This is a genomic window from Rhizobium sp. P1_E6 (assembly GCF_056405875.1).
In genome coordinates, this window is sequence record NZ_JBFUBG010000006.1 from 1 (window position 1) to 113017 (window position 113017).

The following is a 113017-nucleotide window of genomic DNA, read 5'->3' on the forward strand; positions in this document are numbered from 1 at the left end:
GCATTGATACAGGCGGTATGCACGACGCTTGCGGAGAGTCTTGGAAATGCTCCCTCCGCCCCCTCCGGCCCCCTCCGCGAGCCGGTCGCGCGGTTTTGACGATCCGAGCTGATGCTTCGCTCTAGCCGCCTAGCCGCGAGGAATGCGCGACTATCGACGCGGTAACCACTCCAGTTTTTGAGATAGCAAAGGGCATTCTTTCATCTCGCGTCGGCACACCGATGGGAAAAGAGGCCAAGCGATGGGCAACTGCATGGATGGAAAGCCGTTATTTCAGCAAGATGGCGAGCGCATGCAGAAGTTTCATTCTTACCGGCTCTGACGTTCGATAGTCTGTGGATGAAGGCGAGCGCCGCTAACGTCGGCGCCTACGAACTCACAGCACTAGTTTCCGAGGATAGCTCACCGCTCGGTCAGCTCGTCCGCCTTATGGCTTCCATGCTTCAACTCAACAAGGAGCAGGCATGATGGAAGCTCCTATTCATACCCCTGCCGCGCCTTCCATTGGGCCGGCACCACTCGTCCGCCTGACAGAATTGCGCCGCACCGCACTTGAGGCATTGATAGAGGAGCTGATTGCGTTGCTGGATCTGGCCGACGGCAACCCGGACCTTGAAGACAATGCCGATGACGAGCCATCGCTTGGCAACGCGGCCAGATGCAGCGGCAACGAATGCGTTGAAGATTTGGAGCTCGACGATTGCGACGACGAGGACGGCGGAGACGAGGAGCCGACCATGGGGTGGACCGGGTTGCCATCGAGCACATGCACTACCTCACATCCCAACCGGGAAAGCGAGTGAGATTCGACGTCGCGAACCGCGAGATGCAAAAACTTTAGAAAATTCGAAAATAAAAAACTATTCGTGCAATTTGATGATACTGTGGCGACTATTAGAATAATATTTTAGTAAGGGTAAAATCATGAAATCGTTTTTTCCTGAAATGTCTACGAGGCAGATAGTCGTTTTTATGATTGAGACATCCGTTCTCGTCGCATCGCTCGTTGCCATCCTCTCTGTAACGATACCTATGCTCTGATTTCGATGCCCTTGTGAGTTTAAGCGGGAGCGTTTTTGAAAACGGACGTTCCTCTGGCGAATAAAAAGGGGCTCGTCTTTGTATCGAGTGACGAGCCCCTTTTTATCCCGCCGAAGCGGGCAAGCTTTTCTGAGGAAAGGTGGGACCGCGCAGCCGAAGCGATTGAAGGGTCAAACGGGGCGTGCATCCCCCGCGTGGTCCACGCGACTGTAACTGCCACTGTGCTTAAAAGTGCCGGTAGACTTTGCCTCGAGCGGCAAACACCAGGACTTTCAACTGATCGAAGTTGTGGACGCCTTGACGCGATTACTTGGGTATTTGCGGAAATGAGGTCGCGTTCGTGCGCCGGCGCTTGGATTGAGCGCACTCTAATGGGTTGTATTTTTCTATCGTATTCTTCGAATCACGGTTGCGGAGGAGCGGATGCCGATAGGGAAACTTTGGGCGGGACGAATATTCGGAACAAACACCGGAAACTTCTTTATCTCCCTCGCCGGCCGCGTTCTGGATATCCATCGTTGACTGTCTCAAGGAAGTAGATGCGGATCTCAGGGACGAGCGCGAATTCGAGCTTAATTTCGCTATAGAGTCTCGCCGCCTATCCGAGATCCTCGCTGCCGAGCATCTTCTACTTAGGAGTGGCGTTGAATCCGGCGAGATAAAGATCATCACCAGTGCCGAATTCAGAAACCTCTCTGGATATTCATCCGGAGGTCATCAGGGACGAAGTTTGGAGAGGAGCGTTGGCGGCGGCTAAGCGCACGGAAGAAGAAGTCGGATTGGAGAATTTGGGACCGTGGACCGATTTTGAATGGGGCATGGTCAACGGCAAACTTTCCGCCCTTCGATGGRTGCTTGGCGAAGAATGGGACATGCTCGACACCTAATTGGCGCCGTTATGCAGGATGACTTGGCCTAGCCAGACGCCTGCCTGGAGGTAGCAATGCGGTCGCACGGCGCGAAAAACGGATCCGTGCTCCGTAAATTCGAAAAACCTCTAAGGCTCAATGCATTGAATTCACTAAGAAAAATGGTGCCGCTTAGGTGACTCGAACACCTGACCCCATCATTACGAATGATGTGCTCTACCGACTGAGCTAAAGCGGCAATCCGGCGGGCGAAGCATAGGCCCGCGATTTGCATGGGGCTGATACAGCCATTGTCCGAAGATTTCAAGCACCCTCTTATGCCCTTTGGCAAAAAAGCTGAAGCCTGTGGAAAGGCCCGTAGTTCACAGCGCCAGCCGGGTGCGGGCGGCCTGATATTCCGCTTCCAGCCGGTCGACCAGCGTCGCGACCGGTTCCACGGCCTTGATCGCGCCGATGCCCTGGCCGCTGCCCCAGATGTCCTTCCAGGCCTTGGCGCCGCCGGTTGCCTGTTCGAAATCCATCTTCGAGGGATCGGCGTCAGGCAGGTCATCGGGGTCGAGGCCGGCCGCGCGGATGGAGGGTTTCAGGTAGTTGCCGTGCACGCCGGTGAAATAGTTCGAGTAGACGATATCGGCAGCGGCACCTTCCACGATCGCCTGCTTGTAGGCGTCGGAAGCGCGGGCCTCCTCTGTCGCGATGAAAGGCGTGCCGATATAGGCCATGTCGGCGCCCATGGCCTGGGCGGCGAGGATAGCGCCGCCGGTCGCAATCGAGCCGGCAAGCAGCAGCGGGCCGTCGAACCAAGAGCGGATTTCCTGCACCAGTGCGAAAGGGGAAAGCGTGCCCGCATGTCCGCCCGCACCTGCCGCAACGGCAATCAGTCCGTCTGCGCCCTTGCGGATCGCCGAATTGGCATGGCGGTTGTTGATGATGTCGTGCAGCACGATGCCGCCATAGGAATGCACCGCCGCATTCACTTCCGGCACGGCGCCGAGCGAGGAAATGACGACAGGCACCTTGTATTTCACGCAGAGCATCAGGTCGTGCTCCAGCCGCTTGTTCGACATGTGGACGATCTGGTTGACCGCGAAGGGCGCTGCCGGCCGTTCGGGATGCCTGGCATTGTGGTTGGCAAGATCTTCGGTGATCATCGCCAGCCACTCGTCGAGCTGGCTTTCCGGCCGCGCGTTGAGTGCGGGAAAGGCGCCGATCACGCCGGCCTTGCATTGCGCCAGTGTCAGTGCCGGATGGGAAATGATGAAAAGCGGGGAGCCGATGACCGGCAGTCTCAGGTTGTCCTTGAGGATCGGGGGCAGGGCCATGCTTCCACCATTTTTGACGTTTACGAAAACGTCAATTGATTATCAGAGCCGGCGCCCGAGGAAAAGAGTATGGCGGGAGCTAGCTTTCTTTTCCGTAATCCTGTCCACTTTCGGAATATCTAATGCATGTCGCGCAAAACTGCGCGGCGGTTTGCGACAACGACATGCTGAAAACAGTGCTTCGAGGCGCTGCGCGGCGTCCTTATCCCCCGCCGATGCGCTCGCAAAAGGCTGCAAGGCTTGCGGTTTGCCGCACTTGACGCTACCGAATTTTGACAGGCATTCAATCTTTTGAGGTCGATGCCGGCACGAAACGTGAAGGGCCTGATGTGAGCGGACTAGAAACGGCTATCAGAACTGCGCTCGATAATTCCGACCGCAACAGCGCGGAAGTTCGTGCACGCATCTATCAGTCCGCCCGTCAGGCGCTGGAAGCCGGCCTGCGAAAGCAGGATATCACCGATGCCGACGTCGTGGCCCATCACCGCCACCGTCTCGAAACGACGATCCACACCATCGAGAGCGAAGAGCGCACCCGCCTTCACCCGCGCCAGGGGCCTCCGGAAGTTCCGGTCCCGCCCGTTGTAGAGATGCCTGAGCCCCCGCGTCACGTGGAAGAGCCCGCCTATCGTGTGGAAGAGGCGCCCTATCATGTGGAAGAGCCCCCTTATCATGCGGAAGAGGATGACAGCCTGGCCGTTACAGGTGAAACACGCGGCCACGATGCCGCCGGGCATGTGGACGATGCGAGCCTGGATGGCGTTCACGCCAGCAGCGCCGATCAGCTGGGAGCGGCACCGGGTGGAGAGATGCGCGCGACGTCGGGCAAGCGCGGCGGCATGGATTTCCGCCCCGAGCGGGCCGCTGTCCGCCGCAGGCCGCGCAAGTTCTTCTCGCGCCTGCTTGTCTGGTGCGTGCTGCTCGCCTTCATCGGCATGGGTGGCTGGTGGGCCTATACATCAGGCCTTCTCCTGACGGCGGCCCAGCGCGACACCAGCGTCGCCAACCCGCCGGCCAGCACGCAGCCCGAGGATTTCGATGGCGAGGATAGTGCCGATAACAGCACCCCGCATGTCGATGAACCGCTCACGATCGATCCGCAGAACGGCTTCTCGGCAGACTGGATCGAGGTCTTCAAGCCTGCCGACAAGATCGAGAGCGGCCCGCGCGCGCGCGTGGAAAATGTCACCGAAACCGAAGGCCCGGCCGTCCGCCTGACCTCCCAGAGCGGCAATACGGATGGCAATGTCTCCATCAACGTTCCCGCCAATGTCCTGCAGCAGCTCGCCGGCAAGTCCTCGACCATCGCGCTGACCCTGCAGTCCACCACGGACGAGCCGACCCAGATCACCGTCGAGTGCGAGTTCCAGTCACTCGGCAATTGCGCCCGCCATCGTTTCAACGTCACGCGTGAAAAATCGGACGCGCTGCTGCAGGTCCGCTTCGACCGCTCGCTGGCGCCGAATTCTGCGGGCCGGCTGATGATCAACAGCGATGTGGACGGCAAGGCTCGCGGCATCAATCTCTTTGCCGTGCGGATCCTGCCGGGCCAGTAAGCGGCCCGGTTTGCCAGAGCGGCGTGCGTCCATTCGGACGCACAAAGGACGCTCTGCCCCTTTTAATCTACGCATCAGGCTTCCCGAAAATCGATTTCGATTTTCGGGCCGATGCTGTAGCGATGTCTATTTCAGGAAGCCGGCACCCGAACCGATGATCTTGTCGTCGAGTGAGCCKATCGCGTCCTTGTCCTTGCCGTCATAATCCATGGTCTTCAGCATGTGGCGGATGAGGTTGAGCCTCGCCCGGTGCTTGTCATTGGCGTGGATCACGGTCCAGGGCGCAAATTCCGTGTGGGTCTCCTTCAGCATCCGGTCGCGCTTCTCGCTATAGTCGCCCCATTTGGTCAATGCGGCTATATCCATCGAGGAAAGCTTCCAGACGGCGAGCGGGTCGTGCCGCCGGTCGTGGAATCGCTTGATCTGCATCTCGCGGCCGATATCCAGATAGAATTTGAAGAAGAATATGCCTTCGTGGGCGATGACCTTCTCGACCTGCGGCGCCTGGTTCAGGAAATCCTCGTATTGTTTCGGCGTGCAGAAGCCCATGACCGGCTCCACGCCGGCGCGGTTGTACCAGGAGCGGTCGAAGAGCACGAATTCGCCCGATGTCGGAAACTGCGCGATATAGCGCTGGAAGTACCATTGGCCCTGTTCCCGGTCGGTTGGCTTGGCAAGCGCCACGACGCGGGCAAGGCGCGGGTTCATGTGGGCCGAGGACGCCTGGATCGCGCCGCCCTTGCCGGCCGCATCGCGCCCTTCGAAGAGCGCCATCACCCGCTTGCCCGTCGCCTGCAGCCAGAACTGCACCTTCACGAGCTCGATCTGCAGCTTCTCCAGCTCTTCGACGTATTCGTCGTCCTTCATCTTCTTCTTGTAGGGATAATCGCCGGATTCCAGCGCATGCTCATCCACCCAGTCGGGCAGCACGGGATCGTCGATATCGAAGACGCGCTTCTTGCCCCTGATCTCCAACTCCACGACCCTGCTTTCGACGTCTTCGGCCATCGTCTTCTCCTGCGCTTGCTGATTTCGTTTTTCAGCAGGCGAACATATTTATCATTGAAAATCAAATCCGCTGCGTCAGCAAAGCGCAATTCGCTGTCGCGCGCTGCGGCTTTTCGCGCAAGTTTCAGAAACGGAAAACTTCTGTCATGAAATGCGGCTATCAGGCAGAGTTTGAATATAAAGAGAAACGAATCGATGCCGTGAGGGGCGCCTTGGAAGAAGAAATGCCGTGGACGAGAAGCCTGTTGGCGCGCATCCGGCGCGAGCGCCCGGTTTTGCTGGCGACGCTGCTGAGCGCGCTGGTGGCGCTTGCCGCCGGCATGAACAAATGGATCGTGCTCGTCCTGCTTCTGGTGATGATCTTCGCCTCGCTTTTCAACGAGGCGCCGGTCATCAAATCTGATGTCGTCGAGCCGGCCGAACCCGAGCCCGAAGTGCTTCCCAGTCGCCTGCCGGAGGTCTCCGCCACACTGGCCGGCCTCGATATCCCTGTCATGGTGCTCTCGGAAGATGCCTCGGTGCTGTTTCAGAACCGCGCGGCCGAAAAGGCCTTCGGCGAGGTGACGCTCGGTTCTCACATATCGGCGCGGCTGCGTTCGCCTGGCGTCCTGGATATGGTGCGCGAAACCATCGCCACCAACGCCCCGAACCAGATCGAGCATTCCGAGCGGCTGCCTTCCGAGCGCGTCTATATCGTGCGCAGCGCTCCCGTCGAATTCAAGGACGACGACGGCCGCAACGAGCGTTATTACATCCTCTCCTTCCGCGATATTTCCGAATTACGCCGCATCGATCGCATGCGCACGGATTTCGTCGCCAATGCCAGCCATGAGCTGCGCACGCCGCTTGCCTCGCTGCGCGGCTTCATCGAGACGATTCAGGGCCCGGCCAAGAACGATCCGAAGGCGCAGGCACGTTTCCTCGGCATCATGTTCGACCAGACGACGCGCATGAGCAGGCTCGTCGACGATCTCCTGTCTCTTTCCAGGCTTGAGCTCAAGTCGCACATCGCCCCCGACGAGAAGGTGGATCTCGTGCCGCTTCTCGGCCATGTCAGGGATTCGCTCGTGCCGCTTGCCACGGATGTCGGCGTCTCGATCAATCTGCACCTGCCCGACGGCAAGGTCGAAGTGCTGGGAGACCGCGACGAACTCGTTCAGGTCTTCGAAAACCTGATGGAAAATGCCTGCAAATACGGCCAGGAAGGCGAGACTGTCGATGTCTGGCTGAAGAACGGGTCCGGCCAGCCGGTGGAGGTCAGCGTCGTCGACAGAGGCCCCGGCATCCCGGCCGAACATGTGCCGCGCCTGACGGAGCGTTTCTATCGCGTCAGCATCGAAGACAGCCGCTCGAAGAAGGGCACGGGCCTCGGGCTTGCCATCGTCAAACATATTCTGACGCGCCATCGTGCACGGCTGATCGTTAAATCGGAGGTGGGCAAGGGAACGGAGTTTACCGTGCGTTTCTGACTCCATATGTCGCACGCAATTTATCGACGCCATATTTCTGCATTTAAAATCAATGGATTATTCTGTCATAAATGTTTCATCGATCTGACATAAAAGGACGGTGCTTAAGGCGCTAAGAGAGTCCTGCCGATGAAAAAAGGCAATGCGAGGGCCTCTTTGAGGCCGCACTCACACAAGCCCAAATGCCGGGAGATTCAAATGAACACCTTTAAACTTACTGTTGCCGCGCTTGCTGCAACCGCCGCTTTCGCTGGCGTTGCCGTTGCTCGCGACCAGATTCAGGTTGCTGGTTCGTCCACCGTCCTGCCTTACGCAAAGATCGTCGCCGAGTCCTTCGGCGAAACCTTCACCAAATTCAAGACGCCGGTCGTCGAATCCGGCGGCACCGGCGCTGGTCTGAAGGAATTCTGCAAGGGCGTCGGTGAAGACACGATCGACGTTGCCAACGCATCGCGTCCGATCAACAAGAACGAAGCCGAAGCCTGCAAGGCTGCCGGCGTAACGGACATCCAGGAAGTCAAGATCGGTTATGACGGCATCGTCTTCGCAACCGACGCTTCCAACCCGGACGTTGCCTACGTTCCGCAGGACATCTACAAGGCCCTCGCTGCCCAGGTTGTTGTTGACGGCAAGCTCGTCGCCAACCCCTACAAGAAGTGGTCGGAAGTCAACCCGAAGCTTCCGGCTGTTGATATCGCTGCCTACATCCCGGGCGAAAAGCACGGCACCCGCGAAGTCTTCGAACTGAACGTTCTCGCTGCCGGCTGCAAGGCTGCTGGCGCTCAGGAAGTCATCGCCAAGGAAATCACCGAGAAGGCTGCCCAGGCCAAGGCCTGCGTCGCAGTTCGCAAGGACGGCGTTGCAGTCGACATCGACGGCGACTATCCGGAAACGCTGGCACGCATCGCTGCCAACAAGACCGGCGTTGGCGTATTCGGCCTCTCCTTCTACGAAAACAATGCCGACAAGCTCAAGGTTGCTTCCATGAGCGGCATCGTTCCGTCCACGGAAACGATCGCTAACGGCACGTACCCGGTTTCCCGCCCGCTGTTCTTCTACGTCAAGAAGGCACATCTGGGCGCCGTTCCCGGCCTGAAGGAATATGTCAACTTCTTCGTATCCGACCAGATGATCGGCCCTGACAGCCCGCTCGTCGAATACGGTCTCGTTGCTGCTCCCGATGCAGAGCGCGATGCGATCCGCAAGGACGTAGAGGCTGGCAAGACCATGTAATGACTTTGCCGGCGCGCCACTCGGGGGTGTTGCGCCGGCATCGCCTGTCCGCCCGGCCCGCAAGGGCCGTGCGGAATGAACTTCTTCTCCATGATATTGAAGCCGATGGCATGCTCCTGGAGCTGCCGGGCTCTTTGGGGGCTGTGGGCCTGGGGACGTAACGAATGAGCACATCCATCATACTCTTGTGCCTGGTGATTATCGGCGCCGTTGCCTATGTGGCCGCGCGCAGCCGCGCCACGGCACTATCAGGCGGCAGGTCGTCCGCCATGCACTCGCGGTCGGCCTATCATGGCTCCTATGCCGCGATCTGGGCTGTTCTGCCTTCCCTGATCGTTCTGTTCGTCTGGCTTGCCGTAAGCCCGGGCATCGTCTCTTCCTCCGTTCGCGGTGGTTTTCCCGATGATGTGAAGGCGCAGCCGGCCGTCCAGCAGGATCTCGCCTACAGCATGATCGCCACGGTCGCCCGCGGCATGAACATGCTGACTTCGGATGAGGTCTCCTCCCTCTCCGGCAATCCTGCCGGTCTGCAGGCAAGGCTCAATGAAAAGGGCGTTCCGCTCGCTGGCGAGCCGCAGCCCTACATGATCGACGCCGCAAAGACCCTGAACGCCGAAAGCATGACGAGCCGTATCATTATGACGGCGATCGTGTTGCTCATCTCCGTCGCAGGCGCCTTCTACGCCCTTCGCGCCGTTGCTCCGCGCTTCCGCGCTCGCAATCGCGTTGAACGGGTCATGCTCTGGTCACTTCTCGTCGCGTCCTCCATCGCCATTCTGACGACGATCGGCATCGTTTTTTCGATGCTGTCGGAAGCGGCCCGCTTCTTTGCCGTCGTTCCCTTCGCCGACTTCTTCTTCGGAACGGTCTGGGACCCGCGCTTTGCCGGTGCCGGCAGTTCCTCCTTCGGCCAGTTCGGCCTCATCCCGCTGCTGCTCGGCACGCTCTATATCGGCCTGGTCGCCATGCTGGTCGCCGTTCCGGTCGGCCTCTTCGCCGCCATTTACATGGCCGAATACGCCTCTTCGCGGGTACGTTCGATTGCCAAGCCGCTTCTCGAAGTGCTGGCCGGCATCCCGACCATCGTCTACGGCTTCTTCGCCCTCGTCACGGTCGGTCCGTTCCTGCGCGATTTCTCTGCGCAGGTCAGCGGTCTGCTCTCCGGCAGCTATACCAATTTCATCCAGGCACAGAGCGTCATCACCGCGGGCATCGTCATGGGCATCATGCTGATCCCTTACGTTTCCTCGCTGTCGGATGACATCATCACCGCCGTGCCGCGCTCGCTGCGCGACGGCTCCCTCGGCCTCGGTGCCACGCGCTCCGAAACCATCAAGAAGGTGGTCCTGCCGGCCGCCCTTCCGGGCATCGTCGGCGCATTGCTGATGACGGCGTCCCGCGCCATCGGCGAAACCATGATCGTGGTTCTCGCGGCCGGTGTCGCCGCCCGCATCCAGATCAATCCCTTCGAGCCGATGACGACAGTGACCGTCAAGATCGTCAACCAGCTGACCGGCGACCTCGAGTTCACCTCGCCGCAGACGCTGGTTGCCTTCGCGCTTGGCATCACGCTGTTCTTCATCACGCTTTGCCTCAATATCTACGCGCTCTATATCGTGCGCAAATACCGGGAGCAGTACGAATGACGAATATTGTTTCCCCCGTCGCCGGCGTCACGGTCTCCAAGGCGCCTGCGCGCCGCGACATCGGCATCAAGCGCCGTTACGCTGCCGAGCGCCGCTTCCAGGCCTATGGTATCGCCGCGATCTCCTTCGGCCTGATCTTCCTGTTTATCCTGCTGTGGACCGTCATCAGCAACGGCTATACCGCGTTCCAGCAGACGGCGATCACGCTGCCGATCGAGTTTACCGAAAAGACCATCGATCCGGATAACAAGCGTGCGACCGATCCTTCGGTTCTCATCGCCGCCAGCTACCCGGTTCTCCTGCGTGACGCGATCGTCAAGCAGCTCGGCATCAACGCGTCGAGCCGTCCCGACGTGCGCGATGCATCCAACATGCTGTCCAAGGGTGCGCCGATCCAGCTGCGCGACATGGTCGTTGCCGACCCCTCGATCATCGGCAAGACCGTCAATGTCACGATCCTGGCCGATGCCAATGTCGACAGCGCCAACAAGGGCCAGATCGACCTCTCGGTCGATGAGAAGAACCGTAAGGTGAACGACAAGCAGGTCGGCTGGATGAACCAGCTGAAGGCGAGCGGTTCGCTTCACAAGGTCTTCAACACCGGCCTCTTCGTCAACGGCAATTCCAGCCGTCCGGAAGCCGCAGGTCTCGGCGTTGCCCTCATCGGCTCGCTCTATCTGATGCTGATCGTCCTCGTGCTTGCGCTGCCGATCGGTGTCGCCGCCTCGATCTATCTCGAGGAATTCGCGCCGAAGAACAGGCTGACGGACCTGATCGAGGTCAATATCAACAACCTCGCCGCCGTTCCGTCCATCGTCTACGGTCTGCTCGGCCTGTCGGTCTTCATCAACTTCGCCGGCCTGCCGCGTTCGGCACCGCTGGTCGGTGGTCTGGTGCTGACCCTGATGACGCTGCCGACGATCATCATCGCCACGCGTGCCGCACTGCGCGCCGTGCCGCCGTCGATCCGCTCGGCCGCCCTCGGCCTCGGTGCTTCCAAGATGCAGATGGTGTTCCACCATGTGCTGCCGCTTGCCATGCCCGGCATCCTGACCGGCACGATCATCGGCCTTGCCCACGCACTCGGCGAAACCGCGCCGCTGCTGCTGATCGGTATGGTCGCCTTCGTCGCCCAGGCGCCGTCCAGCCCGCTCGATCCTTCCACGGCACTCCCGGTTCAGGTCTACATGTGGGCCAATGAAGCCGAGCGCGCCTTCGTGGAAAGAACCTCGGGTGCCATCATCGTCCTGCTCCTGTTCCTGATCGTCATGAACCTCGGAGCTATCCTCTTGCGTCGTCGCTTTGAGCGCCGCTGGTAAACGGAGTAAAGATCATGAACATGTTGACGGAAGCCGCAGTCGAGAAGGCGCTGGACCAGAAAATGAGCAACGTCCCGTATAAGATGATCGGTCAGGATGTCTCCGTTTATTACGGCGAGAAGCGTGCGCTTTTCGATGTCAATCTGAACGTCCGCGAAAACACCGTGACCGCCCTGATCGGCCCCTCGGGCTGCGGCAAGTCCACCTTCCTGCGGTCGCTGAACCGCATGAACGACACGATCGACGGCTGCCGCGTCACCGGCAAGATCACGCTCGATAGCGACGACATCTACGATCCCGACATCGACGTCGTCGAACTTCGCGCCCGCGTCGGCATGGTCTTCCAGAAGCCGAACCCGTTCCCGAAGACGATCTATGAAAACGTTTCTTACGGTCCGCGCATCCATGGCCTTGCCAAGTCCAAGGCCGACCTCGACCAGATTGTCGAGACGAGCCTGCAGCGCGCCGGCCTCTGGAATGAGGTCAAGGATCGCGTGCATGAATCCGGCACCGGCCTTTCCGGCGGTCAGCAGCAGCGTCTGTRCATCGCACGCGCCGTTGCCGTCAGCCCGGAAGTCATCCTGATGGACGAGCCCTGCTCGGCGCTCGACCCGATCGCAACTGCCAAGGTCGAAGAGCTGATCCACGAGCTGCGTGAAAACTACACGATCGTCATCGTGACGCATTCCATGCAGCAGGCCGCTCGCGTATCGCAGCGCACGGCTATGTTCCACCTCGGCAACCTGGTCGAGGAGAACGATACCGACAAGATGTTCACCAACCCGGACGATCCGCGTACCCAGGACTACATCATGGGTCGCTTCGGCTGATTTTGGCGATGTGAAGCCTTCCCGATTTTCGAGGACAAAGCCCCATGGCATCAACACATATTTTCTCTGCTTACGATGACGATCTGAAATTCCTGTCCCGGCGCATTTCCGAGATGGGTGGTCTTGCCGAACAGATGGGCGGCGACGCTGTCCGCGCGCTCGTCAACGGCGATACCGCGCTTGCTCAGAAGGTCATTTCCGACGATGTGATCCTCGATCACGCCGAGCGCGAGATCAACGACAAGGCGATCGTCACGATCGCCCGTCGCCAGCCGATGGCCTCCGACCTTCGCGAGATCATGGGTTCGATCCGCATCGCCGCCGACCTCGAGCGCGTCGGCGATCTCGGCAAGAACACGGCAAAGCGCGTCATCGCGGTGCAGAGCACCGGCGTTCCGCGCAAGCTCGCCCGCGGCCTCGAGCATCTCTCCGAACTGGCGCTCGTCCAGCTCAAGGAAGTGCTCGACGTCTACACCAATCGTTCAGCTGACAAGGCGAATGCGATCCGCGAACGCGACGACGAGATCGACGCGATGTACACTTCGCTGTTCCGCGAACTCCTGACCTACATGATGGAAGATCCGCGCAACATCACGAGCTGCACGCATCTTCTCTTCTGCGCCAAGAACATCGAGCGCATCGGCGACCATGCAACCAACATCGCCGAGACGATCTACTACATGGCAACCGGCGCCCAGCCGGAGGGCGAGCGTCCGAAGGACGACAGCTCCAATACCGTTGGTGCGGTGACGGAGTAATCTGGACCTGCCGATTGCGTGCGCGCCCCGCGCTGGGGCGCGCAAGGGTCGCAGCCAATTCCGAGTTCCTGCATGGTCCCTTGCTTAAATCACCCCCGGTTTAAGGATCATGCATTAGGAGACTGACACGCATGATCCCAAGAGTTGCAGTTGTTGAAGATGAAGAGGCACTCAGCGTGCTTCTCCGCTACAATCTCGAGGCTGAAGGTTTCGAGGTGGATACGATCCTCCGTGGCGACGAGGCCGAAATCCGGCTTCAGGAGCGCACCCCGGACCTGCTCATCCTTGACTGGATGCTGCCGGGCGTTTCCGGCATCGAGCTCTGCCGCCGGCTGCGCATGCGGCCGGAAACCGAGCGTCTGCCGATCATCATGCTGACGGCACGCGGCGAAGAGAGCGAGCGCGTTCGCGGTCTCTCGACCGGCGCGGATGACTATGTCGTCAAGCCCTTCTCCACGCCGGAACTCGTTGCCCGCGTCAAGGCGATGCTGCGACGCGCCCGTCCGGAGGTTCTCTCCACCGTTTTGAAGTGTGGTGATATCGAGCTCGATCGCGAAACCCATCGCGTCCATCGCAAGAGCCGCGAAGTCCGCCTCGGCCCGACCGAATTCCGCCTCTTGGAATTCCTGATGTCGTCGCCGGGCAGGGTCTTCTCCCGCTCGCAGCTTCTCGATGGCGTCTGGGGTCACGATATCTACGTGGATGAACGCACCGTCGACGTCCATGTCGGCCGCCTGCGCAAGGCGCTGAATTTCTCCAACATGCAGGATGTCATCCGCACCGTCCGCGGCGCGGGATATTCCATGGAAGCCTGATCCGAGTGATCGGAGGTCACGAACGGGTCGTCTGGGTAACCGGGCGGCCCGTTTGTTTGTTCGGGTGGGCTTTTTAAGAGTAGACGTTGGCTTGCTGACGCCTTGACCGACATGCCCCTTGCATCGCGAGGGCTCAAGCGATGACGGGGACATCTGCTATGCGCCGATTGCGAACATTCTCTGAGCCTTGAGCATCGACTGATTTGGGGCCGGAAGGGGACTGTCGGCTTGCTGGCGCTAGCCAATCGAAGCCGTCACCAAGATGAGCGTGAGCTCTGCTATGGAACTTCAGCATAGCGGATGATGCTCTGATTTTGTACGTTGGCGACTAGTTCATCAGAACGAGACAAAAATCGGCGGAGCAAAGGTGAGGAATTTGAATCGTTGTATCCTAAGGTGAGATCAATTGTCGGAGGCACACCCTCAAGTGCTCTGGCAACGACATTTGGCGTCAGCATATTTTGCGCATAAAGCGGAATAAGCGTTATTCCACCTGTAGACACGACGAGCGACATTGCTGATGGTAGGCCTTCACCTTCGTACTCTGCCTTGAGTGTGATCCCAAYGTTCGACGCGTACTCCTGGATCACGGATTGCAAGACCGGAGAAATTCTAGCCGAACTGACGTAAGTTTCGCGGGCAAGATCCTGTGGCCGGATCTTTTTCTGCGACGTCAAGCGATGGTCAGCCGGCAGCACGGCGATCAGTGGCTCCTTGGCTAAAAACTTGAACGACACACCAACACTCTGCGTCTCGGGGCGAAGGAAAGCGACGTCCAGCTTGCCTCGCATCAGTGCCAGAGCAAGGTCCGGGGAAGACTGACTGGACAATATGATTTCAACCTCCGGCGCTTCCTCACGAATAATGCGCAGTGCATGGGGTAGCCACACGACCTCTTGCCCTGCGAGAAAACCGATAGTGAACGACTGCTTTTGCGGCTGCTCTGCCCGCCGGGCCCCTTCCGCAGCCGCCTCGACTTGCAACAACGCCAGCCGCGCGTGATCAAGAAACACTTTACCGGCGGCGGTGAGCGTCACGCCGCGCGGCTGCCGTTCCAGCAGTTTTACACCGACTTCGGTTTCCAGATCGCGAATTTGCCTGCTGAGTGAGGGCTGGGAAGTGTGTAGCCGCCGCTCGGCTGCGGTCAGTAAGCTTCCCTCTTCCGCAACAGCAATAAAATAGCGCAAATGCCTGAGTTCCATCGCGTCCCCGCTATGCCTTTAAGGCATAGCTCGAACGTACAAGGTATTTGTCCTTGATAAAAGGGGGATTTAATTAACGCCGCAATCTAGGGACATAGTCGAATGCTTCATCGGAAGTATTTCGCAGTCAACTGTGTCCAGTCAGAGAAGGAAAGCTAAATGTCTAAAAGCCTACCTGTCGTGACCCGCAATTATCGGCGCTGACCTACATTATGTGAGACTGACCAATTCTTGTGTCGGATCATGTGCCTGGGCCTCGAAAGATGAGGCATGCGTGGCAATCTTGCGTCGGCTATTGCAATAGCGCGTGGATGGATGGCTTTATTTAGTGATTTATTATCTTCCAATGAATGTTTAACAGCGCAGATGGAGCGACGCGATGCCTACAATCACGACCACGGACGGCGTAAACATCTTCTACAAGGACTGGGGCTCGGGCCAACCGATCGTTTTCAGCCACGGCTGGCCGCTGACAGCGGACGACTGGGACGCCCAGATGACATACTTCCTTCATCAGGGGTATCGGGTGATCGCCCACGACCGGCGCGGCCACGGCCGGTCCGACCAGCCCGGCACCGGCAACGATATGGACCACTGGGTTGCCGACCTCGCGGCCCTGACCGAGCACCTCAACCTGCGCGACGCGATCCATATCGGGCACTCGACAGGTGGCGGTGAGGTGGCTCGCTATGTGGCTCGCCATCAGGAGCGCGTCGCGAAGGCGGTGCTGGTCGCTTCGCTGACACCGAACATGTACCGGAGCGCGGAAAATCCGTCCGGTCAACCGCCGGAGTGGTTCGAAGCGATCCGGGCAGGCATGCTGGGCAACCGGGCGGAGTTCTACCGTTTCGTCCCTGAGAATCCGTTCTACGGCTACAACCTCGATGGGGCCAAGCCTTCGGAGGCAATCATTGCGAACTGGTGGCGCCAGGGCATGGCCGGTGGTGCCCTGGCTCACTACGCGACTGTCGACTCTTGGCTGGAAGATTATACCGAAGACCTCAAGAAGATCACCGTGCCGGTGCTGGTAATGCATGGCGAGGCCGATCAAGTCGTCCCCTTCGCAAGTTCCGTGCCGCGTGCGGTCAACTTGCTTAAGAACGGATCGCTGAAGACCTATCCGGGCTACCCCCATGGCATGCTGACCACGCATGCGGATGTCCTCAACCCCGACCTGCTCTCGTTCATCAGGTCTTGACGACATCGACGGGACGTTCTGTCACCCGGCAGTGCCGGGTGACACCTGTTGGTGCCTGGTACGGGGAGCGTTCCCGGAGGGTGCTTCCGACAGTGGCAATTTGCTTTGCTTGGTGAGAAGCGAAAGATGCGACTTGTCGCGCTTAAATCTTTCGTTGCGGTGGCCGGTTACTCCACCGGCCGAAATGGCTCGGCATCTCGGCTTCGACATCTGGAAATAAGAGCGGGGGATGTCCGTCGATTTAATGTCAGGAGCACCGCCAGCTTCCGAAGTGCTCAATATAGGCTCGTTTTTCGGCTTCCGGCCTTTAGGTAATTTCAGGCTGGCGTTGCTGTCGTCTTTGAACTTTATGGCGCTCAGCTCGATGGCGGTTTTGGGACGCTGACGATTGTGTCTGAACGGCTGAAATGATGGCGCGAAGCTGCCCCTGAGAAAACTCTTTGGTATGTCCGCTTAGAGCCAACAGAAGGATTTAAGCACTTATTGCCCTGCCTAGTAATTCTACGGCAAGAGTTCACCGCTCCGCGTCGGCCTGTGGTCGTTGACGACGGCGCTGAGCTTGCACGTCTTGATCAGCGAGGCAATGATCGCCCCGTTCCGCCCCAGCGTCATGGCCAGCGAAACTGCGTTCTTGCGATCAAGGCGGCGCCATCGTTCGCCAGGCAGGTGGTTCAGCCTCAGGCGATAAAGCCAAAAAAATAGCCCCTCCACGCTTTCGCTAGGAGGGGCCATGGATGCTGCTTTTTGCAGGCGCTTGTCAGGCTGCCCGGACGGCTGCCCTGCGGCGCTCGCTGACCGGCTGGTAGGCGAGGCGCTGGTGATAGTTGCAATAAGGCGAGGAATCCGTGGAGTCGCAGCCGCAGAAATAGAAGTCGTCCTTCAGCGGATCGCCGACCGGCCACTTGCAGGTGCGCTCGGTCAGTTCCGTCAGGCCAAGGCGGCGGGAGATCGGCACGACCACATTCTTGGCCGGCACATATTCCATTTCCTCGACCGTTTCGATCTCGATCTCTTCCTTCAGCATCGTTGCGCCCTGCTGGCGGGTCACGGTGCGGGTGGTGGCGAGGCGAGATGCGTAGTTCGGGGCCCGCGGAGCCGACGTATTGCGCTTGGGTGCGCGCGCAGCGGTCGCCGTGCCGCCGGCCTTGGCGCGGCCGGGAAGACTGAGCCGGTGAACCTTGCCGATAACAGCGTTTCTACTCACTCCGCCAAGCTGCGCAGCGATCTGGCTGGCGCTCAGCCCTTCCGACCAAAGCTTCTTGAGCTTCTCGACACGCTCGTCTGTCCAGTTCATTGCCCTGTCTCCGCCTTTCGCGTTGGTGATGGCAGAATCCCTCACCGTTGCCCCGAAAGCCTCCGAAGCAAGAAACGCCTGATCAATTTTGGTGACTAGTTCCGCCGCATGCAGTCTAGTAATTGAACTTTAACCTAGTGTGAGCCTGACTCTGTGACAAGAGTCGCAGGAATCCGATGAATCCGAATTCGGGGTTTTCCCCAACTTGCTTCCCCGGCGAGTCATTTCTGCAACATTAGCTGTTGATAGACCTGAAAAGCCCATTAGGCGCTTGACGCATGCGCTAAATCCTCAGTTTTGTTGACATCGCACTGCGAAAAGGAAATAGTGCCTGAGAGGCCGCCGCAAGGCGGCATTTTTAATTTTTCGGGCCTGGTTTTCTTAGCCGGAGTCCATTGTTTCAGAGCCTGACCAGGAGATTGCGCCATGGCTGAAGCCTCGCCGCTTTATGATACCTATTCTCGTGCCCCGCTGCGGTTCGAGCGAGGCGAAGGCGTGTGGCTGATCACCGAAACTGGCGAGCGATATCTGGATTTCGGCGCGGGCGTTGCCGTCACATCCGTGGGGCATGGCAATCCGCAGGTTGTGGCCGCCCTCAAGGATCAGGCCGACAAGGTCTGGCATCTCTCCAATATCTATGAAGTGCCGGGGCAGGAGAAGCTTGCCAAGCGCCTGACGGATGCCACTTTCGCAGACAAGGTGTTTTTCACCAATTCCGGCGCCGAGGCTCTCGAATGCGCCATCAAGACTGCGCGCCGTTACCAGTTCTCCAAGGGGCATCCCGAGCGCTTTCACATCATCACTTTCGAAGGCGCCTTCCACGGCCGCACGCTGGCGACCATCGCCGCCGGCGGTCAGGAGAAATACCTCGAAGGTTTCGGCCCCAAGGCCCCCGGCTTCGATCAGGTGCCTTTCGGCGATATCGAGGCCGTCCGTGCGGCAATCACCGATAATACGGCCGGCATCCTCATCGAGCCGGTGCAGGGCGAGGGCGGTGTCCGCCCGGCGACCCCGGAATTCATGAAGGCGCTTCGCCAGCTTTGCGACGAGCATGGCCTGCTGCTGATCCTCGACGAGGTCCAGACCGGCGTCGGCCGTACCGGCAGGCTCTTCGCCTATGAATGGTCGGGTATAACGCCTGACATCATGGCAGTCGCCAAGGGCATCGGCGGCGGCTTTCCGCTCGGGGCCTGCCTCGCAACGGCAGAAGCTGCTTCCGGCATGAAGGCCGGCACGCACGGCTCCACCTATGGCGGCAACCCGCTGGCCATGGCTGTCGGCAGTGCGGTGCTGGATATCATCCTGGCCGATGGCTTCCTGCAGCATGTGCGCGATATCACCCTCGTCTTCCGTCAGGGCCTCGCCTCGCTCAAGGATCGTTATCCCGATGTCATCGAGGATATCAGAGGCGAAGGCCTGATGCTCGGCATCAAGGCAGCCATTCCTTCGGCGGAGCTTCTGAAGGAAATCCGTGCAGCACACCTTCTGGCGATCCCGGCAGGCGACAATGTCATCCGTCTGCTGCCGCCGCTGGTCGTAACCGCGGAAGAGGCGCGCGAGGGGATTTCCCGTATCGAGCGTGCCGCCGAAAATATCCGTGCCGCCAAGGTCAAGAAGACCGCTTGATAGGACAATGCCCCGCCCGCTGGCGGGCGTAGCAGGTAACGAACAATGGCTTCCCCTAAACACTTCCTCGATCTCTCCGCCGTCACCACATCCGACCTCAGAACCATCATGGATGACGCCAAGCTGCGAAAGCAGGCTTTCAAGGCAGGCACGGCCGACAAGCCGCTCGCCGGCAAGATGCTGGCCATGATCTTCGAGAAGCCGTCTACCCGAACCCGCGTCTCCTTCGATGTCGGCATGCGCCAACTCGGCGGCGAGACGCTGTTCCTGTCGGGAACCGAAATGCAGCTCGGCCGCGCCGAGACGATCGGCGACACCGCCAAGGTGCTGTCGCGTTATGTCGACGCGATCATGATCCGTACGACCGACCATAACCGTATGCTGGAACTGGCCGAGCACGCCACCGTGCCTGTCATCAACGCGCTGACGGACGATACCCATCCCTGCCAGATCATGGCTGACGTCATGACCTTCGAAGAGCATCGCGGCCCGATCAAGGGCAAGACGATCGCCTGGACGGGTGACGGCAACAACGTGCTGCATTCGCTGGTGGAAGGAGCTGCCCGCTTCGGCTACCGCATGAACATGGCCGTACCCCTTGGTTCCGAGCCGAAGGATCACTATCTGAACTGGGCCCGCAATGAGGGCGCCGAAATCATGCTTTACCATGATGCTGACCGTGCGGTCGCCGGCGTCGATTGCGTGGTGACCGATACCTGGGTCTCCATGAATCAGGAACATCGGGCTCGCGGTCACAATGTCTTCCAGCCTTATCAGGTCAACGCGCAATTGATGGCGCAGGCCGGCAAAGATGCGCTGTTCATGCATTGCCTTCCCGCCCATCGCGGCGAGGAGGTGACGGATGAGGTGATCGACGGTCCGCAGTCCGTGGTCTTCGATGAGGCGGAAAACCGTCTTCATGCGCAGAAGTCGATTCTTGCTTGGTGCCTGGGCGCGATCTGAACCATAATCGGATGCCGCGAGTCCCAAGCTCGCGGCTGCGCGAGCGGCCGGCACGCTAGCCTGCTGCTCCCATAGAACAGGAGTGTAAGCCATGGCAGAAGCTGCAGCCGCTCTCGGCGAGTTCGATTTCGCCGGCGATGATCATGTCGTCCCTTTCCAGGTGGAAGGGCTTGATGTGCGCGGTCGCGCCGTCCAGCTCGGCCCGATGCTGGATTCAATCCTCGAACGCCATCATTATCCTACGCCCGTCGCCCGCCTTCTGGCTGAAGTGGTGGTGCTCACGGTGCTGCTCGGCACCTCGTTGAAGTTCGACGGCAAGTTCACCGTCCAGACCAAGAGCGACGGTCCCGTCGATCTGCTGGTCGCCGATTTCTCGACGCCGGAAAATGTCCGCGCCTATGCCCGCTTCGATCAGGCGATGCTCGATCAGGCGATCGCATCAGGCGAAACGGAGCCTGAGCAGCTTCTCGGCAAGGGCGTGCTGGCCTTCACCATCGATCAGGGCAAGTTCAGCCAGCCTTATCAGGGCATCGTCGCATTGGACGGTACCTCGCTGGAAGACATTGCCGGCGTCTATTTCCGCCAGTCGGAGCAGATCCCGACGCGGGTGCGCCTTGCTGCTGCGGAGCTCTTCGACCGTGATAACGATGGCAAGCCGCGTCACCGCTGGCGGGCAGGGGGCCTCGTTGCCCAGTTCCTGCCGGAAGCGCCGGAGCGCATGCGCCAGACCGATCTTCATGGCGGCGACGGCGACACAGGCGAACGCGGCCACCTTGAGGACGATGCCTGGGCGGAAGCCCGCTCGCTCGTCGAAACCGTGGATGCAGATGAACTCACCGATCCGCTTGTTGGCACCGAGCGCCTGCTGTTCCGCCTCTTCCATGAGCGCGGCGTGCGCGTTTACGAACCGCGTGCCGTCTTCGATCGCTGCAGCTGTTCGCGGGAAAAGATCGGCGGCGTGCTGAAGGGTTTCAGCGCCGAGGAAGTAGAGGCAAGCCAGGAAAACGGTGAGATCGCCGTGACCTGCGAGTTCTGCTCAACGACCTACCGCTTTCCGGTGCATGAGGTTGCGTCTCAGCTTACTTAGTCTTCCTGAGTATAAGAACAGGCGAGCAATAGAACTAAGCGATAGCGCAGCGCAGTGACTCGACTTTTGGTAGTCACTGTGTGCCTATTGTGTTTCATTGGTTCAGGCTATGGAAGCGGGGTGGGTGCCAATGAAGTTTTTGTGTTTGGTACTTGCGCTCTTAGCTGCAGTGCCGCGAATTAGCTTTGCCGACGACGAGACTGTTCTATGGAAAGAAGTTGGTGGCTGGAGTGTGGCTGTCGACAAAAGTTTGGGCAACGCCTGCTTTGTCATGACTTCCTTTGAAGACGGTACAGTTTTTCGTCTCGGCTTCAATTTCATCGAAAAGGATAATCCCTTTTATATCCTGATGGCCAATGCAAATTGGAAATCATTGGAAGAAGGCAAGCAATATCCGATCGAATTCTACCTGGACCGCTCCAAATGGACTGCCGACGCAAGCGCCGTAGATCTTGACGGTACTAAGGCATTGTGGATTAATTTTAAGGATACTGGCTTGATTGGCGAGTTCGCTCGCAAGTTGAGTTTTCGTGTCGATTTTAACGGCAAGCGGATAGTTGCCCTCAGTCTAAAGAACTCCGTCAAAGCGACCGATGAGATGCTCGTCTGTCAAAAGGCTGTCAACGCTGCAGTGGCCCAACAGCCGGCACAGCCGCAATCAAAAGATCCGTTTGAGGCAAAGCCGGATGCTCAGACCGCATCGGATCCCTTTGAGCTTTAATAGAGATTGCCGATTGAAGACTTCAGCATTGCCGCATATCCGCGAGCAATCGGTTCGAATTTACGCATCAGTTGAGCACCCTGAGCAGGCCGGGTGAATCGAGCGAGAAGGCGGGGATGTCGACATCGAACAGCTCGCCTTCGTCCGTCTCCATCTGGTAATGGCCGAACATCAGGCCGGATGGCGTATCCAGCGGACAGCCCGATGAATATTCATAGGTATCGCCAGGTTGCAGACGCGGCTGCTCGCCAACGACGCCGGGGCCGCTGACCTCGTCGATCTGCCCGTTCTGGTCGGTAATATTCCAGTAGCGGTTGACGAGACGTACGGCTATGCCGGAGTTGTTGGCGATGACGACGCGATAACCCCAGACATAGCGATCGTCGTCCGGATCGGATTGCTCCTCCAGATAGAACGGTTCGACAACCACTTCGATGTCTCGTGTGAGGGCGCGATACATGCCTTACACCTTAGTCAATATACGTTACCCGTATCTTATAACAGTCCTCATGCGTCAAGAAACGGAACAGTGAACGTGGCCCCGCCGCCCTCGGTCGGGCCGCCTTTTGTTCATTAAGCCTAACTCTCAGTGTTAATTTCAAGGCAAATGCCACGGCCACGGTGGTATTCCGCGGCCGCGCCAGGAGCGCCGTGCGTCCTTTCGGACGCACAAAGGAACGCTCTATCCCTTGAATCGACGGGTCAGGCCGAAACCGTTTCCAGTGCGCGGGCGAAATCCTCGATGAGATCGTCCGTGTCTTCGATACCGGCCGAGAGGCGTACCGTGCCCGGCGAAATGCCGAGCTCGGCGCGGGCCTCGTCCGTCAGGTTCTTGTGCGTCGTCGTCGCCGGATGGGTGATCAGGCTCTTGGAGTCGCCGAGGTTGTTGGAGATCTTGACGATATCGAGCGCGTTCTGCAGCGCGAATGCCGCTTCCTTGCCACCCTTCAGCTCGAAGCAGACCAGCGTCGAGCCGCCGGTCATCTGCTTGGCAATGATATCGGCCTGCGGATGGTCCTTGCGGCCGGGATAGATGACCTTGGCGACCTTGCCCTGTTCGGCCAGGAAATCGGCGATCTTGGCGGCATTCTGCGTCTGCTGYTTGACGCGCAGCGGCAGCGTCTCGATGCCCTTCAGAAGCGTCCAGGCATTGAAGGGCGACATGGCCGGGCCGGTATGGCGGAAATAGTCATGCAGGTTCTCGTCGATCCATTCCTTGTCGGAAAGCACGACGCCGCCGAGGCAGCGGCCCTGGCCGTCAATATGCTTGGTGGCGGAATAGACGACGATATGGGCGCCGAGTTCCAGCGGCTTCTGGAAGAGCGGCGTCGCAAACACGTTATCGACCACGACCTTCGCGCCGATCTGGTTGGCGAGCTTGGAGACACCGGCAATATCGACCACTTCCAGCGTCGGATTGGTCGGGCTTTCCAGGAAGAACACCTTGGTCTTCGGCGTGATGGCCTTTTCCCAGTTCTCCAGGTAGCGGCCATCGACCAGCGTGCAGTCGATGCCATATTTCGGCGCCAGCGTCTCGACCACCCAGCGGCAGGAACCGAAGAGGGCGCGGGCGGCGACGATGTGGTCGCCGGCCTTCAGCTGGCAGAGAATGGCGGCGGTGACGGCGGCCATGCCGGAAGCCGTGGCGCGGGCATCTTCCGCGCCTTCCAGCATGCACATGCGCTTTTCGAACATGTCATTGGTGGGGCTGCCGTAGCGCGCGTAGATGAAACCTTCGGTTTCGCCCTTGAAGCGCGCCTCGGCTGCTTCCGACGTATAGTAGACGAAACCCTGCGTGAGATAGATTGCCTCGGATGTCTCGCCATATTGCGAGCGGAGCGTTCCGCCGTGGACGAGTTGGGTTGCCGGGCGCCAGGTCTTGCTCATGCCATCACCACTTTCAAACAACAAAAAAACCGGCCGCAAAAGCAGACCGGTTTTCAACCCGGTCTTTTTAGCCACTTATTTAACGTGGCTGCAAGCCGACCGGCCAAATCACCACGGGATAAAATTGCAATACTGCCGTTCTGCGCTTGCGTCAATTCCCCGACTTTGGTTTTGTCGGCGGCAAATTATGGATGGAGCATGATGGCTCGCGAAACTGGAATTTTGGCCGACCGCGCGATTTCCGCGCTGTTTGAAACGGGGCGTCTTCAAAGCGAACGGGAGCTTGATCGTGATCAGATCCAGCCTGCGAGCCTGGATCTGCGGCTGGGCGCCAAGGCTTTCCGGGTGCGCGCCAGCTTCATGCCCGGCCCTTCTCACCTTGTCGCAGACAAGCTCGATCGGCTGAGCCTGCATGTCATTGATCTCAGCGAAGGCGCGGTGCTGGAAACCGGCTGCGTCTACATCGTACCGCTGATGGAGCGTCTCGATCTGCCGGCCGACATGTCTGCCTCTGCCAATCCCAAGAGCTCGACCGGCCGTCTCGATATCTTTACCCGCGTCATCACCGATTACGCGCAGGAATTCGACAAGATCCCATCAGGCTATTCCGGTCCGCTCTATCTCGAAATCAGCCCGCGTACTTTCCCGATCGTCGTGCGCCGCGGTTCGCGCCTGTCGCAGATCCGCTTCCGTGTGGGCCATGCTGTGCTCAACGAACCGGAGCTCCTGAAGCTGCACGAAACGGAAACGCTGGTGGCTGCCAAGCAACCGAACGTATCCGGCGGCGGCATTGCACTGTCGATCGATCTGGCGGGCGACGAGGAGAGCCTGATCGGGTATCGCGGCAAACACCACACGGCCGTCGTCGATGTCGACAAGAAGGCCCAGCACGATATCTTCGATTTCTGGGAGCCACTCTATAGCCGAGGCCGCAACGAACTGATCCTCGATCCCGATGAGTTCTACATTCTCGTCTCGCGTGAGGCCGTTCACGTCCCCCCGCATTACGCGGCGGAAATGACGCCCTTCGACCCGCTCGTCGGCGAATTCCGCGTGCATTATGCCGGCTTCTTCGATCCGGGCTTCGGCCATGCGCCCGCCGGCGGGCGCGGCAGCCGCGCGGTGCTGGAAGTGCGCAGCCACGAAGTGCCCTTCATCCTCGAAGACGGCCAGATCGTCGGCCGCCTGATCTACGAGCACATGCAGGAACAGCCGACGAGCCTCTATGGCTCAGGCCTAGGCTCCAACTATCAGGCGCAGGGCCTCAAGCTCTCGAAGCATTTCCGGATCTGATCTCGGTAATGCCGCGACTTGACAGCGGCGGCCATCTGTTGGAAGTCTCAAGCTTCAGGCGGGTGTAGCTCAATGGTAGAGCAGCAGCTTCCCAAGCTGAATACGAGGGTTCGATTCCCTTCACCCGCTCCAGCTACTCCTCTCAATCTCTTCCGAAAATGTTGATCGGCCTGTATCGGCGATGCGCGATCGCCAACGTGCGGTCCGGACGGATGATATAGGTCTCCTCGACCTGCCGGCCGTACTGGTCGATGAAATCGTGCGGGAAGGTCGAGCCGACAGGCGACTTTGTCAGTTTCGTGCGCGGCTGGCCGTTATAGGTGATGCTGCCGGGAATGGGCTCGATGCCGGGACCCGTATATTCGACGGTCGTGCAGCCGGCGAGCGCCAGCGCGCCGATGAGGCCAAGTGCGATCAGTTTCATATTGGAAGCCTTTCTTTCCGCAGCACGGTGTCATTGTACCGCAAATTGCGAAAAGCTCACGATACAAACGGCGCACACGTCTTCAACCCTTCGAGAAGGGCGTTGCGACCATGGTCTACTGCTTTTCCGAAGTCGCTCGACCGATATGCTCGACCGATCTGATTGCCGCTCGTGGCGCGATCTGCTAGAGCGGCACTGTCGAAAAAGGCAGGATCGGATGAGGTAAGCCCGGTCCCTTCCATCATCGGAAGCTCTGCTCCGTGTTTCACACGAGAACCCGCGACGTGGCCCGCATGCGAATGCGGGGTCCCGGCGGCATGCGGAGCGTAAAGAACGCACTCCTCCGGGATTTCATTTTCGAAGGAGACAGTCATGCGTTTGAACCATCTTGATTTCTACGTGCCCGATATTGCCGCTGCGGCCGATTTCTTCCTGCGTTATTTCAGTCTGGAATTGCGGGAGATGAACGAACGGATCGGCCGGGCGATCCTCTACGACGAGCAGGGCACAGAGATCGTTCTCAGTCGTCCGTTGCCGAAATTCGGCGGTGCCGATCAGGTCGAGCTGCAGCGACAGACCTATCATATCGGCTTTATCCTTCCCGAAAGATCGGATGTCGATCATCTCCATCTTCGCCTGGCGGCGGATGGTGCTGCCGTTTCCGGACCACCCACTGCCATCCGCGGTGGCTGGCTGTTCTATTGCACGGCGCCCGGCAACGTGCTTGTCGAGGTCGGCTGGCGCCCACAGGCCTGAAAGACCTAAAACGAAAATGGGCGGCCGAAGCCGCCCATTCACACTCAATCAGGTTTTCAGCTCAGAATTCCGTCCAGTCGGCCTCCTGGCTGCTGGAAGGGGCGGCCGCGCTGTTTTTGCCGAAGGCATTGGCGATTTTCTGGCCGAGGGCGCGGGCCGGCGAAGCCTTCGGGCGTGACGTGCTTTCGGCAACACGCACCGGGGTTCTCGCGGCCGGTCGTGCGGCGGCGCGCGGTGCGGTCGGGATCGGCGCGCTTGCAACGAATCCGCCGGTGCCGGTCAGTCGGAACTGGCCGAGCAGGTTGTTGAGTGCCGTCGCTTCCGTTGCAAGGCCGTGGCTTGCCGCGGTGGATTCCTCGACCATCGCCGCATTCTGCTGCGTGCTCTGGTCCATGGTGTTGACGGCGGTATTGATTTCCTGCAGGCCGGTCGACTGCTCGCGGGCAGCTTCGGCGATCGCATGGACGTGCTGGTTGATTTCCTGCACCTCGTGGACGATCGCATCGAGCGCCTTGCCCGTCTCGCCGACCAGTGAGACGCCGGTCTGCACATGCGTGCCGGATGTGTTGATCAGCGCCTTGATTTCCTTGGCGGCGTTTGCAGAGCGCTGGGCCAGTTCGCGGACTTCCTGTGCGACGACCGCAAAGCCCTTGCCGGCTTCACCGGCACGCGCTGCTTCAACGCCGGCGTTCAGCGCCAGCAGGTTCGTCTGGAAGGCGATATCGTCGATGACGCCGATGATATTGCCGATCTCGACGGAGGACTGCTCGATCTGATGCATGGCGGCGACCGCCTTGCGGACGATGTCGCCGGACTTCTCGGCACCAAGGCGGGTGCGGGCGACGAGCTGGCTTGCCTCTTCTGCACGCTTTGCCGCGTCCTTCACCGTTATGGTGATCTCTTCGAGGGCTGCTGCCGTTTCTTCGACGGAAGCGGCCTGCTGCTCGGTGCGCTTCGAAAGCTCGTCGGCAGACGAACGGATCTCGTTGGCGCCGGCGCCGATCGCCCGGGCATTGGAGCCGACCGTGTGCATGGTCTCGTTGAGCTTCTCGACCGAGTTGTTGAAGTCCTGGCGCAGCGCATCGAGATGCGCGACGAAGGGTTCGTTGATATTCGAGGCCAGGTCGCCGGCGGCAAGGCGGCGCAGGCCATCGCCGAGTGCTGAGACGGCGCGTTCGAGTTCGGATGCCTCGCGGGTACTCTGCGCCTCGCGATCGCGGCGCTCGTTGTCGCTGACGCTGCGGTCGGCTTCGGCGCGCGCTTCGAGGGCAATACGCTCGACCGCGTTGTCGCGGAAGATCGAGACGGCCTTCGCCATCTGGCCGACTTCGTCGCCGCGGTCGAGACCGCTGATCTCGCTGCCGGTATCGCCTGCGGCAAGCTGAGTCATCCGATCGCGCAGCTTCGCCATGGGGGTGGTGATACCGATCTGGGCGACGACGACGCTGAGACCGACGGCGCCGACTACGGCAAGGCCGATCAGCGCGAAACAGAGGTTGATACTATCGTTGACGGAAGCCGAAAGTGCGTCGCCGCCGTCGTTGAGCATCGCCATCATCGCATCGTTGTTGGCAATCATCTTCGGCGTCAGCGCGTTGAGCTTGGCATTGATCAGGGCGACATTCGCCAGCGCGCCGGCGCTGTCCTTGGCCTTGCTCTGCTCGACGATCTTGTTCGCCAGAGCTTCGATTTCATCGATGCCGGCCTGGATTTCATCGACCGCCGCCTTGCGGCTGGGCACAAGCGCCAGCGCCTGCGTCATGCGGTCGCGTGCCTGCGGCAGCTTGCTCGGTGTCGCGAGCGCCGATTGGAATGCCGGCGTATCGGGCTTCATTTCGGCCAGCAGACTGACCTGCAGCACCGAGGCGACGACCGATGCGCTGGCGCGCGCGCTCTGCATCGAGGCCAGCGCCTCATGGTCGATGAAGGCGCTGTAGGCCGCGTCCGCTCGGCGGAACTCGGAGATGACATAGATCATTCCGGCCATCGTGATCAGCCCCAGGAGCGCCACGACCGAGATGATTTTTGTGCGGATTTTCAGATGTTTCAGCATGGAAATGTCACCCGATTAGCCGGGTGTGTTGCGAACCCGGTGCTTTTGAAATCATTTGTTGTAGAACGATTCTTCGGTATTGCGCTGGCGGGGGATACCTTGAGAGGTTCGACATGCGCATCATGCGATCGGCCGGCGAGGTCGATGTCGTCGCGACAAATAAGACGGGATATTGCTTAATTCCGCGCTAACGGGCTCGGGGCGTGGCCGTAAATTCCAGAGGCGTGGTTGTTATTTGTGCTTAAGCGTTCAAAAATGCAATTTATGCGAAATTTTTGTGTGGCTGGCATGGCGTCGAACTCCACGAAAGACCGTGCTTTGAAGGCCGACGCGTCGTTCTGATTCCACCGAAGCGCAGTCTGCTACCTGCCGGGCCATATTCCCCGATGGGTATGATTCTGTTACATCTCTGCCGGGCGGCAGGCGCGGCGCTTAACTTGAGGCAGGTCATATGGTGCAATCTAAACCGGCGTTTCCGGCTCCAAGAGGGATTTTTATCCTTTGCCTGTTTTCGGTTGCACTGCTTTCGGCTTTTTCCGTTTTTGCGCAGCAGGCAGGACCGTCCGTGCCGCTGCTGTTCGATTCCCGTGAACGCCTGGCAAAGCCCGACCTTTCCTCGCTCGTGCGGTTGCGCTTCCTGACTTCCGTGGACTTCCCGCCCTTCAATTTCAGCGACCAGAACGGCAAGCTCTCCGGCTTCAACGTCGATCTCGCCCGCGAGATCTGCGGCGAACTGGAGATTGCCGACAAGTGCCAGATTCAGGCGCTGCCCTTTGCCGACCTGCAGAAGGCGCTCGCCGGCTCGCAGGGTGATGCCGTCATCGCCGGACTTGCCGTCACGCCGGAGCTACGCCGCGAGTTCCTCTTCTCCCGCCCCTATCTGATGCTGCCGGCCCGCTTCGTCCGCAACACGGCCGTCTCCGTGACCGGAACGACGGCTGCCGGCCTCGCAGGCCATCCGGTCGGCGTCGTCAAGGGCACCGTGCATGAGGCCATGCTGGCGGCCTTCTTCCCCGCCATCAAGGCGCAGCCCTTTGACAACAAGGAGGCACTGCTGACAGCCTTGAAGGAACGCAAGGTCGATGCCGCCTTTGCCGATGCGCTGCAGCTTTCCTTCTGGGTCGCTTCGCCCGCTTCGGACAAGTGCTGTTCCCTGTTCGACGGGCCCTACACATCAGAGCATTTCCTGGGCGAGGGCATGACGATCATGCTGCGCCAGAACGACAGCGTGCTGACGGCGGCGATCGACCACGCGCTGGCAACGCTCTCGCGCAATGGCCGCCTGGAGGAAATCTATCTGCGCTATTTCCCTTACGGGCTGTATTAGAGCAATTCCAGCAAAAGTGTGCAGCGACTTTGCGTCCGGAATTGCGGTGAAAAAAGCAATTCCAGCAAAAGTGTGCAGCGGTTTGCCTCCGGAAATGCGTTAAAAAAGGAGAGAGGTTTACCCCTTGCGGAAGCGGGCGATCGCGCTGCGCTCGATGGCGGCACAGGTCAGCTTGTCGAGGCTGAGACGGTCGCGCAGCAGACTGAGCAGCCGCAATTCTTCAGCTTTCACGGAAAGGTCGGCGGCGGCGACTTCGACTGCCAGTGCATAGGCCGTATCGTAGAGCCGGGCGGGCAGCGTGTCGCGCACCGTCTCCAGAACCACATCCAGCCCTTCCGGGCCGGCCAGCAGCGAGGCGCAGTCGCGGGCGACGGAAATCAGATTGTCGTCGTCGAAATCACGGAATACCGGCAGGAAGCCGATGAGCTGGCCGATCCTTTCCATTTCCCGATCGTTCATGGTGCTGTCGACGGCAGATGCCATGACCATCACGTAGATCAGGGCGTCGTGGGCTGAAAGCGGCTTGTTCATGTCTGATTCCCTCTTCGATGAGCGGAGATTAGGAATTGGCAGTCGCCATTACAAGGGATCGGCCGGTTCAGGCCGGGGCGCTGCCGCCGGCCTGCGGCGCGGATCCTCGCCGTGGATGCCTTTCTTCGCTTGTTTTGCCTTTTCGCCGGCAGCGGTAAGCGGCGAACCCGGTTGCGCCTCAGCCCAGCCGTTTTCCACCAGCCACGTGCCGATATCCTGCTGTCCCAGCCGGCAGGCAGTCCTCGCCATATCCTGCCATGCATCGGAAGGCAGGTCGCAATCGACCGTACGGTTGCGCAGGAAAAGCCGCAGCGCCGTCTTTGCCATCATGCCGCACGGCCATTCCCTTCCTTCCGATCCGCAGCTCTTGTCCGCGGGCGTCGCAATGACGTCGACAATCTGCAGCCTGCGTTTGCCGAAGGAGAGGACACCGGCATTCTCTACCGTCGGCCGCAACAGCTCCACGCTGTCTTTTCCCTCGGGCGTGGCCGACGGCGTCTCGGTCGCTACCGGAGCATTCTGCGCCGTTTCATCCGCTGTTGCATCTTCGGAGGGAGGCGGGGAGGTGGCCCCTGCCGGCTCTGATGCTGCAGGCTCCGTTGCCCGGGCAATCAGCGCTGCATCTTCATCCGTAAGCGTTGCAGGCGGTTTTGCCATATCGGCATTCGCATCTGGCAGTTTTGTGGCCGCGCCGCTGGCATCCGTGTCAGATACCGATCCATCGCCGCCATCGAGCCGCGCTTGCCCTGCCAGCAGCAGGCCGACCACCATCGCCATCCCCGCGATACCTGTGATGAAGGCTGCAGGGCGCATGGATTATTTTCCTATTGGCTGGCCCATATGATCCGGGCGATCCATTCGACGTCGGAAAGCTCGATCGTCCGGTTGGGATGTTCGGGGTTGAGCGACAGCAGTTCGATGGAACGCGGGCTCTGGCGCAGCAGCACCTTGGCCATGACCTCGCCCTCGCGCGTCTTGACGACGACGCGGTCGTTGCGGCGCACCTGCGCACCGGGCTCCACGATCAGCACATCGCCGTCGCGATAGAGCGGCATCATGCTCTCGCCCTGCACTTCCAGCGCATAGACCCCCGCCTTCTGCGAGGGGCCTGCCGGAAATTCCACCACGTCCCAGCCCTGGCCTGCCGGAAAGCCGCCATCGTCGAAAAAGCCGCCGGCACCTGCCTGCGCAAAGCCGAGCAGGGGAATGGAGTTTCCCTGCGACGCAAAAATACCGTCCGGCAGGTTGGCGGCAGCTGCCCCCGCCGGTCGCATGAAGCCCATGAACTGCTCCATGCTTGCCCCCGTCGCCTCCAGCACCTTGGCGATGGATTCAGTCGAGGGCCAGCGCAGGCGTCCGTCCGCCGAAAGTCGTTTTGATTTGTTGAAGGAGGTCGGATCGAGCCCTGCCCGCCGCGCAAGACCCGACGGCGTCAGGTCATGCCGTTCGGCAAGCCCGTCGATCGCTCCCCAGATCTGGTCGTGTGACAGCATATGCGTCCGGCCCCGCGGTCCGTCCGGCCGCTTTCTATCGCCGGCAGATTAACCGAGGCATCTCCCCGAGTAAAGTGAAAATGAGGAATAAAATCCTGTCTCGTGAGGGTGCCATGCGTCCATTCGGACGCACAAGGGACGCCCTGACTCTTTAAATCTGCGCATCAGGTTTTTAGGCGACCATCGCCATGTTGATCTTGCCGAGCTGGATCACCGCCTGCGTGCGGCTGTCGACGTTGAGCTTTAAGAGGATCGCCGAGACATGCGCCTTGATCGTCGCCTCGGAAACCCCGAGTTCGTAGGCGATCTGCTTGTTGAGCAGCCCTTCGCCAAGCATGGTCAGCACCCGGCTCTGTTGCGGTGTCAGCGTGTGCAGGCGATGGATGAGGTCGGCGACATCGGGATCCTGTTCCTGTCCGTCGCGATAGCTCTCCGGCGTGGCGATATCACCCGCCAGCACCGTCTGGATGCCGCGGCGGATATCCTCGATACCTGAGGATTTGGAAATGAAACCGGAAGCGCCGAGCTCCAGGGCCCGGCGGATTGTCGTGGTGTCATCGGTGGCTGAGATGATGACGATCGGCAGGCTGACGAATTCGGAGCGCAGCGCCATCAGGCCGGAAAAACCGCTCACCCCTGGCATCGCAAGATCGAGCAGCATCAGGTCCGCATCCGGATGTGCCGTCGCCGCCGTCCTTGCCGCGGCAAAATCCCCGGCCTCGACGATTGCCTGCCGGCCTTCCATGCCGATCACCGCCTGCCGCAGCGCGTCGCGAAACAGCGGATGGTCGTCGGCAATGATGATGGTCTGTTCCTGCATCGAAAACTCCCTCCCAAGAGCTCGATCCCGCCAGTTCCGTCCGGCTCCCCGCACGAACATGACTCTCCACTTATATGAATATAACCGGATCAACTCCGCTGCGGAAGAGGATTGGCCTCGTCTTCGGCCCGGAATTCCCGCACTATACCCATGAAACTGCGCATCATCCGCTCCATGATGCCGATCGAGCGGTCCACTTCCGCATCTGTCGGCAGGGCAGGCCGCCCGGCTGTATTCTTCTCCAGGGCACTGACACGGTCGGAAAGCCGGTCGAGTTCATCCTCGTAGGCGGCGCGTTCATCGGCCGCCATACGGCAGACGAGCGCCCCGTCCTTTTCGGTGCAGAGCGACATCGCCCCCGTCTGCCGGTCGAGGCGCACGAAATGGTCGCCGCTGCGTTCGAGCTGGAAGCGCGTCGCATCGGGCTCCGCGGCAAAAGCCGCAAGCGGCAGAAGACCGGCGGCAAGCGTAATTGCAAATGCCTTCATCGTCTCATCCTCCGCAAAGCGTGGTACCAGCCCGTTTTTGAGTCCGCAGGCGTGGACATCGCCGCCTCTTTGAGGCAAAGCCGTCCTCACAAAGGCCAGCCACTGGGATCATCATGACCGCGACACCGACCCTTTACAAGATCGTGCCGGAGGCGCTCTGGCAGGAAGCCAGACAAACCGGCATTTTTCATGGCGCCGGCATCGATCAGAAGGATGGCTTCATCCATTTCTCGACTTCGGAGCAGGTCAAGCAGACGGCAGCCCTCTATTTTGCCGGCCAGACGGGCCTCCTGCTCGTTGCCGTCGATGGCCGTAGCTTCGGTGACAAATTGGTCTTCGAAGCCTCGCGCGGCGGTGCGCTCTTCCCGCATCTCTATGCCGATCTACCGCTCTCGGCCGTGCTCTGGGAAGCGGCCTTGTCGCTCGATGATGCCGGCCTCCACATTTTTCCGGAGCTCGCCCCGTGATCGATCCTTTCAAGCGCATTGCCCGCCGTGGCCTCTTCCTCTTCGATCCCGAAACAGCGCATGGCATGTCGATTGCGGCGCTCAAAGCTGGCGTGGTGCCCGCCTGCCGTATCGCGTCGGACCCGCGCCTGCACCAGACCGTTGCCAATATCGACTTCCCCAATCCGCTCGGCATGGCCGCGGGTTATGACAAGAATGCCGAAGTGCCGGAAGCATTGCTGAAGCTCGGCTTCGGCTTTACCGAGATCGGCACGGTCACGCCGAAGCCGCAGTCAGGCAATCCCCGCCCGCGCATCTTCCGCCTGGTGGAGGATGACGCGGTGATCAACCGCCTCGGCTTCAACAATGAAGGCCATGAAGCGGCCTTCCAGCGGCTCTCGAAGATCGGCCATACGGGCATCGTTGGCGTCAATATCGGCGCCAACAAGGATAGCGAGGATCGCATCGCCGATTATGTCGCCGGCATCCGCCGCTTCTATTCGGTCGCTCGCTATTTCACCGCCAATATTTCCTCGCCCAACACGCCGGGCCTGCGTGACCTGCAGGCGCGCGAAAGCCTCGCCGCCCTTCTGTCTTCTGTCTTGGCTGCTCGCGACGATGAGGCTGAGAAGGCCGGCCGCAAAATTCCCGTCTTCCTGAAGATCGCCCCCGATCTTACCGAGGAAGGCATGGACGACATCGCCGCCGAGGCCCTCTCGCATGCGCTGGACGGTCTGATCGTTTCCAATACGACCCTCTCCCGGGACGGGCTGAAGGATCAGCGACAGGCCAGGGAGGCCGGCGGCCTCTCCGGCGCGCCGTTGTTTGAGAAGTCGACGACGGTGCTTGCGAGAATGCGCAAGCGCGTCGGCCAGGCCCTGCCGATCATCGGCGTCGGCGGCGTATCTTCGGCTGAAACTGCGCTGGAAAAAATCAGGGCGGGGGCGGATCTCGTGCAGCTCTATTCCTGCATGATCTATGAAGGCCCGGGCCTTCCGGGCACGATCGTGCGCGACCTGTCGAAACTGCTCGACCGTGAAAAGGCGGCTTCGATCCGGGATCTCAGGGACAGCCGTGTCGATTACTGGGCCGCGCGGAAAGTCTGAGCGGCCCGGGGCTTGACCAGCACCGCCAGGAAGAAACCACGAAGCAGCAGGAAGGCGTTCATCGCCAGCCACAGGCCGTGATTGCCGAACATCGGCACGAAGATGGCGAGCATGGCGAGATAGCCCGCAAAGGACATCAGCATCCGGTTGCGCATGTCCACGGACCATGTCGCGCCGATGAAGACACCGTCCATCAGGAAGGCGAGCGCACCCGTCAGTCCCGTCACCGCTGCCCAGGGCAGATAAGTCTCGGCCGCCGCCTGCACCTCCGGGGAACTGGTCAGGACGGAAATGAGATAAGGACCGGCAAAATAGAAAAAGCCGGAAATGATCGCCGCCAGTCCGAAGGACCAGAAGATCGTGAGCTTCAGTCCGCGGTCGAAGGCCGGTCGGTATTGCGCGCCGATCGCCCGGCCGGTGATCTGCTCGGCAGCATTGGCGAGACCGTCGAGATAATAGCCCGACAGCAGGAAGAAGTTCATCAGCACCGCATTGGCTGCCAATGTAATAGCGCCGAAGCTCGTGCCGATGCGGGTCATGATCGCGAAGGAGCCGATCAGCACGAAGGTGCGGATCAGGATGTCGCGGTTCAGCGCAAAAAGCTCGGCCAGTCTGTTTCTTGAAAAGATTTCCGTCCGGCTTGGCCGGTCCGCCCCATTGAAACCGCGTAACACGATGAAAAGACCGGCAAGCGCGCCCGCCGTTTCACCCGCCATCGTGCCCCAGGCGACGCCCGAAACGCCCCAGTCGAGCGATAGGCCGAGGTAGATGGAAAGCAGGATGTTGATGCCGTTGATCAGCGCCTGCAGCAGAAGCCCGGTTCGGCCCTGTCCGCGGCCGAGCACGAAGCCGAGGAGTGCGTAGTTGGCAAGGGTTGCCGGCGCGGCGAGAATGCGGATCGAGAAATAGGTGCTGGTCGCCTCCGCGATCCTACCTTCTGCCCCCATGAGCTTCAGCCCGACAATAATCAGAAGCGGTGACAGGACGAGAAGCGCAAGACCACAACCCAGCGCCGAGACGATCGCCCGCCAGAAAACCGCTTGCTGCTCATGCGCGTCGCGCCGCCCGAGCGCCTGCGCAGTCAGTCCCGTCGTGGAAGCGCGCAGGAAATTGAAGCTTCCCATGATGAGGTCGAACAGCATGGCGCCAATCGCAAGGCCTGCCAGCGCTTCCGGGTCGCCCATATGGCCGACGACGGCGGTATTGGTGATGCCAAGCAGCGGCGTGGTCATGAAGCCGAGCGTCATCGGAATAGCGATCGCCAGCACCAGTCGGTGCGTCACATCGAATGCCAACGCGTTTCTGCTTCTGTCGGTATCCATATCCGCCTCGTGGGGAGAGAGGCGGAATCGCCTCAGTTGGAAAGCACCATGGCCCAATAGGGCAGGTTCCTGGAAGACGTATTATGCGCAACGGCGACGCCGATACCACTATAGCGCCCCAGCATATTTTCCAGATGATGGGGAGAATTGATCCAGGCGGTGACGACCGCATCGACGCTCTGCTGGCCCGAAGCGATGTTTTCGGCGGCCGGCAGGTTGACGCCGCTTGCCTTCACGCGGGCGCCGAAACTGTCGGTCATGCCCATCAGATGCTTCATCTTGCCCGCGCTTGCCATGCGCTTGGCCTGGAAGATCGCGGCCGTGCTCGCATGCGGATCGACGCTGAGCGGCGGCAGGCCGTTCCTGGCCCGAAGCTGGTTGACGAGCGGCAGCGCCGAGGCGGTCTCGTCGGAGGCATTGGAGGGCGTGCTTGCAAGCTTGGGTGTCGTCGTGCAGCCGGCGATGCCGGCTGCCAGTGCGAGGCCGGAAAGCTGCAGCAGGCTGCGGCGCGAAAGGATGATTGAGCTCATGTTATTTGCGATAGCTGAAAAGACGGATGATGATGAAGATCGGGATGACGATGGTGGCGCCAAGCAACAGATAGTCGCCGACGCGGCCAAGCGCAGAGAAGCCCTGTCGCCATAGATGGATCACGAAATCACGGAAGTTGTAGATGAGCTCCCAGGGGGTCAGCCCGAAGATGGCCATGACGAAACCGACGATCAGCGACACCACCAGAAGCTTGATGATCGTGCGGCCAATGGAATCGCCGAGGAACCTGTTCACCTGATCGGACATGCGCCATCTCCTGTTTGTCTTGAGATACGGTTGCGGCGATTCGCCTGCAAGCCTTTTCCTCTAAGACAGCACCGCCTCTGAAATAGGACTTGAGTTTTTTTGTGGCCGCCGCCAAATGCCGCCAGCCAAAGGGTCCGATCATGCAGCCAAGCCAGCTTTCCTCCGGCGACGTCATCGCCGACCGCCGCGCCGACTATGCGAAGATGCTCGACGAGGGCGGCGAACCGGACGCGGCGGCCGAGCTGATGGAGCAGGCGCTGGAACTGGCACCTGCATGGGCTGCCGGCTGGTACCGCCTCGCCACATACCGCGAAAAGGCAGGAAAGGCAGAGGCTGCCGTCGAAGCTTACCGCCGCACGCTGGAACTAGACCCAGAGGATATTTTCGGGGCTGGCTTGAAGCTCGCCTTGCTCGGCGATGCCGAAACGCCGGACCAGCCGCCGAGCCGCTACGTCGAGCGCCTCTTCGATGACTATGCCGATCGTTTCGAAACCTCCCTGGTGGAGAAGCTCGATTATTCCGTGCCGCAGAAGCTTGCCGCTTTGGTTGCCTCGACCGGTCGGCAGTATCAGCTTGCTGTCGACCTCGGCTGCGGCACAGGCCTGCTCGGCCCCGAAATCCGCGCTGATGTCACCCATCTCGAAGGCTTCGATCTCTCGCAAAACATGCTGGCGAAGGCTGCCGAAAAGCACGTCTACGACCATCTCGCCCAGGCCGATCTGTCGCTGGAGCCCGAAGCGTCAGGTCTTTTTGCAGACGGTGGGCGGCACCGCGCCGACCTCGTAACCGCCGCCGATGTGCTGATGTATCTCGGCAATCTGGAAAGCGTCTTCGCGATCCTCGATGAGCTCTTGGCTCCCGGCGCCGACTTCGCCTTTTCCGTCGAGGATGGCGGCGAGGCAAACGGTTTTCATCTGGCGCCGTCGCTGCGCTATGCGCATGCGCAAGCTTATGTCGAAGCGCTTGCCTCGGCCCATCGGCTCGAAATCCTCGAGACGGTCAAAACCGTCATTCGCAAAGATGGCGGCAAGCCGGTTTCCGGCATTCTGTTCCTTACGCGCAAGACCGCCTGAGCGCATATTTCTTGCGATTTTGAAATAGGTCAGCATTGCTTACGTATTTCGCTTGCGCGCAACTTCAGAAGGCCTGATAACTCGGGCTATTCAGTGAGAAAGCGACGCGCTCCCCGGGGCGCAGCACGCGCCGCATCCATCCAGACATTTCCTCTTCCTCCGGCCAGCCCGGAGCAGCCGCTATCGGAGATCGCGACATGAGCCAGCTTATCAGTGCCCTTGGGTTCTGGAACACCACGGCGACGCGCCACACGCCGGTGGAGGATGTGCAGGGCGTCTTCTCCGGCAGCCTCGTCTCGGCGCTCGGACTTTACGTGCTCGCCAGCGCCGGTCTTCTCACCGGCAGCACCGCCGGCATTGCCTTCCTGMTGCATTATGCCTTCGGCGTGAACTTCGGCTTCGCTTTCTTCCTGCTCAACCTGCCGTTCTTTTACCTCTCGCGGAAGCGTCTCGGCATGGCTTTCACGATCAAGACCTTCCTCGCGATCGGCCTCACCTCCGCATTGACCAGCCTGCAGCCGAAGGTCATGGAAATCGCAACCATTCACCCAGCCTGGGCAGCACTTCTCGGCGGCCTGTTACTTGGTTTCGGCCTTCTTGCGCTCTATCGCCATCGCGCCAGCCTCGGCGGCGTCGGCATTCTCGGCATCTATATGCAGGAGCGTTTCGGTATCCGCGCCGGCCTTGTGCAACTGGCCATCGATATGTGCGTGCTAGCCGCCGCCTTCTTCGTCACTACGCCGCCGGTCGTCTTCTATTCCGTGCTCGGCGCCGTCGTCCTCAACCTGTTCGTGGCAATCAATCACCGGGCCGACCGCTACATCGCTCTCTAGTGTTTTCCTGTCGACCCGCAAAGACTCAATCTTACAAATCGGTAAGCCATTATAAACAAAACGTAACTTGCCTGTGATCGGCCCCGGCGCGACACTTCCTCTCGCGCCGGATGTAATGAGGTGAGCTATGTCAGAGTTGGAAAAGCTTGTCAGACGCCGCATGCAGGAAGAATACGCCAAAGGCTCTTCCGCAGAGCATATCGCCAAGGTCGTTCGCGACATATTCAACAGCATCGATCTCTCGGGCAGATTGCCTGAAGCCGTTGCCGTGAGGTCCGATACGCGCCACAGACGATGAAATATTCAACCGACCCGATCTCTCGGGTCGGTCACCGGGACAAAGCCCCTTATCAGCAAAAAAGTATCAGGCTGCCTTCTGTGACGCATCGATCGGATGCTGGCTGCGGAAGCCGACGGCCAGCCGGTTCCAGATATTGATCGCGCCGATCGCCACCGTGATCTTGGTCATTTCCTCTTCGGAAAAATGCGCCTTCAGTGCCTCGTAGTCGGCATCCGGAGCGCCGGTCTCGGCAATCTTCGTGACCGCATCGACCCAGCCGAGCAGGGCGCGCTCGCGTGCGTCGTAAACCGGCGATTCGCGCCATACGCACATCAAGTTGATCCACTGCTCGGAAAGTCCGTCGTGACGTGCTTCCTTCACATGCATGTCGACGCAGTAGGCACAGCCGTTGATCTGCGAGGCGCGAAGCTTGATCAGGTGGATGAATCGACGCTCCAGGCCGGAGGTCTGGACGTACTGTTCCAGGGCGACAACGGCCTTGTAGGCATCGGGAGCGGCCTTGCCGAAGTTGAAACGTGTTTGCATGGGTATTCTCCTTGGGTTGGGTTGGGTTGGGTTTGTGTTGTGGCTCAGCGAGCCGTCTTTCTCTCGTGGATTTCCATGAAGGCGCAGCCTCTGGCGGCGATGCCGCCGTCATCGTCTGCGGAAAGTTCGGTCAGGATGTCGGCGATGCTGGTGTTCGCAAGTTCCGCGCGATAGGCGCGCTCGGCCCTGAGCATTGCCGCCGTAACCTGGCAGGGCTTGGTGAAATAKCGCTGCGGCAGCGGGTTCGGCCCGCGCTGACGGATCTCCGAACAGCGAAAGGCCGGCGCCGGACCTTCGACCGCAAGCACGATATCGAGCAGCGATATGTCCTCTGCCGCCTTCGCCAGCCGGTAACCACCTTTAGGCCCTGGAACCGTCACCAGAATGCCGGCCCCCGAAAGCGCCTGCAGATGCTTCAGCAGATAGCTCGTCGATACGCCGTGGAATTCGGCGAGGGCCGCGGCCGACAGCACGCTGCCTTCTGCAAGCCCTGATAGTACCGCCGCACAATGAATGCTTTGTTCGACACCGTCACCAAGCTTCACAGCTGATCTCCTTTAATCGTAGATATTATTTATCCACGATTATGCCGAGGAGTCAACACCGCTTTTATTCGCCCGCGTTTGAACTACATTTGCCCCGTGGATCAGATCGATGCCGAAACCAGCCTTGCCTTGCCCGCACCCTTTCTCCGCTGGTTTGCGGAAAAGGGCTGGCGCCCGCGAGCTCACCAGCTCGAGCTCCTTGCTCGCGCCGAGGCCGGCGAGAGCACGCTGCTGATTGCCCCGACCGGCGCCGGCAAGACACTGGCCGGCTTTCTGCCGTCGCTGACCGACCTCACGCGGCGTGGCAAGATCCCGCCGGGCTCGGCATTCGCCGGCATTCACACGCTCTATGTTTCGCCGTTGAAGGCGCTCGCCGTCGATATCGAGCGCAACCTCATGAAGCCCGTCACCGAGATGGGGCTGCCGATTTCGGTTGAGAACCGCACCGGCGATACCCCGGCCGCAAAGCGCCAGCGCCAGAAGCTCGATCCACCTGATATCCTGCTGACGACGCCGGAACAGGTCGCCCTGTTGTTGGCAAACCGCGAGGCCGAGCGCTTTTTCAAGGACTTGAAATACGTCATTTTCGACGAGTTGCATTCGTTGGTCACGTCCAAGCGCGGCCATATGCTCTCGCTCGGCCTCGCCCGCTTGCGCAGGCTAGCACCTGATCTGCAGACCATTGGCCTTTCAGCCACCGTTGCCGAGCCGATGGATTTGCAGAAATGGCTGGTGGGGCAGCAGGAGGACAGTGAAAACCATGCCGGCGTCGTGCTTGTCGAAGGCGGCGCCAAGCCAAATATCTCCATCCTCGATACCGAAGAGCGCATCCCCTGGGCCGGCCATTCCGCCAAATACGCGATCCCCGATGTCTATCGGCAACTGATCGACCACCAGACGACGCTGCTCTTCGTCAACACCCGCTCGCAGGCTGAAATGCTCTTTCAGGAGCTCTGGACGGTCAATGAAGAAAACCTGCCGATCGCCCTTCATCACGGCTCACTCGATGTCGCCCAGCGCCGCAAGGTCGAGGCGGCCATGGCCGCCAATCGGCTGCGCGCCGTCGTCGCTACTTCAACGCTCGACCTCGGCATCGACTGGGGCGATGTTGATCTCGTCATCCATGTCGGTGCGCCGAAAGGTGCCTCCCGTCTTGCCCAGCGCATCGGTCGTGCCAACCACCGCATGGACGAGCCGTCGAAGGCCATCCTCGTTCCCGCCAACCGTTTCGAAGTCATGGAATGCCAGGCAGCACTCGATGCGAATTATATCGGTGCGCAGGATACGCCCCCGGTCGGCCGTGGCGGGCTCGATGTGCTCGCCCAGCACGTGCTCGGCATGGCCTGCGCCGAACCTTTCGATATGCTGGAGCTTTATGAGGAGATCACCAGCGCCTCGCCCTATGCCGATCTTCCGTGGGAAACCTTCGAGCGCGTCGTCGATTTCGTCGCGACCGGCGGTTATGCCCTGCGCACATATGAACGCTATGCCCGCATCCGCAAGACGAAGGAAGGTCGCTGGCGCGTCTCCAACCCGCAGGTCGCGCAGCAATATCGCCTGAACCTCGGCACTATTGTCGAGGCCCCGATGCTGAACATCCGCATGGCCAAACGTGGCGAGGGCGGCAAGCTCGGTCGCCCCGGTGCCGTGCTTGGCAAGGTCGAGGAATATTTCCTGGAACAGCTCGCGCCGGGCGACACCTTCATCTTCTCCGGCAAGGTCCTGCGTTTTGAGGGTATCAGGGAGAGCGAGGCGCTGGTCAGTCCGGCCTATTCCTTCGATCCGAAAATCCCGTCCTATAACGGCGGCAAGTTTCCGCTCTCGACCTATCTCGCCGATCAGGTCCGCTCGATGCTGGATGATCCGGACCGCTGGCATCGCCTGCCGGATCAGGTGCGCGACTGGCTGTCTCTGCAGAAGGAAAAGTCCATGCTGCCGAAGCATGACGAGCTGCTGATCGAGACCTTCCCGCGCGGCAGCCGGGGTTACATGGTCATCTATCCGTTCGAGGGGCGGCTCGCCCACCAGACGCTCGGCATGCTTCTCACCCGCAGGCTGGATCGGGCAGGCGCAAAACCTCTCGGTTTCGTCGCCACGGATTATTCGCTCGGCATCTGGGGGCTGGAGGATCTCGGCCTGATGATCGCCAATGGCCGCCTCAGCCTTCCCGATCTCTTCGATGAGGACATGCTGGGCGACGATCTGGAATCCTGGTTGAATGAATCCTTCCTATTGAAGCGCACCTTCCGTAATTGCGCCGTGATTGCCGGATTGATCGAGCGGCGCCATCCGGGCAAGGAAAAGACCGGCCGGCAGATCACCGTCTCGGCCGACCTGATCTACGATGTGCTGAGAACCCACGAGCCCGACCACATCCTGCTGCAGGCGACGCGTGAGGACGCGGGATCGGGACTTTTGGATATTTCCCGCCTTGGCGATATGCTGAAGCGAATCAGGGGCCATATCACCCATCGGGCGCTGGACCATATTTCGCCGCTCGCGGTGCCGGTCATGCTGGAAATCGGCAGGGAATCGGTGCCGGGCCAGGCTCATGACGCACTGCTTGCCGAAGCTGCCGACGATTTGATCGCCGAGGCGATGGCGTAAGAACTGGAATGACTGACGTGATGAACCGCCTTGCGCTCGCGCGCGACATGATCGGGCTTGCCGCAATACCGGGCGTCGAAACCGCCGTTCAAGGCGTTGCCGCCGTCTGCGATCCCCTGGGCGCGCTCTATCTGCCCGACGCCGGCATTCTCGTCGTCTCCGACCTGCATCTGGAAAAAGGCGCGGCCTTTGCCCGCCGCGGCATGATGCTGCCGCCCTATGATACGCTGGCGACACTCACCGTGCTCGCCGCCGTCATCTCCCGCTACGATCCGAAGCTCGTCATTTCGCTCGGCGACAATTTCCACGACCGTGTCGGCTCCGAGCATCTGCCGGATGCCTTCCGCACGCTGATCGTCGAAATGGCCCGCGGCCGCGAATGGATCTGGATCAATGGCAACCACGATCCCGATGGCACGATCAACCTGCCGGGTACCTGCTCCGACGAGCTTTATTATGCCGGCCTGACCTTCCGCCATGAGCCGCGCGACGGCCTGCAGCAAGGCGAGATCGCCGGCCATCTGCACCCGGCGGCCACGGTCCGCCGTCGTGAAAAATCCGTTCGCCGTCCTTGCTTCGCCACCGATGGTGCCCGTCTGTTGATGCCCGCCTTCGGCGTCATGAGCGGTGGGCTGGATCTCGGCCACAAGGCAATGACGGGCCTTTTCGACAAGGCTTCGCTGATTGCCCATCTGCTCGGCCGCGACCGGATCTACTCGGTCCGCTACGGCAATTTGCGCGGCTGACACGCACTCCCTTCTCGCTGGAGAAGGGAAGGGGCTCAATTACATTCCTGCAACTGCTGCTGATAGCTCCCCGCCATCTTTGCGAATTTCCCTGCCGTCTGCTGCAGCTGTCCATTGTTGCGCCAGTCGCCGCGCTTGTAGCCGGTCGGGCCGGAATAATAGGCGAGGTAGAGATTGTAGGCGTCGTTCGGTGGAATGCCAGTCGCCTGGCTGTTGCTGTAGTGGTACCAGCCGATGAAATCGATCGCGTCGGCGAAGTTGGTACGCGTCGCGGCCCAATTGCCGGTGGCGGACTGATAGTGGTCCCAGGTCCCGTTCAGCGCCTGCGAATAGCCGTAGGCCGTCGAAGGCCGTGTCCAGGGAATGAAGCCGAAGAGTTTCGTGCGCGGCGGCCGCGCATAGGGCTGGAAGCCGGACTCGACATACATGGTCGCCATCAGGATCGGCACCGGCACGCCGTATTTCTTCTCCGCACGCTCCGCAGCACCCTGCCAGCTGGTGAAGAGACCATCCTTCTGGTCGAAGACGGCGCAGATATTTCTCGTCTGGCGGGGTGCTGTCGCGCAACCAGCAAGCAAGGCCAGYCCGACAGCCGCAAGCACGGTACGAGTACGCATGATACAAACCTCTCGTTTCCGAGAGATTACTAACTCGTAAACGTTAAAGAGCGGTTTTTACGCGAATACGAGATGTTCCGGTGGCCTTTTTGCAGGCCAGGGATTGGTCCCGTTCCGCAGCCAGAGAAGTGTGTCGAGCCAGAAACCGGCGGCGTGGCGCGCGTGAAAGAGATCGAAATGCCCGATCCTCGAAAATCCGAGCTCATCGGGCGCCAGCAGCACTTCCTCCACCTTGGCGTTGCGATAATGGGAAAGACCGCGGCGAATGGCCTGGACAGTCGCAATCTCGTCGTCCGAGGCAGTGACGCTGAGGATGGGTGCATGAAAATTCTTAAAGGTCCGCGCCGCGCCCGCCTCTTCTGCCGCTGGTGAATGACATTCGATCCATGTCCGCTGGAGCGCCCAGTCGAGTGCCACACCCTTCGGCAGATCCTCGAGCCAGCCGAAGCGCCGTCCGGGAAAATAGCCGAACAGCTGGGTCGCTGCCGGCATGGCTACGTGCCATTTCAGGAACAGTCGCCATCGATGCGTTCGAGCATAGTCCCGCCAGTGGCCATGTTGTGCGCCGACCGCCAGCATGCGCGTGATGCGGTCGGCATGGGCAGAAATACCCGGCAGGAAACCGCCGATGCTGTGCCCGACAACGAGAAGCTCGCGGCCGGACCGCACAGCTTCCATGAAAAGCAGCGCCGCGTCGAAGTCCTGCTCGCCCCAGTCCCGCCAGCGATAGCGGCAGCCACGCAAGCGTTCCGGGCGCGAGAGGCCGATGCCGCGATAGTCATAGGTCAGCACGTCGAAGCCATGCTCGGCGAGAAAACGCGCATAATAGTGGTAATAGCTTGCCGCAACGCCGGTTGCCGGATTGATGATGACGCTGCCATTGCCGCCATTGTCGGCGCCACGCCAGAAATGGCCATGAAGTTCGACGCCGTCGCGGCACCGTATCGAGACGGATTCCGCTTCTCGTGCAAGCTCGTTTTGCCTCCGTTTGCCGTCCGGCATGCATGATTTCCTGTGCGACGCTTCAGCGGGTACGATAGGCAGATACGTGCGTTGATGACACTCACTAGTCGGTATACATTGGGTGAATGGCGAGATCAGGATCCGATACGCGCGAACGCATTGTCGCCGCTGCCGCAAAGCTCTTCTACAGTGAGGGGATAAGGGCAGTCAGCGTCGATGCCGTGGCCGAGAAGGCAGCTGTCACGAAGCGTACCCTTTATTATCATTTCGACAGCAAGGATGAACTGATTGCTGCCTATCTCGAGACCCGCGACCAGCCCAACCTCGCTGTTTATCGACGGTGGTTTGCGGAGACGAAGGGGGATCTGCCTGCGAAGGTAAAGGGGATTTTCGAAAACCTGGCCCGCTCGGCCCGGCATCCGAAATGGAAGGGCTGCGGTTATCTGAGAACATCGGCCGAGCTTGCGAACATGCCTGGCCATCCCGCTATCAAGGTCGGTGCCGCACATAAGAAAAATGTCGAGGAATGGCTGGCTTCTCTCTTCGAGGAGCAACATTCGTCCGAGCCGTCAAAGCTCGCTCGCCAGATCGTTTTGCTGCTCGACGGTTCTTTTGCCGCGGTGCTCCTGCATCGCGACCCCACCTATATGGAAACTGCAGGGGAGGCGGCGGCTGCCCTGGTGGCTGCAGCCAGCGCGGGCAAATGATCAGGCTGCCCTGACCGGTTCGTAGCGCAGGATCACCGCGCCGCTTTTCGTCACCGAGGAGTCGAGGAGTTTCAACGGCTGCTGGGCTTCAGCGGGCTTGAAGTGCGGGTTGCCGCCGCCGAGGATGACGGGAACGAGGCAGATACGGATTTCATCCACCAGCCCCGCCTTCAACAGGGTATCGGCAAGCTCGGCGCTGCCGAAGATGAAGATCGTTTTGCCGCCCATATCCTTCAGCCGCTTCAGTTCAGACACCGGATCGCTGACGACGCGCGTATTGTTCCAGTCCGCCTTCTCCATGGTCCGCGAAACGGCGATCTTGGCGATGCCGTTCATATAGGCCTTGATTTTGTCTTCGCTCTCCGCGCTCGGCCAGTAGGCGGCCATGCCCTCATAGGTCTTGCGGCCGAAGACCAGCAGATCGCCTTCCTCGCCGAACTGCTCGGCATATTTTTCAAGCTCCGGCCCCCATGCCAGATTGTGGAAGTCGATATCCCAGGGCTTCGATCCTTCGAAATAGCCATCCAGCGTCATCAGGTTCCAGACAATAAGCTTTCTCATTTCATCCTCCATCGACTGTGCTAGTTTAAAAACCAGTTGCTTAGGACAACTGGTTTTAGCTCGACCGATGGTAAATTGCAAGCAGTCTTGAGCGGGAGATGCAGGGATATGCAGCTTTGGCAGCACAAGGCATCGGAAAAGCTCCCGCCGATGGGTCGATCACGCGCCCGGATATTTGATTGAAACCTGGCTGAAAGTGGTCGCGAGAGGGCGGAATGCGCCCGATCAGTCCTTGCGGAAGATCAGGCTGGCGCCCCATCCCGTCAGCACTGCCAGCAGCACCGAAAGGCAGCCGTAGAGGATGGGCTGCTCATGGGCAGCATCGGTGATGGTCTGCTCGATACCCGTCTTGATGACGCGCAGCGGCTGCGATTTCTGCGTCACGAACTTCCCGCTCTTGAACAGGTAGGCACGCACTGTGTGCACGCCGTTTGGAATATTCGCCGGCAGCCGCAGGCTTGCCTTGAAGAGATTAGAGGAGACGAAGCGCACGCCGCTCGGATCGCGCTCGTACAGTCCGCCCCCCTGCTGCAAACGCCGAAAGGCGGTGCGGAATTCGTTGAGACTGTTGAAGTTGCCGGCAAAATCGATCGGCCGCAGCGGAATATGGTCGATACCGATACCCTCGCCGGTCAGGTCGAGTGGCGTCGTTATGTCGTCGATGGAACGCGAGCTCGACATCGAATAGGAATGCGGCACATCGGCGAAGGTCATGGACGAAGCATTGATCCAGATACCGAAGACCCGCTCTTTCCTGCGCACCGTGGCGTCTTCACGCGGACCTTCCAGAACCACGATAACGTCATACTGGCCGATGGCGAGCAGCAGGTCGTCGGTATTCGTCACCGCACCGAAAATCGTCAGGTCCGCGCCGCGAAAATCGGAGGTGATGGCGATTTCGCTGGTGGAGGTGCCGATTTCCAGCCCCTCCCGCTCGGACTGCGTTCCCTGCCCGGGCAGCATCTGCGCCGCCGCCAGTGATGGCGGCAAAAGTGCGAACAGCAGGGCAAGAACGCGCCAAAGCATCAGTTTCCTGCTCCCATGACCACCGAATAGATATCTTCGGGCGTCACGACCAGCGCGACGGCAAGGCGCAGGCCGACCGCGAGAACCAGGAGACCGAGTAGCGCGCGCAACTGTTCGCCGCGCAGCCGCTGGCCGACGCGCACGCCATATTGCGCGCCGATGACGCCTGCGAGCATCAGKAAGAAGGCGAGTACGATATCGACCGAATAGTTGGTCGCTGCCTGCACGATCGTCGTATAGGCGGTCACGAAGATGATCTGGAAGAGCGAAGTTCCGACGACCACATTGGTCGGGATGCGCAACAGGTAGATCATCGCCGGCACCATGATGAAGCCGCCGCCGACACCCATGACCGAGGTGAGGATGCCGATCGAAAATCCCAGCGCCACGATCGGGATGACAGACAGATAAATCTTCGATTTCTTGAACCGAACCTTGAGTGGCAGCTTGTGTACCCAGTGCTGGTGGCCGGGACGGCGCGGAGCCGGTGCCTCGTTGCGGGCGGCGCGCCGCATGGCGTTGACGCTCTCCCACAACATCAGCCCGCCGACGGTACCAAGGAAGACGACGTAAAGAAGCGAGATGAAGAGGTCGAGCTGACCGATGGCGCGCAGCAGCGAAAAGATCCAGATACCGAGTGTCGCGCCGGATAGGCCGCCGACGAGAAGCACCGAGCCGAGCTTCATATCCAGCGTGCCACGCCTGAAATGCGTGATTGCGCCCGAGATCGAGGAGGCGACCACCTGGTTGGCGCCGGTTGCGACGGCGACGACCGGCGGGATGTTGTAAAAGATCAGAAGAGGGGTGATCAGGAAGCCGCCGCCGACGCCGAACATGCCGGACAGGAAGCCGACGGCTGCCCCCATGCCGAGAATGATGAAGATGTTCACCGACAATTCTGCGATTGGCAGATAGATTGTCACAGCCGACCTCGATTATCGCCGCGCCCGCCGCGGCGGCCTGTCTCACGTTTCCGTTCGAATGGCGCATCCTACTGTGAAATCGTTGCCAGAGGCTTTCGAAGGAAAAAAACGCGATCAGCCGGATGCGGGCCCCGATATGTCCCGCATAATCCGGCTTTTTTCAGGTTTTGTGACAGCCGGCTTTAAAAGCCGGAAAGCGTAATGGTTGAGTGCTTATATGGCCTTGGCGCCCGGTTTGTTGCGCTCCAGAAGCGCCTTCACCGTATCGTCGTTGATCTTGCCGGTCGGTTCCTGGCCGATCGACTTCTGGAAGTTCTTGATGGCGGTCACCGTCTTGGCGCCCATCTCGCCGTCGGGTGCTCCGGCGTCGAAGCCGTTGTTGTTGAGGATCGCCTGGATGTTGCGGATCGCCTTTTTCATGTCGATGGTTGCCGTCTTCGGCGCAGCGCCGCTTGCCCATGCATCGGGGATCTCGATGCCGTTCGCCTTGTTGTCGAGCGGCTGCGGCTTCCAGAGGTCGGCCTTGGCGCGGGCGCGTTCAAGCTGGTCCGGCTTCATGGCATTCGCCACTTCGTCCCGCTTCTGGGCAGCATCCTTGTCGCCGGCCTTGGCGGCGATCGCGAACCATTTGTAAGATTCTTCCAGATCCGCCGGAACGCCGTTGCCGCGGGCACACAGGATGGCCAGATTGAACTGGCTGTCGGTGATCCCGAGATCGGCCGCCTTCTGGAACCAGGATGCTGCCGTCGAATAATCCTGCTGGCCGAGCGCACCGGAAGCATAGAGCACGGCGAGATTGTGCATGGCGCTGGCATTGCCTTGGGCCGCGGCCTGCTCATAGAGGCCCTTGGCCTTCCGCACGTCGCGGTCGACGCTGTTGCCCTTCTCGTACATGCTGCCGAGACGGTATTGCGCCGGTGCAAAGCCCTTGTCGGCCGAAAGCTGGTACCAGCTCGCTGCCTGCTTCTGGTCGGCGGCGAGCCCGTTACGGCCTTCGGTATAACGCGCGCCGATCTCGAACAGCGCCAGCGCATCGCCGTTGCGTGCCGCATCGGCAAGCGGCTGCGGCTGAACCGCATCGGGAACGACGATTGAGGCAGCAGCCGGGGCTGCCGGTGCCATCGCCGGGACAGTGGGCGCGTTCGGAACGAAAGCTGCAGACTCCTGCGCCGGTGCCTGGCCGAAGCCCTCGGCTCCCTCGCCATCAAGCGGCGTGGCATCGGTCAGATGATCGGGCGTTGTCGCCTGCGGCTCTGCTGGAGCGGCCGCCTCGGGGGGCGTTGTCTCCAGTACCATAGTCTGCGATTGGGCAGCCGTTTCCGGTGCCGTGGCTTCCGGGGCAACCGGTACTGGTGCTGCCATATTGGCCTGCGGCATTTCGGTCGCGCCGGTCAGTGCCGAGACTTCAGCAGGCGGCGGCGCCTTTTCGCCCGTCGTCAGCGTGCGGGCGAGCGGGAAGGCCATGATGGCAAGCAGCACGGCGCCGACTGCCAGCAGGATCGGCCGGCGGAAGCGCGCGAAGGCGCTACCCTTGCCGGCTTTCTCCGGCTTTGCGGCGCGGCGTTCGGCACGCGTCGCCGGCTTTGCGCTGCTGTCGATTTCCATGGCGGCGGCCTGCGCGGCGCGGCGCGCGGCGGCGATATAGTCTGCCCGGTCGTTCTCTGTGGCCGGCTTGCCGCGCTGGGCGTTCTGGCTGGCGCGTACGCGCTCCAGGATCCTCTTCACGTCGGGAGCGCCGGAGCCTGGTTCCAGCAGTTCGTTTGCCGCTTCGGCCGGCACCACATCGATGGGATCGATCGATGGAGCCGGATCGATAACCGTGCGCTCGGTGGCTTTTGTTTCCGTCTTGCGGGGAGGCATCAGCTTGCGGCCGAGGCTTGCAAGCAGGCTGCCCCTGACAGGAACGGCCGGCTTTTCCGGCTGGCTGTTGGCTTCGATTGCGATCGCGCTGGTGCTGTCGGCCAATGCCGGTTCCGGCGTGCGGCTTGGCCTCTCTTCAGCAATATCAGCCGTACGCAGCACCGGCGAGGCCTTGGGCGCCTGCATCACCGCAGCCTTGGTCGGCTCCCTGCCGGCATCGACCAACGCATAAGGATCGACGTCGAAATCGACATCGGCAGCCTGAGTCCTGGCAGGGCGTACCCTGTCTTCCATGCTGTCCAGCCGGTCGGCGATGTGCACCAGCGTCTCGTGCAGGGCCTGGAAAGTCTTGTGAGTACGCTCTTCACCGTTGCGGCTCAAATCTTCCAGATGCCGCAGGTCTTCGGCCAGCGCGACAAGCGCCGACATATCGGCGGCCGCGGGTGCGGTTCCCTGTACCCCGCCGTTGCGCGAATAGGCATCGACCACAGCTTCAGCCGCCTGCCGTGCGGCCTCGATGATATATTCGTCGTTGGTCGCGATATAGTCTTCGATCGCGCCCATGCGGCGGTCCAGATCGACCGATGCCTCGGCGTTTTCACGCGGCGTGCTCAGCAGCTCGGAGAGGTTGGCGATCTGGTCCTCGAGGTTCTTCAAGGCGCGCGCATCGGTCGGCGCGGCCGCCGTGCTTTCCTCCAGCCGTGCGGCGATGTCGCTGAGCCGCCCTTCGAGACGGCGGAAGGCGCTGTCGTCGATTTCCACCGCCGGGGCAGGGCGGATTTCCATCTCGTCGATACGGCGTGCGAGATAGTCGAGCCGCTTTGCAAGCGCGTCATTGACCGAGCCGTTTTCCAGCGCATCGATCTTGCGGGAGATATCGGAGAGCGCGCCGGTCAGGTCCTGTTGCGGCGCGGTCTTGTGCGTACGTTCGAGCAGGTAGGAAAGATGCTCCAGCCGCTCGTCGAGCCGAGAGGTCGCTTCGGTATTGGCAAGGTCTTCCACCCGCGCCGTCAGCGCCTCCAGGCGGCCTGCCATCTCGTCGGCGGGGTTGGGGCGGCTCATGGCGGCCCGGCCCATCAGCTCGATCTGTTCGCCGAGTGCGGAGAGACGGTTTTCCAGCCGCTGCATCAGCGCCGGGTCGGTACCAGCCGCCACGCGCCYGCCGGCGGCGATCGCGCGGCTGATCTCGTCGAGCCGCGTATCCATGGCCGCGAACTGCTCGGACATGATCCGGTCGTGCGGCTGGATCATGTTGCCGAACTGCTCGACGGCCGACGCAATCGTGATGAGCTTGTCTTCGAGTGCGCGCACGGCCGGGCTTTCGCCCATGTCGCCGAGATGCCGCTTGATGTCATCGAGCCGATAGGCGAGCGATACCAGCTCTTCCTGCAGCCCGGCGGTATCAAGATCGGCCAGTCGGCCTTCTACGCCGTCCCAGCGCTGTTCCATATGGCGCAGCGAATCCTCACGCGCCAGCCCGTCCATCAGCGAACGCAGCTCTTCGAATTCAGTGCGCAGGCCGGTGGCTTCCGGCCCGGCCGAGCGGGTGGCGAGCTGCGCAATGCTCTGCGACAGGCGGCCCATGTCGGCGCGGATGTCGTCGGCGAAATACTGGCCCTGGGCGCTGGTCTTGATCTCGCGCAGCTCGCTGCGCAGCACATTCATTTCGCGCGTCACACCTTCGGAAATATCACGCTTCAGGTCTTGCCGCAGGTTGACGAGCGCCTGGGCGATTTCCGTCATCGTGTCGTCGGATGCGCGGTAAACAGGGGTTGCCGGCTGCGGCGCCGAAGCACGCTGCGGGGCAGGGGCCGCTTCCCGGAGATGGGCTGGCGCCGGCTCGCGCGTATAGGTCCGCTCGCGGTTCTCTCTGGTAGCGTCGAGCGCACGCTGGCGCTGGCGGATTTCCGCAAGCGGATCGGCCGGGCGCGGTGCGGGGGAATTGGGGTAAAGATCGCGTTCGGGCGTCGGGCTGCGCGGCCGCTGTTCGCGCCCGCTGCCCATCAGTCCCTCGATCCGCGCTTCCAGACCTTCGATAGTGCGGTTCAACGCGTCGAGCGAGGTCCTGTCGGAATGCCGGGAAGAATGTGATCGCGATCCGTTCATGTTTTTGCTCGCTTCGATTGCCCGGTCAGGGCTCGATCATTGCCTTTTCCGAAACACACCAGGGCGCGCGTCGGAGAGCTCCATCCATAAGGAAATAATCAATTAGACTTTCCTCAAGCTGGACGGACTTTTGACGGCACTCCTGAAACGCGAGACAAAGAAAAGGAATGCAGATCGCCAATGCTCACCGCGCACCTTTTACGAAACGTGGTAAAGAACTCGTTAACCCGGATGAGAATTTTTTAACTTTTGCCTTTTCAAGCCGATTCAGGCCGCGAAAATCCTCAGATCGGCCGCTTGTATTGCAGCTCGATCTTCACGCCCTCAGGCCCGTAGATGAAGACCTGTCCGAGGTCGGTATCGGGAATATCGAGATATTCGTAGCGATAGCCGCTCGCCTTGATGCGGGCGAGCGCCGGTTCGAATTCGAAAAGACTGAAAGCCACATGGTTGAATATGCCGCGCGGAAAATCAGCAGCGCGTGAAGTAAGGCTCAGATGGATGACCGGCTTGTCATCCAGATAGAGCCAGTGGCCGCGTGTAGGGAAGGGCGGCCGGTAGCCTTCCTTCACACCGAGAATGCTTTCGAAGAAGCCAATCATGACAGGCGCATCGCGCGTTTCGATTGTCACATGGTCCAGGCGCAGCATCATCCCCTCCCAAGCTGTCGAAGCCGGCCCAATCTTATCGGTTTCCGCACCTTCAGGAAAGCAGTTATGCCGCGCCGCCGCCGGATCAGAAGCTCTCCGTCCAGGGCCGCAGTTCCACCTCTTGCGACCAGGCGCTGCGGTGCTGCAGCAGAACGTCGATATAGGACTGCGCGATCGCATCGGGCGAAAGCATTCCGTCAGGCCTGTCTTCCCGATCGGGTCGGGCCTCGGATCGCACGCCGCCGTCGATAATGAAATGCGCCACATGGATACCGAGAGGCCCGAGTTCGCGGGCAGCACTTTGCGCCAGTCCGCGCAGCGCGAATTTTCCCATGGCAAAGGGCGCCGATTGCGCAAATCCCTTGATGCTGGCCGTTGCCCCTGTCAGCAGGATCGCGCCGCGTTTCTGCGGGATCATGCGTTTCGCCGCCTGCTGGGTGACGAGGAAGCCGCCGAAGGCGCTGGTGGCGATCGCCTTTTCCACCTCTTCGGGATCGAGTTCGGCGATCGGCCCGCGTACCCTGCCGCTGGCATTATAGACCACGACGTCAGGTGCGCCGATTTCCGCATCCACGCGCTCGAATAGTGCCGAAATGGCAGCTGGCTGCGAAGCGTCCGTGGCAAAAGCCTTGGCGCCTGTTTCGTCGAGCAGCGGCCCGAGCTTGCCGATATTGCGAGCGGCAAGACTGACCTTCACGCCGCGCTCTGAAAGCTTGCGGGCGAGCGAACCGCTGATGCCGGAACCGGCGCCGACGATCAGCGCGCTACGATAGGGAAATTCGGCCATGATCTTCTCCTTCGGATGAACCTTCCGGAGAGGTAGGCAGTCGCGCGCCTCCAAAAAACAGCCGGCCGGAAATATTTCACTTTTCTGGAGCGTCGATCGAAAGCCCGCAGATGCGCGAGAGATAGGCGAGCGGCAGCCCCGTTTCCCTGGCCCAGCGGTTGAATGTCTGCTGGATCAGTTGCTGGTCCTTCTTGCCGGTTCCGGATGCCGAAAGCGGAATGCCCGCGTCCCGCAGGCAGGCGAGCACATCTGATGTCATGATGAACCCGTCGCGGCCGATGCCGCGCAGGAAATATTGCCCGGTGGCTCCGCCCAGCCGGTTGCCGCGCTTGCTGAGCATGTCAAGCAGGCCGATATGGTCCTCGCGTGGCCAGTCCGCAAAGAAGGCGCCGGCGCTTTCTGTCTCTTTCGCCAGTTCGCGCACGAAGGCTGCATTGGCGCGCACCGACATGATCTTCGCGCCGTTCTTGACGATACGGTTGTCGCTCGTCAGATCATGCCAGTATTCGTCGGGAGCGATGTTGAGGGCAGCGGGATCGAAGCCGTCGAAAGCCTCTTCGAAGCCCGGCCATTTATTGTCGATGACCTTGTGCACGAAGCCGCTGTAGAAGATGCGACGCGTCATCTGCGAAAGAATGCGGTCATCAGGCAAAGCGCGTAACGCATCCCGATCCGGCATCGCCGGCAGAAGCGCCTTCAGCGCATCGGCGCCGCCTTTTCGCTGCTCGGCACGCTGGCGGATGATATCGAAATCGCTCAAGGCTTCGCTCCCGAATGGACCTTACTGGCGCAAGCCTATTCCGGGAGCTGCCTTATCTTCAAGCCATGCGATGGACGCTCAGGCCTCTACGGTTTCGCGAACCTCATCCAGCAGGAAGTGCACGACCAGATAATCGGTCTTGTACTGCCGTCCGCTGTCGCTCACCTTCTCTTCGCAGCCGCCATCGGCAGGATGCCAGGGGTGATAGTGCGGATTGGTGACGATCAGCGTCACTGCCTTGCCGGCATAAGGCCCTTCTGCCGGCCGGAAACGCATTTCGGCAAGCGGCCAGATGCGTTCATAAGTTTCCATGGGGATGCGCACTCTCAGCGCCTTGCGCGGAGCCGGCGGCTCCTCATGCGCAACCAGTCTTTCGCCGTTGACCGGTTCGACCGTCACGGGCTCGATGGTCACTTCCTCCGCCGCATCGAAAATGGAATTGAACTCCGCAGGCCACGTTCTTCTCATGAAATAGCTCCTCCCAAGCTGCTTCTGCCGGTTTGGATAAATGTAGCGCGCTTAGCCGGAGAAGAAAACGGGGGCGAGAGGATTCTGTTTGAAGCGCCTGCCTTCGCCCACTTCACAAAATCGCGCACACGCAGAATTTGACGTTTACGGAAACGTCAATATTTTGTAAGAGAGTCCCAAGGCCGGAGCGATCCGGTTGCCGAATTGGAGGAATTCGAACGATGCCAATCTACAAGGCCCCGGTGAACGACACGCTCTTCGTGCTCAACGATGTGCTGGGTCTCGAGCGCTACAACAATCTCCCGGGTTTTGCCGATGCCACGCCTGATATGGTGGAGGCCATTCTGGGCGAGGCGGCGAAGGTGGCCGAGGAAGTTCTTTTTCCGCTGAACTATTCCGGTGACCAGGAAGGTTGCGCACGTCACGAAGACGCCACGGTGTCGACGCCGAAAGGCTTCAAGCAAGCCTACCAGGCCTATCGCGAAGGTGGCTGGATCGGCCTTGCCGTACCGGAGGAATTCGGCGGTCAGGGCCTGCCCTATACGCTGCATGCTGCCGTCGGCGAGTATACCTCGGCCGCCAACATGTCGCTGATGATGTATCCGGGCCTGACGCAAGGCGCCATCGCCGCCATCCTCGTCCATGGCACTGACGAGCAGAAAAGCACCTACCTGCCGAAGATGGTGGACGGCAGCTGGTCCGGTACCATGAACCTCACCGAGCCGCATTGCGGCACCGATCTCGGCATGCTGCGCACCAAGGCCGTGCCGCAGACTGATGGCAGCTACAGGATATCGGGCCAGAAGATCTTCATCTCCGCCGGCGAACATGACTTGGCCGACAACATCGTCCACTTGGTGCTGGCCCGCATCGAAGGCGCGCCTGAGGGCACCAAGGGCATCTCGCTCTTCATCGTTCCGAAACTCCTCGTCAATGAAGACGGCAGTCTCGGTGCCCGCAACGGCGTTTCCTGCGGCGCGATCGAACACAAGATGGGTATCCACGCCAACGCCACCTGCGTCATGAATTACGACGAGGCGACGGGCTTCCTGATCGGTGCGGAGAACCGCGGCCTCAACGCCATGTTCGTGATGATGAACGAGGCCCGTCTGATGGTCGGCCTGCAGGGCATTGCCATTTCCGAGATCGCCTATCAGAACGCCGCCAGCTATGCCCGCGATCGCATCCAGGGCCGCTCGCTGTCAGGCGTGAAGGCGCCGGACAAGAAGGCCGATCCGATCATCGTCCATCCGGATATCCGCCGCGCGCTGATGACCATCCGCGCCTTTAACGAGGCCGGCCGCGCCTTCCTGCTCTGGACTGCGTTGAAATCCGATATTGCCCACCGCGCCAGCGATGAGAAGGAGCGTGAGACGGCCGATGACATTCTCGGCCTTGTCACGCCGATCCTCAAGGGCGTGATGACTGACAAGGGCTTCGATCACGCCGTCATGGCCCAGCAGGTCTTCGGCGGCCACGGCTATATCGAAGAACAGGGCATGAGCCAGTATGTGCGCGATGCCCGCATCGCCATGATCTATGAAGGAGCGAACGGCATCCAGGCGCTCGATCTCGTCGGCCGCAAGCTGGCGCTGAACGGCGGCCGCGCCGCGATGGCGCTCTTCAAGGAGATCGGCGATTTCTGCGAGGAAAATCGTAGTGACGAGCAACTCGGTTTCTTCACAAAGCACCTGAAGAAGGGCTTGAACGATGTGCAGGGCGCGACCATGTGGTTCATGCAGAATGCCATGGCCAAGCCCGACAATGCCGGCGCCGGCTCGACCGATTACATGCACCTCTTCGGCCTTGTCGTTCTCGGCTATATGTGGGCGCGCATGGCCAAAGCCGCCAACGAACGTCTTGCCGCCGGCGACGCCAGGGAGGACTATCTGAAGAACAAGCTGATCACGGCGAAATTCTTCATGGAGCGCGTAATGCCGGAAACCGCATTGCGCAAGGCCCGCATCGAAACCGGCGCCGACACGATGATGGAACTGGCCGCCGACGCGTTCTGATTGCTTCCCCTTCTCCCCGGTGGGGAGAAGGTGGCCCAAAGGGCCGGATGAGGGGCCGCAGGCGCAGCTTTCTCCGGTTCCAGCCCGCCGGACGACCGAAATTCACCGGCGCGTTCGCGCCGCCAGGGAGATGAGACAATGACCGAGGTTTTCATTTACGATCACGTCCGAACACCCCGCGGCCGCGGCAAGAAGGACGGCGCGCTGCATGAAGTGCCCTCCGTACGCCTCGCGGCAAAGACGCTGGAGGCAATCCGCGACCGCAACGGGCTGGCTACGGAAACGGTCGATGACATCATCATGGGCTGCGTCGATCCGGTCATGGATGCCGGCGCCGTCATCCCCAAGGCTGCGGCGTTCGAGGCTGGTTACTCGATCAGGGCGCCCGGCATGCAGATCTCCCGCTTCTGCGCCTCCGGCCTCGATGCCGTGAATTTCGGCGCCGGCAAGATCGCGCAGGGTGCCGATGACATCGTCATCGCTGGTGGCGTGGAAAGCATGTCCCGCGTCGGCCTCGGCATGTCCGGCGGCGCCTGGTTCATGGACCCTTCGGTGAACTTCCCGGCCTATTTCATGCCGCAGGGCGTCTCGGCCGATCTCATCGCCACCAAATATGGATTTTCCCGCGACGACGTCGACGCCTATGCTGTCGAAAGCCAGAAACGTGCGGCGAACGCCTGGGAAAAGGGCTGGTTCAAGAATTCCGTGATCCCGGTCAAGGACCAGAACGGACTGACCATCCTTGCCCATGACGAGCACATGCGCCCCGGCACCGATATGCAGGCGCTCGCCTCCCTCAATCCCTCCTTCCAGATGCCCGGCGAAATGGGTGGCTTCGAAGCCGTTGCCATCCAGGCCCATCCGGAAGTCGAGCGCGTCAACTACGTCCACCACGCCGGCAATTCCTCCGGCATCGTCGACGGTGCCGCGGCTGTCCTCCTCGGCTCGAAAGCTGGCGGGCAGAGCATGGGCATGAAGCCTCGCGCCCGCATCAAGGCTTTCGCCAATATCGGCTCCGACCCGGCCCTGATGTTGACCGGTCCGGTCGACGTGACCGAAAAGCTCTTGAAGCGATCGGGCATGACGCTTGCCGATATCGACCTATTCGAACTCAACGAAGCTTTCGCCGCCGTCGTGCTGCGCTACATGCAGGCCTTCGACATCCCGCACGACCAGATCAACGTCAATGGTGGCGCCATCGCCATGGGCCATCCGCTCGGTGCAACCGGCGCCATGATCCTCGGCACCGTGCTGGACGAGCTGGAGCGCCGCGATCTCAATACCGCATTGGTCACCCTCTGCATCGGCGCCGGCATGGGCACGGCCACCGTCATCGAACGCGTCTAAGGGAGAGAGACGATGAGCTACACCAACTTCACCGTCGAGACCGATGCGGATGGTATTGCATTGGTCACCTGGGACATGCCCGGAAAGTCGATGAACGTCTTCACCGAAGAGGTGATGAGCGAGCTCGACGCTATCATCGATGCGACCGTCGCCGACAGCGCCGTCAAGGGCGTCGTCATCACCTCGGGCAAGTCCTCCTTCTCCGGCGGCGCTGATCTATCGATGATCAAGGCCATGTTCAGCTTCTATCAGCAGGAGAAGGCTGYGAACCCTGACAGTGCGGCACAGAAACTATTCGATCTCGTCGGCCGCATGACCGGCCTCTTCCGCAAGCTGGAAACCTGCGGCAAGCCCTGGGTCTCCGCCATTAACGGCACCTGCATGGGCGGCGCGCTGGAAATGTCGCTCGCCTGCCATGGCCGCGTCGCCTCCAACGCGAAAAGCGTCAAGATCGCCCTGCCGGAAGTCAAGGTCGGCATTTTCCCGGGTGCCGGCGGCACGCAGCGTATCTCGCGTCTCACCGATGCGCAGTCCGCCTTGCAGATGATGACGACTGGCCAGTCGCTGAACGCTTCACGCGCCAAGGCCATGAACCTCGTCCATCAAGTCGTCGATCCGGATCAGCTGATCCCCGCCGCAAAGCAGATGATCAAGGATGGGCTCAAGCCCGTCGCCCCTTGGGACGAAAAGGGTTTCAAGGTTCCGGGCGGCGGCATCTGGACGCCAGCCGCAGCCCAGCTCTGGCCGGCAGCACCCGCGATCCTCCGCCGCGAAACCTCAGGCAATTATCCGGGCGCGCTCGCCATCCTGAAATGCGTCTATGAAGGCCTGCAAGTTCCCTTCGATACGGCGCTGAAGATCGAGCAGCGCTATTTCACGCAGGTGCTGCAGACCACCGAGGCCTTCTCGATGATCCGCTCGCTCTTCATCTCCATGCAGGAGCTTGGCAAGGGCGCCCGCCGCCCGGCTGGCATTCCGAAGACGGAGCTGAAGAAGGTCGGCGTCGTCGGCGCGGGCTTCATGGGCGCTTCGATCGCCTATGTCACGGCCGCCGCCGGCTTCGAGGTTGTGCTTATCGACCGCGATATGGAGGCCGCCACCAAGGGTAAAGGCGTTGGCGAGAGCCTCGTCAAGGATTCCATCGGTAAGGGTCGTCTTACGCAAGAGGAGGGTGCCGCGCTTCTTTCCCGCCTCACACCATCAGCCGACTACGCCGATCTGAAGGATGCCGACCTCGTTATCGAGGCGGTCTTCGAGGATCGCGCCGTCAAGAAGGCGGTCATCGAGCAGGTGGAAGCCGTCATTCCGGAAACGACCGTCTTCGCCTCCAACACCTCCACTCTGCCGATTACGGGTCTCTCGGAAAATTCGAAGCGTCCCGAGCAGTTCATCGGCGTGCACTTCTTCTCGCCGGTAGAGAAGATGATGCTGACCGAGGTCATCCTTGGCAAAAACACCGGCGACCGGGCGCTCGCCGTGGCGTTGGACTATGTCGCGGCGATCAAGAAGACGCCGATCGTTGTCAACGATGTCAGGGGCTTCTTCGTCAACCGCTGCGTCTTCCGCTACATTCACGAAGCCTATGACATGCTGATCGAAGGCGTGCCACCGGCGATGATCGAGAACGCCGCCAAGATGGCGGGCATGCCGGTTGGCCCTCTCTCGCTGAACGACGAGGTGGCGATTGACCTGTCTCAGAAAATCCTCAAGGCGACGGTCGCTGATCTCGGCCCTGATGCCGTCGACGAACGCCATCTCGCCCTCATCAACAAGCTGGTCGATGAACTCGACCGCCGCGGCCGCAAGAACGGCAAGGGTTTCTACGAATACCCGGCAAAGCCCGCCAAGAAGTTCCTCTGGCCCGAGCTGAAAACGCTCTATCCACAGAAGCCGGCCGACGAAATCGACGTCAACACCCTGAAGCAGCGCTTCCTGGTGACGATCGCGCTCGAGGCAGCCCGTACCATGGAAGAGGGTATCGTCACCGATCCACGTGAAGCCGACGTCGGCTCGATCCTGGGCTTCGGCTTTGCGCCCTACACGGGCGGTGCGCTAAGCCATATCGACGGCATGGGCGTAAAGACCTTTGTTGATCTCGCCGAGAAGCTGGCATCTACCTATGGCGACCATTTCAAGCCGACGCCGTTGCTGAAGGACATGGCCGCCAAGGGCGAGACCTTCTACGGCCGCTTCGATCCCTATCCGGCCACTGACAAGGCTGCATAAATGGCGAGGCGGCGCGGCTCTTAAGAGCTGCTGCCGCCCTCACATCCCTTCGATCTGTGGTTATGCTTGAGCGAGCATTCCTGCTGCAGGCGCGGACAAGCAATCGAAAACACTTAGCCATTGCGCTAACTATCATGTCGTGATACTTAGCCTTATGGATTACTATTCACATCAACTCGACAGCATCTTCCTGGCGCTAGCCGATCCCACGCGCCGCGCCGTCATCGGCCGGCTGGGCACCGGACCGGCCAGTATCAGCGACCTCGCAAAGCCCTTTGACATGGCTCTGCCGTCCTTCATGAAGCACATCCGCCTGTTGGAAGAGACCGGTCTTGTCGAAACGAGGAAGCAGGGCCGCGTTCGAACCTGCACGCTGGAGAAGAAGCGTTTTGCCCTGGTCGATGGCTGGCTCTCGGCCCAGCGCGCCATCTGGGAAGCCCGCACGGACAGGTTGGAAGCTTTCGTCACCGCCACGCAATCGAAGGAGGAGAAATCCCGATGAACATCCCAATGCACGCAAATGCGAACCCCGATCTCGACCTCACTATTTCGCGCATCATCAAGGCCCCGCCGGCGGCTGTCTGGAGTGCCTGGACCACGCCTGCAAAATTCGAAAAATGGTGGATCCCCGCGCCGGCGCTCTGCCGCGTCGCCACCATGGAAGCCAAACCCGGCGGTGCCCTCGTCACCGAGATGAGCGAGGATGGCGGTCCCTTCCAGCCGCATCTCAGTGCCTGCTATCTGGATGTTCAGGATGGTCGCCGCATCGTCTTCACCAATGCGCTCCTCGGCGGCTGGCGCCCCGCGCCGACACCCTTCATGACCGCCATCATCACCTTCGCCGACCATCCCGAAGGCACCGCTTACAACGCCCTCGTCATGCATAAGGACAAGGACACCCGCAACACGCATGAGGAATTGGGCTTCCATGACGGCTGGGGCACGGTTGCCGAACAGTTGTCGAAGCTCGTGGAGGCATAGCAGGAAGAGCAGGTGACAGCCGCAGGATAGGCAAAGACGGTGCCGGCTGTGGCAAGGACGAGAAGTCCGCAAAGCCCGATACAATCGTCATACCCGATTAGTCTTCTTTCAGGTCGGCAGGCGGAGCACTCGAAGTCACCATTTCCGTGACCGGTTCACACGGCAGGCAGGGTGGAGGCGGATGCGATGCACGCTGAACGTTCTGCCCAGAGTCGCTAAACGGCGAGGCGAAAATCTTTCATCTGACCTTCGTCAAACATCTGGCTGAGCATCTGCAGGATCACATGGACCTTGTCGGATTTGACCGAATAGTAAATCGTCTGGGCATCACGCCGTGTCTTGACGAGGTCCTTGGTGCGGAGTTTCGCAAGGTGCTGGGAGAGAGCCGATTGACTGATCCCGATAATGTCGGCGAGGTCGTTGACCGCAACCTCACGCTCGGTGAGCGTTTGCAGCATCCTCAACCGATGGGCATTCGCCATGACCAGCAACAGTTCGGCTTTCTTTTCATAAATGTCGATATTCATGAGTTTCCCTTCGCAATTGATAAACGGTAATTTCACATAACTAATAAAGAATTATCTTAATATGGCAGAAAGGCGTAATTTTCCCTCTCTGCCTTCTAAACGCTTCCGGATAGGCCGCTCTTTCGAGCAGGCGCCCCTGTCGCATTCATATTTCATCGGGCATTGCGGCTCACAAATCTCTCGCATAGCGCCTATATGCGTATCCGGAATCATGCAAAGAAACGTCCCACGGCACATTTCAGTTTAAGCGATGGAATCATGAAAAAGATCGGTTTTCTCTCGTTCGGGCACTGGACGCCCTCGCCGCAATCCCAAACCCGCTCGGCCGGCGATACGTTGTTGCAGTCGATTGACCTTGCTGTCGCGGCAGAAGAGCTGGGCGCCGACGGCGCCTATTTCCGCGTTCACCACTTCGCCCGTCAGCTTGCCTCGCCATACCCGCTGCTCGCGGCTGTCGGCGCCAGGACGAGCCGTATCGAGATCGGGACAGCGGTTATCGACATGCGCTACGAGAACCCTCTCTATATGGCGGAAGATGCCGGTGCGGCCGACCTGATTTCCCGGGGACGTCTGCAGCTCGGTATCAGCCGTGGCTCGCCGGAACAGGTCATCGAAGGCTGGCGCTATTTCGGCTACAACCCGCCGGAAGGCCAGAGCGATGCCGATATGGGCCGCCGCCATGCCGAGGTTTTCCTCGAAGTGCTGCGCGGCGAAGGTTTTGCCGAGCCCAATCCGCGCCCGATGTTCCCCAATCCGCCCGGCCTGTTGCGCCTCGAGCCGCATTCCGAAGGGCTGCGCGACCGCATCTGGTGGGGTGCCGGCTCCAACGCCACGGCTGTCTGGGCCGCCAAGCTCGGCATGAATCTCCAGAGCTCGACGCTGAAGGACGATGAGACAGGCGAGGCCTTCCATATCCAGCAGGCCAACCAGATCCGCGCCTACCGCGAGGCCTGGAAAGAGGCCGGTCATCAGCGCGAACCGCGCGTTTCCGTCAGCCGCAGCATCTTCGCGCTGGTGAACGATCGCGACCGCAGCTATTTCGGCTACGGTAATGAGGGGCAGGACAAGATCGGCTTCATAGATGAAAACACCAGGGCAATCTTCGGCCGTTCCTACGCCGCCGAGCCCGATGCCCTCATCGAGGAACTGAAGAAGGACGAGGCGATTGCCGAGGCCGATACGCTGCTGCTCACCGTGCCCAACCAGCTCGGCGTGGAATACAATGCCCACGTCATCGAATCGATCCTGAAATATATCGCCCCTGCGCTCGGCTGGCGGTGATGACATTGCGCGACGGCGTCATGCCGTCGCCGTTTCTCTGGTGTTCCGCACCACCATCAGCCCGGCAATGCTGACAAGAACGATGGCCGTGGCGTAGATATCCGTCGTTGCGCCATAGCCGATCGATTTGACGAGGAAGCCGGCAAGGATCGCCGGCAGGCTGAAGGCGAGATAGCTCTGGATGTAGAAGGCAGACAGCAGTCCGGCCCGTTCTTCAGGCTTGGCAAGCGGCATGATCGTCCCGATGGAGCCGAGGAAGTTGGTGCCGAAACCGGCGCCAGTGAAAACCGTCCCGATCAGCAGCAGCGGCACGTTGGCGAGATGCACACCCGCCACGACTGTCAGAATGCCGAGCGTCTGTGCGCTCACGCCGAAGGCGAGATTGGCCTTCGGGCTGCGGCTGCGGCGCAGGAAGACGGCAATTGCGCCTGACAGCATCAGCGCAGCAACGACCGCCCCGCCCGTCAGCGGTGCACGGCTGCCTGTGGTGGAGGCGACCAGCGAAGGCACGAGCGACAGGTAAAAGCCGCCGAGCGTCCAGTTGGCAATATTGATTGGCGTGATCATCGACAGCGGCCGCTTGACCCGTTGCGGAATGGAAATGCTGGGCTTCAACGATCCGAGGAAGCCAGGCCGCGTGCCGCCCGTCTCCCGCGTCAACCACAGCGCAATGGCCTGCACCACAAAGGCGGCAAGCAGCAGGGCATAGACGAGATGCAGCGGCTCCGGCCCATACTGGATCAGCGCGCTGGTACCGATTGCTCCGATAGCCATGCCGGAGAGCGGCGCGATCGAGTTGACGATCTGCCCTTTGGTCCTGTTGATATCGACCAGGGCGGCGCCGAGCGAAGCACCGGCTATACCAGTGGCGATACCCTGGACGATGCGTGCCGCGATCAGCCATTCCGGCCCGCTGGCGATGGAAAACAGCGCCATGGCAAGGATTTCGAGGAGCAGTGCGCCGAAGATCACCGGTCGCCGCCCGAGATGATCCGAGATTGAGCCGGCAATCAGCAATGCTCCAAGCAGCGCGAAGGCGTATACTGCGAAGATGACGGTGATGAGGACGGGAGAGACGGCAAAGGCTTCCTGATAGATCCGATAGAGCGGCGTCGGCGCTGCCGATGCGCCGAAGAAGAAGGCAAGCGTCAGAGCATGGAAGCCCATCGGTGACGAATTCTTGATGGATTCGGGAGCGGCGACCATCTATAAGTCCCTTAAAGCTAAATCATTGCGTTAGCTTTATCTAGATGAGGCGGCGCCTAAAGGCAAATAAGTTGCGTTAATGGATCGATGAAAGTTTCTGAACTGTTGGCGCTGAAGCATGTCGCGCAAAACTGTGCAGTGGTTTTGGGACAACGACATACGTAAAAAGGACCTGAAGCGTGGTAGGCGAATCCGAAAGATCGCCGCACGGTTCAGGGCGGAGAAAGTTGGGTTCGTGATGGCAGTGAAAGAGAATATCCGTCCGGGCGGCAGAAGCGCCCGCGTCCAGGCCTCGGTGCATGCGGCAGTCCGCCAACTGCTGGAAGAGATGAGCCGCGCGGAGATCACCGTTCCGCTGATTGCGACGCACGCCGGTGTCACGCCCTCCACCATCTACCGCCGCTGGGGCGATCTGCAGGAATTGCTGGCCGACGTTGCCGTCGAGCGTCTGCGTCCGGACATGGAGCCGGTCGATACTGGCAATGCTGCCGACGATCTGGAAGCCTGGGCCGAGCAATATGCGGAGGAAATGTCCTCCGGCCCCGGTCGTGAATATGTCCGTGACGTGCTCGCAGCCCAAACCTGCGATAATGCCAATAAATGCTGCAACTTCACGCGCCAGCAGATCGAGACGATCGCCGGGCGGGCAGAGGAGAGGGGCGAGGCCTTCCCCGATGTCGATGCGGTGATGGATCGCGTGGTCGCCCCCATTATGTACCGCATCCTGTTCGGCGATGTCCCGACTGCCGCTCACGTGCGGGAGCTTGTCGGCCACATCTTCGACCGCCGCAAGGCGGCCTGAACTTCACTCGGCGGCAGCGCGCTTCAAGCCGGAAATCTGCGTGATATAGGCGCGCAATGCGGCCGGGCGGACCGGCTTGTGCTGAACGGCAATGCCATGCTTTTCCGCCTCGGCCCGCACTTCCGGTGTCCGGTCGGCGGTAACGAGCAGGGCCGGAATATCGATGTCGAAATGCTGCCGCAGGTGCAGGATCGCCGCCACGCCGGTCCCGTCGGCAAGATGATAGTCGGCGATGACAAGATCGGGTGGCCGCCGCATCGAAAGCGCCTGGACAGCCGAAAGCGAATCCACCACTTGCGTATCGCAACCCCATCCGTCGATCAGAAGCCGCATGCCTTCGAGGATCTTCGGTTCGTTGTCGATACAGAGGATGCGCAATCCCTTCAGCGGTTCGGTCGTGCGGTCGACGGGAAGCACGGCTGCTGCGGCTTCCGCGCTCTTCGAAACATCGAGCGGCATGAGGATGCGGAATTCCGTGCCTTTGCCATGCGTCGAGTGAAGCTCGACCTTATGATTGAGCACACGGGCGATACGGTCGACGATGGAGAGGCCGAGCCCGAGGCCCGACGCGGTCTTGGCGCCTTCATCCAGCCGCGCGAATTCCTTGAACACAGTCCGGAATTTCGAAGGCGGAATGCCGATGCCGGAATCCATCACCTGGATCATCACTTGATTGCCACGTCGCCTTACCCCGACCAGCACCTTGCCACTAACCGTATATTTGATCGCGTTGGAGACAAGATTCTGCACCAGTCGCCGCAGCAGGTTCGGGTCGGAGCGCACCCGCAGCGAGGTCGGCATAACCTTGAGCTTCAGTTTCTTCTCCCGGGCGACCGGCGCAAAGTCGGTTTCGATCCGCTTGAGCAGATCGGCGAGTGGCACGGATGCCAGCCGCGGCCGCATGGCGCCGGTATCGAGCCGTGAAATATCGAGCACGGCGCCGAGAATGCTCTCGACCGATTCCAGCGCGGAATCGATATTGCGCACGATCGGGCTGTTTTCCGATTGCGCCATACGCTCGACAAGTGCGGAGGAATAAAGCCGGGCGGCATTGAGTGGCTGCAGAATGTCGTGGCCGGCAGCGGCAAAGAAGCGGGTCTTGCCGATATTGGCTTCGTCCGCCGCAGCCCGCGCCTCGCCAAGTTCCCGGTTGACGCGGGTAAGCTCCGCGGTTCGCTCCACGACACGTTGTTCCAGCGTCTCGTTTGCCTGCTTCAACGCCCGGTCGGCGGTCACACGCTGGGTGATGTCGGTAAAGGTCGCGACGATACCCTTGTCCGGCATGGCGTTGGAGCGCACTTCGATGATGTGCTCGCCGCCGCCGAGCACCAGCGAGAAGGGCTTGTCGAGTGTCAGGAAGTGCCGCACGGCCTGTGACTGGTCGCCGGGCGCGATATCGCCACGCTGACTGAGGATATTGACGATCTCCGACAGTGGAAAACCGACCTGGCCGGCATTTTCCGGCAGGTCCAGCAATTGCCGGAAACGCCGGTTCCAGATCGTCAGGCGGTTGGAACTGTCGAAGACCGCGATGCCCTGGTCCATCTGCGAAAGCGCGGTCTGCAGCATGTCCTGATTATATTGCAGCGCTTCGCTCGCCTGATCGAGCAGCCAGGCCGTATCCGAGGACGCATCCTCGATCTTCTGCAGGATCAGAGACAGCACCAGCCGCGCCGAGGAGGATCCGATGGCGCTGCCGAGAAGCTGCTCGGTGAAATGGATGAGCGCCATGTCGGCCGGCTGGTCGTCCTCCAGCTTGCGCCCGGACGTCTGCTCGTAGGTCGCAAGCGAACGCTGCATGCGCTCCTCGCCGAGGTAGCGGGCGATGGCCGTCTTGAGATCGCCGACGCTGATGCGGGTCTTCCAGCCGCGGGTCGCAAATTGCGAGCGCGAATGCCGCTTCACGAAGATGCCGGCCTGGATGCGTTCCAGCGGTTTGGCGTTGCGCGTCAGCGATCCGACGATGAAGGCGGCAGTGTTGACGAGCAGGCTCATCGCTGTCGCATTCACAAGCGCATCGGCATCCGGCCCCGTGAAGAGCGTCGTGCCGGGAAAGATGAAGCCGAGGAAACTGCTTGCCACATAGGAATAATCCGGGCCGCCGAGCGAAGGCAGAAACAGCAGGTAGACCCAGATGATAATGCCGGACGATAGGCCGAGGATGGCGCCGCGCGCATTCGCCCGCCGCCAGATCATGCCGCCGAAGAGGGCGGGTGCAATCTGCGCGATGGCAGCAAAGGAGAGCAGGCCGATCGAAGCAAGCCCTGCCGTGCTGTCCGTCGAGCGGTAATAGGCATAACCCAGCAGCAGCACGGCGAAGATCGCGCTGCGGCGGATATTGAGCAGGCTCTTTGCGAAGTCGTCACGCTGGCTCGCAAGACCCGCGAGCTTCCGGCGCAGGAAGAACGGCATGACGATGTCGTTCGACACCATGATGGAAAGCGCCACGGAATCGACGATCACCATGGCGGTCGCCGCCGAAAAGCCGCCGATGAAAGTGATCAGCGAGACAACCGGCATTTGCCCTGCAAGTGGCAGGGTAAGAACATAAAGATCGGCATTGCCGTTGCCGCCGAAGACGAGCAGCCCGCCGATCGCAACCGGCAGCACGAAGAGATTGATGACGATCAGATAGAGCGGGAAGAGAAAGCCGGCGAGCCGAAGCTGCTTGGCCGTGCGGTTTTCGACGACGGTCACATGGAACTGGCGCGGCAGCATGATGATGGCGAAGGCAGAGAGCAGCGTCAGCGTGATCCAGCGGCTGAGCGGGGTCTGATAGTCGAGAGCGGCGGTGACCAGGGCGTTCTCCGAACCCTTCTGCCACAGGTCGCTTGGCCCGTCGAACAGGAACCAGATGACGCAGACGCCAGCCGTCAGGAAGGCGACGAGCTTCACCACTGATTCCATCGATACCGCGAGGATCAGCCCGTCCTGATGTTCGGTTGCATCCGTATGGCGGGTACCGAACATGATGGCGAAACAGGTCAGCACCAGGGTGACGATCAGCGGCAGGTCGAGGAAATAGAGGTTGCCGCTGCCGATGCCATAGTCGGACGGATTGACCATGGCCGTGACCGTCGCCGAAATGGATTTCAGCTGCAGTGCGATATAGGGAATGGTGCCGATCAGGCAGATCAGCGCCACGATGGTCGCAACAGTGGAATTCTTGCCGTAGCGTGCGGCAATGAAATCGGCGACGGAGGTCAGCTTCTCGGCCTTTGCAAGTTCGATGATTCGCTTGAGCAGCGGCATGCCGAGTGTGAAGACGAGGATCGGCCCGATATAGATGCCGGCGAATTCCAGCCCGTTATGGGCTGCAAGACCGACGCCGCCGAAATAGGTCCAGGAGGTGCAGTAGATCGCCAGGCTGAGTGCATAGACCACGGGCCGGCCGCCTTCCGGCACGCCGAACTTCCGGCTCCGTCGGTCGCCGTAGCTTGCTACCGCGAAAAGCAGCAGAAGATAACCCAAGGCAAACGCAAATATGACCCAGCCTGGAAGCATTGACCCTCCGCCGACGGACAATCCGCCGTCCTCCCGGAACAGTCCGAGATTAGGGCAATTCAGCAGGTTTGAAAATTCCCGCGGCCTTGGTCTTAAGTTCTACGTGGATGGGGGCAGTGTCCGAATATTTCCAATTGCCGATTGATTAATTGAGATGAAGGTGTAGCTAATGAAAACAACGGCATGTCTTTGAAAATGCATCAAGGGGAGACAGATCGGATGCTCAATGAGTTCAAAGCTTTCATCGCCCGCGGCAATGTCATGGATCTCGCAGTCGGTGTTATCATCGGCGGCGCCTTCGGCGGCATCGTCAAGTCGCTGGTCGACGATATCATCATGCCGATCGTCGGGGCGGTTTTCGGCGGTTTCGACTTCTCCAACTACTTCATTCCACTGTCGAAGGATGTCAATGCGCCAGCCCTTACCGCAGCCCGCGCGCAGGGTGCCGTTTTCGCCTACGGTAGTTTCATTACAGTCCTCATCAATTTCCTGATACTCGCTTGGATCATCTTCCTGATGGTCAAGGGCGTGAACAAGCTGCGCGAGCAGGTCGAACGCAAGGAAAAGGAAGCACCGGCAGAGCTGCCCGCACCGACGGCCGACGTCCAGCTTCTGACCGAAATCCGCGATCTTCTCGCCAAGCGTCCGACGGTTTGATCCGAATTGGGGCCCGTCCATTCCGGCGGGCTCATCCATCACGAAAATCGATATGCCATCACGCATTGTCATAGGATTTGCGCCCGCAAATCCGTTATGAAGGCGTGAACTGGAGATATGCATGTCGATTGTAAGCAGCCTCAGCCCGCGCGCCGTCGCAGCGCCAGAAAGCGGGATCGTCGAAGTCGTCAATTACGCCCGTGGCCGTGAAGGCCTTCTGCCGCTCTGGGTTGGCGAAGGCGATCTTCCCACGCCCGATTTCATCAATCAGGCCGCCATGCAGTCGCTCGCCGCCGGCGAAACCTTTTATACTTGGCAGCGCGGCATCCCCGAGCTGCGCCAGGCGCTCTCCGATTATTACGCCAGACATTTCGGCATCCGTCTTCCGGTTGAGCATTTCTATGTGACCGGTTCGGGCATGCAGGCGATCCAGATCGCCGTCCAGGCAATAACCTCACCCGGCGATGAACTTGTCTATCTGACGCCCGCCTGGCCGAACATTGCCGCAGCGCTTGAGATCGCCGGCGCCCGCTCCATCGGGGTCGAGCTGCAGTTCGAAGGTGGCACCTGGGCGGTCGATCTCAACCGTATCGAGGCGGCCATCACCCCGAAGACCCATGGCCTCTTCGTCAACACCCCGTCGAACCCGACCGGCTGGACCGCGACGAAGAAGGATCTGGCCGATATCCTGGCACTGGCGCGCAAGCATGATCTCTGGATCATGGCCGATGAGATCTATGCGCGTTATTTCTATGCTGGCGGCCGCGCGCCGTCCTTCCTCGACGTCATGGAGCCCGGCGACAAGATCATCTTCGTCAATTCCTTCTCCAAGAACTGGTCCATGACCGGTTGGCGCGTCGGCTGGATCGTCGCGCCGCCGGAAACCGGGCAGGTGCTGGAAAACCTGATCCAGTATTCGACCTCGGGCGTCGCACAGTTCATGCAGAAAGGCGCGGTCGCGGCGCTCAACGAAGGAGACGCCTTCGTGCAGTCGAATATCGACAAGGCAACCCGCTCCCGCGATATCCTCTGCGATGCGCTGATTGCCACCAACCGCGTCCAGACGCTGAAACCCGATGGCGCGCTCTATGCCTTCCTCAAGATCGACGGCGTGACCGACAGCCGGAAGACTGCGATCGACATTGTCGACAAGACCGGCGTCGGGCTTGCACCCGGTACGGCCTTCGGACCGGGCGGTGAGCTTTTCCTGCGCGCCTGCTTCCTGCGCGATCCGGCTCAGGTGATAGTCGCGGCCGAGCGGCTCTGCGACTATATCCTGAAGCTCTAGGCGGAACGGCGTAGCGCTTCCGGTAGCACCGGTAGCAGCGTCACATTCCGACCCTCAACGATGATGACTTCGCCGTCTCTCAGCGGCTGAAAGGGCGTGCCGGCTTCTTCAAGGAAGTTGACGGTCTTTTCGGCAGCTTCGGCCTCATCATGGGCCGAGCGATAGTGGGGGACGATGGAGAAATCGACGAGTCCAAGCCCGTCCCACAGGATCGCCTCGTCATAATCAGGCGCGAGCTGCTGCGGATCATCCATGATGTCGATACCATCAAGCGAGGGTGCCGCAACGACTGCTCCAGCGCTGAAGCCGCCATAGACGAGTGCATCCTTGCGCAGCAATTCCGCTATGATGCGATCAAAGCCGCTCTGCCGCATGGCCCGCCGCAGGAGAAAAGCATTGCCGCCGACAGCCCAGACGAAGTCGAAGCGAGCAAGCGCCTTTTCCAATGCATGCGGCTGTCCGAAATAGTGCCGCAGGTCGAGTTCTTCCGGCTCGATCCCCCAATCGGCAAGATCTGCCTTGGGATCGTAGATATTGGCCTCATAGGCGAGCCGCGCCTCGGCCGGAACGAAGTCCAGCGCATTCTGGATGACGGCCGCGCGCCTTCCGCCCTTGAGGAGTTTCTTCAGCCGGGCGGCACTTGCGCCGAGCCGATAGGATGACAGGTAGAGCCTCATCGATGCCGCTCCCCGTTTTGGAGAAGCAGGTCACGAACCGGCATTGCGAGAAGGTCTTGTGCCACGAGAAGTCCTTTGCGTGAGGCGGACATCGGGGCAGAAACAGAAAACCCCGCGCGTGTCCGGCGGGGTTGGGTCGGGTGTAGTGAACAGTTTCAGGTCACAAGCCGACGCCCCCACCGCAAAGGGTGGTCGTCATGCCCATCGTCATAGCCTGAAACGCGAGGTTGCTCATGCCGCTAATTTGCCCCGCCGCGTGCGTGATGTCAACGAGCCCAAAAAGAGGGGTCGCGAGCCGGTTTCGTCCCAAAAACGGCTGGTCGATAAAATTGTAGCAAAGCCCGAAATCCGCCTCTAACCACGTCCCCAAACATACCGGCCGCAAAGGCTTTCCGAGGCTGTTTGATAACAAAATCGGAAGGGAAAAAGCCGTTCTGATGCTCCCGAAAAAAGATAAAACAGGGAATGCAGACATGGCGGTTCTGGTAACAGGTGGGGCTGGATATATCGGCAGCCACATGGTGTGGACGCTGCTCGATGCCGGTGAAGATGTCGTCGTGCTCGACCGGCTTTCTACCGGTTTTCGTTGGGCCGTGGCGCCGGCCGCGCGCTTCTATCTCGGCGATGTCGCCGATCCCGACATTTTGAAGAAGATCTTCATCGAAAACGATATCGAGGCGATCATCCATTTCGCCGGCTCCGCCGTCGTTCCTGTATCGGTTGCCGATCCGCTCTCCTATTACGACAATAACTCGGGCAAGACGCGTGTGCTGCTGAGCGCCGCGATCAAGGCCGGCATCCGCAACTTCGTCTTCTCCTCGACGGCCGCCGTCTACGGCCAGCAGAAGAGCTCTGCTCCGGTGAAGGAAACGGCGCCGCTCAATCCGGAAAATCCCTACGGCCAGTCGAAGCTGATGACTGAAATGATGCTGCGTGACGCCGCCGCCGCCTATGACTTCGGCTATGTGGCGTTGCGTTACTTCAACGTCGCAGGCGCCGATCCGCAGCTGCGCACCGGCCAGTCGACCTCAGGCGCGACCCATCTCATCAAGGTCGCCTGTGAGGCCGCACTCGGAAAGCGCGACAGCATCGCCGTCTATGGCTTCGACTACCCGACCCATGACGGCACCGGCGTACGCGACTACATCCATGTGAGCGATTTGACAGCGGCGCATTTGAAGGCGCTCCAGCATCTGCGCCAGGGTAGGGGGCCACTTGTCGCCAACTGCGGCTATGGCAGCGGCTATTCCGTGCTCGATGTGTTGAACATGGTCACCCGCTTGAACGGTCACTCCTTCAAGATCAACATGGCGCCGCGCCGACCGGGCGATGCGGCAAGCGTCGTCGCCGATGCGACGCTTGCCCGCCGCGTCCTGGACTGGGCGCCGAAACACGACTCGCTGGAAACCATCGTGCGCAGCTCGCTCGACTGGGAACTCTTCCTGATGAACAAGAGTGTCGACGATCTGCACAGCATTCATCGCGCGCTGGCTGCAGCCTCCTTCTGAGCTGCAACCGAACATTTACCATCCCGGCGTAGATGTGGGTGGCTGACGTTACGTGAATAAGGAATAGTCAAACTTTCTCTGGCTCGCTTCAGCCAAGGGAAAAGGGATCATGAAGAACTTCATAGCCTCATTGCGGCTGCAAAAAGATAATCCGAAGTTTCTGGTGGCGCAGTTCAAAGCTCTGTCATCGCAGATTCCGATTCTGTACGTTCTTCTTGTCATCAACGCGCTGGCAGTGGCCATCACCCACATCAAGTCGGCGCCTCTTTGGCTTTCGCTCTACATTCCCGTCGGCCTCAGCATCGTCTGCGTCTTCCGCCTGTGCTGGTGGGAGATCTGTGGCAAGGAAAACGTCACGCCGGAGCGTGCGTTACGGCTGATGAAGGTGACCCAGGTAGGCGCCACGATCCTGACGATCGGCTTCGGCGGCTGGGCCGTCGCGCTCTATCAGTATGGCGATGCCTCACAGCAGGGCCAGATCGCCTATTTCCTCGTCGTAACCGGTATCTCCTGCGTCTTCTGTCTGATGCATCTGCCGCTCGCCGCGGCGATCACCACGGTCATCACCTTCACTGCCATGGTCGTGACCTTCCTCTTTTCCGGCAATCCGGTTTTCGTGGCCACGGCGGTCAGCGGCTTGTTTCTCGTGCTGCCGTTCCTGCGCGTCATCAACAGCTACTTCCAGAATTTCACCCATCTGGTGCGGCTTGCCGAGGAGCTGAAGGAGAAGCAGGCAGAAGCCGAGGAACTGAACCTCGTCAACAGCCGCAATGCGCTGCAGGATCAGTTGACCGGTCTCGCCAACCGCCGCAGCTTCTTCCTGTCGCTCGAAAAGATGCTGCTGGAGCATCCGACTTCGCCGCCTGTCATCGGCATCATCGATCTCGATGGCTTCAAGCCGGTCAATGATGTCTTCGGCCATTCGGCCGGCGACCTCGTATTGAAGGAAACGGCGCGCCGCTTCGTCGCGCTGTTGGGTGATCAGGGCATCGTCTCGCGCCTTGGCGGCGATGAATTCGGCATCATCTTCCCCTCCGATATGACGCTCAGGGCCGTCTCCGACCTCGGCCTGGCGCTATGTGCAGCCGTCCGTGAGCCCTTCGACATTCCGGACGGTTCGGTGCGCGTTTCCGGCTCCTGCGGCATCGTCTATCCTGACGCGGGCGAATACACTGCCGAAGATCTCTACGAGAAGGCGGATTTCGCGCTCTATCAGGTCAAGAGCAAGCGCACCGGCGGTGTGGAATTCTTCTCGCCGGAACACGAAAAGATCCTGACGCAACGCTACCTGATCGAGCTGGAGCTGCAGGCTGACAATTTCGCCAAGGAGTTGAAGCTCGAATATCAGCCGATCATGGAGCTGCGCAGCGGCCGCGTTGTCGGCTTTGAGGCGCTTGCGCGCTGGGATAGCGCCCGCTTCGGCCGCATCAGCCCGGATGCCTTTATTCCGGCTGCCGAACGTACCGCCGTGATCGGCCGCATGACGCGCATCCTCTTCAGCCAGGCGCTCGACGCACTGAAGATCATGCCGGCCCATCTGCGCGTGTCCTTCAACCTGTCCGCCCGCGATATCTGCGACCACGAAACTTCGATGGCCCTGCTTGCCATGATCAATCGATCCGGTGTCGATCCCAAACGCATCGAGTTCGAGATCACCGAGACGGCGCTTCTCTCCGATTTCGACACAGCCGATCAGGTGATCGGCGTGCTGCGTGCTGCCGGTATCTCGATTGCGCTCGACGATTTCGGCACCGGTTATTCCAGCTTGAGCCACATCCATCGCCTCGCCTTCGACAAGTTGAAGATCGACAAGGCCTTCGTCATGAATTTCGATCGCGATGCGCGTTGCATGAACATCACCCGCTCTGTCGCCAATCTCTGCCAGAACCTCGGCATTGCCTCCGTCGCGGAAGGTGTCGAAAGCGAGGATGTGGCGGAGGCACTGAAGGGCCTCGGCGTGCGGCTGGCGCAAGGCTATTACTTCTCCCGGCCGCTGCCGCTGGAGCTGGCGATCGACTACGCGATGCGGTGCGATGTCGCCGTTTCGCAGTCCCTCTCGGCCTGATTGATCAGCCAGCCACTGGAACCCCGGCTCAACCCCGTCTATTCCTAGGGCAGGAGCGAGGTGGACCATGGACAAAAGCAATCAGAACGAAGTCATCGTTGAACGACGTGGTACGGCAGGTCTTATCCGGCTGAACCGAACAAAGGCGCTGAACAGCCTGACCATCCCGATGGTGCGCGCAATTGCCGCCGCACTTGATGATTTCGCCGGCGACCAATCCGTGGCGAGCGTCGTCGTGATGGGCGAGGGCGAACGCGGCTTCTGCGCCGGCGGCGATATCCGCGCCATTCACCTAAGCGGGCGCGCCGGCGACGGCTTGGCGGAAACGTTCTGGCGCGAGGAATTTCGCCTCAATCACCGTATCGCCAATTATCCGAAGCCCTATGTGGCGTTGATGGATGGCATCACCATGGGCGGCGGCGTCGGCCTTTCCAGCCACGGCGGCCACCGTATCGTCACCGAGCGCACCCGCCTTGCCATGCCGGAAACGGGCATCGGCTATTTTCCCGATGTCGGTGCCACTTGGCTGCTGCCTCACATGCCGGGCGAAAGCGGTACATGGATGGCCCTGACGGGGCTGGATATCAATGGCGCCGATGCCATCCATGCTGGACTTGCTGATTTCTACATGCCCTTCTCGCGTCTGGAAGAGGCAGTCCAGCGTCTCTCGGATCTGCCTTTGGGAAGCTCGTCAGACGATGTCGACGCGGCGCTGCGCAATCTATCGGATCAGCCGGGCGAAGGCAGGCTGCAGGCCAATGCCACGATGATCGACCGCGCCTTCCGCTTCAGCCGTGTCGAGGACATCGCGTTGGCCCTCGCTCAGGAAGAGGGCGAGTTCGCAGCCGAAACCCGTCGCGTGATGCTCACACGCTCGCCGACCAGCCTCAAGCTCACCTTGCGGCTGCTGAGAGCCGGCCGCCAGAGCCGTACGCTCGGCGAATGCCTGGCCCGTGAGCTCAGCGCCTGCATGCAGATCCTGCATGGTGCGGATTTCTACGAAGGCGTCCGTGCGGCTGTTATCGACAAGGACCGTAATCCGAAATGGTCGCCGCCGGCAATCGCCCTGGTCAACGATGAAATGATCGGCCGTTTCTTCGAACCCGCCAAGCCACCGCTCGCGCTTTAGCGCCATCTGGTCAGGAGAGGCTCTAACGCCACATGCCGCGCATGCGTGCACCGACATCGATGCGCACCTGCCGCGCCTGCTGGGCCGCCGCCGTTTCCGCTTTGGCCTGCGGCCAGCCGCAGACCTCGAAGAACTGCAGCAGCGTCGCGGGAATGAAGCGGCTGCGTGACGCATAGACGTGCCGGTCGCCCTGCGAGTTCTGCCCATAGGTGAAAAAGCGTTGCGGCACGACGAGATCGAGGCTGTCCTTGGCGCGTGTCATCGCCACATAGAGCAGCCGCCGCTCCTCCTCTATTTCTGCCGTCGTGCCGACAGCGAGATCCGAGGGGATGCAGCCATCGATGACGTTCAGCATGAAGACCTTGGTCCATTCCTGTCCCTTGGCCGAATGGATGGTCGAGAGGATGAGATAGTCCTCGTCGAGCAGCGGCACGCCCGCCTGATCCGAGGTTGCGTCGGGCGGATCGAGCGTCAGTTCCGTCAGGAAGCGCTCGCGCGAAGCATAACCGCCGGCGATCTGCTCGAGCTGCACGAGATCGGCAAGCCGGGCGCTCGCATCCTCATGCAGCCTTTCAAGATGCGGCTCATACCATTTCCGCACCAGTTCGATCTCGGCAGGCCAGCCGGCCTTGCCGGTCTTCAGTTCCTGCATGGTGGACACGAACGAGGTCCAGTCGTCGCCCGAGCGCGGCGGCGCAGGCATGGTGGCGAGCGCCGTCACCGGGCTTGGGCCTTCTGCCATATGGTCCAGCACCTTCTGTGCCGTGGAAGGCCCGACCCCCGGCAGGATCTGCATCAGCCGAAAGCCCGCCACCCGGTCGCGCGGGTTCTGGGCAAAGCGTAATGCCGCCAGCATGTCTTTCACATGCGCGCTATCGAGGAATTTCAGCCCCCCGAACTTCACGAAGGGAATGTTGCGGCGGGTGAGCTCCACTTCCAGAGCGCCGCTATGGTGCGAGGCGCGGAAGAGGACGGCCTGGCTTTTCAGCTTCACGCCCTCTTCGCGATGGTCGAGAATCTTGTCGGCCACGTAGCGCGCCTGATCATTCTCGTCGCGCACCGTCACCAGCCGCGGCCGCTCCGGCGATTCCCGCTCCGTCCAGAGGTTCTTGGTGAAGCGCTCGGAAGCAAGGTCGATGACGGCGTTCGCCGCCGCAAGGATCGGCTGGGTCGAGCGGTAGTTGCGGTCGAGCGTGACGATATTGGCGGCCGGGCTGAACGACGCCGGAAAATCGAGAATGTTGCGCACTGTGGCCGCGCGGAAGGAATAGATCGACTGCGCATCGTCACCGACAACGGTCAGCCCATGCCCGGTTGGCTTGAGGGCAAGCAGGATCGAGGATTGCAGCCTGTTGGTGTCCTGATATTCGTCGACCAGCACATGGTCGAAGCGGCTGCCGATATCCTCTGATATCAGCGGTTCGGCCACCATCTGCGCCCAGTAGAGCAGCAGGTCGTCATAATCGAGCACGTTCTGGCTCTGCTTTGCCTCGACATAGCAGGCAAACAGCTCGCGAAGCTGCTTTTCCCAGGTCGCGCACCAGGGAAAGGCATCGCGCAGCACCAACGGCAGTTCCGCTTCCGAGTTTACCGCGCGGGAATAGATGGCAAGGCAGGTGCCCTTGGTTGGAAACCGGCTTTCCGTCTTGGAGAAGCCGAGCTCGTGGCGCACGAGGTTCATCAGGTCGGCACTGTCTTCCCGGTCATGGATGGAGAAGGCCGGGTCGAGGCCGATCTGCTCGGCATAATCGCGCAGCAGTCGTGCGCCTATGCCGTGAAACGTGCCACTCCAGGCCAGCGCATCTGCCATCATGCCGGAATTCTTGCCAAGGACCTCGCCGCAGATGCGCTCGACGCGCCGGCCCATTTCGGCAGCCGCCCGACGGGAAAAGGTCATCAGCAGGATGCGGCGCGGATCAGCACCCTTGAGGATCAGATGTGCTACGCGATGGGCAAGCGTATTCGTCTTGCCGGAGCCGGCGCCGGCAATGATAAGCAGCGGCCCCGCAATATGGCTGCCTTCGATGAGCGTGCCGTGCTCGACGGCCAAACGCTGCTGGGGGTTGAGCTTTTCGAGATACATCCAGCGGTCCGGTTGGCTCTCGCCGGAGAATCACCAGCGCGAGTGTTAGACGTTCCTTGAATGTTCTTGATTGCCGCTCCTGTCAAGCAGGCACGGGCTACCATTCACGACACCATCGGCCCGAAAATCGAGTTCGTTTTCGGAAAGCCAGATGCATCGGCCAATAGAGGTAGAGGGTCCTTTATGCGTCCAAATGGACGCACGGCGCTACTACGGAAAATCCGGCACGATCTGGCGCCGCACCAGCTTCAGGCTGCGGTCGGGCTGGAGTATGTAGGTTTCGTAAACGTGCTGGCCCTGCTGATCGTAGAAGTCGTTATGGACGACACTGCCGATCGGCGATTTCGTCAGCTTCGTGCGCGGCTGGCCGCCATAGGTGATGCTGCCGGGAATAGGCTCCAGCGCCGGCGCGTCAGCAGCCGAACAACCCGCCAGAAGAGCGGCGGCAAAAAGGGCCGGCAACTGAGCTTTCATCATCGTCTCCTCCAGCCGCAATCGCACAAAGCGGCTGCAAGACCATCAAGATCCAGGCGCCACCATACTCTCAACTTTGCTTCCAGCCAGCAGCGGCTGGCAACAAACGTCGTCTTCCGGCGTTAAGTCTGTATTAGCCAATGTCAGGAACGATCATGGTACTGCGCTTTCAAAGCTCGTTAGTCCACGAGGAAGCCTGCATGCAAGGCCACAACGCGGCTGCTACGCGCGCGTCCGTGGAAAGCGCCCTGCATGCCGCAGCCGACCTCGATGCGGCCGAAATTGTCGTCTCGACCCTCGGCTCCTACGTCATTCTCGAAGGTTTCGTGCGCAGGAAGGGCGATAGTGAGCGGGCACTGGCGATTGCCGAGGATATCGTCGGAAGCGGTTATGTGCATTGCCGCATGCTGCTCAGATAAATCACGTCTTCCCACAGGTATTCTCAAGGAACCAACTCCCCGTCTCGTGTGTTGAAATGCTGGATTTCAATGCTGGAGACAACAATGCAAACGCTGATACGCCTCTGGACCGCGGTCCTTCTTCTCGGATGCGGCGCCTTTGCCGGGTCCGCTTATGCTTCCCTTGAACCAGATACGAATTATTCGGTCTTGCCGAAGGACGAAATAGCGCTGAACGAATATACCAACGCCTCGCTCTGCGAGCCGTCTGCACCGCACTATCTGCCGTCCTTCATCCGCACGGCAGATGGCACAATCATCGGTGTTGGCTATATTCAAGTCGGTGACGAGAATACTTCTGACTGCTGATGGTATATTTGAAATTCCTGTCAGACGAGGCTCGTCTGTAGTCTCCCGTAGAGGGTGACGAGCCTCTAACCATCATCATGATGGCTGGCGTCGTTCTATTGATGAACGGATGAACGGCGCAATGCCTTTTGAGACAAAGCCCCGCACGAGCTCCATGCAGGGTTAAGTGAAAATTAAGCATTGCTCCGTTTCGGAACGGATCCGGCTTTTGCTGTCCGGTGTCGCCGCCGAAAGCTTAATGCACTTTAAGCTTTGCTTCCTCGGCCGCCGCCATGAACTCGGCGCGTGCTTCCTCGACGGTCTTGCGGCCATCAAGCGCGGCGCGGCAGGCGCTGCGTGCCTTCAGATATTTCAATCCGCGTGCGGCAGGCCAGAGCTCGGTAAGGCAGGCCAAGGCATCGAACGGTCCGTTAACCGTGCGTGCTCCCGCATCATCGAAACCTACCTTGATCGGACCATTCCATCGTTCAGTCGCCATCGATGCTCCTCCAGCATGTCTCGATAGAAACATTGAATGAAGCCTTCGAGTTCCCTCTGCGAAGACTCCAGAATGCTAATATTCTAACGAGATTTTCGCCGACAGCAATGGCGACCGATTGGGACGGTGCATAATGACTTCGGAGGAGAAACTGGTGCTGCCGAGTGGGATTGAACCACCGACCTCACCCTTACCAAGGGTGTGCTCTACCACTGAGCTACGGCAGCAGGACCAGACGCGTGAAGCGGAAACGCTCAATTCGCGTGAACGGGGCGGCTATTGCCACAGCTTCGGCAGGAGTGCAAGCCGCAAATTCCAACTTCTCTGGGAATAACGTCCCGCCCACTTTTGGATTGGCGCGAATTCGGTTAATTCTGGGGCATGAACGAAGAGACTGAAAAGGCCCGGCAGAGCCGGAAAGCGGCCATGGAAGCACAAGCGGCATTGCGCCGCGAGCGGGCGGCCGAAAAGCTGAGAGAAAATCTTTCGCGACGCAAACAGCAGGTGCGCGCTCGCCGATCCGGCGAGGCGGACGAGGCGAATGGGCTGCCCGCCGCGAAAATGCCCGCCGCAAAAATGGACGAATCGTAATGTTGCTTGCGCGACGAATTGAAGCGTCGGGGGATTTGCTCTAAACACCCCCACTTCTTGCCTGGCCCCCACAGGCAAAACTTTTGAGGAAAGGCGGGCCTCGCCCGTAAGTGCACATGGATCGTATCAGAATTGTCGGCGGTAATGAGCTTAACGGCATCATTCCGATTTCCGGAGCCAAGAATGCCGCGCTGCCGCTGATGATCGCCTCGCTGCTGACGAGCGATACGCTGACGCTGGAAAACGTTCCGCACCTTGCAGATGTCGAATTGCTGATGCGCATCCTTGGCAATCATGGCGTCGACGTTGCCGTCAACGGCCGCCGCGAGCGTCAGGAAGATTCCTATGCCCGCACGATCCATTTCACCTGCCGCACCATCGTCGATACGACCGCTCCCTACGAGCTGGTTTCGAAGATGCGCGCTTCCTTCTGGGTCATCGGACCGCTCCTGGCGCGCGAAGGCTATTGCCGCGTTTCGCTGCCGGGCGGCTGCGCCATCGGCACGCGCCCGGTCGATCTCTTCATCGAAGGCCTGACCGCGCTCGGCGCGACGATGGAAATCGACGGCGGCTATATCAACGCCCGTGCGCCGCAGGGTGGCCTCATCGGTACGCGCTATACCTTCCCCAAGGTTTCGGTCGGCGCAACGCATGTCATGATGATGGCGGCGACGCTTGCTCGCGGCACGACCGTGATCGGCAATGCTGCCCGCGAGCCCGAGGTGGTTGATCTCGCCAATTGCCTGAACGCCATGGGTGCGAAGGTCTCCGGCGCCGGCACCTCGACAATCACAATCGAGGGCGTCACCTCGCTGTCGGGCGCGCGCCATCGCGTTCTGCCCGATCGTATCGAGACCGGCACCTACGCCATGGCGGTCGCCATGGCCGGCGGCGATGTCGTGCTTGAAAACACCGATGTAGCCTTGCTCGATACGGCGCTGGAAACGCTGCGCCGCGCCGGCGCAGAAATCTCGGCGACCAACAACGGCATGCGCGTCAAGCGCAACGGCGCAGGCATCAGCCCGGTCGATATCGTCACCGATCCCTTCCCGGGCTTCCCGACCGACCTTCAGGCGCAGTTCATGGCGCTGATGACGCGCTCTTCCGGCATCTCGCATGTCACGGAGACCATCTTCGAAAACCGCTTCATGCATGTGCAGGAGCTTGCCCGTCTCGGCGCGAAGATCTCATTGTCTGGCCAGACGGCCAAGATCGAAGGTGTCCAGCGGCTGAAGGGCGCGCCTGTTATGGCGACCGATCTTCGCGCTTCCGTTTCCCTCGTCATCGCCGGCCTTGCCGCCGAAGGCGAGACGACGGTTTCCCGCGTCTACCATCTCGATCGCGGCTTTGAACGGCTCGAAGAAAAGCTGACCCGCTGCGGCGCCATCGTCGAACGCATCAGCGAGTAAGAAAGGGCGCATATGCGCCCTTTATCCCGGTTGCGTATTTGGTCCGAGCGCCTTATCTCCGTTGTCTGACAGATCGCCGCAGGCGCGGCGGCAAGGACATGGGATAGACGCTGGATGACGGACCTGAAGCTTGTTGCGCTCGATGTCGAAGACCTTGCGGTCATTTCTGCGCATATGCAGGACAGCGTCTTTAAGGTGGCCGACATCGACTGGTCGCCGCGCGACAAGCAGTTCGCGATCGCCACCAACCGTTTCGTCTGGGAAGAGGCGGCGCGCAAGCGCAAGGGCTTCGAACGCCGCCGCGCTGCTCTTGTTTTCAAGCGTGTGCTTTCCGTTCGCTCGATCGGCATCGACCGCGCGCGGCGTGATGACGTACTGTCGTTGCTCGCCCTGCGTTTCGAGCAGAGGGGCGAAGGACCGGAAGGCACGCTCGAACTTTCCCTGTCAGGCACGGCTTCCATCGTTCTCGATGTCGAATGCATAGAAGTGCAGCTTGCCGATGTCGGCGGCGCCTGGGAAACGGTTTCCAAGCCGCGCCACCCCGGCACCTGAGCGCAACAGTTTCGAGCAAAGAAGGAATTCCGGCCTTGGCAATCTGGCTCAATCAGGCATCCAACGGTTTCGAACAGCGCTTCGCGGCCTTTCTGACCACCAAACGGGAGGTCTCCGAAGACGTCAACGCGGTGGTACGCGCCATCATCGATGATGTGCGTAGCCGCGGCGACGTCGCTCTCGCCGAATATTCGAAGAAGTTCGATGGCATCGACTACGCCGTCGTGCCGATGCGCGTCAGCGAAAAAGAGATCGACAACGCCGTCGAGGTCGTCCCCTCGGAAGTGCTGGGCGCGCTGAAAGTCGCAGCCCTCCGCATCGAATCGCATCACCGTCGCCAGCTTCCGAAGGACGATATCTACGAGGACGATATGGGCGTCGGTCTCGGCTCGCGTTGGACGGCGATCGAAGCCGTTGGTCTTTATGTACCTGGTGGCACGGCGAGCTATCCGAGTTCGGTGCTGATGAATGCCGTCCCGGCGAAGGTCGCCGGTGTCGAGCGTATCGTTATCGCCGTGCCGGCAACGGGCGGTTCGGTCAATCCGGCGGTGCTGGCGGCGGCCAAGCTTGCGGGCGTCAGCGAGATCTACCGCGTCGGCGGCGCGCAGGCGATTGCCGCGCTTGCCTACGGTACCGCGACCATCGCGCCGGTTGCCAAGATCACCGGCCCCGGCAATGCCTATGTGGCCGCCGCCAAGCGCCATGTCTTTGGCACTGTCGGTATCGACATGATTGCCGGCCCTTCGGAAGTGCTTGTCATCGCCGACAGGGACAACAACCCGGACTGGATCGCCGCCGATCTCTTGGCGCAGGCCGAGCATGACGAGAGCTCGCAGGCGATCCTGATCACCGACGACGAGGAATTCGGCAAGTCGGTCGAAGCCGCCGTCGAACGCCAGTTGAAGATGCTGAACCGTGCGGAAATCGCGGCGGCCAGCTGGCGAGATTTCGGCGCGATCATTCTCGTGTCCGATCTGAAGGATGCAATTCCGCTCGCAAACCGTATCGCCGCCGAACATCTCGAACTCGCCGTCGTCAGTCCCGATTTCTTCGTGGACAGGATCCGCAATGCCGGCGCGATCTTCATCGGCGCACATACACCTGAAGTCATCGGCGATTATGTTGGCGGCTCCAACCATGTGTTGCCGACGGCGCGGTCCGCTCGCTTTTCATCCGGCCTTTCGGTTCTCGATTTCGTCAAGCGCACCTCGATCCTGCGGCTCGGGCCGCAGCAGCTTCGTGATCTCGGGCCGGCTGCGATTGCACTTGCCGTTTCCGAAGGCCTCGATGCACATGCGCGATCGGTTGCGATCCGCCTGAACCTCGAAAGGTGAGGGGATGGGCAGGGACAACTTTCGGCTCTGCGACGTTGTCCTTGACGATTCGATCGGCCGTTCGACGCCTGATGTCGAGCATGAACGGGCGGTGGCAATCTTCGATCTGATCGAGGAAAATTCCTTCGCGCCATCAGGCCATTCCGGCGGGCCTTATCGGCTCAATATCTCGCTGGTCGATTCCAAGCTGGTGTTTTCCATCACCACGGAAAAGGGTGAGGATGTTGCCACGCACATCCTGTCGCTGACACCGTTCCGGCGGATCGTGAAGGATTATTTCATGATCTGCGAGAGCTACTACGAGGCGATCCGTTCCGCCTCGCCGAGTCGCATCGAGGCGATCGACATGGGGCGGCGCGGTATTCATAACGAGGGCTCGCAGACCCTCAAGGACCGGCTCTCCGGCAAGATCGACGTCGATTTCGACACCGCCCGCCGCCTCTTCACGCTGGTCTGCGTGCTCTACTGGCGCGGATGACGGCGATGGAGCCGCACGTCGAAACCGAGGATGGGAAGCGGCCCGGCGCCATTCTCTTCATGTGCGGCCTGAATGTCATCCGCTCGCCGATGGCGGAAGTGATCGCCCGTAGTATTCTGCCGGCCAATACCTACATACGGTCTGCCGGTGTTCGCGCCGGCGAACGCGATCCGTTCGTCGATGTGGTGCTGGAGGAAATCGGCCTTTCGCTCGGCCGCCGCCAGCCGCAGACGCTGGAAGAGCTCGAAGACGATTATTTCGACCTTATCATCACGCTCTCGCCGCCGGCCCATCACGCCGCCCTCGAGCTGACGCGCTCCAGCGCCGTTGATGTCATCTACTGGCCGACCATGGATCCGACCGTTGCGGCCGGCACACGCGAGCAGATATTGGATAGCTATCGCGAGGTTCGTGATCACCTCGCCGGCCTTATCGAGAGCCGGCTACTCAAGAGAAATGGCATCGCCGCGCAATCGGCATGAAACAAAAGATAGAAAGCCCGATCTACGAGGTTCACAAATCCCCGTTGATTGTGTAGTTTCCGCGCAAATTTTGAGGCGCCGTGCGCCTTTTGCCCAACACACAGGAAGAAAACCCTTATATGCCGAAAGAAGAAGTCCTCGAATTCCCGGGTATCGTGACCGAACTTCTGCCGAATGCGACATTCCGCGTGAAGCTTGAAAACGAGCATGAGATCATTGCTCACACTGCTGGCCGCATGCGCAAGAACCGCATCCGTGTTCTCGCCGGCGACAAGGTGCTTGTGGAAATGACGCCCTACGACCTGACGAAGGGCCGCATCACCTACCGCTTCAAGTAAGCTTGGTCTGCCTAGCTCGATAAGCTTCCGCTCCCGCCTGCCGATGGTCGAGGTTCCATGGCGCTGAAATACAAGCTCATTCTGGCCTCGGGCTCGCCCCGCCGCGTCGATCTGCTCAATCAGGCCGGCATCGAGCCTTCGCGTCTGATGCCGATGGATATCGATGAGGCGCCGAAGAAGTCGGAGCATCCGCGCTCGCTCGCCCGTCGCCTATCGGGCGAAAAGGCGGAAGCTGCACTTGCGGCCATCAAGGGCGACATCACCTGGAAGGGCAGCTATATCCTGTCCGCCGATACGGTCGTCGCCGTCGGTCGCCGTATTCTGGGCAAGGCCGAATTCGCCGATGAGGCGTCGAACTCGCTGCACCTGCTCTCCGGGCGCAACCACGTGGTCTATACTGGCATCTGCCTGATCACGCCCGACCGAAAAGTGCGCCAGAAGATCGTCGAGACCAAGGTGCGTTTCAAGCGCCTGTCGAGTTTCGAGATCGAAAACTACATTGCCTCGGGCCAATGGCGGGGCAAGGCCGGCGCTTATGGCATCCAGGGGCTGGCAGGCACCTTCGTGCAGAAAATGGTGGGTTCCTACACCAATGTCGTGGGACTGCCGCTTTATGAGACCATTCTGCTTCTGACCGGCGAGGGCTTTGATGTCCACAGCCGTTGGCCCGAGGGCTGATCTCCTGCTAGAGCTCCGTGCGTCCATTTGGACGCACAAAGGACGCTCCACCTTTTGAATCTACGCATCGGGCTTTCCGAAAATCGGTCCGATTTTCGGGTCGATGCTGTAGGAGGAAACCATGTCTGATGAAATGAAGACTGGCGGCAAGGTCGAGCCGCTGCGCAAGACGCGTCCCTGTCCGGAATGCGGCAAACCGTCGAACCGCGAACACTWTCCCTTCTGCTCCAATCGTTGCCGCGAAGTAGATCTGTCGCGCTGGCTGACGGGTTCCTACGCCATTCCCGTGGCGGACGACGAGACGAAGGCGGATTATCCCGACGAGGAAAGCTAGATCAATTCAGCAAAAGTGTGCAGCGGTTTGCGTCCGGAATTGCGCAAAAACAATGAGGTAGAGCATTTCCCGGATTCGAAGAAAAACGGAAGTGCTCGACAGTTTTCCACCGCGAAGCCCTTATTTTTCCTCGCAAATCGCCAAAATCTCCGGGACCGTCAAAAAACTATCATTTGATGCTTGCCATGGACGAACAAGATGCTATAACCCCGCTCGCTTCCGGGGCGCACCAAGGCCCCGACATTCGAAAGCGGAATGTTTTTGTGAAGCAGGTTAGCCCAGGTAGCTCAGTTGGTAGAGCAGCGGATTGAAAATCCGCGTGTCACTGGTTCGATTCCGGTCCTGGGCACCATTAATTCCCGGAAAGCATTGATTTCCCGGTTTTATAGATTCTCTCATATGTTTTGTATCGACCTTTTGACGCTCGCTAGGGCTCTTTCTCACGATGTCGTGGAAAAACTCCGCCGACTCACCCGCGTCCTGCACAGTGATTCCAACTGGTTGGCGATCTGACTCGTTTGGGACGGCGCATGCTATGACTGATATATACAAGCCGCCATACGAATAGCGGGAGAGGTGGGCCAGTCGACATCAGGACTTCACGGGCCCAGACGGTGACGCCATCCTCTGACATCCAACTCGACACCACTACCTCGAACTGAACGACGTGGGATGGAACGGTGGCTTTGCCCTTGGGTGCGGCAGCTGATCATACCGTAACAAACGGGTGGGCGGGTATGGTGCGTGAGGCGTCTCAGCCGGCCGAGGAACACTACGAGAAGCTAGGAGTAGTACGCAAACCGTGCTCGCCCTAGGTTTTGCGGAACAGCATCGGTTTTGCCAGATAGTGAACGACACCTCGCCCCGAGAAGCTTTTTCTCGCGAGGTTTGTAAGGGCTTCATCGAAAGCGAAGCCGTGTTTTGCGAACTTCTCTATCCAATAGGAATTTGGCTGCTCGTTGACATGGTTAAGGCCGCCCTGCCCCACAACGGCCGCCGTTAAGAATATCGAGTTGCTGGCGCTGGCGAGCTTGGAGACAAAGACATCCGCGTGGCGCGGCTCAAGATGTTCAGCCACTTCGCAACATACTGCCAGATCCCAAGGCGAACCTGGAATGGTTGCTGCCGGAACTGTCAGATCGAAAGTCTCGAACGACAAACCCTTGCGAAGCAGATATTTTTTTGCTGCAGCAGAATAGTCTAACCCAAGAACTTTCACGCCTCTTTTATTCAGAGCCTCCATCAGGTGCCTGGGGCCGCAGCCTACGTCCACCACGCTTTTTGGATCTATCTCTTTTACGATCCACTCGCTTATTGCCCTTAACGCTGTTGGCTTCGTCCCTCTCAACTTCATCATAGTAAGACTTTGAATATATATCGCTGCCAAACGTCTTTGCCACGAGTGGCATGATCCAATTTTGTCCCTTGATCATCTGCCGCATTCCCGGTGGTGTTCGCCGTCTAATCGCGTCGTATATCGCAGCGCGCACATCAACCTCCGTACAAAGACCAGGTGAGATTCGGGGCAAAATTCCCTGTAGGCGAAACTCAACTCACAGACAGACGTGACGTGAGTTCTGTAACTGTTTCACATGTGCGTCGCTTTTGGAGCCTCGACTATTGGTGCGGGCATATCAGGCACTGGTTGCATTGCTCACTGTCCAAATTGGTTTTCTACGACGTTTTAACTACGCATGTACTCGGAGTAACCGGCCCTGCCGCTCCGGCGTAAAAATAACGGCATCAGGGCTACGGCACGACGGTCGGCCAGTCCTTTTCTCATTTTTGTCTCTGGCCATCACATCCCGTTGAAAGTCCGGGTGTCGAGCTCGGATTCCGCTTCGGYAAACATCACCAGGCGGAACCTCCCGCCGCCATCGCCGTTTATGGCGAATGGCCCGTCAAACATTCTGGAAAGGTTATCTGAAGCTCTCGCTTGTCACCGCGTCGGTTTCGCTGACGCCGGCGACGACGGAGTCGAGCAAGGTGCGGTTTCATGTGCTGAACCGCGCAACGAAGAACCGTGTCGAAAGCCGCTATGTGGATAGCGTCACGCACAAGCCCGTCGCCGAGAAGGATCAGGTGAAGGGCTATCCGCGTGGCGAGGATGATTATGTCTTGCTTGAGGATGAAGAGATCGAGGAAGTGGGACTGGAAAGCACCCGTACCATCGATATTGACACCTTCGTGCCGCGCGGGTCGATCGATTGGATCTGGTACGACAAGCCGCATTTTTTAGCGCCGGAAGACAAGGTCGGTATAGAAGCTTTCTGTGTGATCCGCGAGGCGATGAAGGCCAGTGATGTCGTCGGCATCGCCCGGCTGGTACTGTACCGGCGAGAGCGCGCCGTTCTCCTGGAGCCGCAGGGCAACGGCATCATTCTCTGGACGCTGCGCTATGGCGACGAAGTGCGCGAACCGGCGGCAGAACTCGACATGAAGGCGAAGGTCGATGGCGAACTGATGGCTTTGATGAAGCGACTGGTGAAGGAGGAGACGAAGGAGTGGAGCCCTTCGATGGTGCAGGACCCTATCCAGAAACGGCTGAAAACGCTGATCCGCGGCAAGGAGAAAAGCTTCAAAAAGGCAGCCCCGGCCCGCAAGCCTGCGCCCGTCAAATCCACCGGCAATGTCATCAACATCATGGATGCATTGAAGAAGAGTCTGGCCGCGGAAGGTGGGCGCGGCAAGTCGCGGTAGTCTCCCGCAGAAATCCCTTCTCACTCGTCCCCAGCGGGTACCTTTGGCTGTTCGGCGCTCCTCAAGCGCCGAGCGCCACAAACTATGTGATGGGGAGGGTTTACAGCGAAGCTCTATCGCTTCCGCGTCTGCAACGGTTTGGCCGCGGCGAAGAATCCATCCCACGGATCCTTTGGAAGCGCATCGAGCCGCGCCGGCGTATTGTCGACGGTGAAATAGGCAGGGCCGATCTCGGCTGTCAGCTCGCTCCATTCCAGCGGCATGGAGACCGCAGCACCCGGGCGCGCTCGGGCGGAATAGGCGGCCACCGCGGTATTGCCGCGCCCGTTCCTGAGGTAGTCGATGAAGATCTTGCCGTTGCGCTTTGCCTTGGTGGCGGTTGCAAGGTAGCGGTCGGGATCATCCTTCGACATGCTGTCCGCAAGCCATTTGGCAAAACCCTTCACCTGGTCCCAGCCGGCCTTCGGCTCCAGCGGCGTCACCACATGCAGGCCCTTGCCACCCGATGTCTTGACGAAGGCCGCAAGACCTTCGTCCTCGAGGCGCTCCTTCAACTCGTAAGCCGCCGCTATCACATTCTCCCATGGCACATCCTCACCTGGATCAAGGTCCATGGTGATCATGTCGGGTTTTTCCCAATTGTCGGTTGTCGTACCCCATGGATGGATTTCCAGCACGGCGGATTGCACCAGGGCCACGACGCCGTCGAAATCGGTGACGCGCAGCAGCTTCTCTCCCCCCTTGTCCTTGGGGTCGGTGATCTCGTCGATATGTTCGTTCATGCCTTTCCATGCATGTTTCTGAAAGAAACGCTGATGGCCGGAAATGCCGTCGGGCAGGCGCAGCAGGGCAAGCGGCCGGTTGACGACATAGGGCGCCATGAAGCGCCAGACCTGAGCATAATAATTGGCGAGACCTTCCTTGGTGACGCCCTCGTCCGGCCAGTAGATGCGATCGGGATGGGTCAGCGTCACGGCTGATTTCGGCAGGTTTTTCGCGGTCGTCTTTTCCATCTCGCGCACAACGTCCTTTGCCGGCTTGTCCTCCCGCAGTCCGCGGAAGGCCGCGTGGCGCAGGTTACCATCCGCCGACCATGCGCGGAACTCCACTTCGGCCACGAGTTGCGGCTTGACGTAATGCAGGCCGCGCCGCTCTTCGGCGCTCAGCTTGTCGTCGAAGGAATTCTGCTTCAGCTCGATCGCCGACAGGCGTTCGTAAAGCAGCTGCGCCGTCGCAACCGTATAGCCGGTGCCGACGCGGCCGACATGCTTCAGCGCGCCGTCTTCGTAATAACCCATGGCAAGCGAGCCGATGGCATTCTTCATGGCGGTCGAGGGCATATAGCCACCGATGACGAATTCCTGCCGCTGCGAGCATTTTGACTTGATCCATTCACCCTTGCGGCCTGAGACGTAGTGGCTGTCGCGCTGCTTGGAGACGACGCCTTCGAGACTGAGCCGGCAGGCATGGTTCAAAACCAAACCACCGTTCTCGTTGAAGTGCGCGCTGTAGCGCAGTTTGCCGCTATTTTCGGGAATGAGCTTCTCAAGCAGATGTTTGCGCTCGAGAAGGCCTACGTCGAGCAGGCTGTATCCATCGAGATAGAGGAGGTCGAAAGCATAGAAGACGAAGCGGTCGTAGCGGCCTTCACTGAGATCGTGTTGCAGGGCGGAGAAATCTGATGCGCCGGTATCGCGCTCCACCACCAGTTCACCATCGATGACGGCCGTTTCAGTCGGCAAGGAAGCGAAGGCATCGACAATGTTCCGGCCGAATTTTTCCGTCCAGTCGAGACCGCCGCGTGTAAGCATCGTTACCCGCCCATCCTCGATCTTCACCTGCAGCCGGTAACCGTCGAACTTGATCTCGTGGATCCAGCGTTCACCGGCCGGTGGCTTGGGCTTCAGCTTGGCGAGCGCCGGCTCGATGAAGTCGGGCATATCAGCTTTTTTCGCGCCCTTCGGCCAATCCTGCTCTTTCGGGGCAGGAGACTTTGCCTTCCTCACCGGAGTCCCGGCTTTTGCGGCAACGGCCTTGCCGCCTTCTGGTCTGGAGTGCCAGGTGGCATCAGGATTTTCCGCCACCTCTTCGAGTTGCCGACCGGTCTTGGCGGATTCGGGACGCTCCTCGAGGATATCGGCCTCGCCCTCATTGCGGGCTTCCTCGTCCTCACCCTTGATGAGCAGCCAATTTTCGCGTTTTTCGCCGGCCTTGCCATGCATGCGCACGAGATGCCAGCGCCCTTTCAGCTTCTCGCCGTCGAGTTCGAATTCCAAGTGGCCTTTCTTGTAGGCTTTGCGCGGATCGCCTGTTGGAGTCCAGACGCCGCGATCCCAGACGATGACCGTGCCGCCGCCATACTGGCCTTTTGGAATGATGCCTTCGAAATCGCCGTAGGTGAGGGGATGATCCTCGACATGCACTGCAAGCCGCTTGTCCTCGGGGTTGAGGCTCGGACCCTTGGTGACGGCCCAGCTTTTCAGCACGCCATCCATCTCAAGACGGAAATCATAATGCAGGCGCGTGGCGTCGTGCTTCTGGATGACGAAACTGTTGCCTGTCGCCCGGCCTTTCCGGCCGCGCGGCTCCGATGTGATCTTGAAGTCGCGTTTGGCCTGATAGGTTTCGAGAGCCATGGTCAGCCGGCCTTTCTGCTGCTTCTATCGGAGGTCTTGCGTGCGGCAGGCTTCTTCGCCGGCGCCTTGCCGCCCATCTTCGCACTTTGGCGCAGCGCCTCCCTGAGATCGACCACCTTGCGCTCCGGCTCGCGCTTGCGCTTCGGCGGCGCGCGACCTTCAATCTTGGCTTTCACCAGTTCGACGAGCGCGGATTCGTAGCGGTCGTGATACTCGCTCGGGTCGAAACTGCCTTGTTTGGTGCCGATGATATGGCCGGCAAGTTCCAGCATTTCCTTGTCGAACTTGATATCGGGAATGTCTTTGAAAATGGAGCTTGCAGAGCGCACCTCATAGTCGAAGTTCAGCATGGTCGCGATGATGTGGTCGTCATGGGCACGGATGAGCAGCGTCCGGTTGCGGCGGAAGAGCACGGCTTCGGCAAGGGCTGCCACCTTGCCGTCAAGCATGCCCTTGGCAATCAATGCGAGGGCTTCCGCATCATGCTCGTCGACTGGCGCCAGATAGTAGGGGCGGTCGAAATAGAGCTTGTCGATCCCATCGCAGGGAATGAAACCTTGCACATTCAGCACCTTGTCGCTTTCGGGCATGATCTCGGCAATCTCGTCGCCTTCGATGACGATGTAGTCGCCGCTCTCCATCCTGTAGCCCTTGACCTGGTCGTCGCGCTCCACCGGTTTGCCCGTTTCGCTATCGACGAACTGCCGCTCGACGCGATGGCCAGTCCTGCGGTTGACGATGTTGAAAGAGACACGGTCGGAAGAAGAAACAGCCGTATAAAGGCCAACGGCGCAAGCGAGGTCGCCGACCTTCAGATGGCCCTTCCAGCTCGCGCGTCCCGCCATCGCGTCCTCCGTTCAGAGCCTGCTGTTGCTTTTGTCGGTTTCGATTGGCTGGAATTTCCAGCCGCTTCCATCCGGCGCCGGATAGGCGAGCAGCGCATCGCCGTCGCCGATTTTCTGGCGCGCGGCTACGTCTCGCGCGCGATCCATCGCCTGTTCTGCAGTGGCATAGGGTTCAGACAATGTATCACCGAGCTTGTAGGCCCAGCCATTGTCGTGAGGGACGATCTGATAGGTGATGTCGGCCATGTGCTTTCCTCCTTGTCAGCCGTTGCCACGCGAGCGACTGCGCCGCTCGTCAAGCGCGATGATCTTTTCAACAGATGCGATATCCTCGCTTGTGACGACCGGAACCGGATCGGCGGCGATCGCCTCCAGGACTTCCCTGGACACAGCGCCATTGCGTATTGCCCATTCCAGCGTCTCGCGGGTTTCCCGTTCGGCCTTGAGCTGGGCATAGAGCGCTACGATCAGTCGGTCGCGCGCATCCATGCTGCTGTGTTTGCGGTCGATCTTGCGGATGCCAGGCATGGGAAAATCCTGCCTCTTCATGAGGTTGTTCACGGGAAAAAACCGCTGACAGGTGGAAAGGTTCCGCTGAACGGCGCATTGAAAATCAAAATCGCCGCATTGCGGGTTTGCGGCTAAGACACTATTTGAAAGCTCTATTCGACAGAGGATTTCAAAATGGCCGATCTCAAGGCGCGTCCCCGTCCCACAGGTGCAAGCGCCGTTCTCGGCCGAACCGGTTTCCCGCATGTCACGTCGGTCACCGGCGGCGAGATCGATATCGTTACCAGCCCGTCGCAGCCGGGCTTCAATCCACTCGATCTGCTCTATTCCTCGCTTTCGGCATGTCTCGTGCTGAGCGCCCGCATGGCGGCAAGCCAGCTCGGCATCCTCGACAAGATCACCGAGATCACCGCTGATGTGACCGGCGAGAAGGCGGCGGAAGGGCTGTCGCGCGTCGCGAAGTTCAACATCGCCTTCTCCATCAAAGGCGATATCGACGAGGAAACGCGCCGCAAGATCGCCCACATGGCCGAAGACGAGATTTGCACGGTCAGCAACACCATCAGGGGCACTCCGGAATTCGCAACCACGATCTCCGGCTGATCGGGTCACCGCAGGTTTCGGCATAAAAATCATAGACTATAGGACCGGAGCATTGCGTGGTCTTCGCCCTCAACTTATGCTCCGGCATCGATTGAAATGATGCCGGCTGAGATGCAGTTCCAGACACAAGCTTCGACCGAACAGAAATCCCGGCGGCCGCTCGTCGCCATCATCGGCGGCGGCGTTTCCGGGGCGGGTGTCGCCTACCATCTGCTGAAGCTGACTGGCGACGATGCAGCCGATATCGTGGTCTTCGAGCCGCGTCCCATGCTGGGCCGTGGCCTTGCCTATGACACTGCCGATCCGGCGCACCGCATCAATGTGCCGGCCGCCAAGATGAGCCTGCAGCCGGATGATCTGGAAGAGTTCCAGCGCTGGATCGAGGCGAACAATGCCGTGCGCGACGATCCCGAAGCCGCGCGCGAGAACGGCCAGCTTTTCCCGCGCCGGCGCGTATTCGGCGATTACGTTGGCTCGCTCCTCCAGCCTTTCCTGAAGTCTGGCGCCATCAGCCATCGCCGGGCGACCGTGACCGGCATCCACCGCCGGGGTAGTGGCTGGGCGATCCTCGATGACAAGGGCGGGCTGACGGAGGCCGATATCGTCGCCATCGCCACCAGCCATCCGCCGCCGGTGGCGCCGGGCAGGCTCGCGGCTATTCTTGGGGAACACCCGCGCTTCGTTGCCGACACCACCCAATCGGGTGCGCTCGAAGTCGTGCGGCCGCATGACAGGGTTCTCGTCATCGGCAACGGGCTGACCGCGGCAGACGTGATTGCCTCCCTTGCGCGAAACGGCCACGACGGCTTCGTTACCGCAATCTCCCGCCGCGGCCTTCGTTCGCGCGGCCATGCCGCAGTTCCGCAGGAGGCTTTCGGTGATTTCATCTCCGAGCCGGCATTGTCAGCCGTCGCGTTGCTGCGTCTTATCCGGCAGACGATCCGCCAGGCGACCGAGCGTGGCCAGAGCTGGCATGCCGTGATCGATCAGGTGCGTGGCCAGGGTCACGATCTCTGGCGCAGTTTACCGGTTGCCGAGCGGCGGCGGATCGTCCGGCATCTGCGGCCTTACTGGGATGTTCACCGCTTCCGCATCGCGCCGCAGGTGGAGGCGGTGCTCGACGCCGCAATCGAAGCCGGCAGGCTGGAAATCCTCGCGGCATCCATCGCCGATGCGAAGGTAGAGGGCGAGGCGATCCACGTCACCCTCCAGCCGCGGCATGCACGCGGAAAATTGGAACGAATGTTCGATGCTGTCATCGTCACGACCGGTCCGGCACATGGCGGCATTTTGCAGACGCAGCCCTGGCTCAGCGAACTCGCGCGGGAGGGCTATCTCGCGCTTGATCCGACCGGCCTCGGGCTTGCCTGCAGTGAGCGCTCCGAGGCTCTGGGACCAGAGGGCAGGGTGGTCTCATCGCTGCTTATTTCAGGCCCGCTTGCACGCGGCACGTTCGGGGAGCTGATGGGATTGCCGCAGATAACGGAACATACAGTTTTCGTTGCCCGCGAGATCGCCGAGAAGCTGAAAGCCGCAGCCGCGAGATAGTTCGTGGCTCTGTTCCCTATCGATCTGTCGTTCTGTGACTGTCATCCCTGTGCGACTTCTGCTAGTCCGCGACGACAGGCGCGGCTTACTCAACAAAGCCGCACAGAGAGCATCGAGATCATGTCGCAGGCCGCTTCCCCCGTTTCCGAAAATCCATCCACCAGCCGTCTTCCGCTGATCGCCCTCATTCTTGGCGGCGCTGCGATCGGCGGATCGCCGATCTTCGTACGGCTTTCCGAAGTCGGGCCGATGGCGACGGCCTTCTGGCGTGTGGCGCTGGCGCTGATCCCGATCTTCATCTTTTCGCTTCTGCGCAAGGATACCGGCCCCAAGCCGAAGAGCCTTGCCGATTACGGCTTGCTGATCCTGCCGGGCGCCGTGCTGGCGTTGGATCTCTCGGCCTGGCATCTGTCGATCACCATGACCTCGGTCGCCAATGCGACATTGCTCGCAAACCTTGCGCCGGTTTTCGTGACCGCCATCGGTTTCCTGTTCTTCGGCGCGAAGGTTACCCGCGTCTTCGTGCTCGGCCTCGTGCTGGCATTGGCCGGCGTGGTCGTGCTGAAGGGCGGGCCTGCCGCCTTCGGCAATGGTGACCTGCGCGGTGATGGCGTCGCCATGATCGCCGCCTTCTTCTACGCCTGCTATATCCTGGCGATCGGCGCGCTTCGCAGCCGTTTCGATACGATCCGTATCATGCTGTGGAGCACAGCCTCTGCAGCAGTCGGCATCTTCCCGCTCGCCTTCTTCTTCGAAGGCCAGATGCTGCCGGCCAGCCTTTATGGCTGGTCGATCGTCTTCGGCCTTGCCTTCATCAGCCATGCAGGCGGGCAAGTGGCGATCGCCTACGCGCTTGCCTATCTGCCGGCCGCCTTCTCCTCGCTGACGCTGCTTCTCCAGCCGGTTGTGGCGGCCATTCTCGCCTGGGCTCTGCTCAACGAGTCGATCACAGCAATGCAGGCCTTGGGCGGCCTGATCGTTCTGGCGGGCATCATGGTCGCAAGGCGCGGCTAATCCCGCTTAAAGGAAGCTTGACCATTGGCTGCTAGACCTGTCCCGGAGTTCGGACAGGATCGGCCATGGCGAACCTTGATCAGGTATTTTCAGCTGAAGTTCACGATATGGAAAAGCCGCAGGAAGTCGCTATGCGCCAGGCTTCGACCGCGCCATTGGTGGCCTTCATGGCCCTTGTCGCCATCCTTGTTGCCCTCTTCAAGTTTCCGCCGCTGCTCGATTATGCGAACCACTATGCCCGCATGTGGCTGCTTGCCGGCGGGATAAAGGAAGCACCATTCCCCGAAATCTACGCGATCGAGTGGAACCGCACCTTCACCAATGTCGGCATCGATCTGCTCGCGCGCTTCATCGGTCCTTTCATCGGTGTCTCGCTGCTCGCCCGCATCCTGCTGTTTCTGGCGATCGTCCTGCCGCCGCTCGGCGCCATCACGTTGCATCGACGCCTGTTCGGCGGCAGCTACTACTGGCAGATCGGAATGCTGTATCTCGCCTGGTGCGCCACGCTGATCGGCGGTTTTATCAATTTCCAGATCGGCCTTGGCCTCGCATTGCTGTTTGCAACGCTGGATCACCGCCTGCAATCCGGTTCCGCGGTCAGGCTCTTCCTGTGGCGGGTGGTAGTCTCGCTGCTGCTCACCGTCGTTCATATATTTTCCGTGGGCTTCTTTCTGGCGATCGTCTGTGGACTGGAATTTTCCTGGCGCTTCGATGTCCTCAAATCGCGTTCGGCGGTCCTGCGCCTTGCCGGCAGGCTCGTGGCGGCAATGATTGCCTGCCTGCTGCCTCCGGCCGCCCTGTCGCTGACCGCTGCCGATCTTCCCGGTAGCCAGGTTGGCGACATCCTGGCGGTCTGGAACGACAGCCCGATGCTGCTGATCTCTAATCTGCTCTCGGCTATTTGGACCTATGCTGCGTTTGTCGACGCGATTTTCCTTGTGCCGATCCTGCTGGTCTGCAGCAGGGCGCTTGCCGCGAAAAATCTGCGCATCCACGCTGGCCTGGTCGTCACTGCGGCAGGGCTGCTCGCCCTGTCCATCCTCTCGCCGCGGCATGCCCTCGGCACGGGATGGATAAGCTGGCGCTTTCCCATCATGGCCGCCCTTGTCGGCATGATTATGATCTGTCCCTTTCAAAAGGTCAGCCGGCGACAGGCCGTGATCCTGTTCCTTGTCCTGAATATCGTCGTCTTCGGCCGGACCATGTGGATCGGTTTCAACTGGTGGCGGGGGCAGGCCGATGTTGCGAGCGTCGAGAAGGTACTGGAAGCCGTTCCCGCCGGTGCCGCGATTCTGCCGCTGCAGCACGATCCGGCCTTTGCCGAGATGAAACTCGATCCGCGGCATTTTGCATTCAGCGAGGATACGTTCCGGCACCTGCCGACGATGGCCGTCCCGCTGGCGCATGCCTTTGTCCCGACCCTCTTCAGCGCGCAGGGCAAGCAACCGCTCGCCGTGCTTCCCGCCTGGTCGGAGAAATCGGTGCCGGAAGGAAATCTCTTTTCGACCGGTGTGCTGTCCTGTCCCGGCCTGATGGCGCAGGCCGCCAGCTTCACGCCCTATCTTGTCGATTGGCGCAGCAAGTTCGATTTCATCCTGGTCGTCAACGCCGACATGGTCGATCAGAATGTCGGCGACACGATGCCGGAAGGCATCGATCTTGTAAAAAACGCAGGCTTTGCAAGACTCTATGCCATCGATCGGAATGCAACAACGCTGCCGGATGCCGTCCCGCCGTCATGCCCTGATAGCTTCCACTGGTAGATTATTGGGTTGCCTGTAGTTTATTTTCCTGTAGCAGCCATTTCTGAATGATCGGCACGTCGGCGTCGCCGAGGTCATGGCCTCCGGAAATGACGCCGGAATCGACGGTCGCACCTGATGATTTCAGCCGCCCTTCCAGCTCGCTCGCATATTTGCCGTAGGCATCCGTCTTGCCGCTGATGACAAGCAGGTCCGTGCCCTTCAGGTCTGCATGCGGATAGGCGGTGAGTACCGGCATGGAGCGTAGCAGCACGGCCTTGTGCACCAGGTTCGGGTGCAGGTAGAGCAGCGAATTCAAAAGGTTCGCACCGTTGGAATAGCCGACATAGACGACCTTCTTCGGATCGAGGCCATAGGATTTGACCGCGCCTTCGATGAAGGCAGCGAACGCTTCGGCTTCGTTCTTGATGTCGTCCTGGTCGAAGGAGAAGGGTGTGATGCGCTTGTACCAGCGCGGGAAGCCTTCCTCGGTCGCGCGCCCACGCACGCCGAGAAGGGTGGCGCGTGGTGCGACCTTGTGCAGCAGCGGCATCAGCGTCGTCTCGTTGCCGCCGGAGCCGTGCAGCAGTACGAAGACGCTGCCGTCCGGATCGGGCGGTGTATAGAAACGATGGACAAAGGGCAGATCGCGATAATTGATGCGCGGCTGGCCCGGCATGGAAAACTGCGGGAGCATGACTTTCAGGTCGGTCAGATTGGTGATCGAATCCTTCGGCGGGATGAAGAGCTTGGTTCCAAGTGTGGCTTTCGGCTCATCCACCAGCATGCCCGGCTTGTTGGTGGCGAGCTCTATAAGTGTGCCGCCGGGCTCGCGGGCATAGAGTGAGCGGAAGTATTTGCGATCGTGCAGGTTGGTCGCCGAGGCGTCTTCCTTTTCGAGCGCCTTGTGAACGGCCAGCACGGCTGCGTCGTCATCTGCGCGGAAGGCCACATGATCGACTGTGCCGGTACCCGCTGCGCCGGACCAGAAGCCACGCGCATCGCGCACGTCGATGATGTCTCCCGATTGCGAAACGAGGCGGTCGATCGTGCCGCGATTTGCCTGGAAGCGGTAGCCGAAATGGCTTTCGATGAAATGGCGGCTCTCCGCCGGCTTTTCGGTCAGCATGGTTGCACCGCGCACGCGCTGTACGGAATGCTCGACCGGCACATCGCCGCCATCCCAGGCGGCCGGCGATTTCAGATCCCTGGCGCCGGCAAGCTTGACGATGACATTATCCGGGTCCTTCAACCGCAGCACCGGTTCGCCGAATTCATCCGCGGGGCCTTCCGAGCGGAGGCCGAAGCGCATGGCACGCGTCAGCCAGTAGCCGATGCTGGTCGGATCGATCGCCAGCGACATTTCGTTGATCTGGCCATAGCCGGCGCGGCCGGGTGCTCCGTCTTCCCAGACGAGGAAGGTGACGAGTGAGCCCGGAGTGCCCTCCGCATCGCCATAGAAGAGATGAAGCTGCGTCGCATCCTCGAAGCCGGCGGTCTGCTTGACCAGCCGCATGCCGAGGAATCCGGCGTAGAAATCCACATTCGCCTGCACCTTGCGGGTGATTAGCGTGATATGGTGTATGCCTGAAGCCATAGATGAAAGCCCGAATTGAAAAGGCGAGGCTAGGAGCGTGAGTATGAGGGTCGTTGCTAGCATCATACCGTTGCCAATGGCCTTTTCTCTAATTTTGTTCCGCAAAAAGCACAAGTGCGTCACCACGCGGCAAGAGTTCCAGCGTGTCGACCTCCTCCAAAGCTTCTTCGAGTTGTTGCAGCGTCGGCGGCTTGACCATATAGGCGAGCGCGCCGAGGTCTCTTGCCCGTTGTATGTCGCTTTCGTCGCTTGACGTGCTGAGCACACAGACCGGAATTCGGCTCAGCCGCTGATCGGCCGAGAGCGCGTTCAGCACTTCGAAACCATCCATGATCGGCATGTTGATGTCGAGCAGCATCAGGTCGATCTGCGGCTGGTCGGGAATGCCGGCACGCTGCTCCAGAAGTTGCATTGCCTCGCGGCCGTTGGTGGCCACATGCAGGTTGAAGCTCACCTTCTCGCGCCGCATCAGCTTGATCTTCAGAAGCTGGATATCGGCCGGGCTGTCTTCCACCAGCAGCACTTCGGCGAGCCGGCCGCTGCTTTCGTTCGTATGGTCGGCTGCTTTTGCCGTCTGCGGCTGTCCGCTGGCGACCGGCTGTTCGCCTGAGATCTCCGCGAGCGGCACTTCGAGCAGGAAGGTCGCGCCCCTGCCGGTCTTCGCCTCGCACCAGATCGAGCCGCTATGCAGCTGCACGATGCGCCGGCAGATCGCAAGCCCAAGCCCCGTGCCTTCGATGCCGCGGCCGACGAGGCGCTTGAAGGGTTGGAAAATCAGCTCACGGTGATCAGGGGCGATGCCCGGCCCGTTGTCGCCGACCGTCAGGCGGCATATGCCCTTGTCTGCCATGGCCGAAATGCGCACTTCCGGAACGGTATCCTCACAATAGCGAATCGCATTGGACACGAGATTCTGCAAAAGCTGGATCAGCAGCGTCGCGTCGCCCATCACCTCAGGCAATGCACCACGAACGACGACTGCCTGTCGGCTCTCGATCTGCTGATGCAGATTGTGCTCCACCTGGTCGAGTACGGCCGACAGCGAAACCGGCTTGAGCTCAAGCCCGCTCGAAACCTCCAGCCTCGTGAAGCCCGACACCTTGACGATCAAGTCTTCCATATGGTCGGCGGCGCTCAGGATATAGTCGAGAAGCTCGCGGTCTTCGGCCGGCAGTTCGGCCGAACCGTGAAGGATGCGGCTGAAGGATTTGATCGTCCGCAGCGGCTCCTTGAGATCATGCGCCATGGCGCGGGTGAATATCTCCAGCGATTGCCGTTTCTGCTCCAGCTTCGCCTCCAGCGCACCATGCATGAGCGCGTTCTGGATGCAGCGATGCAGGGTCTCGGGCGACAGCGCATCCTTGGTGAGATAATCACGCGCGCCGCCCTTCATGACCTCGACGGCAACGGTCTCGCTGCCTTGGCCGGTCAGCATCACGACATTGGCGGCAGCATCGTGGGCGAGGATTTCCGAGAGCACGCCGAGGCCGTCACGGCCGGGAAGCGAATAGTCGAGCAATATGCACTGAGGGCGCCTCTGGCTGTTGAGGGCAATACCCTCCTCACCGCTCTCGGCCTCGATGACCGTATAGTTCGTGCCGGGGACACGCGCCAGCATGCGGCGATAGACTTCCCGGTCGTCTATGTTGTCGTCGATGATGAGAACGCTGCAGTCTTCCGCCAAACTTCAGCCCTCTAAAGGCAGGATTGCGATTTCGAACCAGTATTCCTTGAGCCGCTGGATGGCGGCGAACAGCCCGTCGAGATCGACGGGCTTCTGTACATAGGTATTGGCGCCGAGCGCATAGCAACCCTCGATGTCGCGTTCGTCGTCCGATGTCGTAAGGATCACGACAGGGATCTTGCGCCAATGTGCGTTGGACTTGATTGCCTCCAGCGTCTTGCGCCCGTCGAGGCCCGGCATGTTGAGGTCTAGCAGGATGAGGCCAGGCTTCGGTGCCATCGTGGCGAGCACATCGAGCGCTTCCTGCCCGGAGGCAGCCCAGCGGATCGGATTGCGCAGATTGGTACGCTTGAAGGCGCGCATCGTCGCTTCGAAATCGTCCTCGCTGTCCTCGACGATGAGGATCGGTTGCATGTCACGCTGCTGCATTCTGGTCCTCGCGCTTCCTTCCCAAGGTAAAATAAAACGTCGTGCCGATGCCGACTTCTGACTCCAGCCATACCTCACCATTGTGACGCCCGATGATCTTGCGCACAAAGGTGAGCCCTGCGCCGGTGCCATCCTCGGAATCTTGCGATTTTTCAAGCCGTTTGAAAATGCGGAAAATATCCTCGTGGAATTCTTGGGGTATGCCCTTGCCGTTGTCCTTCACGTAAAAGACATGGCGGGCCAGCGTCCCGTCCTTGCCGACATAGCGTTCCAGGTAGCCGACGCTGACGAGAGGCACGGGCTTGTCGTTATATTTGATGGCATTGGTGACGAGGTTGCGGAACACCTCGGTCAGGCGCGGTGCATCGCAGACGACCTCCGGCAGTACGCCGTCGATGACGACCTTCGCATGCCGCTCTTCCAGAAATAGCTCCATGGTGGCAACAACGTCGCGGACGATCGAACCGATGTCGGTGCGCTTGACGGCGAGCTGCTGGCGACCGATTCGCGAAAAATAGAGGAGATCGTTGACGAGCTTTTCCATGCGCTGGCTAAGGCGAACCAGCCGGTTGAGCCGGCGCACGCCGTCTTCGTCGAGCTTGTCTTCATAATCTTCCAGCAGGAAACGCGAATGATTGTGCAGGCCGCGCAGCGGTTCCTTGAGATCGTGCGAGGCGATATAGGCGAACTCGTCGAGATCGTGGTTGGAGCGCTCGAGATCGGCCGTATATTCCTCGAGTTGGGAAAGCGTCGTCTTCATCCGCTCTTCCTGGCGCACGCGCTCGCTGATATCGCGCACGACGCCGACGAAGGTCTTGCTCGAGCCGGTGATGACAACGCTGACCGAGAGGTCGATCGGGAAGACCACGCCGTTCTTGCGCCGGCCGGAGACCATGCGCGTCGTGCCGATGATGCGTTCCTCGCCGGTGCGCCGGTAATTGCCGAGATAGGCGTCATGTTCGGAATGGTAGGGTTCCGGCATCAGTATCTTGATGTTGTTGCCGGTCGCTTCCTTTGGTGTGTAGCCGAACATGGTCTCGGCGGCCGGATTGAAGCTCATGATCCGCCCCACCTCGTCGATGGCGATCACGGCGTCAGGCGTATTGCGGACCAGCGCGCTGAAGCGGATGCGCTCGGTTTCCAGATGCTGGCTGTTACGCATGAAATAGAAGACGAAAATGGCAACCAGCCAGAGCGTCGCTGCCGTGATCGAGCGGTTGGCGGCTTCCCGCCAGTATTCGTTCTCAGCATGGGTGACGGCGAAAAAGCCGAGCAGGATCAGGACTGTACAGACGAAAGCGAAGAAGATCGGCGCGTTACGATTGCCGAACCAGAGCGCTGTCAGCACGAGTGGGACATAGAGAATACCGTTTGCCACGCCGAGCGGTGTATAGAGATCGACGATGATGCCGGTAAAACAGATCGTTGCCGGTATCCAGAGGGGGATCTGTGCCCTGTTGGTTGGCAACATCCACCAGGATCTGGCGAGAAGCCCGCCGCCGAAAGCCACCAGGCCGATGGCCGTAGGCAGGGCCATGGCGGCATAGGGACCCCAGCGATATCCCTGTTCGGCATCGGTGATGTATCCGGCAAGCGCGATCATGCCGAGCGTGATCGCGATATAGCTGGTGAGTTCCTGTACGAGCTGACCGCGCGGCTGCCTCCCATAGAGGGCAAAAAGAATGGAAAGATTTGATATCAGGAAGATCAGTGCCGTATTCGGCCCCATGCCGCCGCCGATCTGCTCGGCAAAGGTTGGAGAAATGAAAAACTGCGTCAGGAACACATCGACATTATGTATCGTGCGGCCGAGCGTGATGATCTCCATCAGGCGGATCGCGGAAAGCAGGGTGGCAAGGCTGCAAGTCATGACAGGCACTATTTGGTAGCGCCTGCCTGTCTCCATCGACGTGGCCAGTCCGATACCCGACAGCACGAAACAGATGGCGGTATTGAATGCCATGGACGGAAAGCCAGGCACGATCGAGATGATCACCCCGACTTCGAGCAGCCACCCGGTCAGCGCCGTCAGGCCGAGCAAGACCAGCAGGCAGCCGACGACGAGCGCGACCGCGCGATAGCGTACGCTTTCCGTCCCGTTCCGTCCCGCTACAGCGGCATCCCGCACCTGCAACACCTCTTCGCCATGTCCTTGTTTGCGAGCCATCTTTTCCGAAATCGCCGAATACTCAATAGGCAGATTGTTGCGCAAAACATGCTTTTTCGACAGCAAATCCGTGAAGGTTGATATCGAATTTTAGTGAAGTGGCGTTACTGTCCCAGTGAAGGACAGTGCAGGACATCAGAAACAATATCCGGATTGTGGCGCCAGATGCCGACCTTGTTTTACATCGATGATAGCCGGGATGACCTCTTCTATCTCGACTATATCCGAAAGAAACAGCAGGTACATGTTGATCTATTCTGCTTTTCCACCGCACCGGCTGCATTCGAGGCGCTTGAGAAGCGCCTGGAAGAAGGCGAAGGCGTGCCGGATATACTGATCGCCGATCTCTACATGCCGCTCGACAGCGGCAGCGAACTGATCGCGCGACTGCGGCGGGACGACCGCTTTTCCGCGATGCGGCTCGGCGTCTGCAGTGGTTCGGACGCGGTCGAGGACCGTGAACGGGCACTTGCTGCCGGTGCCGATTTCTACCTTGAGAAGCCACTGGATCTTGCCGGCATCATCAGCAACCGGTGATTGTGGAAAATGCAACGAGACTGTGCGCAAAGTGCCGGGTGCATGCAGCAATGCACAATTGACAAGCCTGGCGGTGCATTTCAAGATGCAACCGAAGAGAAGAAAAACAAAAGCGCTGAGAGAGCCGACCGATCCGTGTTCGCCGCCACGAACGCCAGCCAACCCCTTAGCTGATGGGCCGACCGACTCTCCCGCGCTTACTTCTGGCACTGTCTTCCGCATTCATGGATGTTGAATGCGGAGAGATTGGGATACCTAGGTAAGAGCTACTATTCGAGTAAACTGTCCTGTGCATCACCTGTAGTTGAGATGTTTCCGCCTGCGATATCGAAAGTCCCCGTTTCGCTATCGATCATCAACTGTCTCGCACTTTTTGTAGCTGTTCGCGTTTAAGACGTATATCCCAAGATTTCGGGATCGGCGGAATGAGAATTGGGGGAGGAAGAAGAGTGGGAATGACCAGTGCTGCCGCAGTTCCCTTTCATGCCGGTCCGGAACTTAGCCGGGCCATCAACCGCACGGATTTTTTTCGCCTGCTGAAGGCGGCCGCGCAGCATTACAATTTCGACAATTTTACCCTGGCGCGCATCTCGGAAGCAGCTGCTCCTTTCGGCGAACGCGAGGTTCTCATCACCAATGTCGCTGAAAGGCGCATGAGCCTCTTTGTTAAGACACTCAAGGAGGCGCTGGGAACAGCCAAAGCGCGGACGGCGCAGTTTTTGACGACGCCGGTGCATGGAAAGAGTACGGCGATAGAAGGCTATCCGTCAGACCTCGTCTTTAATGAATTCAGCGGCAACACATTCCTTTTCATTCCGCTGTTCACGCCGGAGGGGCGGCGTTACTGCCTGGTGCTCAGCGGCCAGCGTCAGGAGCCGGACCAGGGCGCGGTGGCGGATATTCTGCTCGATGCCATGCGCATCTTCGACAAGCTGTATGAGGAAATCCTGACGCAGGAAATGTCGGGTCGCCTCACGCAGCGCGAAACCGAAATCGTAAAATGGACGAGTGAAGGCAAGACCTCCGCGGAGATCGCCATTATCCTTGGCCTTTCGGAGCACACGGTCAATTCGCATATTACGTCCGCAGTCCGCAAACTCGATGCCGTCAACCGCGTTCATATGGTGGCGATTGCGATACGAAACGGTCTGGTTTCGTGAGCCGGTTTCATGTCGGGGGAAGATGAAACGATGAGTGCGGAAGCAACGCGCAGGAATGCGGTGAAGGTATTGTTCGTCGATGACGAGTTCATCGAATTTCGTTCGCTCAAGAAAAAGATCGCCGATCTCTCCGAACCGCGTGTCGATGTCGAATATTCCCAGTCGATAGGCGATGCGCTGGACAAGGTGAAGGCTGCCCGCTTCGATCTCGTTCTTCTCGACAACCGCCTGCTGCCGAATGCAGATTTTCGCGAGACCGTGCCCGAACTCAGGGGCATCGGTTACACCGGCCCGATCGGCGTCATCTCGACCGATATATCAGGCAATTATTTCCAGGAATTCCCCGATTACGGCGTCGATTTCCGTATCGGCAAGGATGAGATCGACGTGCAAACCCTGCAGCACATCATCCGTGAATACGTGACTTATGACGTGCCGGATTTCTGGAAGGACGATTACAGCATCTGACTCTCAGGCTGGCAGGCGGATCGCAAATCGGCTGCCGTTCTCGTCGGAATGTTCGAGCCTGATATCACCGCCAAGCGCGCCGAGTAGTTCGCGGGTGGTCGTCAGACCCAGTCCCGGTCCGGGTACGCTGCCGGCTTTCGGCAGCTTCCAGAAGGCATCGAAGATCTTCTCCTGATAGGCCGGCTCGATGCCGCAGCCATTGTCGGCCACGATGATGCGCCAGTCCGCACTTTCCCTTGCGGCCGTCACGGCGACATGCGGTGTTGGAGCGCCCTGATAAGTCAGGGCATTGGCGAAGAGGTGCTTCAGAACAATGGTCAGAAGTGCGGCATCACTGCGGATAATGGGTAGATTGTCCGCATCGAGTGTCACGCCGCTGCCAGGAAATTCACCGAGCACCTGTTTCCAGGCATCCCGCGCAATGTCGGTGAGGTGCGCGTCGCCGATGGTGATCTGGGGAGGCGTTCCAGCAAGGCTCATCAACGCCTTGGTGAGCCGCTGTGCCGTCTGGGCCTTGTCCATGATCGTCTTGAGGCTCTGCAGCTGCTCGCTGTCCAGCATCGGTTCCAGATCGTCGAGCAGCATTTCCGCATACATGGCGATGTGGCGAAGCGGCGATTGCAGGTCGTGCGAGGCGGTCGCGAGGAAGCGTTTGATACGCTCCTCCTGATCCCCAGTGGAACCGGTTTCCGGCTTTTTCGCCGTCGGGCTGGAAGACATGTGGCGGTGCTCCCGATCTCTTTGAACCGAACATAGAAAGAGGGCGCCGGCTGTGCAACCGGCGCCCTCTTCAAGTCCACGTTAAATGTCGACTTTTTAGCCCGCCGTCTTGCGCGGCTGGCCTGCGTCCGGCGGAATGATTTCCACGGCTGCATCGTTGGAAGCCGCGACTGCCTTGGCATGGCGGCGGCGCCAGTCGCCGAGGAAGAGCAGGATCGGCGCTGCGATGAAGACCGACGATGCAGCGGCGACGAGAATGCCGAAGGCCATCGGAATGGCGAAGCTTTCAACGGCGCTGCCGCCCCAGATCGCCATCGGCAGGAGCGAGAGGAAGGCCGTCGCATTGGTGTAGAGGCTTCGTGCCAGCGTCTCGTTGATCGACTTGTCGATGATCTCGCGTAGCGGCATCGACTTGTAGAGGCGCATGTTTTCACGCATGCGGTCGTAGACGACGACCTTGTCGTTCACCGAGTAGCCGACCAGCGTCAGGATCGCCGCAATTGCCGTCAGGTTGAAGTCGAGACCCGTCAGCGCGAAGAAGCCGATGACCTTCGTCACGTCGAGCACAAGGGTGACGATTGCGCCGACGGCGAAGGGCCATTCGAAACGGTACCAGATGTAGAACAGCATCGCGAGGCTGGCGATCACGACGGACAGGATACCTGCCCAGGCGAGTTCGCCGCTGACCTTCGGACCGATGACGTCGGTGCCGGTGACGGTCGCCGACGGGTCGATCTTGACGATCTCGGCCTTGAGCTTGGTGACGGCAGCGGTCTGTGCCTCTTCGCCACCTTCCTGCCTCTGCGCACGCACCAGCATGGTGTTGTTGTCGCCGAAGGACTGCAGGGCGACTTCGCCGAGGCCGAGGCCGTTCAGTTCCTCGCGGAAGCGGCCGAGATCGGCAGCGTCCTGCGTCTTCACCGACATCTGGATACCGCCACGGAAGTCGACGCCGTAGTTGAGGCCCGGATAGACGAAGAGGGCGATCGAGGCGATCGACAGCAGCGCGGAGACGCTCACGCCAAAGAAGCGCGCCTTCATGAACTGGATATGCTTGTCGTAAGGGCTGAAGAAGGGGAACAGCGGCTTGATGTTCAGCACCTTCATCTTCCGGCGGCGGGTGATCTCGATCATCGTGACGCGCACGAAGGCGACCGAGGTGAACATCGAGATGATCAGGCCGAGCGCCATGGTCACGGCAAAGCCGCGAACAGGGCCGGAGCCGAACCAGAAGAGGACGGCGGCGGCGATCAGCGCCGTCATGTTGCCATCGATAATGGTCGAATAGGCGCGGCGGAAGCCGGTGTCGATGGCCGCAAAGGCGCTCTTGCCCTTGCGCGTTTCTTCACGGATGCGCTCGTTGATCAGGACGTTCGCGTCGACCGCAAGGCCGATGCCGAGCACGACGCCGGCGATGCCGGGCAGCGTCAGTGTCGCGCCGACAAGCGTCAGTGCCGAGAAGGTCAGGATCGTGTGGATGAGAAGCGCGGTGTTCGCCAGAATACCCCACGTACCGTAGAGCACGAAGATGAAGGCGGCGACGAGTGCGAAGCCGACGATGCCGGCATAAAGACCCATGCGGATCGCATCCGCGCCGAGGTCGGCGCCGACGGTGCGCTCTTCGATGACCGTCAGCTTGGCGGGCAGGGCGCCGGCCCGCAGCATGGCGGCCAGCGTATTTGCCGTGTCGGTCGAGAAATTGCCGGAAATCTGGCCCGAACCGCCGGTGATCGGCTCGCGGATGACAGGCGCGCTCAGCACTTTGTCATCGAGGACGATCGCGAAGGGATTGCCGACATTCTGGCGGGTGATATCGGCAAAGCGGGTGGCGCCTGCGCTGTCGAAGCGGAAGGTGACGACCGGCTGCTGGCTCTGGTCGAAGCTCACGCGGGCATCCGAGAGGCGGTCGCCGGAAATCTCGACGCGGTCGAGARCCGGATAGGAGTTGCCCTCATCATCCTTCATGATCGTCACGCCCGGGCCGGCCTGGCCGTTCGGGGCGAGCATGTGGAAGGACATCTTGGCGGTGGAGCCGAGAAGTTCGCGAAGGCGGGAGGGATCCTGCGCACCCGGAAGCTGGACGAGAATGCGGTTGGCGCCGATGCGCTGGATCGTCGGCTCGGCAACGCCGACCTGGTCGACGCGCTGGCGGATGACTTCAAGGCTCTGCTGGACGGCATTGTCCACATTGGTGGAGATACCGGCCGGCGAGAAGCCGATGGTGATGTTGCCGCCGTTGGCCGTAACTGCAAGGTCGGACTGGCCGGCGCTGATACCGCTGGCAATCACATTGCCGAGTGTGCGAAGCTCTGTGACGGCTGCGTCGCTCTGCGACGGGTCGGCAAGCGAAACAACGATGTTGTTGTTGTTGCGCACGACCGACTTCGGCTGGATGTTCTTTTCGCGCAGCACGCGACGTGCATCCTGCAGCATCGAGTTCAGGCGCTCCTTGGTCAGGTCGGCCTCATCGACCTCGAGAACGAGGTGCGAACCGCCGCGAAGGTCGAGACCGAGGGAAACCTGACTGTGCGGCAGCCAGGAGGGCACGCGCTGCAAGACGCTCGGGGGCAGTGCGTTCGGCAGGGCGATCAACAGACCGAGCACGATGATCACCGTATAGGTGAACACCAGCCATGGTGAATTGCGCATGTTTTAAGTCCTTGGATAATGCTTGGGCCGGCGCAACCGCGCTGCGGCATGTCTATGGATCAGAAGTGCCCGTAGGCGCGTAATTCAGGCAGCCTGCGGCGGTGCGCGGGGCTGATGAGCCCAGGTTGCCGCGGGGCGGAGCGGGGCTTCGAATTCAGGCGCCGGCGTAGCGGCGCGCCAGTTGGCAAATTGCAGTGCGGGAACAACGGCAAAGGCCGCCGGGCCGGAATCCTGGAGCGATTGTTTCGGTGAAACCTTGCGATCACTGATCAGCAGGCCGCGAATGGCGTCGCGCGCCGTAACTTGCGTCTGCTGCGAATCCCTGCTGGAGGAAGAAAGGCTGTTTGCCGCCGCGGACGGGCCGATAATGATATTGCCGCCGAAGAGCAGGCCGAGATAGGCGACAATCGCAACGACGACGGAGGCGGCAATACGACTTGCCAGACGGCGCTGATCCAGCTCCATCTCCCCTGTCTCGGCGATTTCACTCCCAAATCGGCTCAAAGGTGCGGCAATCTCTCATTCTTTTTCCGGCGGGGGCTCCACCGTGGGCGCGATTGTACCAGTCGCAAGCCCGTCTTCATAGGGTGCACTGTCATGATGCACTTGGGCGAGCCGGTCAACCATGCCAAGCGCAATTTCCCGTTCTCCCATGATCACGGTATCGGCGCCATATTGCTGCAGTTCATCCACCTCGGCGTCGGAATGGGCGCGTGCAACGATCAGGATCGACGGATTGATGGTGCGGCCCTGCTCGGCGATACTGCAGGCCTCGAATGCGTTTGGAATGGCGATAACAAGACTGCGGGCGCCGGCGATATTGGCAAGATCCAGCGTTTCGCGGCTGACGGCATTGCCGGAAAGCACCTCGATGCCCTGGCTTCGCAGTTCGGCAATGCGCTTGTCCGAATCCTCGATGACGAGGAAGGGCGTGCCCGAAGATTTGAGGTTCTGGCCGACGATGCTGCCGACGCGGCCGTAGCCGACAAGGATCGCATGGCGGTTCAGCACTGTCGGACGGACGTCGTCACTGTCTGCCTCAGGCGCTTCCGGTGCGGGCGAAGGCTCAGCGGCCGGCGCAGCTTCGGTGGCCGGCTCTTCGCGCTTCGGGCTTTCCAGGAACGGCCGTGCACGGTCGCAGAGGAAGAATAGCAGCGGATTGATGATGATTGAGATGATCGCCCCGGCAAGGATCAGGTCGCGGCCTTCTTCTGGCAGCAGGCCGAGATCGACGCCGAGGGCAGCGAGAATGAAGGAGAATTCGCCGATCTGCCCGAGGCTCGCCGAGATTGTCAGCGCCGTACTGATTGGTTTTCTGAAAAGGAGCACGATCAGGAAGGCGGCGACAGACTTGCCGATCACGATGATAAAGACGGTCGCAAGCACAGGCAGCGGCCGCTCGATCAGGATGTTCGGATCGAAAAGCATGCCGACGGAGACGAAGAAAAGTACGGCGAAGGCATCGCGAAGCGGCAAGCTTTCCTGGGCGGCGCGATGGCTGAGCTCGCTCTCGGCGAGAACCATGCCGGCAAAGAAGGCGCCCAGCGCCAGCGACACGCCGAAAAGCTTGGACGCGCCGAAGGCAACGCCGAGGGCGATCGCCAGCACGCCGAGGCGGAAGAGTTCGCGCGAGCCGGTATGAGCGATGCGGTGCATGGTCCAGGGGATGAGCTTGCGGCCGAAGACGAGCATGAGGGCGACGAACAGCGCCACCTTGACCAGCGTCATGGCGATGATGCCGCCGACGCCAAGATCGAGACCGAAAAGCCGGTTCAAGCCTGCCGAAAGCGGTTCGACCGGGCCATGACCATCGCCGGTGATGCTGGCAGCTGCCGGGATGAGTACCAGCGCAAGCACCATGGCGAGGTCTTCGACAATGAGCCAGCCGACCGCGATGCGCCCACGCTCGGTCTCGACGAGACGCCGTTCTTGCAGGGCTTTCAGCAGTACCACGGTGGAAGCGACGGAAAGCGCGAGACCGAAGACTAGGCTGCCGCCGGTCGGCCATCCCATGAAAGCGCCGAGACCCCAGCCGAGCAGCGTGGCAAAGCCGATCTGCACGACAGCGCCCGGCACCGCAATGCCGCGCACCGAAAGCAGATCCTTCAGGGAGAAATGCAGGCCGACGCCGAACATCAGCAGGATGACGCCAATTTCCGCAAGCTCAGGCGCAAGGCTCTGATCTGCAACGAAACCCGGCGTATGCGGACCGACGAGAACGCCTGCGACAAGATATCCGACAAGTGGTGGCAGGCGCAGGCGATTGGCTATCGCACCGAGGATAAACGCCAGCACGAGCCCCCCGACGATCGTCGAAATCAAAGGCGTATCGTGTGGCATCGCTCTCTCCCGATCTGGAAATCCCGTTCAGAATATGACATATATGATCTATATTGACCAATATGGGTGGTTTAGGATTATGGGTCAAGGCGCAAAAGAGACAATTCTGACGCCGGCTTTGTGCCGCGCGGCTCGTGGGCTGCTCGATTGGACCCAGACGGATCTCGCCGAGAAGGCGGCCGTCTCCCGCAGCACGATCCGGGATTATGAAGGCCGGCATCACGAAATCCATCGTGCGACGGAAGCGCAGCTGCGCCTCGCCTTCGAGGAGGGCGGCGTGAGATTTGTCGAATTGGAAGGCGGTGGAACCGGCCTCTGCCTGCCCGACCCCGTGAACTGAACGGCTTTATGGCTGCATCAAGCAGGCCGCGCCGACCTTGTAGACGTAGATCGTATCGCCCTTGTAGTTGCCTTTTTCTGGCTGCCAGCTTTTCAGCATTTCCGGCGTTTCGTCGGCGCAGCTCAGCGGTTTGACTGTTAGGAACAGAACCTGCCCGCCGGTATCGGCCGGTAAGGCGAATTCCTGTTCGTAATAGCTGTCCGGCAGGTCGGCTGGCGGACGGGCATAGATCTTGTAGGGAGTATCGCGCAGTGTATGGAAGAGATCGGCGACCATGTCCCTGTTATCGGTGACGATGATGCCGGCGCCGGCTTGTGCCGCAAGATCGGCAGCGGCGCTGCTCACTTCTGCCCGGCCGAGGTAACGCTGCATGACCTCCTTGCCGTTGGGCAGAACCAGCTGATGCGAGAAGATCGTTGCGAAGGGGAAAAGAAGGCAGGTGACGCCATTGATCCAGAGCGAGGTTTTAAGACCTTTCGGCCACAGGCGGTGAAGCACCCAGACAGCCAGCACAATGCCCGCCACATAGGCTGTGACCCCCCAGTTGGCATAGGCTTTGGCGACGGTCGCCTGCAGCGTAATGAGTAGCACGACCGGGATCGAGAGCCAGACGAGTATCTTCTCACGCGGCTCGCTGTTGCCGCGGATCATGTTCCAGACGGCCCAGAGCATAGCGAAGAAGACGATCGGACCGACGACGCCGAACTGCGCGGAAAAGAACTCCAGCCCGCCGCGAAGATTGATGCCGAGATCGCTCCAATGGGCAATATCCTGCGTGTGGCGCACTGTCGTATTGTTGTTCTGAAGGTTCCACCAGAGGTTCGGGAAAGCGATAACCGCCGAAGTGACGACGGCGATAATGAAATCGCGCAGCGAAATCCGCGCAGCCGGAATGAACAGCAGCGCGATCGCTCCACCCGGGACAAGGAAAAGCACTGCATATTTCGACAGGAAGGCAAGCCCGACACCCAACCCCATGAGAAGCGCCAGCCCGACCGAACGGCGTTGCGTCAGTTCGAAATAGGCAAACAACGCAACCGCGATAAAGAAGAGCAGGACGACGTCGGTGGAAAAGAACACGGAGGAAAGGGCAACGGCCGGCAGCGTTATGTAAGTCGCGCCGACCCAGCCTTCGATCTCGGGCCCGATGAAGCGCTTCGCCGTTTTCATCAGTAATAGCGCGGTGGCCATATGGAAGAGGGGGCCGGGAAGTCGCAGCCAATAGATGTCGCTGGAGCCCGCAAGCTCGGTGAAGATCCTGAGCACCCATGCGATCATCGGCGGCTTGGAATAGTAGCCAAAATCGAGATTCTGCGACCAGAACCAGTATTGCGCCTCGTCGACGAACAGATCCGTCC

109 protein-coding genes, 4 tRNA genes and 1 riboswitch (1 of these 114 cut by a window edge) are annotated in these 113017 nt (G+C 60.3%); of the genes, 61 read left to right on the top strand and 52 right to left on the bottom strand.

Annotation, left to right across the window (positions count from 1 at the left end):
- Nucleotides 1-464: 464 nt before the first annotated feature.
- Nucleotides 465-803: a hypothetical protein gene (locus tag AC1D35_RS05415; protein WP_113307004.1), complete on the top strand. Its 339-nt coding sequence runs from the start codon at nt 465-467 to the stop codon at nt 801-803.
- Between the two features lie 912 nt (nt 804-1715).
- Nucleotides 1716-1928, top strand: coding sequence for a hypothetical protein (locus AC1D35_RS05420; RefSeq protein WP_477938333.1), 213 nt, complete (start codon nt 1716-1718; stop codon nt 1926-1928).
- Between the two features lie 144 nt (nt 1929-2072).
- Here AC1D35_RS05420 and AC1D35_RS05425 read toward each other — a convergent pair.
- Nucleotides 2073-2148: transfer RNA gene (locus tag AC1D35_RS05425), tRNA-Thr, on the bottom strand.
- Between the two features lie 124 nt (nt 2149-2272).
- Complete coding sequence (locus tag AC1D35_RS05430; RefSeq protein ID WP_113307002.1) at nt 2273-3232, bottom strand: NAD(P)H-dependent flavin oxidoreductase; 960 nt, start codon at nt 3230-3232, stop codon at nt 2273-2275.
- A gap of 329 nt (nt 3233-3561) precedes the next feature.
- Here AC1D35_RS05430 and AC1D35_RS05435 point away from each other — a divergent pair, with 329 nt between their 5' ends.
- A complete protein-coding gene (locus AC1D35_RS05435; RefSeq protein WP_113307080.1) occupies nt 3562-4788 on the top strand; it encodes a regulator in 1227 nt (408 codons plus the stop codon).
- Nucleotides 4789-4914: 126 nt separating this feature from the next.
- Here the strand turns inward: AC1D35_RS05435 and ppk2 are convergent, their stop codons facing one another.
- Entirely contained in the window at nt 4915-5796 is an 882-nt protein-coding gene (gene ppk2 / locus AC1D35_RS05440; protein ID WP_113307001.1) for a polyphosphate kinase 2, read from the bottom strand.
- Between the two features lie 245 nt (nt 5797-6041).
- Between ppk2 and phoR the strand changes: the two genes are divergently transcribed.
- The 7 genes from phoR (at nt 6042) to phoB (ending at nt 13866) form a co-directional block, all read left to right on the top strand.
- The gene (gene phoR, locus AC1D35_RS05445; protein WP_113307079.1) at nt 6042-7265 is read left to right on the top strand and encodes a phosphate regulon sensor histidine kinase PhoR; all 1224 of its coding nucleotides are present in this window, start codon (nt 6042-6044) and stop codon (nt 7263-7265) included.
- 198 nt (nt 7266-7463) lie between these two features.
- Complete coding sequence (locus AC1D35_RS05450; protein WP_113298450.1) at nt 7464-8498, top strand: substrate-binding domain-containing protein; 1035 nt, start codon at nt 7464-7466, stop codon at nt 8496-8498.
- Between the two features lie 164 nt (nt 8499-8662).
- On the top strand, nt 8663-10144 hold the full coding sequence (pstC, locus tag AC1D35_RS05455; RefSeq protein WP_113298451.1) for a phosphate ABC transporter permease subunit PstC: 1482 nt from the start codon (nt 8663-8665) through the stop codon (nt 10142-10144).
- Complete coding sequence (gene pstA / locus AC1D35_RS05460; protein WP_113298452.1) at nt 10141-11463, top strand: phosphate ABC transporter permease PstA; 1323 nt, start codon at nt 10141-10143, stop codon at nt 11461-11463. Before pstC ends, pstA begins: the two co-directional genes overlap by 4 nt.
- A gap of 14 nt (nt 11464-11477) precedes the next feature.
- Nucleotides 11478-12293 (top strand): phosphate ABC transporter ATP-binding protein PstB, encoded by an 816-nt coding sequence (gene pstB / locus AC1D35_RS05465; RefSeq protein WP_477938334.1) that lies wholly within the window; start codon nt 11478-11480, stop codon nt 12291-12293.
- A 44-nt stretch (nt 12294-12337) separates the two neighbouring features.
- Entirely contained in the window at nt 12338-13051 is a 714-nt protein-coding gene (gene phoU / locus AC1D35_RS05470; protein WP_113298453.1) for a phosphate signaling complex protein PhoU, read from the top strand.
- 131 nt (nt 13052-13182) lie between these two features.
- Nucleotides 13183-13866: a phosphate regulon transcriptional regulator PhoB gene (gene phoB / locus AC1D35_RS05475; RefSeq protein WP_003570612.1), complete on the top strand. Its 684-nt coding sequence runs from the start codon at nt 13183-13185 to the stop codon at nt 13864-13866.
- 278 nt (nt 13867-14144) lie between these two features.
- Here the strand turns inward: phoB and AC1D35_RS05480 are convergent, their stop codons facing one another.
- Nucleotides 14145-15068, bottom strand: coding sequence for a LysR family transcriptional regulator (locus tag AC1D35_RS05480; protein WP_477938335.1), 924 nt, complete (start codon nt 15066-15068; stop codon nt 14145-14147).
- A gap of 379 nt (nt 15069-15447) precedes the next feature.
- On the opposite strand from AC1D35_RS05480, the gene AC1D35_RS05485 reads away from it, so the two are divergent.
- Nucleotides 15448-16266, top strand: a complete 819-nt coding sequence (locus AC1D35_RS05485; RefSeq protein WP_113306999.1) for an alpha/beta fold hydrolase — start codon at nt 15448-15450, stop codon at nt 16264-16266.
- Nucleotides 16267-16495: 229 nt separating this feature from the next.
- Nucleotides 16496-16651 carry a hypothetical protein gene (locus AC1D35_RS05490; RefSeq protein WP_162748412.1) on the top strand — a complete coding sequence of 52 codons (156 nt, stop codon included), beginning with the start codon at nt 16496-16498 and terminating at the stop codon, nt 16649-16651.
- A gap of 116 nt (nt 16652-16767) precedes the next feature.
- Here the strand turns inward: AC1D35_RS05490 and AC1D35_RS05495 are convergent, their stop codons facing one another.
- Nucleotides 16768-16998 carry a hypothetical protein gene (locus AC1D35_RS05495; protein WP_113306998.1) on the bottom strand — a complete coding sequence of 77 codons (231 nt, stop codon included), beginning with the start codon at nt 16996-16998 and terminating at the stop codon, nt 16768-16770.
- Between the two features lie 25 nt (nt 16999-17023).
- On the bottom strand, nt 17024-17560 hold the full coding sequence (locus AC1D35_RS05500) for a GcrA family cell cycle regulator (RefSeq protein WP_113298456.1): 537 nt from the start codon (nt 17558-17560) through the stop codon (nt 17024-17026).
- A gap of 426 nt (nt 17561-17986) precedes the next feature.
- On the opposite strand from AC1D35_RS05500, the gene AC1D35_RS05505 reads away from it, so the two are divergent.
- From AC1D35_RS05505 to AC1D35_RS05520, 4 genes are all read left to right on the top strand, one after another.
- A complete protein-coding gene (locus AC1D35_RS05505) occupies nt 17987-19186 on the top strand; it encodes an aspartate aminotransferase family protein (protein WP_113298457.1) in 1200 nt (399 codons plus the stop codon).
- A 45-nt stretch (nt 19187-19231) separates the two neighbouring features.
- A complete protein-coding gene (argF, locus tag AC1D35_RS05510) occupies nt 19232-20149 on the top strand; it encodes an ornithine carbamoyltransferase (RefSeq protein WP_113298458.1) in 918 nt (305 codons plus the stop codon).
- Between the two features lie 91 nt (nt 20150-20240).
- Nucleotides 20241-21236, top strand: coding sequence for an Hsp33 family molecular chaperone (locus tag AC1D35_RS05515; protein ID WP_113306997.1), 996 nt, complete (start codon nt 20241-20243; stop codon nt 21234-21236).
- Nucleotides 21237-21366: 130 nt separating this feature from the next.
- Nucleotides 21367-21957 carry a hypothetical protein gene (locus AC1D35_RS05520; protein WP_113306996.1) on the top strand — a complete coding sequence of 197 codons (591 nt, stop codon included), beginning with the start codon at nt 21367-21369 and terminating at the stop codon, nt 21955-21957.
- Between the two features lie 67 nt (nt 21958-22024).
- Here AC1D35_RS05520 and apaG read toward each other — a convergent pair whose 3' ends face one another.
- Both apaG and AC1D35_RS05530 read right to left on the bottom strand, forming a co-directional pair.
- Nucleotides 22025-22417, bottom strand: coding sequence for a Co2+/Mg2+ efflux protein ApaG (gene apaG, locus AC1D35_RS05525; RefSeq protein ID WP_113298460.1), 393 nt, complete (start codon nt 22415-22417; stop codon nt 22025-22027).
- A 242-nt stretch (nt 22418-22659) separates the two neighbouring features.
- A complete protein-coding gene (locus tag AC1D35_RS05530; protein ID WP_113306995.1) occupies nt 22660-23844 on the bottom strand; it encodes an O-succinylhomoserine sulfhydrylase in 1185 nt (394 codons plus the stop codon).
- Between the two features lie 46 nt (nt 23845-23890).
- Nucleotides 23891-23969, bottom strand: a riboswitch (SAM riboswitch).
- A 73-nt stretch (nt 23970-24042) separates the two neighbouring features.
- On the opposite strand from AC1D35_RS05530, the gene AC1D35_RS05535 reads away from it, so the two are divergent.
- Together AC1D35_RS05535 and AC1D35_RS05540 are read left to right on the top strand one after the other, a co-directional pair.
- A complete protein-coding gene (locus AC1D35_RS05535) occupies nt 24043-25137 on the top strand; it encodes a 2'-deoxycytidine 5'-triphosphate deaminase (RefSeq protein ID WP_162748411.1) in 1095 nt (364 codons plus the stop codon).
- A 58-nt stretch (nt 25138-25195) separates the two neighbouring features.
- Nucleotides 25196-25269: transfer RNA gene (locus AC1D35_RS05540), tRNA-Gly, on the top strand.
- A gap of 10 nt (nt 25270-25279) precedes the next feature.
- Here AC1D35_RS05540 and AC1D35_RS05545 read toward each other — a convergent pair.
- Nucleotides 25280-25561, bottom strand: a complete 282-nt coding sequence (locus tag AC1D35_RS05545; protein ID WP_113306993.1) for a hypothetical protein — start codon at nt 25559-25561, stop codon at nt 25280-25282.
- A gap of 372 nt (nt 25562-25933) precedes the next feature.
- Here AC1D35_RS05545 and AC1D35_RS05550 point away from each other — a divergent pair, with 372 nt between their 5' ends.
- Complete coding sequence (locus AC1D35_RS05550) at nt 25934-26317, top strand: VOC family protein (protein WP_113306991.1); 384 nt, start codon at nt 25934-25936, stop codon at nt 26315-26317.
- A 61-nt stretch (nt 26318-26378) separates the two neighbouring features.
- Here AC1D35_RS05550 and AC1D35_RS05555 read toward each other — a convergent pair whose 3' ends face one another.
- A complete protein-coding gene (locus AC1D35_RS05555; protein ID WP_113306990.1) occupies nt 26379-28370 on the bottom strand; it encodes a methyl-accepting chemotaxis protein in 1992 nt (663 codons plus the stop codon).
- A gap of 451 nt (nt 28371-28821) precedes the next feature.
- On the opposite strand from AC1D35_RS05555, the gene AC1D35_RS05560 reads away from it, so the two are divergent.
- Nucleotides 28822-29697, top strand: a complete 876-nt coding sequence (locus AC1D35_RS05560; protein WP_113306989.1) for a transporter substrate-binding domain-containing protein — start codon at nt 28822-28824, stop codon at nt 29695-29697.
- A gap of 117 nt (nt 29698-29814) precedes the next feature.
- Here the strand turns inward: AC1D35_RS05560 and AC1D35_RS05565 are convergent, their stop codons facing one another.
- The 5 genes from AC1D35_RS05565 to AC1D35_RS05585 form a co-directional block, all read right to left on the bottom strand.
- On the bottom strand, nt 29815-30228 hold the full coding sequence (locus AC1D35_RS05565) for a tellurite resistance TerB family protein (RefSeq protein WP_113298467.1): 414 nt from the start codon (nt 30226-30228) through the stop codon (nt 29815-29817).
- A gap of 48 nt (nt 30229-30276) precedes the next feature.
- Nucleotides 30277-31041, bottom strand: a complete 765-nt coding sequence (locus tag AC1D35_RS05570; protein WP_113306988.1) for a thermonuclease family protein — start codon at nt 31039-31041, stop codon at nt 30277-30279.
- Between the two features lie 11 nt (nt 31042-31052).
- Nucleotides 31053-31721, bottom strand: a complete 669-nt coding sequence (locus tag AC1D35_RS05575) for a S24 family peptidase (protein WP_113298469.1) — start codon at nt 31719-31721, stop codon at nt 31053-31055.
- A 172-nt stretch (nt 31722-31893) separates the two neighbouring features.
- Nucleotides 31894-32541 carry a response regulator transcription factor gene (locus tag AC1D35_RS05580; protein WP_113306987.1) on the bottom strand — a complete coding sequence of 216 codons (648 nt, stop codon included), beginning with the start codon at nt 32539-32541 and terminating at the stop codon, nt 31894-31896.
- Between the two features lie 89 nt (nt 32542-32630).
- The gene (locus AC1D35_RS05585; RefSeq protein WP_113298471.1) at nt 32631-33029 is read right to left on the bottom strand and encodes a hypothetical protein; all 399 of its coding nucleotides are present in this window, start codon (nt 33027-33029) and stop codon (nt 32631-32633) included.
- A 113-nt stretch (nt 33030-33142) separates the two neighbouring features.
- Here AC1D35_RS05585 and AC1D35_RS05590 point away from each other — a divergent pair, with 113 nt between their 5' ends.
- Both AC1D35_RS05590 and AC1D35_RS05595 read left to right on the top strand, forming a co-directional pair.
- Complete coding sequence (locus AC1D35_RS05590) at nt 33143-33496, top strand: DUF952 domain-containing protein (RefSeq protein WP_113298472.1); 354 nt, start codon at nt 33143-33145, stop codon at nt 33494-33496.
- A complete protein-coding gene (locus AC1D35_RS05595) occupies nt 33493-34581 on the top strand; it encodes a quinone-dependent dihydroorotate dehydrogenase (RefSeq protein WP_113306986.1) in 1089 nt (362 codons plus the stop codon). The genes AC1D35_RS05590 and AC1D35_RS05595 overlap by 4 nt, the downstream gene beginning before the upstream one ends.
- Here AC1D35_RS05595 and AC1D35_RS05600 read toward each other — a convergent pair.
- The 3 genes from AC1D35_RS05600 to AC1D35_RS05610 are packed head-to-tail and all read right to left on the bottom strand — an operon-like array spanning nt 34557 to nt 36701.
- Nucleotides 34557-35903, bottom strand: a complete 1347-nt coding sequence (locus AC1D35_RS05600) for an MATE family efflux transporter (protein WP_113306985.1) — start codon at nt 35901-35903, stop codon at nt 34557-34559. The two genes, AC1D35_RS05595 and AC1D35_RS05600, sit on opposite strands and share 25 nt — an antisense overlap.
- Nucleotides 35904-35935: 32 nt before the next feature.
- The gene (locus AC1D35_RS05605; RefSeq protein ID WP_113298475.1) at nt 35936-36433 is read right to left on the bottom strand and encodes a CAP domain-containing protein; all 498 of its coding nucleotides are present in this window, start codon (nt 36431-36433) and stop codon (nt 35936-35938) included.
- A 1-nt stretch (nt 36434) separates the two neighbouring features.
- Nucleotides 36435-36701: a DUF6460 domain-containing protein gene (locus tag AC1D35_RS05610; RefSeq protein WP_113298476.1), complete on the bottom strand. Its 267-nt coding sequence runs from the start codon at nt 36699-36701 to the stop codon at nt 36435-36437.
- A gap of 140 nt (nt 36702-36841) precedes the next feature.
- Here AC1D35_RS05610 and AC1D35_RS05615 point away from each other — a divergent pair, with 140 nt between their 5' ends.
- The 3 genes from AC1D35_RS05615 to AC1D35_RS05625 all read left to right on the top strand — a co-directional run bounded on the left by AC1D35_RS05615 (nt 36842) and on the right by AC1D35_RS05625 (nt 38905).
- Nucleotides 36842-37774 carry a methyltransferase gene (locus AC1D35_RS05615; protein ID WP_113307078.1) on the top strand — a complete coding sequence of 311 codons (933 nt, stop codon included), beginning with the start codon at nt 36842-36844 and terminating at the stop codon, nt 37772-37774.
- Between the two features lie 197 nt (nt 37775-37971).
- Nucleotides 37972-38607, top strand: a complete 636-nt coding sequence (locus AC1D35_RS05620) for a YitT family protein (RefSeq protein WP_477938336.1) — start codon at nt 37972-37974, stop codon at nt 38605-38607.
- Nucleotides 38608-38734: 127 nt separating this feature from the next.
- Nucleotides 38735-38905, top strand: coding sequence for a hypothetical protein (locus AC1D35_RS05625; RefSeq protein ID WP_162747144.1), 171 nt, complete (start codon nt 38735-38737; stop codon nt 38903-38905).
- A 66-nt stretch (nt 38906-38971) separates the two neighbouring features.
- Here the strand turns inward: AC1D35_RS05625 and AC1D35_RS05630 are convergent, their stop codons facing one another.
- Both AC1D35_RS05630 and AC1D35_RS05635 read right to left on the bottom strand, forming a co-directional pair.
- Nucleotides 38972-39433 (bottom strand): carboxymuconolactone decarboxylase family protein, encoded by a 462-nt coding sequence (locus AC1D35_RS05630; RefSeq protein WP_113298478.1) that lies wholly within the window; start codon nt 39431-39433, stop codon nt 38972-38974.
- A gap of 44 nt (nt 39434-39477) precedes the next feature.
- Complete coding sequence (locus tag AC1D35_RS05635) at nt 39478-39978, bottom strand: RrF2 family transcriptional regulator (protein ID WP_113298479.1); 501 nt, start codon at nt 39976-39978, stop codon at nt 39478-39480.
- A 96-nt stretch (nt 39979-40074) separates the two neighbouring features.
- On the opposite strand from AC1D35_RS05635, the gene AC1D35_RS05640 reads away from it, so the two are divergent.
- Both AC1D35_RS05640 and pdeM read left to right on the top strand, forming a co-directional pair.
- Nucleotides 40075-42585, top strand: a complete 2511-nt coding sequence (locus tag AC1D35_RS05640; protein ID WP_113298480.1) for a ligase-associated DNA damage response DEXH box helicase — start codon at nt 40075-40077, stop codon at nt 42583-42585.
- Nucleotides 42586-42593: 8 nt separating this feature from the next.
- Complete coding sequence (gene pdeM / locus AC1D35_RS05645) at nt 42594-43331, top strand: ligase-associated DNA damage response endonuclease PdeM (RefSeq protein WP_477854276.1); 738 nt, start codon at nt 42594-42596, stop codon at nt 43329-43331.
- 35 nt (nt 43332-43366) lie between these two features.
- Here pdeM and AC1D35_RS05650 read toward each other — a convergent pair whose 3' ends face one another.
- Entirely contained in the window at nt 43367-43948 is a 582-nt protein-coding gene (locus tag AC1D35_RS05650) for a transglycosylase SLT domain-containing protein (protein WP_113298482.1), read from the bottom strand.
- 57 nt (nt 43949-44005) lie between these two features.
- Nucleotides 44006-44950, bottom strand: coding sequence for an alpha/beta fold hydrolase (locus tag AC1D35_RS05655; protein ID WP_113306983.1), 945 nt, complete (start codon nt 44948-44950; stop codon nt 44006-44008).
- An 86-nt stretch (nt 44951-45036) separates the two neighbouring features.
- On the opposite strand from AC1D35_RS05655, the gene AC1D35_RS05660 reads away from it, so the two are divergent.
- Nucleotides 45037-45618, top strand: coding sequence for a TetR/AcrR family transcriptional regulator (locus tag AC1D35_RS05660; protein WP_113306982.1), 582 nt, complete (start codon nt 45037-45039; stop codon nt 45616-45618).
- Here AC1D35_RS05660 and AC1D35_RS05665 read toward each other — a convergent pair whose 3' ends face one another.
- From AC1D35_RS05665 to AC1D35_RS05700, 8 genes are all read right to left on the bottom strand, one after another.
- A complete protein-coding gene (locus tag AC1D35_RS05665) occupies nt 45619-46179 on the bottom strand; it encodes a dihydrofolate reductase family protein (protein WP_113306981.1) in 561 nt (186 codons plus the stop codon).
- Nucleotides 46180-46404: 225 nt separating this feature from the next.
- Complete coding sequence (locus tag AC1D35_RS05670) at nt 46405-47205, bottom strand: TIGR02186 family protein (RefSeq protein WP_113298486.1); 801 nt, start codon at nt 47203-47205, stop codon at nt 46405-46407.
- On the bottom strand, nt 47205-48128 hold the full coding sequence (locus AC1D35_RS05675) for a sulfite exporter TauE/SafE family protein (RefSeq protein WP_477938337.1): 924 nt from the start codon (nt 48126-48128) through the stop codon (nt 47205-47207). The genes AC1D35_RS05670 and AC1D35_RS05675 overlap by 1 nt, the downstream gene beginning before the upstream one ends.
- Before the next feature lie 213 nt (nt 48129-48341).
- Entirely contained in the window at nt 48342-52094 is a 3753-nt protein-coding gene (locus AC1D35_RS05680) for a peptidoglycan-binding protein (RefSeq protein ID WP_477938338.1), read from the bottom strand.
- Between the two features lie 284 nt (nt 52095-52378).
- Nucleotides 52379-52744, bottom strand: a complete 366-nt coding sequence (locus tag AC1D35_RS05685; protein WP_113306979.1) for a VOC family protein — start codon at nt 52742-52744, stop codon at nt 52379-52381.
- Between the two features lie 85 nt (nt 52745-52829).
- Nucleotides 52830-53531: an SDR family NAD(P)-dependent oxidoreductase gene (locus tag AC1D35_RS05690; protein ID WP_113306978.1), complete on the bottom strand. Its 702-nt coding sequence runs from the start codon at nt 53529-53531 to the stop codon at nt 52830-52832.
- A gap of 76 nt (nt 53532-53607) precedes the next feature.
- Nucleotides 53608-54291, bottom strand: a complete 684-nt coding sequence (locus AC1D35_RS05695) for a DNA-3-methyladenine glycosylase I (protein WP_113306977.1) — start codon at nt 54289-54291, stop codon at nt 53608-53610.
- Between the two features lie 78 nt (nt 54292-54369).
- The gene (locus tag AC1D35_RS05700) at nt 54370-54759 is read right to left on the bottom strand and encodes a hypothetical protein (protein ID WP_113298492.1); all 390 of its coding nucleotides are present in this window, start codon (nt 54757-54759) and stop codon (nt 54370-54372) included.
- 221 nt (nt 54760-54980) lie between these two features.
- On the opposite strand from AC1D35_RS05700, the gene AC1D35_RS05705 reads away from it, so the two are divergent.
- From AC1D35_RS05705 to AC1D35_RS05725, 5 genes are all read left to right on the top strand, one after another.
- Nucleotides 54981-56774, top strand: a complete 1794-nt coding sequence (locus AC1D35_RS05705) for an acyl-CoA dehydrogenase C-terminal domain-containing protein (protein ID WP_113306976.1) — start codon at nt 54981-54983, stop codon at nt 56772-56774.
- A gap of 138 nt (nt 56775-56912) precedes the next feature.
- Nucleotides 56913-58121, top strand: a complete 1209-nt coding sequence (locus AC1D35_RS05710) for an acetyl-CoA C-acetyltransferase (RefSeq protein WP_113306975.1) — start codon at nt 56913-56915, stop codon at nt 58119-58121.
- Nucleotides 58122-58133: 12 nt separating this feature from the next.
- Nucleotides 58134-60347 (top strand): 3-hydroxyacyl-CoA dehydrogenase NAD-binding domain-containing protein, encoded by a 2214-nt coding sequence (locus tag AC1D35_RS05715; RefSeq protein ID WP_477938339.1) that lies wholly within the window; start codon nt 58134-58136, stop codon nt 60345-60347.
- Nucleotides 60348-60501: 154 nt separating this feature from the next.
- Nucleotides 60502-60849: a metalloregulator ArsR/SmtB family transcription factor gene (locus tag AC1D35_RS05720; RefSeq protein ID WP_113298496.1), complete on the top strand. Its 348-nt coding sequence runs from the start codon at nt 60502-60504 to the stop codon at nt 60847-60849.
- 8 nt (nt 60850-60857) lie between these two features.
- Nucleotides 60858-61328, top strand: coding sequence for an SRPBCC family protein (locus AC1D35_RS05725; protein ID WP_113307077.1), 471 nt, complete (start codon nt 60858-60860; stop codon nt 61326-61328).
- A gap of 215 nt (nt 61329-61543) precedes the next feature.
- On the opposite strand, the gene AC1D35_RS05730 is transcribed toward AC1D35_RS05725, so the two are convergent.
- The gene (locus AC1D35_RS05730; protein WP_113306972.1) at nt 61544-61855 is read right to left on the bottom strand and encodes a metalloregulator ArsR/SmtB family transcription factor; all 312 of its coding nucleotides are present in this window, start codon (nt 61853-61855) and stop codon (nt 61544-61546) included.
- 258 nt (nt 61856-62113) lie between these two features.
- Between AC1D35_RS05730 and AC1D35_RS05735 the strand changes: the two genes are divergently transcribed.
- Entirely contained in the window at nt 62114-63136 is a 1023-nt protein-coding gene (locus AC1D35_RS05735; protein WP_113298615.1) for an LLM class flavin-dependent oxidoreductase, read from the top strand.
- An 18-nt stretch (nt 63137-63154) separates the two neighbouring features.
- Here the strand turns inward: AC1D35_RS05735 and AC1D35_RS05740 are convergent, their stop codons facing one another.
- Nucleotides 63155-64342 carry an MFS transporter gene (locus AC1D35_RS05740; protein ID WP_113306971.1) on the bottom strand — a complete coding sequence of 396 codons (1188 nt, stop codon included), beginning with the start codon at nt 64340-64342 and terminating at the stop codon, nt 63155-63157.
- A gap of 238 nt (nt 64343-64580) precedes the next feature.
- On the opposite strand from AC1D35_RS05740, the gene AC1D35_RS05745 reads away from it, so the two are divergent.
- The gene (locus tag AC1D35_RS05745; protein ID WP_477938348.1) at nt 64581-65144 is read left to right on the top strand and encodes a TetR/AcrR family transcriptional regulator; all 564 of its coding nucleotides are present in this window, start codon (nt 64581-64583) and stop codon (nt 65142-65144) included.
- A gap of 3 nt (nt 65145-65147) precedes the next feature.
- Here AC1D35_RS05745 and AC1D35_RS05750 read toward each other — a convergent pair whose 3' ends face one another.
- Nucleotides 65148-68648, bottom strand: a complete 3501-nt coding sequence (locus tag AC1D35_RS05750) for a PAS domain-containing hybrid sensor histidine kinase/response regulator (protein ID WP_113306970.1) — start codon at nt 68646-68648, stop codon at nt 65148-65150.
- A 219-nt stretch (nt 68649-68867) separates the two neighbouring features.
- Here AC1D35_RS05750 and mscL point away from each other — a divergent pair, with 219 nt between their 5' ends.
- Together mscL and AC1D35_RS05760 are read left to right on the top strand one after the other, a co-directional pair.
- The gene (gene mscL, locus AC1D35_RS05755) at nt 68868-69305 is read left to right on the top strand and encodes a large conductance mechanosensitive channel protein MscL (RefSeq protein WP_113306969.1); all 438 of its coding nucleotides are present in this window, start codon (nt 68868-68870) and stop codon (nt 69303-69305) included.
- 121 nt (nt 69306-69426) lie between these two features.
- A complete protein-coding gene (locus AC1D35_RS05760; protein ID WP_113306968.1) occupies nt 69427-70593 on the top strand; it encodes a pyridoxal phosphate-dependent aminotransferase in 1167 nt (388 codons plus the stop codon).
- Here AC1D35_RS05760 and AC1D35_RS05765 read toward each other — a convergent pair.
- Nucleotides 70590-71270: a Type 1 glutamine amidotransferase-like domain-containing protein gene (locus tag AC1D35_RS05765; RefSeq protein WP_113306967.1), complete on the bottom strand. Its 681-nt coding sequence runs from the start codon at nt 71268-71270 to the stop codon at nt 70590-70592. The two genes, AC1D35_RS05760 and AC1D35_RS05765, sit on opposite strands and share 4 nt — an antisense overlap.
- Before the next feature lie 473 nt (nt 71271-71743).
- Between AC1D35_RS05765 and galE the strand changes: the two genes are divergently transcribed.
- The 3 genes from galE to AC1D35_RS05780 all read left to right on the top strand — a co-directional run bounded on the left by galE (nt 71744) and on the right by AC1D35_RS05780 (nt 75972).
- On the top strand, nt 71744-72778 hold the full coding sequence (gene galE, locus AC1D35_RS05770; protein WP_113307076.1) for a UDP-glucose 4-epimerase GalE: 1035 nt from the start codon (nt 71744-71746) through the stop codon (nt 72776-72778).
- Nucleotides 72779-72887: 109 nt separating this feature from the next.
- A complete protein-coding gene (locus AC1D35_RS05775) occupies nt 72888-74843 on the top strand; it encodes an EAL domain-containing protein (RefSeq protein WP_113306965.1) in 1956 nt (651 codons plus the stop codon).
- A 67-nt stretch (nt 74844-74910) separates the two neighbouring features.
- Nucleotides 74911-75972, top strand: coding sequence for an enoyl-CoA hydratase/isomerase family protein (locus AC1D35_RS05780; protein WP_113306964.1), 1062 nt, complete (start codon nt 74911-74913; stop codon nt 75970-75972).
- Between the two features lie 22 nt (nt 75973-75994).
- On the opposite strand, the gene AC1D35_RS05785 is transcribed toward AC1D35_RS05780, so the two are convergent.
- Together AC1D35_RS05785 and AC1D35_RS05790 are read right to left on the bottom strand one after the other, a co-directional pair.
- Nucleotides 75995-78055: an ATP-dependent helicase gene (locus tag AC1D35_RS05785; RefSeq protein WP_113306963.1), complete on the bottom strand. Its 2061-nt coding sequence runs from the start codon at nt 78053-78055 to the stop codon at nt 75995-75997.
- A gap of 210 nt (nt 78056-78265) precedes the next feature.
- Nucleotides 78266-78529, bottom strand: coding sequence for a hypothetical protein (locus tag AC1D35_RS05790; protein ID WP_113307075.1), 264 nt, complete (start codon nt 78527-78529; stop codon nt 78266-78268).
- Between the two features lie 155 nt (nt 78530-78684).
- On the opposite strand from AC1D35_RS05790, the gene AC1D35_RS05795 reads away from it, so the two are divergent.
- Nucleotides 78685-78948 carry a BON domain-containing protein gene (locus tag AC1D35_RS05795; RefSeq protein WP_113306962.1) on the top strand — a complete coding sequence of 88 codons (264 nt, stop codon included), beginning with the start codon at nt 78685-78687 and terminating at the stop codon, nt 78946-78948.
- 84 nt (nt 78949-79032) lie between these two features.
- Nucleotides 79033-79296: a hypothetical protein gene (locus tag AC1D35_RS05800; protein WP_113306961.1), complete on the top strand. Its 264-nt coding sequence runs from the start codon at nt 79033-79035 to the stop codon at nt 79294-79296.
- Nucleotides 79297-79531: 235 nt separating this feature from the next.
- On the opposite strand, the gene AC1D35_RS05805 is transcribed toward AC1D35_RS05800, so the two are convergent.
- Nucleotides 79532-79774, bottom strand: a complete 243-nt coding sequence (locus AC1D35_RS05805) for a DUF982 domain-containing protein (RefSeq protein ID WP_113306960.1) — start codon at nt 79772-79774, stop codon at nt 79532-79534.
- A 152-nt stretch (nt 79775-79926) separates the two neighbouring features.
- Nucleotides 79927-80001, bottom strand: a tRNA-Thr gene (locus AC1D35_RS05810).
- A gap of 154 nt (nt 80002-80155) precedes the next feature.
- Here AC1D35_RS05810 and AC1D35_RS05815 point away from each other — a divergent pair.
- The 10 genes from AC1D35_RS05815 (at nt 80156) to AC1D35_RS05860 (ending at nt 86322) form a co-directional block, all read left to right on the top strand.
- Nucleotides 80156-80365: a hypothetical protein gene (locus AC1D35_RS05815; RefSeq protein WP_113298510.1), complete on the top strand. Its 210-nt coding sequence runs from the start codon at nt 80156-80158 to the stop codon at nt 80363-80365.
- A gap of 116 nt (nt 80366-80481) precedes the next feature.
- On the top strand, nt 80482-81774 hold the full coding sequence (murA, locus tag AC1D35_RS05820) for a UDP-N-acetylglucosamine 1-carboxyvinyltransferase (RefSeq protein WP_113298511.1): 1293 nt from the start codon (nt 80482-80484) through the stop codon (nt 81772-81774).
- 114 nt (nt 81775-81888) lie between these two features.
- Entirely contained in the window at nt 81889-82326 is a 438-nt protein-coding gene (locus tag AC1D35_RS05825; RefSeq protein WP_113306959.1) for a DUF2948 family protein, read from the top strand.
- A 35-nt stretch (nt 82327-82361) separates the two neighbouring features.
- Nucleotides 82362-83660 carry a histidinol dehydrogenase gene (hisD, locus tag AC1D35_RS05830; protein WP_477854290.1) on the top strand — a complete coding sequence of 433 codons (1299 nt, stop codon included), beginning with the start codon at nt 82362-82364 and terminating at the stop codon, nt 83658-83660.
- Between the two features lie 4 nt (nt 83661-83664).
- The gene (locus AC1D35_RS05835; protein WP_113306957.1) at nt 83665-84138 is read left to right on the top strand and encodes a UPF0262 family protein; all 474 of its coding nucleotides are present in this window, start codon (nt 83665-83667) and stop codon (nt 84136-84138) included.
- Nucleotides 84135-84620 (top strand): arsenate-mycothiol transferase ArsC, encoded by a 486-nt coding sequence (locus AC1D35_RS05840; protein WP_477854291.1) that lies wholly within the window; start codon nt 84135-84137, stop codon nt 84618-84620. Before AC1D35_RS05835 ends, AC1D35_RS05840 begins: the two co-directional genes overlap by 4 nt.
- 119 nt (nt 84621-84739) lie before the next feature.
- Nucleotides 84740-84958 carry a translation initiation factor IF-1 gene (infA, locus tag AC1D35_RS05845; protein ID WP_003545338.1) on the top strand — a complete coding sequence of 73 codons (219 nt, stop codon included), beginning with the start codon at nt 84740-84742 and terminating at the stop codon, nt 84956-84958.
- A 57-nt stretch (nt 84959-85015) separates the two neighbouring features.
- Entirely contained in the window at nt 85016-85636 is a 621-nt protein-coding gene (locus AC1D35_RS05850) for a Maf-like protein (RefSeq protein WP_007821131.1), read from the top strand.
- 121 nt (nt 85637-85757) lie between these two features.
- Nucleotides 85758-85970 (top strand): DNA gyrase inhibitor YacG, encoded by a 213-nt coding sequence (yacG, locus tag AC1D35_RS05855; RefSeq protein WP_477938340.1) that lies wholly within the window; start codon nt 85758-85760, stop codon nt 85968-85970.
- Between the two features lie 276 nt (nt 85971-86246).
- Nucleotides 86247-86322, top strand: a tRNA-Phe gene (locus tag AC1D35_RS05860).
- Between the two features lie 459 nt (nt 86323-86781).
- Here the strand turns inward: AC1D35_RS05860 and AC1D35_RS05865 are convergent.
- A complete protein-coding gene (locus AC1D35_RS05865) occupies nt 86782-87327 on the bottom strand; it encodes a class I SAM-dependent methyltransferase (protein ID WP_162748410.1) in 546 nt (181 codons plus the stop codon).
- A 536-nt stretch (nt 87328-87863) separates the two neighbouring features.
- Here AC1D35_RS05865 and ku (AC1D35_RS05870) point away from each other — a divergent pair.
- Nucleotides 87864-88670, top strand: coding sequence for a non-homologous end joining protein Ku (gene ku, locus AC1D35_RS05870; RefSeq protein ID WP_113306954.1), 807 nt, complete (start codon nt 87864-87866; stop codon nt 88668-88670).
- 113 nt (nt 88671-88783) lie between these two features.
- On the opposite strand, the gene ligD is transcribed toward ku (AC1D35_RS05870), so the two are convergent.
- From ligD to AC1D35_RS05890, 4 genes are read right to left on the bottom strand one after another with little or no spacing between them, the layout of a single operon-like run.
- Nucleotides 88784-91306, bottom strand: coding sequence for a DNA ligase D (gene ligD / locus AC1D35_RS05875; protein WP_113306953.1), 2523 nt, complete (start codon nt 91304-91306; stop codon nt 88784-88786).
- 2 nt (nt 91307-91308) lie between these two features.
- Nucleotides 91309-92151 carry a non-homologous end joining protein Ku gene (gene ku, locus AC1D35_RS05880; protein WP_113306952.1) on the bottom strand — a complete coding sequence of 281 codons (843 nt, stop codon included), beginning with the start codon at nt 92149-92151 and terminating at the stop codon, nt 91309-91311.
- Between the two features lie 12 nt (nt 92152-92163).
- A complete protein-coding gene (locus AC1D35_RS05885) occupies nt 92164-92397 on the bottom strand; it encodes a DUF2188 domain-containing protein (RefSeq protein WP_113298526.1) in 234 nt (77 codons plus the stop codon).
- 15 nt (nt 92398-92412) lie between these two features.
- On the bottom strand, nt 92413-92679 hold the full coding sequence (locus AC1D35_RS05890) for a hypothetical protein (RefSeq protein WP_113298619.1): 267 nt from the start codon (nt 92677-92679) through the stop codon (nt 92413-92415).
- Nucleotides 92680-92835: 156 nt separating this feature from the next.
- On the opposite strand from AC1D35_RS05890, the gene AC1D35_RS05895 reads away from it, so the two are divergent.
- The 4 genes from AC1D35_RS05895 (at nt 92836) to AC1D35_RS05910 (ending at nt 97589) form a co-directional block, all read left to right on the top strand.
- On the top strand, nt 92836-93264 hold the full coding sequence (locus AC1D35_RS05895) for an OsmC family protein (protein WP_113306951.1): 429 nt from the start codon (nt 92836-92838) through the stop codon (nt 93262-93264).
- Nucleotides 93265-93360: 96 nt separating this feature from the next.
- Nucleotides 93361-94812: an FAD/NAD(P)-binding protein gene (locus AC1D35_RS05900; RefSeq protein ID WP_113306950.1), complete on the top strand. Its 1452-nt coding sequence runs from the start codon at nt 93361-93363 to the stop codon at nt 94810-94812.
- Between the two features lie 120 nt (nt 94813-94932).
- Nucleotides 94933-95826, top strand: a complete 894-nt coding sequence (locus AC1D35_RS05905; RefSeq protein ID WP_113306949.1) for a DMT family transporter — start codon at nt 94933-94935, stop codon at nt 95824-95826.
- Nucleotides 95827-95891: 65 nt separating this feature from the next.
- On the top strand, nt 95892-97589 hold the full coding sequence (locus AC1D35_RS05910) for a hypothetical protein (RefSeq protein ID WP_113306948.1): 1698 nt from the start codon (nt 95892-95894) through the stop codon (nt 97587-97589).
- A 1-nt stretch (nt 97590) separates the two neighbouring features.
- Here AC1D35_RS05910 and AC1D35_RS05915 read toward each other — a convergent pair whose 3' ends face one another.
- From AC1D35_RS05915 to AC1D35_RS05930, 4 genes are all read right to left on the bottom strand, one after another.
- The gene (locus tag AC1D35_RS05915; protein WP_113307074.1) at nt 97591-99165 is read right to left on the bottom strand and encodes a VOC family protein; all 1575 of its coding nucleotides are present in this window, start codon (nt 99163-99165) and stop codon (nt 97591-97593) included.
- 88 nt (nt 99166-99253) lie between these two features.
- A complete protein-coding gene (locus AC1D35_RS05920; RefSeq protein ID WP_113306947.1) occupies nt 99254-100849 on the bottom strand; it encodes a response regulator in 1596 nt (531 codons plus the stop codon).
- A 3-nt stretch (nt 100850-100852) separates the two neighbouring features.
- On the bottom strand, nt 100853-101278 hold the full coding sequence (locus AC1D35_RS05925; RefSeq protein WP_113298533.1) for a response regulator: 426 nt from the start codon (nt 101276-101278) through the stop codon (nt 100853-100855).
- Entirely contained in the window at nt 101265-103445 is a 2181-nt protein-coding gene (locus AC1D35_RS05930) for a sensor histidine kinase (RefSeq protein ID WP_477938341.1), read from the bottom strand. Before AC1D35_RS05930 ends, AC1D35_RS05925 begins: the two co-directional genes overlap by 14 nt.
- Nucleotides 103446-103610: 165 nt before the next feature.
- On the opposite strand from AC1D35_RS05930, the gene AC1D35_RS05935 reads away from it, so the two are divergent.
- The 3 genes from AC1D35_RS05935 (at nt 103611) to AC1D35_RS05945 (ending at nt 105610) form a co-directional block, all read left to right on the top strand.
- Nucleotides 103611-103982: a response regulator gene (locus tag AC1D35_RS05935; protein ID WP_113306946.1), complete on the top strand. Its 372-nt coding sequence runs from the start codon at nt 103611-103613 to the stop codon at nt 103980-103982.
- Between the two features lie 455 nt (nt 103983-104437).
- On the top strand, nt 104438-105142 hold the full coding sequence (locus tag AC1D35_RS05940) for a response regulator transcription factor (protein WP_477938342.1): 705 nt from the start codon (nt 104438-104440) through the stop codon (nt 105140-105142).
- A gap of 30 nt (nt 105143-105172) precedes the next feature.
- Entirely contained in the window at nt 105173-105610 is a 438-nt protein-coding gene (locus tag AC1D35_RS05945) for a response regulator (protein WP_113306944.1), read from the top strand.
- Between the two features lie 3 nt (nt 105611-105613).
- Here AC1D35_RS05945 and AC1D35_RS05950 read toward each other — a convergent pair whose 3' ends face one another.
- From AC1D35_RS05950 to ybaL, 4 genes are all read right to left on the bottom strand, one after another.
- Entirely contained in the window at nt 105614-106330 is a 717-nt protein-coding gene (locus AC1D35_RS05950; RefSeq protein ID WP_113306943.1) for a sensor histidine kinase, read from the bottom strand.
- 96 nt (nt 106331-106426) lie between these two features.
- A complete protein-coding gene (secD, locus tag AC1D35_RS05955) occupies nt 106427-108979 on the bottom strand; it encodes a protein translocase subunit SecD (protein WP_477938343.1) in 2553 nt (850 codons plus the stop codon).
- Nucleotides 108980-109063: 84 nt separating this feature from the next.
- Nucleotides 109064-109444, bottom strand: a complete 381-nt coding sequence (locus AC1D35_RS05960; protein ID WP_113306942.1) for a hypothetical protein — start codon at nt 109442-109444, stop codon at nt 109064-109066.
- Nucleotides 109445-109498: 54 nt separating this feature from the next.
- Nucleotides 109499-111319 carry a YbaL family putative K(+) efflux transporter gene (gene ybaL / locus AC1D35_RS05965; RefSeq protein ID WP_113306941.1) on the bottom strand — a complete coding sequence of 607 codons (1821 nt, stop codon included), beginning with the start codon at nt 111317-111319 and terminating at the stop codon, nt 109499-109501.
- A gap of 34 nt (nt 111320-111353) precedes the next feature.
- Here ybaL and AC1D35_RS05970 point away from each other — a divergent pair, with 34 nt between their 5' ends.
- On the top strand, nt 111354-111659 hold the full coding sequence (locus AC1D35_RS05970) for a helix-turn-helix domain-containing protein (protein WP_113298541.1): 306 nt from the start codon (nt 111354-111356) through the stop codon (nt 111657-111659).
- Nucleotides 111660-111665: 6 nt separating this feature from the next.
- Here the strand turns inward: AC1D35_RS05970 and AC1D35_RS05975 are convergent, their stop codons facing one another.
- Nucleotides 111666-113017, bottom strand: partial view of an ArnT family glycosyltransferase gene (locus AC1D35_RS05975; protein WP_477938344.1) — the 3' portion only. The gene runs 73 nt beyond the window's last position; only the last 1352 of its 1425 coding nucleotides appear in the window; the start codon falls outside the window, past its right edge; the stop codon is at nt 111666-111668.

Excerpts from the sequence above, each read along its gene's own strand:
- AC1D35_RS05415 (WP_113307004.1), top strand. The coding sequence starts at position 465 with ATGATGGAAGCTCCTATTCATACCCCTGCCGCGCCTTCCATTGGGCCG.
- AC1D35_RS05430 (WP_113307002.1), bottom strand. The coding sequence starts at position 3,232 with ATGGCCCTGCCCCCGATCCTCAAGGACAACCTGAGACTGCCGGTCATC.
- AC1D35_RS05450 (WP_113298450.1), top strand. The coding sequence starts at position 7,464 with ATGAACACCTTTAAACTTACTGTTGCCGCGCTTGCTGCAACCGCCGCT.
- pstC (WP_113298451.1), top strand. The coding sequence starts at position 8,663 with ATGAGCACATCCATCATACTCTTGTGCCTGGTGATTATCGGCGCCGTT.
- pstA (WP_113298452.1), top strand. The coding sequence starts at position 10,141 with ATGACGAATATTGTTTCCCCCGTCGCCGGCGTCACGGTCTCCAAGGCG.
- phoU (WP_113298453.1), top strand. The coding sequence starts at position 12,338 with ATGGCATCAACACATATTTTCTCTGCTTACGATGACGATCTGAAATTC.
- phoB (WP_003570612.1), top strand. The coding sequence starts at position 13,183 with ATGATCCCAAGAGTTGCAGTTGTTGAAGATGAAGAGGCACTCAGCGTG.
- AC1D35_RS05485 (WP_113306999.1), top strand. The coding sequence starts at position 15,448 with ATGCCTACAATCACGACCACGGACGGCGTAAACATCTTCTACAAGGAC.
- AC1D35_RS05490 (WP_162748412.1), top strand. The coding sequence starts at position 16,496 with ATGTCCGTCGATTTAATGTCAGGAGCACCGCCAGCTTCCGAAGTGCTC.
- AC1D35_RS05495 (WP_113306998.1), bottom strand. The coding sequence starts at position 16,998 with ATGGCCCCTCCTAGCGAAAGCGTGGAGGGGCTATTTTTTTGGCTTTAT.
- AC1D35_RS05500 (WP_113298456.1), bottom strand. The coding sequence starts at position 17,560 with ATGAACTGGACAGACGAGCGTGTCGAGAAGCTCAAGAAGCTTTGGTCG.
- AC1D35_RS05505 (WP_113298457.1), top strand. The coding sequence starts at position 17,987 with ATGGCTGAAGCCTCGCCGCTTTATGATACCTATTCTCGTGCCCCGCTG.
- argF (WP_113298458.1), top strand. The coding sequence starts at position 19,232 with ATGGCTTCCCCTAAACACTTCCTCGATCTCTCCGCCGTCACCACATCC.
- AC1D35_RS05515 (WP_113306997.1), top strand. The coding sequence starts at position 20,241 with ATGGCAGAAGCTGCAGCCGCTCTCGGCGAGTTCGATTTCGCCGGCGAT.
- AC1D35_RS05520 (WP_113306996.1), top strand. The coding sequence starts at position 21,367 with ATGAAGTTTTTGTGTTTGGTACTTGCGCTCTTAGCTGCAGTGCCGCGA.
- apaG (WP_113298460.1), bottom strand. The coding sequence starts at position 22,417 with ATGTATCGCGCCCTCACACGAGACATCGAAGTGGTTGTCGAACCGTTC.
- AC1D35_RS05535 (WP_162748411.1), top strand. The coding sequence starts at position 24,043 with ATGATGGCTCGCGAAACTGGAATTTTGGCCGACCGCGCGATTTCCGCG.
- AC1D35_RS05545 (WP_113306993.1), bottom strand. The coding sequence starts at position 25,561 with ATGAAACTGATCGCACTTGGCCTCATCGGCGCGCTGGCGCTCGCCGGC.
- AC1D35_RS05550 (WP_113306991.1), top strand. The coding sequence starts at position 25,934 with ATGCGTTTGAACCATCTTGATTTCTACGTGCCCGATATTGCCGCTGCG.
- AC1D35_RS05555 (WP_113306990.1), bottom strand. The coding sequence starts at position 28,370 with ATGCTGAAACATCTGAAAATCCGCACAAAAATCATCTCGGTCGTGGCG.
- AC1D35_RS05560 (WP_113306989.1), top strand. The coding sequence starts at position 28,822 with ATGGTGCAATCTAAACCGGCGTTTCCGGCTCCAAGAGGGATTTTTATC.
- AC1D35_RS05565 (WP_113298467.1), bottom strand. The coding sequence starts at position 30,228 with ATGAACAAGCCGCTTTCAGCCCACGACGCCCTGATCTACGTGATGGTC.
- AC1D35_RS05570 (WP_113306988.1), bottom strand. The coding sequence starts at position 31,041 with ATGCGCCCTGCAGCCTTCATCACAGGTATCGCGGGGATGGCGATGGTG.
- AC1D35_RS05575 (WP_113298469.1), bottom strand. The coding sequence starts at position 31,721 with ATGCTGTCACACGACCAGATCTGGGGAGCGATCGACGGGCTTGCCGAA.
- AC1D35_RS05580 (WP_113306987.1), bottom strand. The coding sequence starts at position 32,541 with ATGCAGGAACAGACCATCATCATTGCCGACGACCATCCGCTGTTTCGC.
- AC1D35_RS05585 (WP_113298471.1), bottom strand. The coding sequence starts at position 33,029 with ATGAAGGCATTTGCAATTACGCTTGCCGCCGGTCTTCTGCCGCTTGCG.
- AC1D35_RS05590 (WP_113298472.1), top strand. The coding sequence starts at position 33,143 with ATGACCGCGACACCGACCCTTTACAAGATCGTGCCGGAGGCGCTCTGG.
- AC1D35_RS05600 (WP_113306985.1), bottom strand. The coding sequence starts at position 35,903 with ATGGATACCGACAGAAGCAGAAACGCGTTGGCATTCGATGTGACGCAC.
- AC1D35_RS05605 (WP_113298475.1), bottom strand. The coding sequence starts at position 36,433 with ATGAGCTCAATCATCCTTTCGCGCCGCAGCCTGCTGCAGCTTTCCGGC.
- AC1D35_RS05610 (WP_113298476.1), bottom strand. The coding sequence starts at position 36,701 with ATGTCCGATCAGGTGAACAGGTTCCTCGGCGATTCCATTGGCCGCACG.
- AC1D35_RS05615 (WP_113307078.1), top strand. The coding sequence starts at position 36,842 with ATGCAGCCAAGCCAGCTTTCCTCCGGCGACGTCATCGCCGACCGCCGC.
- AC1D35_RS05625 (WP_162747144.1), top strand. The coding sequence starts at position 38,735 with ATGTCAGAGTTGGAAAAGCTTGTCAGACGCCGCATGCAGGAAGAATAC.
- AC1D35_RS05630 (WP_113298478.1), bottom strand. The coding sequence starts at position 39,433 with ATGCAAACACGTTTCAACTTCGGCAAGGCCGCTCCCGATGCCTACAAG.
- pdeM (WP_477854276.1), top strand. The coding sequence starts at position 42,594 with ATGACTGACGTGATGAACCGCCTTGCGCTCGCGCGCGACATGATCGGG.
- AC1D35_RS05655 (WP_113306983.1), bottom strand. The coding sequence starts at position 44,950 with ATGCCGGACGGCAAACGGAGGCAAAACGAGCTTGCACGAGAAGCGGAA.
- AC1D35_RS05660 (WP_113306982.1), top strand. The coding sequence starts at position 45,037 with ATGGCGAGATCAGGATCCGATACGCGCGAACGCATTGTCGCCGCTGCC.
- AC1D35_RS05665 (WP_113306981.1), bottom strand. The coding sequence starts at position 46,179 with ATGAGAAAGCTTATTGTCTGGAACCTGATGACGCTGGATGGCTATTTC.
- AC1D35_RS05670 (WP_113298486.1), bottom strand. The coding sequence starts at position 47,205 with ATGCTTTGGCGCGTTCTTGCCCTGCTGTTCGCACTTTTGCCGCCATCA.
- AC1D35_RS05685 (WP_113306979.1), bottom strand. The coding sequence starts at position 52,744 with ATGCTGCGCCTGGACCATGTGACAATCGAAACGCGCGATGCGCCTGTC.
- AC1D35_RS05690 (WP_113306978.1), bottom strand. The coding sequence starts at position 53,531 with ATGGCCGAATTTCCCTATCGTAGCGCGCTGATCGTCGGCGCCGGTTCC.
- AC1D35_RS05700 (WP_113298492.1), bottom strand. The coding sequence starts at position 54,759 with ATGAGAAGAACGTGGCCTGCGGAGTTCAATTCCATTTTCGATGCGGCG.
- AC1D35_RS05705 (WP_113306976.1), top strand. The coding sequence starts at position 54,981 with ATGCCAATCTACAAGGCCCCGGTGAACGACACGCTCTTCGTGCTCAAC.
- AC1D35_RS05710 (WP_113306975.1), top strand. The coding sequence starts at position 56,913 with ATGACCGAGGTTTTCATTTACGATCACGTCCGAACACCCCGCGGCCGC.
- AC1D35_RS05720 (WP_113298496.1), top strand. The coding sequence starts at position 60,502 with ATGGATTACTATTCACATCAACTCGACAGCATCTTCCTGGCGCTAGCC.
- AC1D35_RS05725 (WP_113307077.1), top strand. The coding sequence starts at position 60,858 with ATGCACGCAAATGCGAACCCCGATCTCGACCTCACTATTTCGCGCATC.
- AC1D35_RS05730 (WP_113306972.1), bottom strand. The coding sequence starts at position 61,855 with ATGAATATCGACATTTATGAAAAGAAAGCCGAACTGTTGCTGGTCATG.
- AC1D35_RS05735 (WP_113298615.1), top strand. The coding sequence starts at position 62,114 with ATGAAAAAGATCGGTTTTCTCTCGTTCGGGCACTGGACGCCCTCGCCG.
- AC1D35_RS05740 (WP_113306971.1), bottom strand. The coding sequence starts at position 64,342 with ATGGTCGCCGCTCCCGAATCCATCAAGAATTCGTCACCGATGGGCTTC.
- AC1D35_RS05745 (WP_477938348.1), top strand. The coding sequence starts at position 64,581 with ATGGCAGTGAAAGAGAATATCCGTCCGGGCGGCAGAAGCGCCCGCGTC.
- AC1D35_RS05750 (WP_113306970.1), bottom strand. The coding sequence starts at position 68,648 with ATGCTTCCAGGCTGGGTCATATTTGCGTTTGCCTTGGGTTATCTTCTG.
- mscL (WP_113306969.1), top strand. The coding sequence starts at position 68,868 with ATGCTCAATGAGTTCAAAGCTTTCATCGCCCGCGGCAATGTCATGGAT.
- AC1D35_RS05760 (WP_113306968.1), top strand. The coding sequence starts at position 69,427 with ATGTCGATTGTAAGCAGCCTCAGCCCGCGCGCCGTCGCAGCGCCAGAA.
- AC1D35_RS05765 (WP_113306967.1), bottom strand. The coding sequence starts at position 71,270 with ATGAGGCTCTACCTGTCATCCTATCGGCTCGGCGCAAGTGCCGCCCGG.
- galE (WP_113307076.1), top strand. The coding sequence starts at position 71,744 with ATGGCGGTTCTGGTAACAGGTGGGGCTGGATATATCGGCAGCCACATG.
- AC1D35_RS05775 (WP_113306965.1), top strand. The coding sequence starts at position 72,888 with ATGAAGAACTTCATAGCCTCATTGCGGCTGCAAAAAGATAATCCGAAG.
- AC1D35_RS05780 (WP_113306964.1), top strand. The coding sequence starts at position 74,911 with ATGGACAAAAGCAATCAGAACGAAGTCATCGTTGAACGACGTGGTACG.
- AC1D35_RS05785 (WP_113306963.1), bottom strand. The coding sequence starts at position 78,055 with ATGTATCTCGAAAAGCTCAACCCCCAGCAGCGTTTGGCCGTCGAGCAC.
- AC1D35_RS05790 (WP_113307075.1), bottom strand. The coding sequence starts at position 78,529 with ATGAAAGCTCAGTTGCCGGCCCTTTTTGCCGCCGCTCTTCTGGCGGGT.
- AC1D35_RS05795 (WP_113306962.1), top strand. The coding sequence starts at position 78,685 with ATGGTACTGCGCTTTCAAAGCTCGTTAGTCCACGAGGAAGCCTGCATG.
- AC1D35_RS05800 (WP_113306961.1), top strand. The coding sequence starts at position 79,033 with ATGCAAACGCTGATACGCCTCTGGACCGCGGTCCTTCTTCTCGGATGC.
- AC1D35_RS05805 (WP_113306960.1), bottom strand. The coding sequence starts at position 79,774 with ATGGCGACTGAACGATGGAATGGTCCGATCAAGGTAGGTTTCGATGAT.
- AC1D35_RS05815 (WP_113298510.1), top strand. The coding sequence starts at position 80,156 with ATGAACGAAGAGACTGAAAAGGCCCGGCAGAGCCGGAAAGCGGCCATG.
- murA (WP_113298511.1), top strand. The coding sequence starts at position 80,482 with ATGGATCGTATCAGAATTGTCGGCGGTAATGAGCTTAACGGCATCATT.
- AC1D35_RS05825 (WP_113306959.1), top strand. The coding sequence starts at position 81,889 with ATGACGGACCTGAAGCTTGTTGCGCTCGATGTCGAAGACCTTGCGGTC.
- AC1D35_RS05835 (WP_113306957.1), top strand. The coding sequence starts at position 83,665 with ATGGGCAGGGACAACTTTCGGCTCTGCGACGTTGTCCTTGACGATTCG.
- AC1D35_RS05840 (WP_477854291.1), top strand. The coding sequence starts at position 84,135 with ATGACGGCGATGGAGCCGCACGTCGAAACCGAGGATGGGAAGCGGCCC.
- infA (WP_003545338.1), top strand. The coding sequence starts at position 84,740 with ATGCCGAAAGAAGAAGTCCTCGAATTCCCGGGTATCGTGACCGAACTT.
- AC1D35_RS05850 (WP_007821131.1), top strand. The coding sequence starts at position 85,016 with ATGGCGCTGAAATACAAGCTCATTCTGGCCTCGGGCTCGCCCCGCCGC.
- AC1D35_RS05865 (WP_162748410.1), bottom strand. The coding sequence starts at position 87,327 with ATGATGAAGTTGAGAGGGACGAAGCCAACAGCGTTAAGGGCAATAAGC.
- ku (WP_113306954.1), top strand. The coding sequence starts at position 87,864 with ATGGCCCGTCAAACATTCTGGAAAGGTTATCTGAAGCTCTCGCTTGTC.
- ligD (WP_113306953.1), bottom strand. The coding sequence starts at position 91,306 with ATGGCTCTCGAAACCTATCAGGCCAAACGCGACTTCAAGATCACATCG.
- ku (WP_113306952.1), bottom strand. The coding sequence starts at position 92,151 with ATGGCGGGACGCGCGAGCTGGAAGGGCCATCTGAAGGTCGGCGACCTC.
- AC1D35_RS05885 (WP_113298526.1), bottom strand. The coding sequence starts at position 92,397 with ATGGCCGACATCACCTATCAGATCGTCCCTCACGACAATGGCTGGGCC.
- AC1D35_RS05890 (WP_113298619.1), bottom strand. The coding sequence starts at position 92,679 with ATGCCTGGCATCCGCAAGATCGACCGCAAACACAGCAGCATGGATGCG.
- AC1D35_RS05895 (WP_113306951.1), top strand. The coding sequence starts at position 92,836 with ATGGCCGATCTCAAGGCGCGTCCCCGTCCCACAGGTGCAAGCGCCGTT.
- AC1D35_RS05900 (WP_113306950.1), top strand. The coding sequence starts at position 93,361 with ATGATGCCGGCTGAGATGCAGTTCCAGACACAAGCTTCGACCGAACAG.
- AC1D35_RS05905 (WP_113306949.1), top strand. The coding sequence starts at position 94,933 with ATGTCGCAGGCCGCTTCCCCCGTTTCCGAAAATCCATCCACCAGCCGT.
- AC1D35_RS05910 (WP_113306948.1), top strand. The coding sequence starts at position 95,892 with ATGGCGAACCTTGATCAGGTATTTTCAGCTGAAGTTCACGATATGGAA.
- AC1D35_RS05915 (WP_113307074.1), bottom strand. The coding sequence starts at position 99,165 with ATGGCTTCAGGCATACACCATATCACGCTAATCACCCGCAAGGTGCAG.
- AC1D35_RS05925 (WP_113298533.1), bottom strand. The coding sequence starts at position 101,278 with ATGCAGCAGCGTGACATGCAACCGATCCTCATCGTCGAGGACAGCGAG.
- AC1D35_RS05930 (WP_477938341.1), bottom strand. The coding sequence starts at position 103,445 with ATGGCTCGCAAACAAGGACATGGCGAAGAGGTGTTGCAGGTGCGGGAT.
- AC1D35_RS05935 (WP_113306946.1), top strand. The coding sequence starts at position 103,611 with ATGCCGACCTTGTTTTACATCGATGATAGCCGGGATGACCTCTTCTAT.
- AC1D35_RS05940 (WP_477938342.1), top strand. The coding sequence starts at position 104,438 with ATGACCAGTGCTGCCGCAGTTCCCTTTCATGCCGGTCCGGAACTTAGC.
- AC1D35_RS05945 (WP_113306944.1), top strand. The coding sequence starts at position 105,173 with ATGAGTGCGGAAGCAACGCGCAGGAATGCGGTGAAGGTATTGTTCGTC.
- AC1D35_RS05950 (WP_113306943.1), bottom strand. The coding sequence starts at position 106,330 with ATGTCTTCCAGCCCGACGGCGAAAAAGCCGGAAACCGGTTCCACTGGG.
- AC1D35_RS05960 (WP_113306942.1), bottom strand. The coding sequence starts at position 109,444 with ATGGAGCTGGATCAGCGCCGTCTGGCAAGTCGTATTGCCGCCTCCGTC.
- ybaL (WP_113306941.1), bottom strand. The coding sequence starts at position 111,319 with ATGCCACACGATACGCCTTTGATTTCGACGATCGTCGGGGGGCTCGTG.
- AC1D35_RS05970 (WP_113298541.1), top strand. The coding sequence starts at position 111,354 with ATGACATATATGATCTATATTGACCAATATGGGTGGTTTAGGATTATG.